Genomic DNA, 90,235 nt, shown 5'->3' with positions numbered 1-90,235 from the left:
TGCTGGGTGGTCCGACAGGTGGTAATGCAGCCGCAGCCCATGGAGGAGTAACGGCTGCACAGCTTAACGGGTTTACCAATACAACAGACGGTATCGGTTCACTGTTTGCAGACCAGTTAGGTGAAGTCCCCAACAGTTCCTCCAAACCAAGAGCATTCATCAACTACATCTTTTTTGATGAGCAGTTTAAAAGTGTGGGATATGGTTTTGACCCAGTAGGAGACAATGGTGCTGTTAAACCTCACCAGGTACAGAATAAAACAGCGCCCAAGAACGGATATGTGTATATTTACGTGAGCAACCAGAGCCAGGTTGATGTGTTCTTTGACAATCTGCAGGTGATCCATACCAGGGGAGCGATACTGGAAGAGACGCATTATTATCCGTTCGGACTGACAATGGCCGGAATATCATCAAAGGCTTTAAATAATGCACCAACAAACCGGTATAAATACAACGGTAAAGAAGAGCAACGCCAGGAGTTCTCAGATGGTTCAGGATTAGAATGGATGGATTATGGAGCGAGGATGTATGATGCACAGATTGGGAGGTGGCATGCGGTGGATCCATTAAGTGAAAAATGGCGTCTGTTTTCGCCATATATCTATGCGGCAAATGATCCGATTAAAATTGTTGATGTTGATGGACGGGATTTAATAGTAGCATCAAAGAATCCCGAAGCAATAAGACAATTTGAGAATCAGTTAAATAAAGGACTAGGGAGATTGGGAAGTGTTAAAATTGACAATAATGGTAAGGTTAATTTAACCATGAATAAAGGAGTTGATTTAATGAAAGTATCAAAAGCTGAGCTTGGTTTCTTTGGACAGGTTAGACCTATTCTAGAAAAAACTGATAAGCCAATTTTCATTGGTGTTGAAAAAAATGATAGAGGCGTGCAAATTGACTCACATGAACAAAAGACCTTAGATGTAGGCGATGTAGAAGCACTGAGAGGAACTAATCCTGCTTATACGCCTGAAGGTGCGATTGCTCATTTTTTAGTTGAACAAAAATCTATGCAGCTTGACGGAAAACCTTATGGAAAATCTGAAGATGACCCAACAGGTGCACATGCAGACGGAATTAAAGCTGAGAAAGAAGTAACAGGTTACGAAAGAGATACAAAAAAGACGAGAATAGAAGGAGGCGAAACTTTCCCTGGCGGATTTACAGGTACAGCAACTGTGAATTATTTAAATGGCACAACAACAATAAGGATTGTAATTACTTTCACAAATGGAAATATTACGGGAGTCAACCCTACAGAACAAAAAAGTAAACAATGAGGCTGTATTATTTTTTATTTTTTTTAGTAACCTACTTAAGGCTCAAAAATCGAAGCCTAATATTTCGGATAGTGTTATACAAGAGTATAAATATCATCTAGCTAAACTCGATTCAGTATTTGAGGCAAGAAAAGGAGATACTATACTTTATTGTTCTCCTTATTCAATAAGCTTTGTCGAGGCAAATTCTGGGATTATTTCAAGAAGTGATCATACAGCTTTTGGGAAAATCAAGTTTTTTAAAAGTGATTTAATTCTCTGGCGTAAATGGATTGAAGATGTATGTAAGCAAAGGTGATTAGTCGGTCTAGCCCCCATATAGTCCAAGCATATAAGCTGGTGGAATAAAGCATGTTAAAAATACTCAGGTATTAGGTGCAATCATCCCTCTTGTGATGTGACATGAGTTAGCAAAGTAATACTATAAAAACAGCCCGGCAATTGTAGACTGAACCCCAAAGTTTAGACAAATTAAAAGATTAATTTCGATAATGATGAGCCCGGTATTGTATCAGGCTCATTCCATTTAGATTGAGCTTTATTCTATCATTGTTGGGTAATGTTCCAGAGTTAGTGATGGGATATTTTTTCGCAGTTAAATAATTGTAAATCAATAAAATCCTGTAGGGGCAGGTATGAAAGAGATGGATGGTATATCTGTCTCTTTTTAATGTAGGGCTTATAACAGTAAAAATATGCTGGAATACCATAGTATCATGTTCCAGAGTTAGTGATAGAGGCAAAATGTCTTCAATACAAAGCAACGTACATTCAATGCAACACAACTACATCTACACCCCGGCTTTGTGTATGATTATTTTATCAAAGACCACCTGCGTAATGTGCGTGTGGGAATAACCGATGAATACAAGCAGGATATCTACAGCGCTGCAACGCCGGGAGAAGATATCAATACTGGTCAGGCGTTTTCGTTTAGCACGTTTCTCTCATAGCCTCCGGCGATTTCTTCCCTGTTAAAATCCCTTCCTGCCAAACTGGCATTTTATCAGCTTTTGGTTATATTTGCAAACTCTAAAAAGTTTTGAATAGCGTATGCAGGATTTGCTGATATCTAAAGTGCAGGATGAATCAAGGCAGGGTGAAGCCTTTGCCCCCTTTTTAAATGATCCCTCCGTTTACCGTAAGAAATTTTACATAGAAAGCTATGGTTGCCAGATGAATTTTGCAGACAGCGAGATCGTGGCTTCTATCTTAAATAATTCAGGCTTTGGCGCTACCAGGAATGCCGAAGAAGCTGACCTGGTATTTTTAAATACCTGTTCTATACGGGAAAAAGCGGAGCAAACCGTACGTAAAAGACTGACAGAGTTTCGCAAAGCAAAACAGGCACGCCCGGGTTTACTCGTGGGTGTACTGGGCTGTATGGCTGAAAGGTTGAAATCTAAATTTCTTGAAGAAGAAAAACTGGTTGATATAGTAGTTGGACCTGATGCTTACCGCAGCCTGCCCGGGCTGATTGAAGAAGCTGAAGGCGGGCAAAAAGCCGTGAATGTATTATTAAGCCGCGAAGAAACCTATGCTGATATAGCGCCTGTTCGCCTGGACAGCAATGGTGTGAGCGCGTTTGTGAGCATTATGCGTGGTTGTAATAATATGTGTTCCTTTTGCGTGGTGCCTTTTACAAGAGGGCGGGAGAGAAGCCGTGACGCGTTTTCTATTGTGCAGGAATGTGAAGCATTATTCAACGACGGTTTTAAAGAAGTGACTCTGCTGGGACAGAACGTAGACAGCTATTATTTCTCCGGTGATAATGCCGAAACAGTAACCTTCGCTATGCTGCTTGAAATGGTAGCGAAAATTTCTCCTGGATTGAGGGTGCGTTTTTCTACCTCTCATCCTAAAGATATTACGGACGATGTGTTGCATACGATGGAGAAATACGAAAACATCTGCAAGTATATACACCTACCGGTGCAAAGCGGTTCGTCACGCATACTGCAATTAATGAACCGTACTTATACCCGCGAATGGTATATGGCAAAGATTAACCGTATCCGTGAAATACTTCCCGGTTGCGGCATCAGCAGTGATATTATTGCCGGTTTTTGCACAGAAACAGAAGAAGATCACCAGGATACTTTGTCCATCATGCAATACAGTGGCTATGATTTGAGCTATATGTTTTTTTACAGCGAGCGGCCCGGCACATTAGCGCAGCGCAGGTATAAAGATGATATTCCTGAAGCGGTGAAGAAAAGAAGATTACAGGAAATAGTTGACCTGCAAAACGCATTATCAAAACAAAGCAACCAGAAAGATCTTGGAAAAACATTCCAGGTGTTAATAGAAGGTGATAGTAAGAAAAGTGACCAGGATTGGATGGGGAGAACATCACACAATAAAGTGATCGTTTTTCCAAAACATAATTATTCGCTGAAGAAAGGGGATTATGCAATGGTTACCGTTAACGACTGTACCAAGGCAACCCTGCTTGGTGAAGTTCAAAATAACTGACAATGGATATACAATCAATAAAAAACAGGTTTGGTATAATAGGAAATTCCCCGGCGCTCAACTACGGATTACAGGTGGCGGCACAGGTAGCGAATACAGATCTTACCGTATTGATTTACGGAGAAAGTGGTGTGGGTAAAGAGGTCTTTTCACAGGTAATACATGCTTTATCAAACCGTAAACATAACCCCTTTATTGCCGTAAACTGCGGCGCTATTCCGGAAGGCACGATAGATTCAGAATTGTTTGGTCATGAAAAGGGCTCATTTACCGGCGCGGTAGACAGCAGGAAAGGATATTTTGAAACCGTAAATGGCGGAACTATTTTTTTAGATGAGATAGGAGAAATGCCACTTGGTACACAGGCGCGTTTGCTGCGCGTATTAGAGACGGGTGAATACATACGCGTAGGCTCTTCTAAAGTACAGAAAACAGATGTGAGAGTAATAGCCGCTACCAATAAAGATCTGCTTGAATTCACACATAAAGGCAGGTTTCGCCAGGATTTGTACTACAGGTTAAATACCGTGCCTATTCGTGTGCCTGCGCTAAAAGACAGGCAGGAAGATATTATTCTTTTATTCAGAAAATTCGCTGCTGACTTTGCCGAGCGCTATAAAACACCTTCTATACAATTGGATGATGAAGCGAAAGACTTGTTAATTCACTATTCGTGGCCCGGTAATGTGAGGGAATTAAAGAATATTGCAGAACAGATATCCGTGTTGTCGCAGGATAAAACAATAACAGCAAAACAGCTTGAGCAGTTTTTGCCGGTGCACAATACGCAAAACCTGATGCCGGTGCTGGCAGGTGGCGGTGGAAATGTGACCCATGCTGAATTTGCGAATGAAAGAGAAATATTATACAAACTCTTTTTTGATATGAAGCGGGATGTTACGGAGCTAAAAAAGATGTTTGTTGAAATATTACAAAATCCCCAGCGTGCAGCAGCAGTGTCTGCATTTACGAAAGAGTCTTTAATGAATGATTATGAGCCATTGCCTGAAAGGGAAAATGTTGTTGTAAAGCCTGTATTTAATCAACCTTCGCAACCCGTTCTTATCGGTAATAACAATGGCAATGGCAGTGATATACATCACCATGAGGAAGTGGAAGAATCGCTGAATATTATGGATAAAGAAAAGGAACTGATATTAAAAGCATTAAAAAAGCACAAAAGCAAACGTAAAGACGCGGCATCTGATCTCGGTATCAGCGAACGTACCTTATACCGTAAGCTCAAAGAATATGACATCAATGATTAGTGATACCATAAAAAAGCTCGCTATAATTTTCTTTGCCGCCATATCGGTAAAGGCTACCTGTAGTTATAGCATGAAGGATGTAAGCTACCCGCCTGAGGTAAAAACAGCAAGGGTAAATTATATTGAAAATAAGGCAAGGTATGTAAACCCGCAGTTGAGCCCGCAGCTAACGGATAAACTTAAACAAAAGATCATCAGCCAAACAAGGCTGGCAGTAATAAATACGGATGAAGCGCATTATGATATCAGTGGATCAATTACCGATTTTTCGGTTAACACATCTGGTATTTCCGGGCAAACAGCGTCAAGCAATAATCTGAATGTAACAGTTCATATTATTTTTAAAAACCGTCTCGACGAGAAAAAAAATTTTGAAACTGATATTACCAGGAACTTCCCGTTTTCTGCTTCAATAAGCTTTGCAGATGCGCAAACCCGCCTTATGGATGATATTCTGAAAAACATATCTGACGATATCTTCAATAAAATATTCTCAAACTGGTAAAGCACGTATCTTCACGCCAATGAATCTTCATGTCAACGATATACCTGATCACCTGTTTCAGAAACAAGCACTGGAAGATGTTGATGCCGGGGATATAGAACAGCTTGTTATCAAATACCCGTTTTATGCACCGGCGCAATACCTGCTGGCAAAAAAATATCAGCAGCCCGGTGGTGACAGGTATACTGACCAGCTAAAAAAAACGGCATTGTATTTTACTAACCCGCATTGGTTAAATGCATTGCTGCATCCTGAAACATTACCAGAGCGTGAAGGTAAATATATAGAGAAGGAAGCCGGTATAGCCGGCAAAACTGTTGTTGATGCTGCCCCTGATTATGTTGCTGAGGAAGAAGAGCCTGTGCAGCATACATCCGGAAAAACAATTGTTGATATTGTGGAAGAACGGTTAATGGTGGAAGAGAAATCAGCGGAGCCTGAAATTGACGAGGTTTCTGATACCGCTACTGCAGAGCAGGCGGAAAATATTGAAAGTGTACAATATGAAGAGCCCGGTGAAACATTGAATCCCGAATTACCTGTAACGGAAATTAAAACCGGAAATGAAGTGCTGGAGCAGCTCGCAGAAGCAGAAACTGTTGCTGAAAAAGGAGATGAAAATGTTGACGAAAATGTTGATGAGGCAATAGAAAAAACCCATTTGCAGGAAGATATAAAATTGCCAACCGGCGATTTTTCCCTGGCGCAGGCAAAAGCTGCATTTGACCAGCCATTGCCGGTTGATGATCATACCGGTGATATCATACCAATTGAGCCATTGCATACAGTTGATTACTTTGCATCCCAGGGCATAAAGCTCAGCCACGAATATGAGGGGAAAGATAAGCTGAGTAAAAAATTAAAAAGCTTTACCGAATGGCTTAAAACAATGAAAAAAATTCACCCGGAAAGACTTGAGGGTGAACTGGACAATAATACCCAATCATCTATCCAAAATATAGCGGAGCACTCCAACGAGCAAAAAGAGGTGGTTACCGAGGCAATGGCAGAAGTGTATGCCCGCCAGGGACTGCATAAAAAGGCTATAGAAACCTACCAAAAATTAAGTTTGCTCAATCCGGGCAAAAGGGTTTATTTTGCAGCCAAAATTTCCAAACTAAACGAAAATTAACATGGCGCTTCTGTTTTTGATATTGATAATCTTATGTTGTGTTATACTGGGTCTTGTGGTATTGATACAGAACCCAAAGGGTGGTGGCTTAGCAGGCAATATTGCTGGTTTCAGCAACCAGTTCATGGGCGTTAAGCAAACCACGGATGTACTTGAAAAAGGTACCTGGATATTTGCTGCGCTTATTGGCTTATTGTGCCTCACTTCTTCTTTATTTATGCGTTCCGGCAGCGATGATGGTGAATTTATCAGGAATATCAATACCAACCAGCAAACTACCGTGCCTTCTGCTACTCCACAGCAGCAAGCTCCTGCTCCGCAGCAGCAGGAAATACCACAGGCACAGCCTGTTCAGAAATAAGCATATATTTAAAATAAATTATTGAAAACCCTGTTATTATCAACAGGGTTTTTTGCTTTATTTTCAAGTCGTATAAAAATGAGCTGCGCGTTTCGCAACTTTATAATACAAATAAGCGTCCTCAAAAAATAGATTATGATCAAAAAAGTTATTCTCATCATATTGCTCATTATACTTATTGCCGGTGGCTATATAGCATGGATGATTTTAGGTTCAAATACTTCATTTAGTGAAAAGCGAAAATTTTTATATATCAAAACAGGCAGTGGCTTTGTTGACCTGATGAAGGATATACGCGGCGGCGATTTTATCAAAAACCCGGGAATCTTTTCTTTTGTTGCCCGTAAAGCAGGCTTGCCCGAAAAAATAAAAGCCGGTAAATATGAAGTTAAAAATGGTGAAAGTATACTTTCTATCGTGCGTATGCTGCGTAATGGACGACAATCTCCTGTAAACCTTGTTATCACCAAATTAAGAACCAAAGAAGATTTTGCACGTTTTGCAGGCAGGCAACTGGAGTGTGATTCTTTGGATATTATCAGTTATCTGAATAATAATGATTCATTAAAGCAAAAAGGACTTGATTCAAATACGGTGATGACAGCTATTATACCCAATACTTACACTTTTTACTGGAATACCACGGCTCCCAAGATGTTTAATAAAATAAAAGACGAAGGAGAAAAATTCTGGACAGAAGAGCGATTACAAAAAGCAAGAGATATGGGTTTAACACCTGTTGAAGTATACACACTGGCATCTATTATAGAAGAAGAAACCAATAAATATGATGAAATGCCACTGATGGCAAGTGTATATTTAAATAGAGTGAATAAAGGAATGAAGCTTGGCGCTGACCCTACTGTAAAATTTGCAGGACGCAATTTTGCAGCTAAAAGGGTTACTTTAAAAATGATAGCAGAAACAGCAGGATCACCATTTAATACCTATAAAAATGCAGGGTTGCCGCCGGGACCTATCTGCACACCTTCTGTAAAAACGATTGATGCAGTACTGAATGTGGTAAAAACAGATTACCTGTATTTTTGCGCAAAGCCTGATTTTTCAGGCTATCATGCATTTGCGGCAACAGATGCTGAACATTTAAAAAATGCAAGAGCATATCAAAAAGCGCTCGACAGCTTAAAAATAAAATAATTACATTACCGGCATGACGAAACTGGAACGCATCATCATAACCTGGAAACCAATCAATTTTTTGATAGAGAAATCAAAAAAAATTGTGTTGCCGGGTTTCCAGGGATTGCCGTTGTATGATGTGATCGTTTTTCTGCTTACGCAAATAAAAAAAGAAGGATTGAATATGCGGGCTGCCGCTATTTCTTTCAACCTGCTTATGGCCATTCCTCCATTCCTGATTTTTCTTTTTACGCTTGTGCCGTATATGCCGGGGCAAAAAGATTTTACTAAGGAATTGATGGGAATTGTGAAAGATCTTACGCCCAATCATGATACCTATAATTGGGTGAGGGCGTTTATTGAAGATTTTACAAAACCCCGTAGCGGTTTGTTATCATTAGGATTTTTAACGGCAGGTTTTTTTGCTTCAAATGCAATGATCGGTATCATGAATTCATTTAACCGCTCTTTGCATAGCCGCTACAGGCAGAAACAAAATTTCTTTCAAAAGAGAGGCGCTGCATTAAAGCTCACTTTTTTTATTGCGCTTATTTTTATAGCGTCTATTCTGTTGCTCATTATGCAGGGTAGTTTACTGAAGCATATATTAAACTGGCTCGGTATTGAAAACATTTCCATACGTTCATGGGTCGCTTCTTTACGATGGGTAGTAATAGTGGCGTTGATCTATTATGCCATTGGCACCATATATCGTTTTGCTCCTGCTGTTCACCGCAAATGGAAGATCAGCTCCCCGGGTACAACGTTCGCAACAATGCTTATCATTATTGTTACAATTGTATTCAGCTTTTGGGTAAACAATTTCGGTACGTATAACAAAGTGTACGGCTCTATCGGAACCGTTATTATCATCATGTCTTCATTTTTCATCAATTCGCTTATACTGCTTATAGGCTTTGAATTAAACGTAAGCATTAACCATTTAAAAATGGAATCGGAGCACAGAACTGCAAATGAGAATGCCTGAATATTTTTTGTACTTAGCTGCAGTGCTGCTATCAGGCTTCAGTGGCGTCGCACACTTTTACAGCAGTAATACTATTCGGCAGATATAAATAGCATAAGTTATAAGGAAGTGCCTGGGTATCTCTTGCCTTTATTACTGTTACCTGTTTGCCCATGTGCTGTTTTCAAATAAATACAGCTATATAAATAAACAAATTTTCTTTTTTATACCCGTCCTTTCAAAACCGTTTAGTAATTTTCTGCAATGAAACAGCCCGGAAAATCCTTTAACGAATTTTACGATGTAATTATAATAGGCGCTGGTGTAGGAGGGCTCACAGCCGGCGCATTATTAAGCAAATGCGGATTCTCTGTTTGTATACTCGAAAAAGAACCTCATGCAGGCGGTTATCTCGCCGGGTTCAGACGCAAAGATTTTATATTCGATACTGCTATACATTGGTTAAACCAGTACAATGAGCAGGGCGCTGTAACAAAAATATTCAGGGTATTGGGAGATGACTTTCCCAGGGCTATAACGCTGGAGCGTACACGAAGATATAAAGGCAATGGTTTTGATTACCTTTTAACCAACAACCCTGATGAATTACGCGATCAGCTTATCAAAGATTTCCCCCATGAAAAAGAAGGGCTTACACGTTTTTTCCGGTGCGCAAAAAGAATCGGCGCTTCCCTTAATAAGCTAAGCAGCATATTCAGGTCTGAAGAAACGATGAATTTCCCGGATAAAATATGGAGTAAGATAAACCTGCTCAAAGTGGTGATGCCATTTATACCCTTTGTGTCTTATAGCGGGGAGATGGGATTGAAAAGAGGTTTAAGCAAATTTTTTAAAGATGAAAAACTGCATAAGATGTTTGCTTCGGAAACGGAGCTGATTGGTTGTATGGTGCCAATAGGCTGGTCTTATGCCAACGACTTTCAGTGTCCCCCCAAAGGTGGTGGGCAGGTAATACCCATGTGGCTGCAACACATAATTGAATATTATGGAAATCATGTAATGACTCAATGTTGCGTTGAAAAGATTCTGGTGAATGATAATATTTGCACAGGGGTTGAAATAAGCCGCAGAGGGGAGATCAGGCAACTCTGCAGCAAGTATGTAATAGCGGCATGTGATATAGAAACATTATACGAAAGAATGCTGCCGGCGCATATTGTTCCCGAAAAGCTAAAGCATAAGCTCAGGCAGGCTGAATTATACAGTTCTTCTTTAACCATTTCCATAGCGCTTGATTGTACGGTAGAATCTTTGGGCTTGGGTGAGGAACTGGTTCACCTGGTTGACGAGACCAGCCCATTTGATGCACATAATAACGGTGACCCGCATACTGCGGAAATTACTATTCTGCCGCCATCCTGCCGTGACAAATCTTTAGCGCCGGAAGGTTGCGGCACCCTGGCTTTATTTATGCCCGCTGTAATGGATTATAAAAACAACTGGCTTACTACACGCAATGATAAAGGTGAATATATACGCAACGAAGCCTATCGTAATCTTAAAAAAGAAATAGCTGAAATAATTATCAGCAGGGTAGAAAAAGCTATAGCGCCAACCTTACGTGCTCATATTCTTTTTTATGATGTGGCAACACCGGTTACCCATTACCGTTATACCGGTAATAAAAACGGCACTATGATGGGCGCAAAGCCCGGCAGAAAGAATATGCAGGATAAAATTGCCCACTATCAAACACCTGTAAAAAACCTTTTACTCGGAGGGCATTGGGCTGAGCTGGGCGGTGGTGTACCTATAGCCGCCAAAGCCGGAACTAATGCATGTTTGCTAATTCTGAAAAAAGAGCATAAAAAAGCATTTACAGCCCTGGCTGATTATATAGATGGAAAAATCTCATTGCAGCAATTGTTTGATAAAGCATCTTTCAAACCATATGATAATTCATGGAAGCAAACACCCACGCCTGCTGAAATAAAAGCAGCTAAAATGAAGATCGGAGAGATGAATAAAGAATAATTCCTGCTCTTGTAGAGCTCCCAGCAGTTATAAACTATTGTGCAAGCATCGGAAATAATTGTTTAATAGTTGTTTCATCAGGCTGAGTGCCGTATTCTCATATTTCAAACAGCTCTGTGTGTTTAGCCGCGGCGAGACAGTGTTTGCCACACAAAGAGCCACAAAGAATACACAAAGTTACACAGAGCATTTTAGTATTCTCTTCTTTGCGGAACTTTGTATACGCTTCGTGTGTCTCTGTGAAATAACGGGATTGTTACACCGGAATTATTCGTGACAATTATGTACGCAATACATTATATCAAAAATCTCTTACAATCATTTTAAAACAGCTTCTAACAATTTTTCCAATTTACAAAATTGAATGGCTTCAGTACGGATAGTATTCAGGGAGTCTTGTATCATTTGCTTAGGACGCCTGACAACTTCTCGATATTTTATCTACATGCTTCTTGCGCATATCATCCCTCTGTTAAATTATGATGTCAATACCTCAACAGGAACCAAAGGTGGTAAATCCGGGAATAATATTTGGTTGATCTGCATAACTACCTGTTCAATATTGATATCGCTTCTGTTGGCAAATATCACTACGAGATAATTCAATGCGGGAATAGAAAAGCTATAGGTCCTGAACCCGCCATTACCGCCACTATGATAAATATAAGCAGGTTGCTGCCGGGCATTGACAAACCAGCCAAAGCCATATCCTACCCCGGTTTGATCAGGAACAGGATTTTGTATAGAGCGGGCCAGGGCAATATCTTTTTGGCTCAATATAGAAGCATGCTGTAAACTTTGAAACCATTTTGCATAGTCTTTAACGGAAGTGTAAATCGCGCCATCACCTTCTGTTGAAAAGAAAACATGTTCTTCGGCTTGTGATTTTATAAATTGTCCTGTGGTGCTGTCCTTATCATAACCAGTGGCTGCATTATAAATCTTTTCCTGCTCGTTCCAGACTGTGCTATGATTCATAGCAAGAGGTATAAAAAAAGTTTGCCTGATGAAATCTTTATACGTTTTCCCGCTGATTTTTTCCAGTATAAGTCCCGCCAGGCAATAAGCCGTATTGCTGTACCGGAATGAACTGCCCGGAGTAAAATAAAGGCTGTCTTTGTTTTTAATGGCTTCATATACCTGCCGGGCATAGCCGTGTTTTCCCTTTTCAACCTGCACAAAATCATAATGATCTATAATGCCGGATCTGTGTGTGAGCAATTGAAGAAGTGTAGCCTTTTCAGACACATTCCTGTTCATATCAGGAAAATAATGATCAATGCTTTGATTTATATCCAGCACTCCCTTTTTCTGCAGGTAAAGCATACCTGCAGCAGTGAACTGTTTGGTTAGTGAAGCGATATTGAAATTAGTAGTTGCTGTTATTTTGCTTTTAGTAATAATATTGGATATGCCATACCCCCTGGAAAAAATAGTTTTATCATCCTTTACTATTGCTACGGCAATACCAGGCTGATCTTCAGGAAATATAGCATCCAGCAGGTGGTCTACCTGTTTTAAATTATTTTGCCCTTTTGAAAAAGCAGATGATACTAATAGAACACTCAATATGAATAATCTCATTGTTTAAGTTATGGAATGGCAATAGTAAGATCCTGAAACAAAGGCAATTTAAATTTTTTGTAAAACTTATGTGATATTTTCAGATAGTAAGAGTTGCAGATATGACTGGTAGCGGGATACTTGCTTTAACTTTTAATTCAGTTGTACTGCCGGTAGCCTGTATAACTGCCCGTCTACCACTACCAATTCCTCTATAACAAAAGTCCAGTATTTGTGTATAGGCGAACCACTGAGATGTTTTTTTACTTCTCTTTTATTTTTAGCAGACATCGTTATCCAGACATGCTGCGATTCCATGGTTACTACATAATGATCAATAATACCCGACTCTATTAAAGTATTGATATATTCCCTGTGTTTTGGAATAAGCGACATGAAATCATCATCCATTGTAAACTGTATCGTCACCTGAAATTTTTTCATCTCCAGACTTCCCGGCATTCAGCCATTTTTTACATGATGCACGCAATGTAATCACAAAAAAGTTTACAGCAAGCTAATTTTAAATGGTCCAGTCGGTAATACAATCGGTAAGTTCCCGGCGATAAGGAATTGCAATCCTGATATAGTTATCAGTATATCCTTCCATCATACCGTTTTTATTAAACGCTTCAAAAAGCACCGGGCGTTTTTCGCCTGCATGCAAAGAAGTAAAATGCTGCATCTTCATGTACGAGAGATTGCGGAGGGTTTTATTGCGCGTATGCCGTACATTAACCGGAACTGAGGGTTTTATATCAAGTGCGGCAGTGTTATCTCTTTCTGAATAGGTAAATACATGCAGGTATGAAATATCAAGACTATGCAGAAAATCAAAAGTTGTTTTAAAATCTTCATCCGTTTCGCCGGGAAAACCAACAATCACATCAACGCCAATACAACAGTGGGGCATAAGCGCTTTTATCGTTTCCACACGTTCAGCATACAGTGAACGTTTATATCTTCTCCGCATTAATCCTAATATCCTGTCTGAGCCGCTTTGCAACGGAATATGAAAATGCGGCATAAAGCGTTTACTGCCCGAAACAAATTTTATGATATCATTGGTCAAAAGGTTCGGTTCTATCGAAGATATCCTGAACCGCTCAATGCCTTCAACCTCGTCGAGTTGCTGAATGAGTTGAAAAAAGTTTTCTTTCTTTTTTGATCCTGCTTCGGCTATGCCAAAGTCGCCAAGGTTTACACCTGTCAATACAATTTCCTTTACACCTGCGGCTGCGAGTTCCTTTGCATTGGCGACAGCGTTTTCAATACTGTCGCTGCGGCTTTTCCCCCTTGCCATGGGAATAGTGCAGAAAGAACAGCTATAATCGCAGCCATCCTGCACTTTTAAAAAAGTACGTGTTCTGTCGTGCAACGAATATGAGCTGTGGAAGCTGTTAACATCTTCAATATCACAACTTGAAATTCTGGTAGAATCGCCTTTTGATAATTCCTTTAAATGAGCGGCAATATTAAACTTTTCCGCTGCGCCCAGCACCAGGTCAACCCCCTCTATTTCCGCGATTTCTTTGGGTTTTAGCTGCGCATAGCAACCTGTTATTACTACAAAACTTTCCGGGGATTTTCTTTGAATGCGCCGAACGATCTGCCGGCATTCCTTATCCGCATTATCGGTTACAGAGCAGGTATTGATTACATATACATCGGCAATATCATCAAACTCTTTTTTCTGAAAACCTTCTTTTTCCAGTATCCTGGAAAGCGTTGAAGTTTCAGAATAGTTTAGTTTACAACCCAATGTGTGAAAAGCTACTGTTCTTGCCGCCTGCATAAGGGCGCAAAGATAACCAAATCCATAAAAATATTTACCGGGTTGTATATGGGTACAATAAATGGCTGCGCATGCCTACTTTACCGAAAAACTATATACCGTGGTATGGTGAAATTTTTCTCCCGGTTTTAATATTGTATCAGGAAATGATGGTTGATTAGGTGAATCAGGATAGTGCTGGGTTTCGAGGCAAAGCCCTGCATGCTTATGATATATTGCACCACCTGGTGTATGTTTTAAACTCCCGTTTAAAAAGTTGCCTGTATACAATTGTACACCAGGTTGCGTGGTAGCCACCTGCATATAACGTCCGCTTTTAGCATGATAAAGTGATCCGGTATTTTTCAGGATGCCGGTTTCATTATCCAGCACAAAGTTGTGATCATAACCCGGTTGAATATCAGCAATATCCTTACCAACCTTTTTTGGAGTAGTGAAATCAAGCGGTGTGTTTTTTACATTAAGCAAGCGCCCGGTAGGTATAAGCTTATCATCAGCCTCTGTATAGCGAGTTGCCGTAAGCGTTAGTTCGTGGTCAAGGATATCTGCATCTGCGCCGCCCGATAAGTTGAAATAAGCGTGATTGGTAAAATTAACCGGAGTATCGGCATCTGTAGTTGCAGCGTAATCTATTCTTATGGCATTGTCATCTGTTAGCTGGTATACTACATCTACGGTAAGGTTTCCGGGAAAACCTTCTTCACCATCCGGGCTGTAATAAGATAATTTTATGCTGTTACTGCCGGGTAAAGGAGTTGCGTCCCAAACTACTTTATCATACCCTTTTAAGCCACCATGCAGGGTATTGCCATTATTGTTTGGCGCTAGTTTGTAAATTGTATTATTCAACCTGAATGCTGCATTTGCAATACGGTTTGCATATCTTCCTACAAGGCAGCCAAAGCAGGGATTTCCTTTTTGAAGAAAGCCTTCAAGCGAATCGAATGTTAATAATATATTTTCGAATGTATTATTCTTGTCCGGAACATTAATGCTTACTATTGTTCCCCCGTAATTCATAATCTTCACCGTCATCCCGTTCTTATTGGTAAGCGTATATAACATCACGTCTTTACCATCAACACTTCCCCAGTTAATTGCATCTATCTTTTTGCTCATAGTAGTAATTGTTTTAAGCGTGGCGTGAAGTTATGGTAAATTAAATATTCCTTTTAACGTTACTCTGAAAATAACATCCACTGAAGACCTTTTATGAAAGAAGGTATTTGTGTGTCCATATGACCAAGGTTTGAGTATACTTCAGTTTTGAGCTGCACTGCATTTTTCTTTTGGAGTGATGTTTGCAGCGCTGCAAATACCTTTGCTGTAGGCCACATGGATGTATCGGACAGGTCATTTTCAAGCCCGCCGGAACTTATATAGGCTTTGATATGCTTACTATTGCTTTCTGTTTTTTCTAAACTGGTAAGGATATAGTTGTTATTATAGTGTGTAGAAGGGCTTGCAGCAATATATCCTGAAAACAGGTTTTGATCAGATGACAGTTGATGATACAGGCTGTACAGCGTAAAATATCCGCCAAGAGAATGCCCCATTAAAATGCGGTTATTTTTATCTGTATGGTAAATGCTATCAACCATTCCTGTTAATTGCTCCCTGAAAAAGCTTATAAATTTATCTGCACCTCCGCTGGTAGTCATTTCATATTCCGGGATAGCCACAGGGTAAGTATAATCTCTGTTTCTTAAAGAATCCATTGTGTAAAAATCTTTATATCCCACACCAATAAGAATGACCCTGGGTAATAGCCCAACTTCTGAATATTTATCTTCTAAAACACGATATATGTCGAAATATAGGTTTGCATCAAGAACAAAAACCACGGGGTAAGTGGTGTCTTGCTGATAATAGTCATCAGGTAAATGAATATTTACAAAAAACGAATCCTCTATTGATGAAGAGTATATTTGATGTTTAAAGTTGAATTGATCAATACCGGTACTCCGTACATCTTTTTTAAAACTTTGCGTACAACCAAAAGCAAATAAAAATACAATAGCTGAGCAGTAAAATTTAAGCATAGCGGGAGTTTAGCCAATGTTATGGTTATATATTCTAACCCGTTTTAATGATGCGTTAATTATTAGCCAAATCCGGAAGGTTTTTAAAAATATATAAATGTTGCTGATGGGCGCATTGTATCATAATCATACTTTCACTGTATCAAAAGCGTACAGTTTTAAAAATTGCGAGATTTTAAAAAACTGACTTTCAACTAATTGAATGTATGGCATTGATTTTTATATAATGCAGGCGATATTGGATTTATAAACCGCATTTTTCTATCATCTATACAAAAAAAGAAAATGATTGAGCTCAGGAATATTTCAAAAACAGTGAACGTTGGCGGTGCCAAAACGTATATTTTAAGAGATATCAATTGTAAAATAAATGAGGGCGAATTTGTTTCAATTATGGGACCCTCCGGTTCAGGCAAATCAACATTGCTCAATATTATTGGTATGCTTGATGATCCTACAGAAGGATATCATTATTTTATGGGAGAAGCTGTGCACCTGCTCAAAGAAAAGCAGCGTTCTCAGTTATACAAAAAATATATCGGCTTTGTATTCCAGGCATATCATCTTATTGATGAATTAACCGTGTATGAAAATATAGAAACCCCGCTTATTTACCAGGATATGAAATCCTCTGAACGCAAAGCTGTTGTGGCAGATATACTTGACCGTTTCCAGATCGTGGGAAAAAAGGATTTGTTTCCTACCCAACTTTCAGGTGGGCAGCAACAGTTGGTTGGCATAGCGCGGGCCCTGGTAGCAAAACCCAAACTGATCCTGGCAGATGAGCCAACAGGCAATCTTAATTCGAAACAGGGAGACGATATTATGAAACTCTTCAAAAAACTGAATAATGAAGATGGCGTAACCATTATCCAGGTTACCCACTCTGAAAAGAACGCGGAATACGGCTCAAGAATCATTAACCTGCTCGATGGAAAAATTGAAGAACAGGCATAAAGACTTTGAGATATAAATTATGGAAGCAATGCAAGCATTAGTAAAAAAAACAGCTATTGGATTGGTAATAGTTCTTTTCGCTGTTAAAGGAATTTCTCAAACTGACACAACAGGCGCTGCAACACTCACCCTGAAACAATGTGTTGACAGGGCATTATCCAACAATATACCTGTGAAGCAAACCGGGCTGCTGGCAGATGCCGCAAAAGCAGACTGGCAGCAGGCTAAAGCAAATTTATTGCCCGATGTAAATGGTAGTTGGGGGTATGGCTGGAACCAGGGACGCGCCATTGATCCTTTTACGAATACATATATCAACCAACAGTTTGCTTCTTCCAATGTGGGTGTAAATGCTGGTATAACATTATTCAGCGGATTGCAGCTGCAAAATCTTATTAAGCAAACAGGATATGCTTACAGAGCCAGTGAGATGGAATGGCAGCAATCGAAGGATAAGCTTACACTTGATGTGATACTGGCTTATTTAACCATTTTAAATAATGAAGATACCTGGCGCATCATGTCTGAACAAATGGAAGTGACCCGCAGGCAGGTGGAACGAATGGAGATATTGGTGGAGAAAGGCGTAAATGGAAGTTATTTGCTTTCTGATCTAAAAGGTCAGATGGCAAGTGATGAGATAAATACCATTACTGCATACAATGCATTGCAAACAGCTATATTGCAATTGTCGCAGCTGATGAATATCCCGTATAATAAAAATATACAGTTAGAAAGAATATCAGAAGGAACCTTACTCGAAGTATACCCGGCAACAGCAGAACAGGTGTATGCATCTTCCCTGGAAAATCTCGCACAGGTTAAAGCTGTTGATTTAAGAGCAAAGAGTGCAGCAAAGAGTTTGTCAGTTGCAAAAAGTGGCTATTATCCCTCACTCCGCTTAAATGGAAGTTTGAACAGTAATTATTCCAGCGTATCAAGCTCACTTTCACCAACAACAGTTACTGAAGTGGAAACGGGTGATTATATAACGATCAACAATATTAAAAACCCTGTGCTGACACAACAACAAAACTACGCACCCCAAAAAATATCATACAACACACAAATGAAAAATAATGTGGGTACTTATGTGGGGCTGAGTCTGAATATCCCCATCTTTAATAATCTTCGCGTAACAACCAACGTTAAAAAAGCGAAATTGAATTCCCGCTATGCTGCTTACGAAGCCGAGCAAACAAAGGTTGTTTTAAAGCAGAATATTGAAAAATCGCACCAGGACATGATATCTGCTTACGAAAAATACAAGGCATTACTGGAACAGGTGAACCAGTATAAAGAGTCATTCCGGTCAGCCGAAATACGATTTAACCTGGGTACGATTGTTTCTACAGAGTACCTGATCACTAAAAACAATTATGACCGGGCAAGGTTAAACCTTACCCAAACCTGGTACGAATATATTTTCCGTACACGAATACTGGATTTTTACCAGGGAAAGTTGAGTTTATAAACGCTTATCTCTGTAATCATATTAAGAAATATATATGGATAAACGGTAATAGCACTCCCGCTTATTTCTATACTTTTGCTCAAAACAAAAACCTATGCTCAAAAGTGTTTTGAAGAAAAAGCTATCCCTGTTATTAGTGCTTGTCGGATGTGTTGCTATTGCACATGCACAATTGAACCTCTCTCAAAAGTTATCGCAGGACACCAGTGTAACCATCGGAAAATTACCCAATGGATTAACCTATTACATAAAGCCGAATGCCAAACCTGAAAAAAAAGTGGAGCTGAGGCTGGTGGTTAATGCAGGTTCTATCAATGAAACAGATGATCAGAGTGGGCTTGCCCACATGGCAGAACACATGGCTTTTAACGGTACAAAAAATTTTAAGAAAAATGATATTGTTTCATTTCTGCAGGATATAGGTGTTGGCTTTGGCAGTGATCTTAATGCTAATACCGGTTTTGACCGTACGATATATATTCTTCCGATACCCACAGATAAAAAGGAAAATTTAGAAAAAGGGTTCAGGGTACTTGAAGACTGGGCGCATAATGTTACCTATCTCAGCGATGACATAGATAATGAGCGTGCTATTATTTTAGAAGAGAGCAGGCTTGGAAAAGGCGCTGAAGACAGGATATTTAAGCAGGTTTATCCAAGGCAGATGAAAGGCTCATTATATGGCGACAGGTTACCGATCGGGAAAGACAGCATTATCAAAACCTTTAAACACGAAGCAATAAGGAAATATTACAGGGATTGGTACAGGCCTGATTTGATGGCGGTAATTGTTGTGGGAGATATTACGAAGCAACAGGCAGAGGGAATGATAAAAAAACATTTCAGCAGTTTAACCAATCCCTCTGATGCACCCGAAAGGAGATATGCTGATGTGCCTGCTTATACATCAAGCGATGCAATGGTTGTAACTGATAAAGAAGCTACCACGTATGATGCTGTAATAGAATATCCTGCTTATAAAATTGCTGCACCTGTTACTGTTGGAGATTATGCGCAGCATCTTGCAAAATCATTATTTACGGGCATGCTCAACAGGAGGTTGCAGGAGTTAACACAACAGGAAAACCCACCTTTTGTTTACGCGGGCACACAATTTGGCGGTTATGCAAGGGGATACGAAAACTTTGAAGTATATACCGGATCAGGTGATAAAGAACCCAGTGGTGCTGTTAAAGCAACCATGGAAGAAATTGAGAAAGTAAAAAGGTTTGGGTTTACAGATCCGGAACTGGAAAGAGCTAAGAAAAATATTTTAGCTGCTTATGAGCGTGCTTATAACGACAGGAATAAAACAGAATCCGCTTCATTTGTTGAAGAATATATCAATCATTTTTTAGAGCAATCACCTATACCCGGCATTGCAACAGAATATGAACTGGTAAAACAGGTTATTCCGGCTATTACTCTGGCAGATGTAAATAAAGTGGCAGACAGGATAAAAGGTCAGCAAAATATTTTCGCTTATATAGCCGGACCAGAAGAAGCTAATGTAACATTGCCGGCTCCTGCTGACCTCCTTAACACAATTGCCATGGCGGAAAAAGCAGATGTAAAGCCTTATGAAGAAAAAGCAATTGCTGCTGACCTGCTTACACAAAAACCAGCCGCGGGTAAAGTAACCGCTACCAAAACCAATACGGTTTTAGGCACTACAGAGCTTATACTGTCAAACGGCATTACCGTTACGCTTAAGCAAACTGATTTTAAGGATAATGAAATTTTAATGGGTGCTTCACGATACGGTGGCACCAGCAATTATGGACTTGCCGACAGGTATAACGCAACTTATGTAAACAATGTAATAGGCTCAATGGGCTATGGCGATTTTTCACCGGTTGATCTGCAGAAAGTTTTAGCTGGGAAATCAGTATCTGCATCTCCATTTATCAGTTCAACAACTGAAGGTATTAACGGTAGCTCTACAGTAAAAGACCTGGAAACAATGTTCCAGCTTGCATACCTGAAATTAACAAGCCCAAGAAAGGATACTTCTTTATTTAAATCATTTGTGCAGAAAAACAAAGCGCAGCTGGCAATGCTTGGTGCAAACCCTGAGGCTGTGTTTTTTGATACTACCATAAGAGCGTTTTATAATAACAGCCCGCTTGCTCCGATCAATGTTCCTAAACCATCGTATTTTGATAGTATAAATGTTGACAGGACAATTGAGGTTTACAAAGAAAGATTGGGCGATATAAGTGGAATGCATTTTGTTTTTACCGGCAGCTTTAAACAGGAAGATATAATACCGCTGATTGAAACTTATATAGCAAGCTTACCTGTCAGTGGCAAAAAATTTAATTACGCAGATAAAAAATTAAGGCCCATAACCGGAAAGAAAAACCTTACAGTATATAAAGGGCAGGAACAAAAAAGCATGGTAATTATATTTTATACCGGTGAAGTGCCATATAGTGAAGACCTGGCTTTTAAAGCAAACGCTATAAGCGAAGTATTAAATATCAGGATCATTGAGGAATTAAGAGAGAAGATACAGGGCATTTACGGCGGAGGTATTTTTGGGGAGGTAAATAAAGTGCCCTATAATAACTATCGTTTTATCGCGCAATTGCCTTGCGGCCCGGAAAAGGTTGATACTTTAATAAAAGCTTTACAAAACGAAATTAATGATCTTGTTAAGAACGGACCATCATTGCAGAATCTTAATAAAGTGAAGCAGCAATGGAGAGAATCGCATAAAGAGCAGATGAAACAAAACGGGCCATGGCTTCAAAATTTACTTTCTGCAAAAACAGAAGGAGATGATATAAACCGGTTTACAAAATTTGATACGTATGTAGATAAGCTTACTGTGAAAGATGTACAGGATGCGGCTAAGCTTTTCTTTAATGGTAAAAATCAATTTACCGCTGTGCTGATGCCGGCGGATAAGGAAACGAAATAGGGTAGAAGACAGATATTGAATGGTGAACGGGTAATAGTAAGTGTGACAGGTGTATAGCAATTCACCATTCAATCATCTTTTTATAATTAGTTTATCCTTCAAACATTGTTATCCGCACAAGGCTTCAATTTCCTGGCTTGTTTTAGCAAGCGGCTTTCCTAAAACCCGGCTGCCTGTTGCAGTAATGAGGGCATCATCTTCTATACGTATTCCCCCAAAATTCCTGAAAGCATCCAGTGCGCCATAATTGATGAATTGTGAATGTTTATTTTCTGCGCTCCACATATCCATCAGTTCCGGGATAAAATATAATCCCGGCTCTATAGTTACTACAAAACCTTCTTCCAGTGCCCTGGCAAGCCTGAGCGATTTCAACCCGAATGCTGTGCTTTTTTTTAAATCATCTGTATAGCCAACATATTGTTCTCCGAGGTTTTCCATATCATGTACATCAAGCCCCATCATATGCCCAAGCCCGCATTGAAAAAATAAAGTATGGGCGCCGGCGGCTACCGCTTCTTTTATATCGCCCTTCATTAAACCTAGTTGCTGAAGCCCGGCTGTGAGCTTTTCGCAGGCTAGCAAATGGATATCAATAAATTTTTTGCCGGGAGCAAGAGCGGCTAATGCGGCTTCCTGTGCGTTAAGCACAATGTTATATACCTGTTTCTGTAAGCTTGTAAACCTCCCGCCAACAGGAGAAGTCCTGGTTAAATCGCCGGCATAATGAGATTGTAATTCCGCACCGCAATCACACAGCAATAATTGCCCGTTTTTTAAAATATTACTGCCTGCATGATTATGCAGGTATTGACCATTGGTAGTGAGGATGATGGGAAAAGATAAATTTCCTCCTGCACTTTTCGCTATACCTTCTAAATGCCCTGCAACCTGGTATTCAGGTACGCCTTCCCGTGAGAGCTGCATTGCTTTAAGCTGCATATCGGCAGTAACATTGATGGCTTTCTCCATTTCAGCTATTTCTTCAGCGGATTTTACGGAACGCTGTTTTACAATAGCTTTAATAAGCGGTATGGATGCTTTATCATTTAATGTATTATAAGGAATATTCAGCCATTCACTTATTTTAACGGCCGTATCAGCCCGGTAAGGAGGCAGGTAATGCACCTTTCGTTTTTCATTGGTATATTGTTGCAAAGCTGAAACCAGTGTTGATACAGGCAGCACAGTTGTTATGCCGGATTGCTCTGCCTGAGTATGTATGGTTTGTGTAGCGCCTGTCCAAACAATATCATCAATAGTGGCTTCATCTCCGAAAATAGTTTCCTTATTGTTGTCAATATCCATCAAAAAAAATAAAGCTGGTTTGTCTAAGCCCGTATAATAGAGAAAGCTGCTATCCTGCCGGAAATGATAGAGATTGTCTTTATAATTCATGCTGCTTTCTTCATTGCCGGGAAGTAAGATAATACCATTGCCGACAAGCGCTTTTAATCCGTTTCTTCTGTCGATATATGTTTGCTTGCTGAACATTATTTATTGTGTTTTATTAACAGGTACAAATGTAATTCACAAAAAATAAAGGGCTGTTAACTGCTTAACAACCCTTTATTGCTTATAACAGTACGGATCTACGGTTTTCTTACCGCGTCTGTTAATTGCAATTGCACAATAAAAGTGCCTTCCAGTTTAATTTGAAATGCAAAGCGTGGATTAGCTGAGTATTTGCCGTCAGGGAATCCATCAATAGTAACATGATTGCTGGGAATTCTGTAATATATTAAATGCGCCCAATTAGTTGTTGCATCTATGTAAGGGGCTAAAGGAAATGGGGCAACCTCAAAATCACATATCATTGCAGTATCCGAAAAAATAACTGGATTAAAACGGGCATAATTTTCAAATGTAGGTCTGTCGCCTCTTGCCATTATTTCACCTGCCGCCGGATTAAATGCGTTGCCATTTTTATCAATGATTTTGAGAATAATTCTGGCCCCTTCGTCTGAAACCTTCCTGAATGTTAATTTGGGATTTTTAACCGCCTGCGAGCTGCCGTCAGCATCACTGAATACATTGTTAACATTATCTTCCTGGGTAAACATATCCTCCTCAGTGGGGTCAACCACATGAATACTTCCAAATGAAGGGTAAAATTTTGTTCCGTTTCTATTGGTTGCCTGGATATCAAAATTGTATATACCCAGGGGAATGTTTGTAGAAGCCCTGTTAAATGTAAGCTGACCGCTTACTGTGTTAAACTCCATCGGTACTGTCTGGATAGTTTCTCTTTTTTGATTCAGCAATTCAACAGTTGTATCCGTATCCACATTAAATGTCACGCCTGTTTTAAAAACAGTGATCTCATATTTTGTATTAAATGCTTCCGGCAATTTACCTCCTGAACTGTCCCTGAGATTCTGCATCTCAAAAGTTACCGGGGGAGTTGATCCGTCTAGATATATCTTGTCTGATTGAACAAGTGCCAAACCCCTTTGGCAATACAGGGCAGGGCTGGTATATCTAAGCGTATCGCTTAAAAAGCCTTCAGTTATCTTTTTACATGCAAAAAATGATACGCACGCTGTAAATAGATATAATAATGTTTTTTTCATAAAAATTTAAACTATAAGTTTTAAATATTTAGTTTGCGTTATCTGTGTTGAAAAAGAGCCGGTGATAACCATCCAGCGCATGAACAACGCCATTGGTTGTAATTATACCAGACGATTGTACATATACCGTTTTATCTCTTTCCTCAACGGGAATATCATTAATGTCTAATTCTTTGCTATCGTCTGTTCCTATAATTTTTGTATATGCCACATAATCTACATAATCAACATAAGCGCCATAATTGTAAGTTCTGTCGAGCCAAAGCTTAAACTGAACATTCGGAATATCCCCGTATTTGGAAGTGTAGTATTTGCCCGATGTAGTTAAAGCATCCCGTCCGAGCTGACCATCAAAAATATATGTTTTCAAAGAGTCAACCCTGAACAAGGGAATGCTGTCAAGCGTATAGGTGATATTTTCATCATCCAGTTCTACCGCCCTGATATTTTTCATAGCCTTCAGATATTCATCAATACCGTAATTGGTTGTTGCAAAAAAAGTGCAGTTACTATTAACCATATCTTTTAGCCCTGCCCTGTCTATGAGTGTTACCAGAGAGGAGAATATTGGTTTGGACTTCAGGTAATCATAGGTTGTCATATTTACATGCGCATCAGAAACACCGCCGTCTGCAGCAAATTCCTTTTTACAGGAAGCAAACATGAATAATAAGCCTGTAAGCAGTATGGATTGTATTATTATTTTTTTCATTGTATTATTTTTTGTTTGTCGTCAAACATGATAATGCTAAAGCTGTTTATACTTTTCCTCTCCAGTAGGCAGTTTGGGTAAGAAACCGGTTGTCGTTAAACAACGTTGGATTAATAGGCCAGAAAAAGCCTCCTGCCGCAAATCTTGATTCCGATAACCATGGAATAAATTCGACAAACATTCTCGTTCTCATTAAATCAAAATACAAATGACCTTCCAGGTACATTTCCCTTCCGCGTTCTATCATATATTGATAAGTGATATTGTACTTTGTGTCTGTGGCGCTAACCCTGTCGGAGCTTGAATTGTTCCTGTCTCTGAAAGCATTGATAATATCTGCCGCGGTTTGCAGGTTGTTTTTATAGATTGCAACTTCAGCCTGCAGCAATTTCATATCACTTAACCTGAAGATGATCATATTATTGCTGAGATAACCTTCAGTTTGTTTCGCGGGATTTCTGTAAACGATGTTTTTATATTTTGTGCAAACCGTGCCTGCAAAATTATTCCTGTATCTAACGTCTTTTGCATCTCCGCCAAAACCTGCAACCTGCAAATAGTCAAAATCATCAATATCTGCATTATATACATATGCCCATCCCGGGTTGTCATAGGCATAATAAATATAATCGATCGGAATTTCTTCATTGGTATCTTTTAAATAATATTTAATCCCAACTACTTTAAATTCAGTCCAAGCCCATCCGGAGCCATCCCACCAGTAATCCCAGCCTTCTCCTTCAAGTGGAACGCTGTAATGCGTGTTTGTATAGGAAGAGGGAACCCATAAACGGGGTGTATAGCCATAGTTATTTACATAAGCACCGGTAAGAAAATACAATCCTATATGTGATGAAGATCCTTCCTGTGTGTTTTCATTCATGTTTATTTCGAAAATACTTTCTGCAGAACGCCCTATAAACTGGTCTCCGTATTTAGTGGTATCCTGTTGTATATAACCACCGGTATTTATTAAAGTCTGCAGTGTAGTATCCGCGCTGTTCACATCTTCAGCAACAGGTTCAGCAGAAGATAAATTAGTTGTTGTAGCTCTCCATAAATATAAATGCGCCAATAAAGCATATACTGAACCCCTGTTGGCTGTTACAGCTCTTTCAGATATATTTTCATAGCCCCAGTTAAGCATTGACATTGCCTGGTGGCAATCGTCTTCAATCTGCTTCATCACTACCAGGCGGTCTGTTCTGGGTAATTGGGGTGCATTTAAAGGATCATCGTATGCTTCTGTAACAAGAGGCACATCACCAAAAACCCTGGTAAGCTGAAAATAAGTAAGCGCCCGGATGAATAGCGCCTGCCCCATTACTTTGTTTTTATATGCAGCAACATCGTCCACATCTTTTGCCAGTAATGCATCATCTATCTGTGGCACTTTCGTTAAAATAATATTGCTCATGGCTATTACTTTGTAAAACCTTGTCCAGTCGCCCAGGCTCTCAATATTATATTTAAAGGTAAAATCACCGCCCTGTATACCTTCTAACCCATCGCCGGTATAGTTCATTGTGAAATAGGTAGACGACGATGTTTCTGCATCACCATACATATAATAGCTCATGCAGGTTCCATAAGCAAAAGCGGCCCGCAAAAGGCTGTAGTTCCCTGCTACTGCCGCTTCACAGTCACGTACCGATTGCCAGTATACATCTGCATACGTTGAGTTTCTTGGTTCCTGCTCAAGCACTTTTTTACAAGAGCTGGTTATGCTTATCATTATCGCTAAAACAGCGGGTATATATAAACGTATTGAATATTTTTTCATAAAAGTTCTGTTGATTTACAGGATTAAAATTGCAACTGAAACCCGAGTGTATATTTTCTGGGAATGGGGTAGCCGTTACCGTCATACTCACCATAAGAATTTACATTTTCTGCATCTGGCAGATCTTTGGATGCCTGCCATTTCAACAGGTTATCAGCTATCACAAAGAATTTCAATCCGTCAATTCCCATTTTTTGGCAGGTTTTAGCTCCCAGGTTATACTGCAGATTAAGACTTTTAAGCCTGAAGTAATCCCCTTTGGTAAGAAAGAATGTTTGTGCTGAGGTATAATAATATAAATAAGTGCCTAAATCGTATTTAGCGTATTCTGCCTGGTCGCCGGGTTGTCTCCATATATTGATCTTATCCAGGTTGGGTGTAGAATACTGCACAAATTTGGAGTAGGGATCACTGTCTGTTGAATTTGAAAACTGATCAGCTTTGAAAAAATTCAGCACATCTCTTTTAAAGGTGAAGGAGAAAAATAATCCCAAAGAAAAATTCTTCCAGGAAATGTTGTTTGTCCAGCCACCTGTGATTTTTGGGTTTGGATCACCCATAGGCGTTTTATCCGGGTTAATTCCCCCGTTGAAAATATCTATTAAGTAATCTCCGTCAAGATCTGCAAGATGGAAAGCTCCAGCAGTATAAGCTCCGTTAGCGCTTGCAAATCTTTCACCGGTGTATTTATTGATGGGCACATCATCGTCTGTTGCATATACCCCGAGCGTTTGATAGAGGTAAAAGGCATTTACGGGACTGCCAACCGAAAGGATATGTGCCTGGTCAAACCTGTTGCCAAATGCATAGTCTCTTCCGCCATTGGGCAGGCTCATGAGGGTGTTTTTATTATAGGATATGTTAACCCTGGTGAACCATTTTACCGGGCTTGATGGTGATAAAGGATTTGCAGCAACGGTTAACTCAACGCCTGCATTCCTGACGCCATAAGAGTTGGTAAATGCATAGTCATACCCGGTTGTTAAAGGTAACCTTACCGAAAACAATTGTAAAGAGCCTTCCCGGTTATATACGTCAATTGCTGCTGAGTAGCGGCCTTGTTGTATCTCAAAGTCTGCACCTATATTCCATTGTGTTGATTTTTCCCAGCTCAGGTTTTTTTGAGCTACCCCATCATAAAAATTAGGAGTAACCGCCGTAACACCATTGTAAGAAGTAGCATTGTTATTGCCGTTATAACCTCCGGCATTTACGTTGTAAAGATTGTATTGCAGGTAGTTGGTTGTAGGCTCGCTTCCTGAAGTACCGAGGCTTGCCCGGAGCTTTAATAAGCTGAACAGCGAATTGTTTTTCATAAATCCTTCTTCACTTAATATCCATGCAACAGAGGCAGAAGGGAAGAAGCCCCATTTATTATCTGCGCCAAACCTTGAAGAACCATCATAACGCCCGGAGAATGCAAACAGGTACCTGCTTTTAAAATCATACGATAACCGGGCATAATACGACAGTAATCCATGCGCCTGGTAATCAGAAGATGCCCTTATAGTAGCCTGGGTGAAGCCATTTACCGTTTGTATTTGATCTGAAGCGCCATAATAGCCGGAAGCTATTGTATTTTCATATACGTCAAACTGAATATCCTGTCCCGCAATAACACTGATATTATGCTCTCCAAAACCATTTGCATAACTAAGATAGTTTGATGTGAGCATTTTAGCCGCGTTATCGACAAAGCTGTAGGAGTAGTTTCCTAATCCATTTTCAAGTTCGTTGGTTCTGTTAAAACTCCTTCTTGAAGTAGTATATTGATAAGTGCTTAATGAATTAAACTTAAAGCTTTTGCTGAAATTATAGCCGAGGTTAAGATTGAAGTTAAAAACGTTGGAAAGGTTATTATCTAAACTCTTGTCATAATTTCCAAGTATAGCTTCTTTTTTAGCCTCGCTGAGGTTAAATAAGGAAGAAGGCATATTCCCTGCACCCAGGCTGAAAGGATTATAGTCTTCATACCTTGGATCTACTCCCATCCCCCTGTTTCTTTCAGAACGTGTAAAATACATCACAGGATTGATTTCTAACTTTCCTTTTAATGCTCTTGAGCCAAGATTTATTCTTACAGAATAACGCTTAACACCTGTTGCCTTTAAAATACCCTCTTCATCATAATAACCGGTACTGAAACGATAATTGGTTCCATTTTCTGTTCCTCCACTTAAACTCAAATCAGCGCTTTTAATAATCCCGGTTTGATAAAACAAATCCTGCCAGTTGGTATTTCCGTTAAAAGCAGGGTTCAGGCTATCGGTTAATAAATAAGGTAATTGCTGTTGCTGTGGGGCTGTAAGCTGGGCGGTGAGAATAGCCATTTTCTGTCTTCTCTCCAGCGCACCGAGTGTTACTTCTCTTAATTCAGGTCTTTCGGTAACACCTGTAAAACCAGAAAAGATAACTTTGGGGGCTCCAACTCTTCCTTTTTTGGTAGTAATCAGGATAACGCCGTTGGCTGCTCGTGAACCATAGATGGCAGCGGCAGAAGCGTCTTTAAGCACATCTATAGATTCAATATCGTTAGGGTTTACACCGCCGAGATAGTTGAACCCTGCACCTGCTCCGGGGGTTACATATTCCTCATTGCTCTGAGGCACTCCATCCACAACATATAAAGGTCCATTGATTACAGAATTTTCGTCCCAATCTCTGCTGATCCTTGTATTTCCGCGAACGGTAACGGCTGCAGCGGCGCTGGGGTCTCCACTGAAGTTTTGCACGTTAACTCCTGATAATCGTCCCTGCATTAACTGATCAAAACTTGCAGCAGGAAGATTTTCAATTTCCTTACCGGAAATGCTTGAAATAGCCGCGGTAGTTTTTTTGCGGGTGATTTTTTGATAGCCGATTACCACAACATCTTCCATTGAAGATGTGGATACTGACAGCACAATTTCAATATTGGCTTGTCCTTTAACCTTAATCTCTTGTTTGTTAAAGCCTACAGAAGAAATTTCAAGTGTAGCATTGGCGGGAGCCATAATAGTGAACTGACCTTTGTCATCGGTATAAGTACCTTTGTTGGTTCCTCTGATTTTAATTGATGCACCTGAAACAGGCTCATTGTTTTCATCTTTTACAATACCGGAGACTTTTGTATCCTGGGCATAGGCAGAAAGTGCTAAAAAAATAGCACACAAGAGGAAAAGTTTTCTCATGTCATGTTTTGTTTTAGTTATTGTATGAACGAAATCCGTTCAGGTGTTATTCACAGGATGTAACAACACACAATCAAGCGTTTTACCTGTGTTTATCAGTAATTATGATTTTTATGAGAGGGCAATCAATAATGAGCAATTGAAGGTAAGATAGTTAATCAAAAAAATTAATCAAATTTTAACTTGTTTTTAAAGAATTTTAAGAAGTGGTAAAATATTATATATGTGTTCGAATCAGTAACCATTATTTATTGAAATTTTTAAAACCGGTTGACTTAAGTGTATCTTATTCAAATTCTTCCACTTCAAACGGCTTTATATCCATGCTTTTTTCACCATTTATAATTTAGGAAACCAGTTTCCTGTTCCGGCACCGGTTCTTAAAGCGCCTGTTGATGATGCTAACTCCTTCGACGGCAGCCAGCCTTGTTTTTTGATATCATTTGTATTGTTCGCGTCAGCCATCCATATAAGCAGATCATCTCTGCTGAGTCATTTACTTGCATTGGTGCAAAGCAATGGTATAGTACAATATTCAGCATCAGGATAAATGTTCATCACTTGTACTATGGCTCAGCATAAATTTCACAGCCTAAGCGAGCGAAAATTTAGAACGGACCAACAGTGATTGTGTGATTTAAACGGGTTAAAGTATATTTATGCTGATCATTCACCTGTAAAACGCAATTACTTTTATGAAACTTGCAGTTTTATACTCTGGTATTACCATGATGGTGTTAACCATGATAACCTCCATTCTACGGATTAAGCATTCTCCCGCCTTTGATTTTTTCTTTTTTGTAACATTGGGATGTATATTGATGTTTATGGTGGTCAGTATATACTCATTAATCAAGTTTATTAAAACTAAAAACTGAGCTATAAAAAACTCACACTTCTTATTATAGTATCGCTATCGTTATTTAGCTGTAAAAAGTAAAAGAAGATAAGCGCAGAGATTGATGTAAATAATATAATACCAGCATTGCTGGAATAAAATAAACTTCCGGAAACTACAATTCAGGGTGATAGCTATATTATGTTTAAGGACATAATAACTTTAAAGGATTTTCAAAGCAAATTATGGATAGCCCAATCCTAATCAAATCTTTCCACTTCAAACGGCTTTATATCCATGCTTGGTTTTTCACCATTCACAATTTCGGAAACCAATTTTCCTGTTCCTGCGCCGGTGCTTAAGCCTATCATTGCATGGCCGGTAGCAACAACTACATTATTATACTTTTTTATTTTACCAATATAGGGCAATCCATCCGCGGAGCAGGGGCGGTACCCATACCATATATCTTTTTCAGCAGGCATGGGAATATCAAATGCTGTATAATAACGTTTTACTGCATTCACTATTCCTTCTACTCTTTTGTAACGGGGTGGGGTGCTGGTAGGTACAACTTCCATAGTGCCGCCAAAGCGTATTTTGTTCCCGTCCATAGGAGTGAGCGCTACTCTTCCTTCCATTAATACAGCAGGATGATTTATTTTATATGGTGAATTTTCAAGCGTAATAGAATAACCGCGACCCGGCATCAAAGGGATTTTTGTATCTGCCAGTGCAGCTATCTCCCTTGACCATGCACCGGTTGCAATAACAATATAGTCGGCATCATACGCGTTTTTTGCCGTGATCACTTTATTGATGCTGTTCCCTTTTTTTTCAAATTTTATAACAGCCTCGTCCGGTATTAACCGTACGCCACTTTGTTTCAGTAAATTAAGAAGACCGTGCATTAATTTTTGCGGGTATAGGTGCGCATCGCATTTAAATAATATAGCGCCCAGGGCATTTATTTTTGTTTGAGGCTCTAATTGCTGCAGTTCTTCCGCGTTAAGTAAAACGGTATCCAGTCCTATTGCTTTTGCTTTTTCTACAGTATGATAGGCATGTTCTCCAACAGGCTCGGTTTGAAATATCTCGAGCAAACCTTTGTGTTCATAGGCAAAGTCAAAACCGGGTATTTCCTGCCATTTTTCATATTCTTTCTGGCTCAACAAAGCGATATCACGCAAAGGTATAGCCGAAGCAGCTACATGGCTGTCATTGGCGCTTTTCACAAATTTTAACCCCCAGTCGATTAACGCGCTTTTTACAGAAGGCTGCACATAAAACGGGCTTTGCGAATTGAACATCCATTTAAAACCCTGCCATACTATACCTGGTGTAGCCAGCGGAACAAAGTGACTGGGACAAACATATCCTGCATTACCGTATGAGCAGTTGTTTAAGAAATCATTTTTATCTATAACAGTAACATTGTGCCCTGATTTCTGAAGGTAAAACGCGGAGCTTAAACCCATAATGCCTCCGCCAACGATCACTATATTTTTCATTGTTTTGTAGGGATTGTAGTTTTGCAGGTTGCAAAATTAAAAGTTGCCCGGCAAAACCGGCGTTTATATTTTATTCATTCCTGAATATATTTTAACCGGTTAAAATCCAAACATAAATAGATAAATATTTCATCTTCTTTTTACCGAGGGCTTTTTAAGTTTGGATGATCAGGGATTTTGCTTTAAAAAAGACGATTGCGGCATGGTCATTTTGATCCCGCCTTATGAAGACTGCATTCAAGGTATATTGCGGCGGGAGAGAAATCTGCCGGGTTGTAGTACAAAAGTTGAGCATTAATGCCAAAGCCCGGGCAGACCTGCCTGCCGCAGGCAGGTTTCTCCCTCGCGTAAAAGTGATTATACTACAATCTCCGTATTGCTTAGTTATAATGACGGAGGAGCGTGTTTGTGTTTTACTACAAGCACTAAGGAAAACTGTATAATTATTCAACTTAAAAGCGACATCCCTGTTTGAATGATTGGTAGCCGCCTGATTTTGAAAAATATTTTTTATGAAGAGAAAAGTAATCTTTACGGCATTATGTGGTTTTTGTTTTGTGCAGTCTATAGCGCAATCTTATGTTCCTGAAAAAAACAATGCTGTAATTAAAGTTGCGCCTGTTGCTGATATACAGGCATATGCATTCAACCTTGCTGATATAAGGTTAACGGGTAATAGTCCCTTTAAAAATGCTATGCAAAAGGATTCGGCTTATTTGTTGCTGATTGAACCCGACCGGTTGCTGCACAATTTCTATAAAAATGCCGGCTTGCCTGTAAAAGCGCCTGTATACGGTGGATGGGAAAGTGACGGTATTGCCGGGCATACATTAGGGCACTACCTTTCTGCCTGCGCCATGTTTTATGCTTCTACAGGTAATCCTGAATTTAAGCGAAGGGTTGATTATATCAGTAATGAATTATTGCGATGCCAGCAGGCAAGGAAAACCGGGTATGTAGGCGCCATACCAAATGAAGATTCTATTTTCGGGAAGCTGAAACGAGGAGAAATAAAATCAGGAGGTTTTGATTTGAACGGAGGATGGTCGCCCTGGTACACGGTACATAAAGTGATCAGTGGTGTAGTAGATGCATATTTATACTGCAACAATACCACAGCGCTTAAGGTGGCTACCGGTATGGCAGACTGGACAGGTGATGTGCTTAAAAATTTAAACGAAACGCAGATCCAGCAAATGCTTCGTTGTGAATATGGCGGCATGAATGATGTGCTGGCTAATATTTACAGCATTACGGGCAACAAAAAATACCTTGATCTTTCATATAAATTTTTTGATGACTTTGTGATGAAGCCTTTATCGGAAAAAACTGATCCGATGCCGGGCAAACATTCCAATACACAGGTGCCAAAAGCTATTGGCAGTGCAAGACAATATGAGCTGACCGGAAATGAACGGGATAAAACCATCGCGTCTTTTTTCTGGCAAACTATGGTGCATCATCACACCTATGTGAACGGCGGCAACAGTAATTATGAGTATTGCGGTGAAGAAGATAAGCTTAATGACAGGCTGAGTGATAATACAAGCGAAACATGCAATACCTATAATATGCTGAAGCTGACAAGGCATTTGTTTGCATGGCAGCCCAGTGCTGCCCTGGGTGATTATTATGAGCGTGCTTTATATAATCATATTCTTGCTTCGCAAAATCATGAAGATGGCATGATGTGTTATTTTGTACCGCTCCGCATGGGTACCCGCAAAACATTCAGTGATCAGTTCAATACTTTTACCTGCTGCGTTGGCACAGGCATGGAAAATCATTCCAAGTATGCGGAGAATATTTATGCTGAAGGAAAAGATGGAAGCTTATATGTGAATCTTTTTATTCCTTCCTCGCTGAACTGGAAAGCGAACAATACAATTGTAGAGCAAAACACTGGTTTCCCATCTGATAACAAAACAGAGATCATCATTCACCCTAAAAAAAGGACATCATTTGCCGTGCATATCCGCCAGCCCTGGTGGGCAAAACAAGCAGCTATAGTAAAGGTGAATGGTAAGGTAGCGCCGGTACAGAAAGACACTGAAGGATTTTTAACTGTTACAAGGTACTGGAAGAACAATGATAAAATAACTGTTGAATTTCCGATGCAGTTATATACGGAAAGTATGCCTGACAATAAAGACAGGATAGCGTTGTTGTACGGACCTGTGTTGCTTGCAGGCATATTAGGGAACGAAATGCCTGACCCTGTATATGGGGTGCCCGTATTAATGACAGATAATCGTGATCCGGAAGTATGGATTGAAAAAACAAATACTTCAACGCTCGCTTTTAATTTGAATAAAGCCGGGAAACCCAAAGATGTTGCATTAAAACCTTTTTATGCGGTATCGCAGGAGTACTATAATGTATACTGGGATTTCTTTACGGAAGCGCAATGGCAGACACGCCAGGTAACATATGAAGCAGAAAAGAAGCAACAGAAAGAAATTGAAGATATGACGATTGATTATTTCCGTATTGGTGAAATGCAGCCGGAACGCGATCATAATTTAACCGCAGGTGAAAGATCGTATGTGAGTGATGCATTGGGCATAAACGGAAGAGAAGCAAGGAAGGGAAGTTATTTTACCTTTGAAATGAAGGTTGATCCATCTGTGACCAACCGTTTAATGTTTGTATATATAGGCGATGATAAAGACCGGAAATTTGACATTGTGGTTGATGGTGAAAAAATTAAAACAGTAGAATGGAAAGGTGGAGAAACAGGAAAATTTTATAATGAATTTTATGAGCTGCCTGCACAACTGATTTCTGGTAAAACCCGGGTAACCGTAAAGGTAGAAGCTAACTATGATAAAACAGCAGGGAGAGTATTTAGGGCCAGGACGGTGAGCGGGAATGAATAGGCAATAGTAAATAGACGATAGTGCAATCTGCAGATACCGTTTATAATTAATGTTTTGGAATTCATCATTGATAAATGTTTAATGATTATATGCTGAAAAAAATCTTATTTCTTACCTGTTTTATAGCATTAAGAGCTACACTCTTTGCACAGCAAACAAATCCTGCCTATAAACCAACAAGAGAAGAAATGCTGGAACGGTACAGGCAGGCTGCGGTATCTGACAGTACGATCAACCGCGGTAAAATTTTTAACCTTACCGTACAGCCAACATGGCTTGATGACGGGAAAGCATTTTGGTACAGGAGAGCTTTTAAAGACAGTGTGCGTGAATATGTATTGGTAAATGTGGCTACCGGAAAAAGGCAGCCATTATTTGATCATGTAAAGCTCTCGGCTTCTCTTTCAAAACAAACAGGACAAAATTTCAATCCTCAAAAATTATTGCTCACCAATATTAAGGTGAACAGGAAAAAGCATTCCATGGCTTTTGAAATGAATAATAAAGTGTGGCATTGTGACCTGGGTACTTATGCAGTAACTGATAGCGGAACGGTAATCGCTAATGAAGCGCAAACTATTCCGTGGTGGCGGAGGAATAACAGGCGCAGCCGCTGGTGGGGATATAAAACAGACAGCATTTCGCCTGATAAACAATTAATGGCTTTTATTAAAGAAGGTAATGTTTTTATTCAACCTGTTAACGGAGACGATGCGATTCAATATACAACAGACGGCACAGCAGAAAAGCCCTATGGTTCTTTAGCCTGGTCGCCGGATAGTAAATATGTTGTTGGGTATAAGATTACACCATACAAAGATTCGCTTGTGTATTATGTGCTCACTTCACAAGCTAACACTACCAGGGGACAATTAAAATCGCAGGAATATAAGCAGCCTGGCGATCCTTTTACTACCTACGAAATGTTTGCTTTTTCGGTTATGGAAAAGAAAACAACAAAAATAAACACGGAGATCATTGATTTTTTTCCTGAGCCTTATCTTAACTGGAGAAAAGATGATGCAACACATCTTCTGTATGAGAAAGTAGATCGCGGGCATCAACGCTTTCGCATTATTGATGTAGATGTTAAGAGCGGTGAAACAAAAATAATAGTGGATGAACAAACCAATACCTTTATTTACGAGCAAAAAATATATACGGAATACCTGCCTGAAACAAATGAAATAATATGGGCAACCGAAAAAGATGGCTGGCGGCATATATATCTCGTTAATTCACTCACAGGCGAAATGCAACCGGTGACAAAAGGAGATTGGGTAGTACGGGATATTGACAGCATTAGTGCGAAGAGCAGGCAGATATGGTTTCGCGCAAGCGGACTGCATGCTGATGAAGATCCTTATTTTGTACATTATTACCGTATAAATTTTGATGGTTCAAACCTGCTGGAGCTTACGCCGGAAAAAGGAAATCATACGATAGCATATTCTCCTGGTAAGAAATATTATCTGGATACTTATTCACAAATAAATATTCCACCGGTAATTGAACTGCGCAGGTCGTCTGACGGAAAGAAAATTTCGGAAATAGAAAGAACAGATGTAACGGAATACCTGAAAGCCGGTTTTCGTTTTGCAGAACCATTTTATGCAAAAGGACGCGATGGAAAAACAGATATATGGGGGGTGGTATTTCGCCCTGCAAACTTTGATTCAACAAAAAGTTACCCTGTAATTGAAAATATATACGCCGGTCCGCAGGATGCTTTTGTACCGAAAAGTTTTACCACCGGTGGAGAAATGCAAAGCCTTGCTGAGCTCGGTTTTATAGTAGTGCAGATAGATGGCATGGGTACCTGCAACAGGTCGAAAGCGTTTCATGATGTATGCTGGCACAATCTTGCTGATGCAGGTTTTCCAGACAGGATATTATGGATAAAAGCCTTGGCAGAAAAATATCCTTATGTAGATGCAAACAGGGTAGGGTTGTATGGAACTTCTGCAGGCGGGCAAAATTCACTCGGTGGCTTATTGTTCCACCCTGAGTTTTATAGCGCCGCGGTTTCAGCATGTGGCTGTCATGATAACCGTGTTGACAAACAATGGTGGAATGAGCAATGGATGGGATACCCTGTGGGTAAGCATTATGAGGAACAATCAAATGTTACCAATGCCTATAAATTAAAAGGCAACCTGTTATTGATAGTAGGAGAGGCAGATACCAATGTGCCACCGGAGTCTACCTATCGCGTAGCAGATGCGCTTATCAAAGCAAAAAAGCATTTTGATTTCCTGGCAATTCCTGGTCTTGGCCACAGTGATGGCGGCCCATACGGAAGGGTTAAGAAAAGAGATTTTTTTGTAAAACATTTGCTGGGAGTTGATCCGCCGGACAGGAATAAGTAAGCCTCATTCTCTTAACCTTCTCCGCACGGAGAAGGACGGTGCTGTTGAATGATTCCAAACTATATAACTACCGCATCAGCTATTGAATATAACAGGGCAAGTGTTTAAAATATTCGTCAAACTTTTAGATTTACAAACGCCCCCCCACGCAAATCATCAACCTGATTTGAATTTGGGTACCCCTGTCCACTCGTGGAGAGGGGCCGGGGGGAGGGTATTTTACTTCACCATCCATTCATGCACTCCCGTAGAATGTTCAACCGGCTGTTGAATTTCGAGTTTTAATGCTGTAGTGGTAACCGGTTCAAAATTTACCGTGTTGTATTTATCCTTCGATATTTCGTATGGCGAGGTATTTCTTACCGGTAGCCATTCTCCCTCTTTCTTATAGAGCAATTTCCAGGATACGGGAATACGACATCCGCCAAAAGGCGCGTCATCAAACCAATATACGCTGGATGATGAAATGGTATATACGCTATCAAAATCGTACTGCAAAAATTCTGAACTGTTTTTCTTTGGCCACCAATGTAGGTAAGAAGCGCTTGCATCCTGCGAATCCTGTGGATCGTACTGATCATTCAGTGCCCGCAACATGCGCTTGTTGGTAACAGAACCTGTAATAGCGCTCTTGCTTGCAATGGTTGGGGCTGGCTTAGGCCTTGCCGCTGATTCGTTATAAGGTATCCATACTTCCATTTCAGACGCTCCGCGGTTAGCCCATGCATAATAAGGAATAGCGGTTACCATTTGTTCACTGTGCAATAATGCATCACTGTTTAACTGGCGTTTGGTTGAGCTGCCTTTCATTTCCAATACCGTTACCCCGTTCAGTAATTCCGGTTTGTAAACAGCTGTTATGACTTCATCTTTTTTAACTACAATATTCATTACGGCAGAATCCTTATTGTCAGGACCCTCAAGACAATATACCAGTGGGCCGCGTTGCAATGCAAACCTGTTCTTATCTGCGTCAACTTTATCATTTGCAAGTATTCGTTTAGCCGTTATCGGTAGTATCAGTGTAACCTTGTCGCCCTTTTTCCATTTCCTGTTTAATACAGCAAATCCTTTTTGCATATTCACTGGTACCGTTTTGTCATTTAGCAGCAACTGTACATTGTCCGGTGTTTGTTCCGTGCTATACAGATCTCCGGGTACTGGTTTGTTCAATGCCCAGCCGGGTATGCGTATATGCAATGCAAATGCAGTGTTCGCTGATGCCGGATTAATAGTTATCTCATTTTTGCCATCCCAGGGATAGTTGGTATTTTGAATAATGGTGATACTACCTGCCGGTAATTTAATTTGAGATTTACTACCTACAAACAGATTTACAAACAGCTCATTTTTGTTTTGCGCATATACATAACCCGGCATGGAAGGCAGAAACCTGGTCATATTAGAAATACAACACGCGCAACTAAACCATGCGCTGCGTTGGTGCTGTCCCAATGAAGCCAATGGATTAGGATAAAAGAACCTGTCGCCGCTTAATGAAACACCAGAAAGTAAACCATTGTATAAGGTTCTTTCCATTACATCAATATACTTCGCGTCGCCATGCAGTAAAAACATCCGGCTGTTCCAGTATACATTGGCGATAGAGGCACAGGTTTCGGCATAAGCGCTCATATTCGGCAGGTCGTAGGCTTTTCCAAAAGCTTCTCCTGCACCGGTAGCGCCAATGCCGCCTGTCAAATAAATTTTCTTCTCTGTTACATCATTCCATATATCATCAATAGCATGTAAGTATGCCGTATTGCCTGTTAATGCAGCCACATCAGCCATGCCTGTATACATGTACGCGGCCCTCACCGCATGACCAACCGCTTCATGCTGGTCAACTACTTTTTTATCTGCCTGGCTATATTCGTGATTCAAATGCCCGGGTGTGCCGCGAAGATCAAGGAAGAATTTGGCGAGGTCAAGATATTCCTGCTTGCCTGTAACCCTGTACATTTTGGTTAAGCCTGTTTCAACTATCTGGTGACCGGGAAATTTTTCTTCTTTACCATAACCAAAAATTTTAACAAGCAGGTCTGCATTTTTAACAGCGATATTCAGTAGGTTCTTTTTGCCTGTTGCCTGGTAATGTGCAACAGCGGCTTCAAACAAATGCCCGGAGTTATATAATTCATGGCTCAGGTCTTCTTCTTTTTCCCAGCGTTTGCTTCCTATCCATTCATGCGGGTTAGTAACTTTAGCTGTGCGAAAAGTATAGAGATACCCATCCGGTTCCTGGGCATCGGCAATAATAGCAATTAATGTGTCAAGGTATTTTCCTAATTGATCGTTTTTGCTTACCTGTAAACTATACGATGCGCCTTCAATTACTTTGTAAATATCCGTATCATCAAAAGTAAATTCGGAAAGTTTATCCGCTTTTTTCTTTCCTGCAGCAACAAGAAAATTATCTATTCGCCCATGCTTTTTACATTGATCCAATGTGTAGGGGATCGTTACCTCAGCATTTACTTTTATTTTAGGCGCCCAAAAATTATCTGTTATTTGCACTTGTGTAAATGCTACAGGTTGTATAGGATAATCTGTTTTTAACTTTACCTGGGCTGTTGCGGGCAGCGATACAATTGCGGCTTGTACAAAAGCAAATCCAATAATTCCACTCCTCATATTATATTGATTTGAACAATATAAAAGTAGGGTTATTTGCAGGGAGAGGATTAACTGATATTCACAAATACTGGTAAAATATTAATGATAGCTTATGCTATACGCGGCTGTAAAATTATTTCCGGTATTTAAACAGGTGTAGTTTGTTCATACATGCTTTAAATAATTGGGGCTGCCTGGCAGGCAGCCCCGTTGTATGTTAATAGCCCCAAAATCCAAAGCTCTTTATTGTTTATTGTGAAGGAGGCGAACCACCATTAAAACGCCTGTTGAAAAATTGCTGCATTTCAGACATTGGCTTAATATCATATCCCTTTGGAATTTCAAAAACCTTGTCCTCAATAGCCGGGTTTACTTCAATGCTGGTCACTTCTGTCTCCATTTTAAAACCATTGGGTCTGCTCATATTATAACCCATAATAAAGCCATTAATTTTTTCAAGATTTGATAATCCTCCAAATGCACCACCACCCGGGCCGCCGCCGGAAAATCCTCTTGCAAAACCGCCCCCGCCAGTGTTGGCACCTGAAACAGGATAGCCTTCCGGCCTTTGAACATCGGGCGTATACCAAACATGCAGTTCAGATACTTCTCCCTGCCTGCTTTTGGTTTTGATGATTGCTTTTTTACAATTGTAACCGGCTATTTTTTTTGTTTCGTTTGTGTATACGATTTCAGGTTCCGCAGGTGTAAAATTTCTTTGCTGGTCGTCATTCCCCCCTCTGGCCTGGCGGAGAGAATCCATTCTTTTTTGTGCATCCTCCCGCATCTTCTCCTGGTCTTCTTCTGTTGTATAAAATCCTGTTTTTCTACCCATCGCTTCTATAAGCGTAGTAGTTTTTTTGTTTTTTTTATCTACGATGACAATATTGTTACCAAAATCAGACTGGTTCAGTGTTTTTATAAAGTCACCCTTGTAGTAGGTGGTATTTTTACTTTCCATTCCCGATGGCCCGTTAAAACCATCGCCATCGCCACGGTTAGGGTTTTCAGGAAAAGTGATCTCTGTTTTGGATTTTACAATCAGGCTTGTAGCGGTTTGTTGTGCTGCTAACTGAGCAGCAGAAACAACAACACCGGTGATTGTAAGTATAACCCACTTCATAGCTTGTTTATTATTCATAACAAATGTACGATTGTGTATATATGGTTAATAATGGAACAGGTTAAATAACGTTAATAAGTTTCAAAATAGCATACCGATCCGCCAACCCATTCTTTTTCCGCATTATATCGTACGCCAATCATTTTGCCCTTACTTAAGCGGGCAAGGTTAATAGCAGGGTGGGGGCGGGCTTCATTGTCCGGCCACACATACATTATTCTTATTTCTGCCTTGGCTGGAATATCAGGCGTTTCAATAACATCTGCATACTTAACCTTGCGTTGCAGTATCCAGTTTTCTGGATCTTTTATACTATTGATATCACCCTGTGTTACATCAATCACCACACCCTGGCCTGCAAATGAAAAGAGCGGTTTTAATACATAGTTCTCCAAATCTGCCGGCATCTGTTTTATATCGCTTAAAAAGAAGGTTTCAGGTACAAAGGGGTTTTTTATAAAAGGTAAAGTAAACTTGCTGATACGGTAAAACCAGTTTGGATGAGGTATCCATTCAACGTTCCATTGCTTGGTGATGTCAATGATATTGCCAAGATCATTCCTGCTTTTCAGTTCATCAAAAATCACCCTGTTGTAAATTCTTTTTACCGCAGTTTTCTTTCCTTCATTCATATAAAACAGGTTGTTGCCTTCGGCAAATAATTCAGTGAGACAAACCGGTTTTACACCTGTGTAATCCTGGGTGCAGTAAAAATCTATACGCGTTTTTTGTTCGTGTGGTTTTATTTCAAGCAGTATTACATTTTCAACATTATGCTCACCAAGCAATAGCTTCCTCAGCATGGCTACATAGCTGTTTTTATTATACCCGCTTAAATAATGCGAGTAGTTTCCCGGTATATCAAAATGCTTTTCCAATACTTCAGGGTAATATACCTGGAAACCAAAGAGGGTAGGAAAGCCCTGCATTTCTATGAGCTGTGGTTCCAGTTCCCCATTGTCGTTAATGCATACGCCAAAATCAAAAGCGATCATGTGGCTGTGCGGCGTTTCAGCCGCAACGTTTTCACCGGGCGGAATTGCCCTCGCCGTAAGCTTTTTAAAGTCTGTACCTGTAATAATATCAACAATGCTTTCGCAGGCATCTGTCATTTTTTTTGTGAAATGCCTGTCAGCAAAAATGGGCGTTTCTGCTACGCGGAATTCAATGGCGCCGGGATGTTTGCTTGTAAGATCAGCGAGAAATGCTTCGTAACGTTCCCTGGTAAAGTTTTGGTTGAACGCTTTGCGCAATGATGCTACCATCCAAAAATGTTTACAGAAAGGTAGCGATATTTATAATACAACCGCCTGTAAATGTTCTATGGAATGATTGAGAAAGTTAGGCAGTACATGGGCGTATGTCCATAGTATTTTATCAGGGTCGTTAAGCTGTTCTATCATTGATGCCCATTTGGCTTCGCCATATGCTTCAATCACGCTTTTCTTTTTGTCGTCCTGCTGAAGATACATGCTCATCCCTATCGCATCAGCTTCGGGGTGAAACTGCGTGCCTACCATATAATCATTAAACCGCACAGCCATAATAGCTCTTTCAAGTGGTATATGAGGTCTTTCTTTTTCAATGCATAGTATGCTGGAACGCAATGCAGCAAGCTGCGCGTAATTTGGTGAGGTTACCTGGTAATCACGACTGTCTACAGCGTAAAAAGGATCATCCAAACCTTCAAAAATATTTTCATTAATACCTGCATCCAGTACGTGCATCGGAAATACGCCAAAGGAGGTAGATTTTCGTTTGCTGACTACAGCCAGCTTATAATAGCGGCAGATAAGCTGAAATGAATGGCAGATAAAAAAGGCAAATTTCTTTTGTTGATTAAGGGTGTCGGCATTCCGGTTTTGTAAAGCATTCAGCCAGTCAAAATATTTTTTTTCCCATTCGCTGCCTTCACTGTCAAGTGGGCTTCCCGGTCCACCGCTGGATATAAAAATATCGTATTCAGAAACTTCAGGAATTTCCAGCTTCTGTCTTACTTCAAACTCATCCCATTGAAGATCAAGGTGATTAGCTTCTCCGTACTGGTTCAGGATTTCGCGAATACATCTCATTCCCTGGTTTGGAACGCCTTCATATAAATCCAATATCGCGACTTTTATGGGCTTCTTTTCCTCCGGATTCATCCCGCAAAAATAAGGATTTTAGGTTTTAGGGCGGTTATTGAAATACACCAGCCTGCCGAAAAGCAAGGGAAGTTATAGATGAGCGGGCTGCTTTAATATATTTATTGCCTGATTGTATATAATTCCTATTTTTAGCCCCCAATCCTCGAAGAACTTTCATACCGGTTATACTTCAAACCTTTTAATCAGTTTTTTAAAGAAAGTAAAATGCTGAATAGCATTATGCCTGTTTTCAATTCTATGTTTTTGTTTTTAAGGAGAGTTATTGGTAGTGTATTAATGGTTTTTATATGCTGCAATTGTTATGCGCAGGATATCGCCTGGATGTCTGGCGTATGGAAGGGCACAGGTATTGTTCCGGGCAGTTTATATTCTACTGATTATGTTAGAACACTGTATATAGATAAAGTTGCGGGCAACAGGTTTATGGGCAAGCTGGTTAGTGAGGTAAAAGATGGAAAAGGAACGCGGCAGGATATCGCGTTTACAGGTTTGTATGAAAACAGCGGACTGAAATTTAATTATGGACAGGTACTGTATACCAAAGAACCGCCATATGGCCAATGGTGGGATTGCAGGGCATGTAACTCAACATCGGTGATCCGTATTTCTGCAGATACTATATTGTTGACGCTTACCAATATTAATTGCGGGCAAACTTGCGATGGTGAAACAAAATACTACAAACTATTATCTGGTTTTGATGCTGCTGTACAGAAGAAAATTACAGGCGCATTTGGTGATAAGGAGGTATCAAAAGATATTAATGCTATACTGAAAAATGATACTGCAAAAACTGTTGTGCCACCCGTTATTGATACAATAAACCAGCTAGCCCGTACCAATACTGTTATAGCAACATATAAAGTGTTTTCACCCGAAATAAAAATAATGTTGTTTGATAATGGAGAGATAGATACGGACATTGTATCTGTATATCACAATGGCAATAAAATAATTGATAAGAAGATACTGGGAACTACACCTATTGTTTATACCATTACCGCAAGTGCTGATAAAAGGACACATGAGTTTATACTGGTAGCAGAGAACCTGGGCAATATACCCCCTAATACCGCTTTTATGCGTATAATTTCCGGTGATGATCACTATGAGTTGTTTGCCAAAACAAACCTGCAGGAGAATGCCACCATTAAAATAGAGTACGCGGGTAAATAGCAGGCAATAATACATGGACATGTGTCATATAACTGTACATTATCATTTTCAATGAAAATTTTGACCAGCAAATTGCTGTCAGGGTTACAGGTGAAGATAGCCTTGAATACGGAAGCGTAATTCGAAGTACAAAAGGAACGATAGATGAAGCCCGGCATGTAGATTGTGTATTTGATAAACGCACCAATATTGCTAATAAAGGCAACTTATTGTTTGGGTAAACAATCGATTGCAAATCATTAACAAAGTTTGGCATCGGAACTTTTTTTTCTTCCCGACCAAATTATTTTGCATGTGCCTTAGTATATCTTACTTTGTGTAATCTCAATTGTAATAATCAATTTTACTCCCTGCATATTATGGCATTGAAAACTACTCAACCTTCCGGGCGTTTATATTCTCTTGATGCTTTACGCGGTTTTGATATGTTCTGGATTATGGGCGGCGAAGGCATAATTGAATCACTTTCCAGGGCAAGCGGCTCTTCTTTCTGGAAAGGGTTTGCAGAGGAGCTTACGCATCCCGACTGGAATGGCTTTCATTTTTACGATCTTATATTTCCATTGTTTCTTTTTATTGCGGGAGTGGCCACTCCTTATTCAGTTGGAAAAGAGCTGGAGAGAGGTAAAACACGGCAGCAACTTCTGTGGCGTGTTATAAAAAGAGGGTTGCTTCTTGTATTGTTTGGTGTTATTTATAATAATGGTCTGCAACTTCACGCATTATCAGAAATACGATTCGGGAGTGTGCTTGGGCGCATAGGGCTTGCATACATGTTTGCAAACATTATAGCATTGTATTTTAAGGAGCGGGCACAGATAATCTGGTTCTTCGGAATTATAATCGGGTATTGGTTGTTGCTGAAGTTTACATCTGCACCCGGGTTCCCCGCAGGCGATCTTACAATGGAAGGTAATTTTGCTTCTTATATAGACCGACTTGTAATGCCCGGTAAGCTATACCTGGGTATTCACGATCCCGAAGGATTAGCTAGCACAATACCTGCTATAGCTACAGGCTTGCTGGGTATTATTACAGGCAATTTTTTAAAAAAGAATCAACTCGGACAAAGCAAAAAAGTTTTGTACATGCTGGTTGCAGGTGTTGTATTTGTGATTGTAGCCCATATATGGGATATTGATTTTCCCATCAATAAAAATTTATGGACCAGTTCTTTTGTGCTGAATGTTGGAGGATACAGCCTGATATTATTGGCCGTTTTTTACTATGTCATTGATGTTAAGGGGTATAAAAAATGGGCATTCTTTTTTAAAGTAATCGGTATGAATTCCATTTTAATTTATATGTCGGAACATTTTATTGACTGGGATTATACTACTAATGCTTTTTTTAAATGGGCTGAACAACTTGCGGGAACGCCATATAATATAGTGGTAGCGGCAATAGGGTATGTTCTGATAAAATGGGCGGTTTTATATTTCCTTTATAAGAAGAAGGTGTTTTTGAGAGTGTAAAAGAAACTGGTTGCGCACGCAGCTTATTCTTTCAGCTTCCTGCAAAATATTTTTCTTCCACCCTGGAATAGTAAAAAACCTTCTACTTCATTTTTGAAGTTCTTTACAAATTCGACCTGTACATTGTCATTCGGGTCAAAAAATGAATCTTCTTTTTCAGCCGATAATACTTTTACAGATTGATTGGTAGGCGCAGCGTTCAATGCGCCGTTCTTTATGCTCATCACTACTTTTAAATCCGGGCGGATTTCATAAGTGCCTTCATACTGTTTTAAAATAGAATCGGTAAGTATGAGAGCGGTTTTTAGTTTAGGTAAATCGTAGGGCTTATTATATAATTGTTTCAATACCTTATCTGTAATTTCTTCCAGCGATTTGTCAGATGCATTACTGAGTAATACAATGCATATATCATCTTCCGGCACGCGAACAAAATTGGTGATATAACCATGTATGCCGCCGCTGTGCCCAACTTTTCTTTTACCGTCAATACTATCTATTCCCCAGCCATAACCATAATGATTACGTACAGGCGTATACGCTTTTTCCTGGTCGGCTTCGGAGAGGATGGTATAGTTTTCAAGCGCCTGGTGCCATTTATATAAATCTCCTACAGTTGAGTAAATAGCACCGGCGGAAAAAGATACCGATGAATCTACAATGGGGGCTGTGTCGGCACTTTTATTATCTATTTTAAAATAACCCGTTGTTTTTTCAGGCGACTGCAGGTGTGTAAAATCAAAGCCACTATGTGTCATTTGCAGCGGTGAAAAAATATATTGCCGCACCACTAGTTCGTAAGGCATTTTTGTAACTTTTTCAATAATATATCCCAGCATAGAATAACCACTGTTGGAATAATTCCAACCTTTGCCAGGTGAAAAATCGAGTGGTTTGTCTTTAAATAAAGCCATCATCTTTTCCCGGTTAGCGGGTTTGCTTACTTCTGTTTCCATAAATTTACTGTCACTGGTATAGCTGTATATACCGGAAGTGTGCAGCATGAGTTGTTCTATAGTGATGCTATCTCCTTTGGGAAATTTTGGAAAGTATTTGCTTAGCTTATCCGTTACATTTAATTTCTTTTCCTGCTGTAATTTTAAAATAACCGCGGTAGTAAATTGTTTGGTAATTGAACCTAATTGAAAAATGCTGTTTTCATCGTTGGTTATTTTACTGGGAACATTTCTGTAGCCATAGCCTTTATTGAGCAGAATATTTCCACCTTTTGCAATTAATACTGAACCATTAAACCTGTTCAGCTTGGCATACCTGCTAACCAGCGAATCCAGTTGTGCCGTTTCTGTTTGACAAAAAGATGATAAAACAAAAAATACCAATACCGCTGTTACGAAATAGCGCGCCATATTACAAATTTAAAATGAAGGAAAATATAAGCGGTTGAAGTGTGCTAAAGCTACGGCTTCATCTTTGTTCTGTATAATTATTATGAACACTTTGTATTTATGCTGTATGTCCGGCAATTTTTCTATACAACCGGCTGATGCCTGGCCTTGCAGGTCTTTAAGAAGCTGTTTAAAAATAATTTTTGAACAACAACTGACCTGTTTTATGTATTACCCTGTTCTTTATAGAATAGCACACGGAATACGCGGATTGTACTGAATAACGCGGATACATTTCGTGAATATCCGTCATATCCGTTTTATCCGTGTTCCATTTTCTTTTCACTAAACAACAATTTGTTGCCAAAAGGATCGTGCAGTGTTAATGTTATGGCATTCCATGGCGCTTCTTCCAGACCGGGGTGGCCGTATTTGTAATTTTTTTCTATCAGTAATTTTTGATAGCGGGCAAGCCCTTCGCTTGTTTCAATAAATACTTTTGCGCCGGGGCAACCGTCGTCGTGGTGTTCGGATAAATGCAGTACAATATCTTCTTTAGATACCTGCATATATAAGGGCGTATTACTGTCAAAGCGATGTTCCCAATCAACCGAAAAATCCAGCCAGTCAATATAAAATTCACGGGCTTTTGCTTCATCAAATATGCGCAGTATGGGAATGACTTTGTGGCTCATGTAGTGTTCTTTTTACAATCGTTAATAATTGTTCGTGCAGGGCAAGCACCTGTGGAAGTATGGCTTTCTGTTCATCATTATAGATAACAAAATCGCAGAGCCTCATTTTTATCTCTTCATTTATCTGGTTTTTCATGCGTTTTAAAACTTCATCTCGGCTTACATTATCGCGCTGCATGGTTCGAAGTATGCGCAGGTTTTTGGGTGCATATACGCCAATTACATAATCAAGATGTTCCTGTGAGCCGCTTTCAAAAATAAGGGCGGCTTCTTTAATGGTATAAGGAGCGCTTTGTTGCAGCATCCACTTTTCAGCATCCCGTATTGTTGCCGGGTGAACAAGACTGTTTAATAAGGCTAGCTGATCTTCATTACCAAATACTTTTGACGCGATATACTTTCTATTGAGCAATCCATTGGTATAAGATTCGGTGCCAAAATGCCTGATGATCCCGGCTTTCAGTATTTCATCATTGTTCATAATTGCTTTAGCCGCTGTGTCAGCATAATACACTGCGATACCCAGCACTTCAAATATGCGGGCAACAAGGCTTTTGCCTGAGCCGATTCCGCCTGTTAAACCTATTTTAAGCAAGGACTGAAATTTTGTATAAACTTATAGAAAATAAAAATCCGAAACCCATAGTCTGGATCCCGGATTTTTTATTAACTCGTTAAATTTTATTTTTTATCAGCAGCAGCGCCATTTAATTGTTTGCTCCATTCCATGCTGATAGCACTTTTTTCAATTTTGAGATAGCTGCCGGGGCTAACTTCAAGCTGCAGGGTATTGTCTTCATTTACCTTATCTATTTTGCCATGTATACCGGCAATGGTAACTACTTTATCGCCTTTCTGAAGGTTGGTCTGAAAGTTTTTAGCTTCTTTCGCTTTCTTGGTTTGAGGGCGGATCATGAAAAAGTAAAATACCGCGATGATACCTACCAGCATAATCATCTGCATCATTTGGGCATTTCCCTGTGCACTCTGTAATAATGTTAAATAACTTGTCATGTTGTTGTTTTAAATATTTGAATACAAATTTGATTAATTCTTTTTATTGACTACCACATTAAAAACAAGCGCATAGGTATCGGGTTGTGTATTGGTAACCACATGAATAGTCTTGTGATTGGGTCCCAATTTATTTGCGCTGTTAAATACACCTTTAATAATACCTTCTCCGCCTGGTGCAATAGGTTCTTCAGGTTTTTCAGCTACGGTGCATCCGCAGGAAGGGCGAACATCTTTTATTACCAGGGGTTTATTACCGGTATTTTTAAAACGGTATGCTACTTCAATTTTTTCTCCTTCGGTTATGGTGCCTTTGTCAAGCGTAGAATCCAGCCATTGTATGGTTGTTAGGCTTGCCGGATCAACAGGAGCGTTTGCTGCTTTTGCAGCATCGGTGGCCACAGGTGTTTTGCTTTCTCCCTGCTGGCAGGCTGCAAAAAAAGTTGTAATAATAATGGCGGCCAAAATAAGTCTGCTCATCTTTTATTGAATTTGGACTGCAAATGTACATTTTTATTACAAGGAAAGCGCGAAGGGAATTGGCAGTGCCTGCGTTATTTTATATTTTGAGCCATTAAGAAATTAAGGGAATTAAACCGCTTAACTTTTCTTAATTGCTTAATAGTTTTTATAAACGCGTTAAGATTTTTTATGAGATACTTTGTGCAGTTTATCCTGTGCCAGCAGATCCTTATGAATATTATCCAAAATACCATTTACAAAATGCCCGCTCTGCTGTGTGCTGTATTCCTTTGCCAGGTCAATATATTCATTAATGGTAACTTTTGTAGGTATGGTATCAAAATACAGGAACTCGCAAACGCCCATTTCCATAAGGATCATATCCAGCACAGCTATTCTTTCCGCATCCCAGTTTTTTAATTTGGGCTTGATGAGCTCAAGGCAGTATTCTTTTTTCTCTAAAACAGTTTGCAGCAGGTCGTTCGCAAATTTCCTTTTTTCCGCGCCCAGCATATCCTGGAAATCAGCATTTGCCGGTTTTTGCAGAAAGTTCAGTACAAGCTGGTTCATCATTTCTGCATCGTCGTCCCAGTGGAGAAAGGTATCATCCATATGAGACATAAAGTCATCGTTTGCCAGCATCAGGTCTGTAAAAATATATTCCAGTATATTTTTCTCCGATTTCTTATTTCTTTCCTGCAGCGCAATATATTCCTTATATACAGGCGCTTCTACAAGCTGTAAATAAGTCTTTCTTATCAACTCATCATTATCCCAGTGCTGGGGCTTTATTTCGGCAACAGCACGCTGGTACGAGGAGTCTTCCAGTATTTTCCATACTATTTCATTGCCGGCTATTTTAATATTTACATTCAGATCTTCTTTGCTGGGCAAATGTTTTGAAGATCGTAAACGGGAGTCCGTTTCTGCATAGCGGGCTATGCTTATGATATGATGAATGAGATAAACGAAAATCTGGCGGGATTGCTCTAAATGCTTGTCTAATAACTTATTAAATTTATTTCCCTGGGCTTGCTCTTCACTGGTATCAATAGTGTAGAGGGTTTGCATAACTTTTACACGTATGTTTCTTCTGCTGATCATCTTTAAAGAACTATTAAGCGGCGGCGAAGGTAGGGAAATTTTGGTATAAGAGAAAAGATGGAAGGTATGAGATATAAGGCGAAGATCGTTTCAATCATATACCTTAAACCCTTTACCTTCTACCTTTTCCGGTAAAATTGGCATATATCCCCAGGTCCGTTTCTGCCATCTTTTTCCACAAATTGCGGTATTACAATAAAAACTGAAATTTTTTCCGGCATTGACGCATTGGCATATTATTCGTATACCTTTGTCCGCCTTAAAGATTTTTAAAATCAAGTCTTTAATCAACAAAAAATCATTTTTATGTCTAAAAAATTTAGTGTAACTCCCCTTCATGACAGGGTGATCGTGAAACCAGCTCCTGCGGAAGAAAAGACTGCAGGGGGCATCATTATTCCTGATACTGCAAAAGAAAAGCCACAGCGTGGAACTGTTGTTGCCGCTGGTCCTGGTAAAAAAGACGAGCCTGTAAGCGTAAAATCAGGTGATGTAGTATTATATGGCAAATATGCCGGTACTGAAATAACGATTGATGGCGGAGACTATCTTATTATGAGAGAGTCTGATATTCTTGCTATCGTTTAAAAATATTTATAGCAATTTTAAAAGAGACGGTTGGCAGGAATGCCCGGCTATCTCAAATTTTAAATCACAAATTTCAAATTTAAAATATCATGGCAAAACAATTGTTTTTTGAAGTTGACGCCCGCAACAAAATGAAAAGAGGCGTTGATGTTCTGGCAAATGCCGTAAAAGTAACATTGGGACCTAAAGGTCGTAATGTGGTAATAGAAAAAAAATTCGGTGCTCCTGCTGTAACCAAAGATGGTGTTACTGTAGCTAAAGAAATAGAACTGGAAGATCCGATTGAAAATATGGGTGCTCAAATGGTGAAAGAAGTTGCCAGCAAAACTGCTGATATTGCAGGTGATGGTACTACTACTGCTACCGTGTTGGCACAATCTATCATTGCGGAAGGTTTGAAAAACGTAGCTGCCGGTGCAAATCCAATGGATTTGAAACGTGGTATTGCTAAAGCGGTTGAAAGAGTTGTTGAGCATTTAAAATCTCAGTCTCAGACTGTAGGTTCCGACAGCAAAAAAATTCAGCAGGTTGCTTCTATCTCTGCCAACAACGACGAAGCTATCGGTAAATTAATTGCAGAAGCTTTTGCTAAAGTTGGTAAAGATGGCGTTATCACTGTTGAAGAAGCACGTGGTACTGAAACCGGCATTGAAGTAGTTGAAGGGATGCAGTTCGATCGTGGTTATATCTCTCCTTATTTCGTTACCAACAGCGAAAAAATGGAAGCTGAATTAGAAAAACCTTACATCCTTATCTATGATAAGAAAGTAAGCACCATGAAAGATATTCTTCACATCCTGGAAAAAGTTGCTCAACAGGGAGCTCCCCTGGTGATCATTTCTGAAGACCTGGAAGGTGAAGCATTGGCAACGCTGGTTGTAAATAAATTGCGTGGCACTTTGAAAGTGGCTGCAGTTAAAGCTCCCGGCTTTGGCGACAGAAGAAAAGAAATGCTGACTGATATTTCTATTCTTACCGGCGGTACTGTTATCAGCGAAGAATTAGGTCATAAACTGGAAGGTGCTGATCTTACTTCTTTAGGCAGAGCAGAAAGAGTGGTAATTGACAAGGACAATACAACTATCGTTGGTGGTAAAGGAAAGAAAAACGATATCACTGCACGTGTAAATCAAATTAAAGCGCAGATAGAAGTTACTACTTCTGATTATGATAAAGAAAAATTACAGGAACGCCTTGCTAAATTAAGCGGTGGTGTGGCTGTATTACAGGTTGGTGCTGCTACTGAAGTTGAAATGAAAGAAAAGAAAGACCGTGTGGATGATGCTTTGCATGCAACCCGCGCTGCGGTTGAAGAAGGAATCGTTCCTGGAGGTGGTGTAGCTTATATCCGTGCTGTTGAATCTCTTGATAAATTCAAAGGCGTTAATGAAGATGAGCTTACAGGTGTTTCAATTGTAAAAAGAGCAATTGAAGAACCGCTTCGCCAGATCGTTTTCAACAGTGGTATTGAAGGAAGCATTGTTGTGCAGAAAGTAAAAGAAGGTAAAGGCGATTACGGTTTCAATGCACGTACTGAAGTGTATGAAAACCTTTTCAAAGCAGGTGTAATTGATCCTACAAAAGTTACACGTATTGCACTTGAAAACGCTGCTTCAATTGCGAGCATGTTGCTTACAACTGAATGTGTTATTTCCGACAAACCTAAGAAGGAAGAAGCTGGTGGCGGTGGTCATCACCACGGCGCTCCTGATATGGGTGGAATGGGTTATTAATCCAGTTGATCGAAAGGTCATATATCATATATCCCGCTTCAAAAGAAGCGGGATTTTTTTTGCTATATTTGAAAACGGCAATATTATTCAAATAATTTTTCTGTAAACAATCAAACCATTATGAAAACAATGCGGCATATGACATTAAATGTTTTGAAAGCTGGTTTGGCTATGCTGTTTATGTTGATTTGTATTGATGTATCAGCTCAGCAAAAGAAGAAAAAAAACAAGAAGGAAAAAATTGTTTTACCTGTTGTGAGTAAGGAGTTATTAGATAGTATTCAGAACAATATGGTGTGGGTAACAGGCGGCAATTTTGTAATGGGCAATGATGCAGGTGAAGCAGATGAACGCCCTGCTTATGAAGTAACCGTAGACGGGTATGCTATAAGTAAATATCCTGTTACACAAAGACAATGGGTTGCTATTATGGGAACAAACCCAAGTGAATTTTCCGGTTGTGATCAATGCCCTGTTGATAAAGTAACCTGGAACGATGCACAAAAGTTTATAGAAATATTAAATGCGCTCACGGATAAAAAATACAGTTTACCTACAGAAGCAGAATGGGAGTATGCAGCAAAGGGAGGAAAGGACTGGAAGCAGTTTCGCTATAGTGGTAGTGATGATATAGATGAAGCAGGGTGGTATTCGGGAAACAGCGGCAGGCATCCGCATCCTGTTGGAGAAAAGAAACCCAATTCAATTGGTTTGTATGATATGACGGGCAATGTTTGGGAATGGTGCCAGGATTGGTATAGCAAATTTTACTACGAGCAAAACGAGCATAATAATCCTGTTGGGCCGGAGTCAGGTTCTGGCAGGGTCAGGCGTGGAGGCTCGTGGTTTACCCAGGCAGCCAGTTGCAGAGTAACCACCCGCAATAGTGTTAAGCAGGATTATATGGATGATATTGGAGGCTTCAGGCTGGTACTGTATCCGAATTAGGTGGGGTGTGGGTTGTGGGCTTTGGGCAGTTAGCTATCAGCAGTCAGCCATTAGTCATCAGCATTGGCTTGAGATATTATCTTATTGAGGGAGGAGGATGAAAATATATTTTGTTTGATTTTATTTCAAAAAAATTTTGCAGAAATGATTCAACACTTATCTTTGCACTCCCAATTAAAACGGGGTAGTTCTACAAAAAGGGAGCATAGCTCAGTTGGTTCAGAGCATCTGCCTTACAAGCAGAGGGTCCGCGGTTCGAGCCCGTGTGCTCCCACTCAATACAGTAAAGGGTTTCATGAAAATGAGACCCTTTTTTTATTTGGGATTTTGCATACAATTTCAGATGCAATACAACTCTTTTAGGTCCCTCTTCTGATCTCATGTTTAATAACGCTGAAGTTCAACCAGGTCTTATCCAACAATCTTTTTAAGTTCATTTATTTGTACAGCATGCTCAATGCGTAAGTTTTGTTAGTGTGTTGTCTTTTTGAAGAAATTATGCTTTTTCTGCGGAGGACTAATTGTTGTAAAAGTTTTTGGTCAATACCAAATGATATGCACAAATTGTAGGAATCTTTTTTTGCAATACATTGAACTACCCGCTATATAAAAAAAATTGAGGCCCATGGAAATGAGCCCCCTTTAGTTTCAACCCTAAACCCTTGAGAAAGATGTTTATATTATAACTAAGATTATGCCAAATTTTAAAAACCGGTCTTAAACCGGTCTTTTTTCGCCAGATTATTTATTTTTTAAATAGAAACACTTAAATCCTTTCCAGTCCTGAAAAGAAAAAATTGCCTTCTATGGCGGCATTATCATCACTATCGCTGCCATGAATAGCGTTTCTGCCAAGGTTTTCAGCAAAAACCCTGCGTATGGTACCTTCATCTGCCTTAGCGGGGTCGGTTGCACCAATCAGCTTCCTGAAATCTTCTACTGCATTGTTTTTTTCTAAAATAGCTGCGATAATGGGTCCGCTGCTCATAAATTCTACCAGTTCTCCGTAAAAAGGACGTTGCTTATGCACCGCGTAAAATTCACCGGCTTTTTCAGCAGATAGCGATGTGAGTTTTAAAGCCACAATTTTAAAGCCTGCCTTTATAATTCTGTCTATAATAGCTCCTGAATGACCATTGGCAAATGCGTCAGGCTTAATCATGGTAAATGTTCTATTGCTCATATTTTTTCTTTTGGGCAGCAAAGGTACTGTTTCGGTTAATAATTAGCATATTGATTTGTGTAATTAGCATCCTTATAAGCCTGTATCTGTTTATGCAGGAAAAAATATTTGACTGAATGGCTATTATAAATGATTTTTGCGCCTTTTATGAAGCCCATCCAGGAGATTTATCCATTATTATCAACCCCACGGAGAATTGTAATTACCATGCATCAAAAGCCTGATCCGGATGCTATGGGCTCATCTCTGGCATTAGCGGGTTTTTTATCCCAGCTTGGGCATAATATTGCCGTAATATCTCCTACCAATTGGCCCGATTTCTTAAAATGGATGCCGGGCTGCAGAAACGTAGTTGATTTTGAAGCCGCAAAAGAAAAGGCTTTATCCATACTGGATAGTGCTGAATGGTTGTTCTGCCTTGATTTTAATGCCATGCACAGAACAAAGCACATGGCTCAAAAGCTTAAAGAGCTGCAATGTGTTAAAGTTTTAATTGATCATCATGAGCAGCCTGAAACAGCATCTTTTGATTATGGTATAAGCCTTACTTCCAAAAGCTCTACCAGCGAAATGGTATACGACTTTATAGTTGGATCAGGCAAGGCTGAGCTCATTAACCAGGATATAGCTTCCTGTTTGTATGCAGGCATTATAGGCGATACAGGTTCATTCCGGTTTCCGGCAACCTCATCAGATGTTCACCGCATGGTGGCTGAACTGAAAAACAAGGGGCTTCAACATTCAATTGTGCACGAAAACCTTTATGATAATTTTCTTGAAGACAGGCTCCGTTTTCTCGGGCACGTTTTATTATACAGGATGGAAGTGTTTTATGAATATAATGCGGCATTGATAGCTATACCAAAATCTGATTTGTTGAAATTTAATGTACGAACAGGCGATACTGAAGGACTGGTTAATTATCCGTTGTCCATCCAGGGAATAAAGCTGGCTGGTTTGGTAATTGACAGGGATGAAGAAAGAAAGTGGTCGTTCAGAAGCAAAGGAGATTTTGATGTAAATACCTTTGCACGTACATATTTTAATGGTGGAGGGCATTTTAATGCTTCTGGTGGAAGAAGCGCTGATTCACTGCAAAAAACCGTACAGGCATTTAAAAACGCTATAAAAGAAAACGCAACACAATTACAATAATCAATTTTAATTATGAAAAAAGCAATATGGGTTTTAGGAGCGATTGTACTGGGGAACTTTATGATGTCCTGCAATAAAGGAAACAGTTCTTTCAAAAAGCTAAAGAACGGAATGGAGTATAAAATCATCAGCTCAGGAAACGGTAAAACCATTGCCTACGGTGAGGTGATGAAATTTAATTTCGCTCAGAAATATAAAGATTCTTTATTGAAAGATACTTATGGACAGTTACCCCAGTACCAGCCTATAGACAGCATGCAGCTACCTAAAGAATACTTTGAAATATTTAAACAGGTTAAAGTTGGCGACAGTATTATTACCCGTATACCCACAGACAGCATTTTTAAAGACGGTATGGGCATGATGCCTGCAGGATTTAAAAAGGGAGAATATCTTTCTACCACTTTCAAGGTGCTGGGAATACTTAAAACAGAAAATGCCCAGGAAGATTTCATGAAAGAAAGAACAGCATTCATGAAAGAAGATTCTATCCGTGCTATTGGCCAAAAAGTGAAAGATGAAAAAACACTTGAAGAATATTTTGCCAAGAATAACCTGAAGCCTGCTAAAACAACAGTTGGAACTTATGTTGATATTAAACAAGCTGGTGGTGAACTGCCTAAAGACGGGCAAACGCTGGTGGTAAAATACACAGGTAAGTTGCTTGATGGTACACCGTTTGACAGCAATATTGATTCAACTTTCCGTCATACCGAACCATATAATGTTACTATAGGACAGGGTGGTTCAATAAAAGGTTTTGAAGATGGCTTAAAGCAAATGGGTAAAGGAGCAAAGGGTACAATATACATACCTTCTGTTTTAGGATATGGTTCGCAGGGTTCAGGTAAAATTAAACCCAACAGCAACCTGATATTTGATGTAGAGATATTAGATGTATTAGATGCGCCCAAGCTTCCTCAGCCTGCTCCCCAGGTTCAGGTAGATACTACTAAAAAAAGAGTGATCAGGCCATTAACTCCGCCGGTAAAAAAGAAAAACCAGTAGGAGCTTCCGGTACCTGTATAATAAATAAACAGCCCCGCCTAATTTGAAGCGGGGCTGTTTTCTGATGGTATCGTTTGAAGAAAGTGACATTCTCAGGTGTGCCTGTAAGCGTAATAATTACTCAAAGACTTGTTACCTTTGCCCGTTGGTAAATTTTTATACCGCTATATAACTCTTGTTGTCTCTTCACGAATTATACATGAACCGGTGTTTGCAACTGGCGCAACTTGCTGCCGGCAATACAGCGCCCAACCCAATGGTAGGCGCAGTGCTGGTGCATGAAGGAAGAATAATAGGAGAGGGATATCATAAAGCATATGGGCAACCACATGCGGAAGTGAATTGCATTGCATCTGTCAATAAAGCAGATGAAAATCTTATCAGTAAAAGTGTAATGTATGTTTCCTTAGAGCCCTGCGCTCATTTTGGGAAAACTCCTCCCTGCGCAGATCTTATCACAAAGCACGATATACCCACAGTAGTTATTGGCTGCCGGGATCCGTTTACTGAGGTAGATGGTAAGGGCATTGATAAGCTGAAAACTGCAGGTATAGCTGTAATAGCCAATGTGCTTGAAAAGGAATGTAAAACGCTGAACAGGCGGTTCTTTACATTTCATACAAAACATCGCCCGTATATTGTACTTAAATGGGCGCAAAGTAATAACGGGGTTATTGGTGATTTGGGCAATAATCGCCTTCATATCAGTAATGCATATACGAACCGGCTGGTGCATAAATGGCGCAGCGAAGAAGCTGCTATTTTGGTTGGCACCAATACCGCAAGGCTGGATGATCCATCGCTTACTACAAGATTATGGCCGGGGAAAAACCCGGTGAGACTGGTGCTTGATATGGAGTTGAGTTTGCCGCATCATCTGCATTTATTTGATAATGCCGTAACAACGATTGTTTTTAACAGGATACAAAATACTATTGAGTCGTTTGACGATATAAAAAATAAGGAAAATAGAACATGGTATTACCAGGTGACCAATGATGTAAGCATTGTTCATCAAATCATACATGCATTATATAATCTCCGCGTTCAGAGTGTATTAATTGAGGGGGGGGCAAAGTTGCTGCAATCTTTTATAGATGAAGGAATGTGGGACGAAGCGAGGATTATTACAAATGAAAATCTAGAAGCAGGTGAAGGCATCAAAGCTCCTGTGCTTGGGTCTTCTCACCCGGTAAAGAATGAGCGCTTGTTTTCAGACCAGGTAGCTTATTATTCAAACAATCAATCCCTTTCACTTTGATATACCTGGTTGGCAGCATTGTATGCTCAACATACCTTACACTGTTTTTCAAGTTAGCGCAGCGGTTTGGCTGGAGCACCATGCAGGTAATTGTTTCAAACTATATAACCTGCGTAATAACCGGCAGCATCATTCGTCAGCAACTTCCCCTTAAATCGTCTTTATATGCAGATTGGTTTGGCTGGGCACTGGCTATGGGTACAAGTTTTATCCTTCTGTTTAATGTTATTGGGTTTTCAGCGCAGCGTATAGGCATTGCTGTTACGGTAACGGCATATAAACTCTCGCTTGTTATTCCCTTCCTGTTCTCTGTTTATTTATATAATGAGGGAGTGGATATTGCAAGGATAGCAGGTGTATTGCTGGCGCTTGCTGCAGTAGTGTTCACCAGCTATCGAAACAGCGGTATTGAAAATAAAACTGCTTTGCCAAAACTATTATTGATCATAGTGCCTGCTGTTATTTTTATCTGGAGTGGGTTGCTTGATACGGCTATTAAATTTGTAGAATCACGGTTTTTAAACACAAGTAATAATGACGAATATCTGGTGACTGCATTTGCTACTGCAGCCTGCATTGGTATTGCTATACTCTCTTTTATTATTATCAGTGGTCGCGAAAAGCTCTCCATGCGATCACTTGCCGCAGGTGTAGCATTGGGGATTCCTAATTATTTTTCTATCGGGTTTCTTATAAAGGTGTTGAAAATAAATCCGGGTAAAAGTGCTGTTATACTAACTGTAAATAATATCGCGGTAGTTTTATTGAGTGCATTTGCCGCAGGAGTTATTTTCAAAGAGAGGCTTTCGTTATTAAATTGGTTGGGTATAGCGCTTGCCGCAATATCCATTTTATTAATTTCAGGAATTTTGATGAGATAAGAATTATATATTTGACCGAAATGAAGCATGCTGATTTTTATTATACCGTTGAACAAAGGAGTGTAGCTGAATATAAGGACAAAGGCAGCCGCTTTATTGCTGTTGTGCTTCCTTTTACTTCCGTAGATGAGTTTAAACCAAATCTTGAGTCAATAAAAAAGGAATATCCTAAAGCATCTCACTATTGCTTTGCTTATCGCATAGGGCTTGATGGAAATATGTACAGGGTAAGTGATGACGGAGAGCCATCAGGAACAGCCGGTAAGCCTATTTTCGGAGTTATTGAGAACCGTCTGTTAACGGATGTGCTGATTGTAGTGGTGCGGTATTTTGGCGGCACCCTGCTTGGTGTTCCGGGGCTTATCAATGCATATCGTTCTGCAGCTGCGCTGGTGCTGCAAACAGTGCCTGTTATACAAAAGCAGGTCGAAAAAAAATACCATCTTCATTTTGATTATACCATTATGAATGATGTAATGAAAATATGCAAATACTATAACTGCAGTGTCTTAAAACAGGATGTTCAGTTGTTTTGTGATATGCAGATCGGTATTCCCAAAAACCGGCTTGATGAAGTGCTGTTTAAACTGCAGGATATACGTGGAATAGAAATAACTGCCGCAAAATAAAAACCCGGGCGGATCTGCCCGGGCTACATCTGAAAGTGAATAAGCTTATTTAACTAACGGTGATATTGCAGCATCCACTCATACATATTCATATTGTTTTCTTTATATGCCGGGTCTGTTGCTTTTGTCCACGAATCATGTTTTCCGGTGGGCCAAATAGTCATTTTAGCTTTAGGTGATGGATTGTAAGCGTTTATTTTTGCAACATATTCTTTGGTATAATTAACCGAAGCTCTGTCATCATCCTCATTATGGAAGGCCCATACGGGCAGATTAGCCGATGCAATTGGCTTGGTATTGGATTCGGTTGCAGTAATAGAACCGCATATCGGAGCTATAGCCGCAAGCATTTTAGGATATGCAGCTCCCGTAGCCCAGGTTAAACCTCCGCCCAAACTTAACCCTGAAACATAAATTCTTGTAGTATCAATCCTGTATTTCTTTATAGCGTATCGTATCATTGCATATACATCGGCTACCGTAGTCCAGCTTTTTGTTTGTGGCGAAAAAACAATAAACGAATAATTCTTTCCTCCCACATTAAAGTTGGGCGGAAATTTCTTGTTGTTGATCAACTTCGGCACAGCATTTCTGAGTACGAGCGGAAGATCCGTCGTCCCATTTCCCATCTCTCCTGATCCATGCAGAAAAATAAGCAATGGATATTTTTTTGAGGTTGAATCATATCTTGCCGGTAATGCCCTGTAAAATCCAAGACAGTTATCTGTTATTTTTTCGCTTATTGCTACCTGTACAGGAGGTGCTGTTTCTACTATATCAACATCTGGCTTTGTTCCGGAGTTTGTTTCCTGGGGGATGACCTCTTTTGACAAATCAGTATTTTCTTTTTTACAGGAGAATACAAGGGTTGACAATAAAATTGCATAAAACAATTTTACAATTGTTCGCTTCATAAAGTATCAGATTTTAGTTTAAAGGTTCTGTGCCACTTTAAATCAAATCTGATGCCGCTAAGCAATATCAAATGTGAAAATTATTCTTCCATTTCTTTTCTTATATCGTCTGAAATGGTTACCAGCACTTTATCAATGCGGTGCCCGTCCATGTCGGCAATTTCGAAAGTAAAACCGCGCCATTCTAATGTATCACCGGTGCGGGGTATGCGTTCTAATTGATGTAAGATAAAACCTGCGAGGGTGTCAAATTCCTGTTCACCTTCATTCATCCATTCCGTTTTTCTGAAAGTGCTTAAAAAATCATAAAACGGGAGTTGTCCGTCAACAAAATAGCTGCCATCTTCTCTTTTTCTTATTTCGTAATCTTCAGTATCATCCACCTGTGGAATTTCGCCAACTATCGCCTCAAGAATATCATTCAGCGTGATCATGCCTAAAAGGCTTCCATATTCATCCACCACAAAACAGCAATGTATTTTTGTTTCCTTAAATCTTTCCAGTACCTGGTACGCTGTGTTGTTTTCCGGAACAAATAATGTAGGCTGCATTATTTCTTTAAGTATAGCTGTGTTTTCATGGATGTACAGGTCTTTAATTGATACGACTCCTTTTATGTTATCAATATTTCCATCGCAAACCGGGTAAACGGAATGTGGTTCAACAATAATTTTCTCTTTAATTTTTTCCTCATTTTTTTCAAGATCAAACCACACAATATCATTACGGTGTGTCATAAGCGAGGTGATATTTCTGTCGCCGAGATGAAAAACACGTTCTATAATTTCCTGTTCCGCTTCTTCAATGGTTCCCTGCTCAGTTCCCTCACTTATAATGGCTTTTATTTCTTCCTCCGTAACCTGGTTATCCTTTGGCTTGATGTTAAATAGCTTTACAGTAAGATATGTGGATTTGCTGAGCAACCACACAAAGGGATATGTAATCTTGCTGAGAAAGCTCATCGGCTTTGCCACAAGCTTGGCAATGGCTTCAGGACGTGATAACCCTATTCGCTTTGGCACCAGTTCGCCCAAAACCAAAGTGAAATACGTAATTACAACAACAATGATAGTGGTTGCCGCAACACTTGAATACGGACGTATAAAATCATACCGGTTCAGAAAGTCAATTAATTCGGTTTTTAGCGCTTCACCTGAATAAATACCCGTTAATATGCCTATAAGCGTAATGCCTATCTGCACTGTTGAAAGAAATGTATCTGGCCGCTCAGCCAGTTCAAGTGCATCTTTAGCGCTTTTATCTCCTTTAGACGCCTGCGATTCCAGCCTCGCTTTGCGTGCAGAAACCAAAGCGATCTCAGCCATGGAAAAAATGCCATTCAGTAATATTAATCCCAGTATTATCAGAATTTCAACCATAGTGTTATGAAGTTAAGCTAAAGAACCAAAACCCACTCTTTTATTAAAAATTGCGCCGGTTAAATAACCAACAGTACAGCCAAGCAACGTACCACAGATAATATCAATAGGGTAATGAACACCAACATAAACCTGTGCATAGCAAATAACAACAGCCCACAAAAACAAAAGCCATCTCCATTTTAAAGGAATAAACAATAGAGTTTTAAAAGAAAACATTGCCAGTCCAAAATGGTTGGATGCATGGGAAGAAGGAAAGCTCCACCTGCCGCCGCAACCAACGAGTGAGCGAACAGCATCTGCAAGGAAGGGGTCAGCGCAGGGGCGTATTCTGCCTGCAAGCGGTTTTATAACAGCACTGCTGCACATATCGGTTATAGCAAAGGTGATCAGGAAGAAGCAAATCCAGCCGAATCCTTTCCACTTATAATTTTGCAACATAAATATCACTGCAAAAAGATACAATGGCGCCCATGTGTACTGGTTGCGCATCAATGGAAAAAACCAATCAAAAAACTGGTTATGCCATTCTCCGTTTATCTTAGAAAAAAGCGCTATGTCGTAATGAATAAGCTTATCCATGCAGATTGTAATTATATATCAAAGTGCATGCAGTTGTGAAAAATCCATGCAAAGCCGGGCAGGTACAACTAATAATTGCGTGGTTATTGGATCGGTGATAATCCGGCATGAAAGAAAAAAATTGTTTGGCAAATGTAATACTTTCTGGCTTCTTGGCTTAAATCTTGTGCCACAATGTGATCACTGGGCCTTCTTTTAAAATTTTAAGCTAATTTCGCACCTCAAAATTTATTTGAAACGTGGCATTGATCAAGAGTATTTCCGGCATACGCGGTACTATAGGCGGTAAACCTGGGTTAACCTTATCTCCTTTGGATGTTGTAAAATTTACTGCAGCGTATGGTACATGGCTTATTAACAAAACCGGTAACCGTAAGGTAGTAATTGGAAGAGACGGCAGAATAAGCGGGCCTATAATCCGCGATATAGTTGTAAGCACACTCAGTGCATTAGGTATAGAAGTTGTTGATTTGGGATTAAGCACTACTCCTACCGTTGAGATGGCTGTTACAATGGAAAATGCCGGAGGAGGTATCATTCTGACGGCAAGCCATAATCCAAAAGAGTGGAATGCACTCAAATTATTGAATGCAAAAGGCGAATTTATTTCGGGTGATGATGGACGTGAGGTGTTGGAGATCGCTGCTGCTGAAAATTTCGATTTCGTTGCTGTTGATAAGCTGGGTACTGTAAAAGAAGATGATTCTTTTATGGCAAAGCATATTGATGCGATACTTGCATTGCCTTTGGTAGATACTGAAGTTATTGAAAAACGGAAGTTCAAAATAGTAGTAGATGCTATTAATAGCACCGGGGCTGTATTTGTGCCTGCACTTTTAGAGGCTTTGGGCGTAAACGCCAAAGATATTACCGTGATTAATAGTGAAGTGCATGGCAGGTTTGCGCATAACCCGGAGCCGCTTCCTGAAAATCTTGTTGAATTAAGCGCTACTGTTAAGAAATTAGGTGCTGATCTTGGAATAGCAGTAGACCCTGATGTTGACAGGCTTTGTTTTGTTTGTGAAGATGGCAGCATGTTTGGAGAGGAATACACACTGGTAGCGGTTGCTGATTATGTATTGAGCAAGAAACCGGGTAACACGGTAAGCAATATGTCTTCTACCCGTGCACTCAAAGATGTTACTTTAAAACATGGAGGAGAATATTATCCCAGTGCAGTTGGCGAAGTAAACGTGGTAACACGTATGAAAGAAGTAAATGCCGTTATAGGCGGTGAAGGTAATGGCGGAATAATATTGCCTGAGCTTCATTATGGCCGCGATGCATTGGTGGGTATAGCATTGTTCCTTACACATCTTGCCAATGCACAAAAAAGCATAAAGCAGTTAAGGGGTACGTATCCTGATTATTTTATCAGTAAAAACAAAATTGAACTGGAGCAGGACGTTGACGTAAAAGATGTTTTTGAGAAGATAAAAACAAAATATAAAAGCCACCCGGTAAATACAGAAGACGGATTAAAAATTGAATTTGATAATGACTGGGTTCACCTGCGCACCAGTAATACTGAACCTATTATACGCATCTACGCCGAAAGTAATTTTGAGTCAACTGCTAATAATATAGCGTTGAGGCTTATGCGTGATATTAAAGAGCTGAAATAGCCTTTCGTAGTTTTTTGGTATATAATATTTTGCTGTGGAAAAGAGAATCTACTTTGATAATGCGGCTACTACCGCTTTAAGTAATGATGTGCTTGAAGCAATGTTGCCTTATATGAGGGAAAAATTTGGTAACCCATCCTCGATATATTCCTATGGCAGGGAGAGCAGGCTTGCTATTGAAAATGCAAGGAAATCTGTGGCTAAAATTTTAAATGCTCATCCTGCAGAAATATTTTTTACCAGTGGGGGAACCGAAAGTTCTAATACAGCTATCACTGCTTCTGTAAGAGATTTAGGTTGCACAAGGATCATTACTTCTGCCGTGGAGCATCATGCGGTATTACACACCGTAGAATATTTGCGCAACAGGGGAGAAGCTGAACTTGTTTTTGTAAAGCTATTACCTGATGGTCATATTGATATAGATAATCTTGAGCAGTTGCTTGCCGGCAGCGAAGCCAAAACATTGGTGACTTTGATGCACGGCAATAATGAGATTGGGAATGTGCTTGATTTACATGCGGTGGGAAATTTATGCAAATTATACGGTGCAATATTTCATTCTGATACAGTGCAGACTGTAGGACATTACCCGTTTGATCTGCGCAATACTCCTGTACATTTTATAACAGGCGGAGCGCATAAGTTTCATGGACCCAAAGGAGTAGGGCTCCTGTATATAAACGAAAACGTAAGGATACATCCCTATATACATGGTGGATCGCAGGAAAGGAACATGAGAGCAGGTACCGAGAATTTATATGGTATTGTGGGTTTTGCCAAAGCACTTGAACTGGCTACAGCTAATTATCAGAACGATAGTGCGGCAATAAAGTCATTAAAGTTGTACATGGCTGATAAACTAAAGCAAAATATAAAAGATGTTTCTTTTAATGGAGATGTGTTTGGCAAAAGTTTATATACTGTACTGAATGTTTCTTTTCCAAAAACGGAAAAGTCGGAAATGCTGTTATTTAACCTTGACATCAATAACATCTGCGCATCAGGCGGAAGTGCCTGCACCAGCGGAGCCGACCAGGGCTCTCATGTAATAAGAGCGATCAATAACAATCCCAACAAAATAGCGGTTCGGTTTTCTTTTTCAAAATATAATACCAAAGAGGAAGTGGATGTGGTGGTGGAAAAGCTGAAGGAATTGATTTAGAAAAAGGGTAGGGGAGATAAGATAAGGTTTAAGGAATAGGATATACAGCCTATAACCTGTACCTTATATAGTATAGCACTATTGTGCCCTGTTTACTATTTTTTCGCACTTTAATAAGTTATTGCTACACCTGCGCCTATCCCCATATCACTATCATAATGCGCGGAAGCTGAAAGGTATTTGGTGATAATATATCTTGTACCGACAGCATATTCTTTATCTGTATTCCACATACCCCATAACCGCAGCCTCCTGGTGATGGCAATATCTTCCCTTTTAAATTGCACGCGGAAATAGCCTGTATGGTCTAAAGACACATCTGTAACAACCCAAAATGGCAATGTGTATTGCAAGCCGATATGAGCTACATGCCTGGTGTTTTTTGTATTTGACGCGCCAAAGATATTCTTACCATGTTCTTCACTGCGGTATCGCCAGTCCCAACCTATATATCCAAACAAGAACTGGTTGCGGTCAATATATCTTCCGAAATGACTTTCGGTTTCATAACCTTTCCTGTTGTTTAAGCCTAAACGCCATTCTGTACTTAGTTTCCAGCGTGTATTCATCAGCGTTACCTCTCCGTCACTGCCATTGCTTTCCAGTCCAATCTCAGCACCCATGAAAAACCTTCTGTCATCAGCATAAACTTTTTTCAAAGCCGCCCTGGCATCGGGTATCTGCGGGTTAGGAGGAGCGTTTTCATAACTAAATATCCTGCCCATACCTGCCATCATGTGATACAAAATATGGCAATGGAAATACCAGTCGCCATACTTCTCCGAGGCATTGAATTCCAGTGTGTCGGTTTCCATTGGCATAATGTCCAGCACATTTTTCAATGGAGCATATGCTCCATGCTCATTCATTACCCGGAAAAAATGTCCGTGCAAATGCATGGGGTGGCGCATCATTGAATTATTGGTGAGAATGATACGTATGTTTTCGCCTGCTTTTATAAGTACCTTATCACTTTCAGAAACAGTTTTATTATTCATTGTCCACACATAGCGGTTCATATTACCCGTTAGTTCAAAACGCAGTTCACGGAATGGCTTATCAGGCAAAGTTGTTTTTACGGTAGATTTCAGCATTCCGTAATTAAGTGTGGTGAGTGTATCATACTTCTCCCTGTACATTACCAAGTTCATATCCATCTGTTGCAGGCTCATGTTCATACCCATATCATTCATATTTCCACCCGGGGTCATCATGTCATTCATCATCTTCATCCCTTCAAAATAGTTTAGCGGGGGCATTTTGTGCTGATATATTTTTTCTCCTCCTCCTATCCAAAAGGAAGCTTGCCCGATACGGTCTTCTGATGTAGCGGTAAACTCGTACGACTTATCAGCTTCCGGTATAGTAATCTCCACATCATAGGTTTCAGAAACAGCCACAATAAGCCGGTCCACTTCTACCGGTTGCACATCTATCCCATCTGAAGCTACTACGGTTATTTTTCCGCCTGCATAATTAAGCCAGAAATAAGTGCTTGAGCTTCCATTGATAATCCTCAGCCTGATTTTGTCTCCGGCTTTGTATATTAAACGGGCTTCTGCTTTTTTCCCGTTGACTGTAAAAGCTTCATAATATACATCACTTACATCCATTGCATGCATACGCTTAAACTCATTGCCCAGTTTTGTTTGCAGGTGTTTTTCTTTAATGGCTTCAACATAGCTCTGTACAGCGTTTTTCCTGATCATATACCAATCTGTAGCATAATGGAGCGAACGCTCAATCTGGTGTGGGTTTTCGTCAGACCAATCACTCAGCAATAATACTTCTTCATGCTTTGGCTTTTCAGTGCGCTTGTAAATTACAATAGCGCCGTACATACCCACCTGTTCCTGTAACATGGTATGAGAATGATACCAATATGTGCCTGATTGCCGGAGCACAAATTTATATTTATGCGTGCTGTGTGGTTTTATAGCTGCAGTTGTAAGATAAGGAACCCCATCCTGCTCATTAGGCACAAGCAGGCCATGCCAGTGGAGTGAAGTTTCATGGTGCATAAGATTATGTACAAATATTTCGGCAGTATCACCTTCCGTAAAATATAAAACAGGCATCGGCAGTTGCCCGTTTACTGCAATTGCTTTGCGCACTTTTCCTGTATAGTTTACGACTGTATCTTTTATAGTTAAATCGTAATGAATAAGCTTTTGCGAAAAACCGTGCATAATGGCAAACGAGAGTAATAATGCCATAGGAAGACGCCGCATACTATGAATATTTTAAATCATTTTGTATATGCTTCAATACCTTACCAATAATTTGCCTGCTTTTTATTTTGAGGCTTGAACATAGTGGATCGATCAGGTTCCCATAACCTTACTCCTTTCCATTTAATTTTTTATCTTTCACACTGCCACATGTAAGCATTTTTGATCCGTAGTATGGGTTTTTGATAGCAGATTCATTACTCAGCCAATAAGCTTTTTTCATAGGGCAATATTGATAATATACATCCTGATTTAACGGAACTGATTGTTTTACTATCTCCCACATAGTAATTGAAACCTTTTCGAATGCTACTCTTTGCTTTTCGATATCAGTTGATCTGCCCATTGCATCCGCAGTTTTCAGTAAATCATTTTTTTGTGTAAAATCTTTACCGGCTTTTATTGCTTCAATAAAATCCTCTATGGCTTTGGAAGAAGCTTTACTATCAGCCGTTATCAATGCATTTTTTATGGAAAAGTAACTGGTCAGGAGATCGTCTGCATCCTGTGCAAATACGGTTTGTCCAAAAAGCAGCACACATGCTGCTAAAAGAAGCCTTTTCATAAAAGTAATTTTATTGATTAATAGATTCAATTTTGAAGCCTGCTTTTTGTACTGTGTCTATTACCTGCTGCACTGTTATGCCTTCTGATTTAACAGTAAGGGTTTTATTCTTATCTGTAGTGTTTACATCCCATTGGGTGATGCCTTCAGCTTTGTCCAAAAATGGCTTTACCGAAGCTATGCAACCGCTGCAATTAATATTTGTTTTGAACTGAAGGTTTGTAGTATCGTTATTCATTGTTATTATTTTTAATAATGCAAAATTGGCAAAGAATGGGGAAGGAAGCATTATACAATTTTGGTTATTATTTGTGAGATTTACGGGTAGCAGGTATATATTCTTCATTTCTATTGTAATATACACATCTGCCCCGCCCAAAACAACGGTAGTCAAAAAGCAATATTCAATATTTCGCTTTTGACTTTTTTACCCTACTTTGCAAACTCAATTTTTCAGCATGTACTCAAAAAATCTATTGCAAACCTGGCGCTGGTTCGGACCAAACGACCCCGTATCGCTCAGGGACATTAAACAGGCAGGCGCACAGGGTATTGTAACGGCATTGCACCATATTCCTCATGGTGAATTATGGACGAAAGAAGAAATCAATAAACGGATTGATGAATTAAAAAAAGGCGGTTTTGAATGGAGTGTGGTTGAAAGCCTGACGGTACATGAAGATATTAAGCAAAGAACCGGCAACTATAAACTATATATTGAAAAATATAAACAATCGCTTGCTAATCTTGCAGCCTGTGGCGTAAAGATCATCACATATAATTTTATGCCTGTTAACGACTGGACGCGTACGGATATCTATTACCCGATGGCAGATGAATCGCAGGCATTGTATTTTAACTGGAGTGATCTTGCCTTGTTTGATATTTATCTGCTGGGCAGAAAAGATGCAGAAAATGATTATCCTGCAGCGGTAGTGGCTAAAGCAACTCAAAAGAATAATGATCTTACCCCTGCTCAGAAAGACGCGCTGATAGATACTGTTTTATTCGGAATTCCCGGCGAAGAAAAAAGAACAACCGCGGGCATGAAAAAAGAGCTGGAGAAGTATAAAGATATTGACAGGAAGGCACTTAAATCAAATCTTGCATATTTTCTGCAGGAAGTAGCCCCTGTTGCCGCGGAGCTTGGTTTAAAGCTGGCAATACACCCAGATGATCCTCCTTTTGATATACTGGGATTGCCAAGAATCGTTTGCAACAGGCAGGACCTGATGGATATCATTTCATTTTCGAACGCTCCGTCAAATGGCATTTGTTTTTGTACAGGTTCATTAGGCGCAAACCCGGCTAATGATTTACCTGATATGATCAACGAGGTAAATACGAGAATACATTTTGCCCATTTGCGTAATACCAAAAGGGATAAAGAAGGCAATTTTTATGAAGCAGACCACCTGGATGGCGATACGGATATGTATGCGGTAATGAAAGCACTGCTGAATGTACAACAGTTATCTTCATTGCATATTCCGTTCCGGCCAGATCATGGTCACCAGATGCTGGATGATATGGGTAAGGTAAATAACCCGGGTTATTCAGCCATCGGCCGCTTACGCGGATTGGCAGAATTAAGAGGTTTGGAACTGGGGATATTGAGAAGTGGGGTATAAGGTTTGTAATTTGTGGTTTATGGTTTGAGGTTGGGTTACGCCACAATTCAAATTGTAAACAAGGCACAAACCATAAACCACAAACCATAAACCATAAACTATAAACTATAAACTATAAACCACAAACCACAAACTATTTAAATCTCGACCATATTTCATAAATGGGTTGTCCTGTTGAACTCAATCCTGAATGGATCCAATTCCCGTCTTCAATTTTTCCATCAAAGCTTAATGATGCTCCCACCCTTGAATTATCACGGGAGAAAAATTCAATATGTTCAGCGTATTTGCCGTTGGTAAAAGTATAGGTTCCTCCACCTGTGCCTGAAAATTCTCCTGTTTCTATATTTATGGCGGCCCATTGAAAACGGGTGCCTGTAAGTAGTTTTAATGTTCTTCTGGATCTTAAGGGCATATCAGCCATTTTGTCGTTTTGTTTGCGCTGTGTAATACGCCAGTTGCCGGCAAGTGGGCTTTTCCCATCATCCACTCTGTTCCATTCAGCCCGTTCGCCGTTTCCATCAGTTATTAAGGTATTATTCCGGACAGAATAAGTATACGCCAGGCTTTTTCCTACCTGTGTTTTATCATCGCTGTTAAATTCAACATTAAGCTTTACCTGGTTGCCGGCAACGGTAAAACTCCCTCCCCAGGTATTGATGAATTTTTTGCCATCTTTATCATAGGTGGTTATCATGCAATAACCATCACTTATCAACAGGGAGGTAGTGTTATTATTATCCGTTATGCTCCACGCACCATTCAATGGAGAAATACTTTTCAGCGGAGCATCAAAACCGAAAAATGTTATGAGCGCAGCAACAACAATAAAATGTCTTAATAATGGCAAGTGTTTCATGATTTAAGAATTTGATGATGTGTCTGGTTTGGATTGGTAAAGATAGAAAATGTAATGTTGATAAAGCAGTGAAATAGTTGATTTATAATATTGATAGTTAATACTTTTTGAAGCGTGCGATACAAGGAACAATGACGGATTTTTACCCGGCAACGCGTTTGGTATTACTTTTCCAGACAAAATATTATCTTTAAACCTTAGGTACAGACCAATGGTAATCCCATTTTGTTGTGGCAACAGAAAGATAAAAATTTTAAACCTTTTAGTAACCCTGAACAGTATCAGTTTAATCAATACGTTATGTCCCTAAACCCCAAGAACCAGAGACTTATATGGAGCAGATTTCAAAAAGCTGTGTTTCGAATTGTTTTTGTTTATTTCATACTTCAGATAATACCAGTAGACTGGAAATTTTACAGATATATCTTCTCGGTTAACTGGCTGCACCTGTATTATGGAGATATTTTTAATCTTGCTCATTACATGCCTCAGTTTGTGGCTGGCGGTGAAAGTTTTGCCGATTGGGGAATTGTATTATTGATAGCAACTGTTATTGCAACAATATGGTGGCTGACAGATAAAAATAAAGATCGCGATTTTAAAATTTTATATTACTGGTTACGTGTATTATTACGATTCAGGTTAGCTGTTGCTTTACTGGCATATGGATTTATTAAGTTGTTTCCAATGCTGGCTCCTTATCCTTCTATAAGTAATCTAAATACAAGTTATGGCGACTTTAATCTGTGGAAATTATTTTCATTAACGCTCGGTATTGTGCCAGCATATCAATCATTTCTCGGATTTACAGAAATAATGTTGGCGCTTGGATTACTGTATCGTAAAACAGCTTCTATTGCTGCGTTTCTTATTATCATTTTTGCGGGAAATGTTTTCATGTCTAATCTTGCTTACGAAGGTGGAGAATATGTGTATTGTCTTTTCTTGCTTAGTATGTCTTTTTTTATTCTCTTATTTGATCTGGAACGAATAGTACAGCTCCTGATATTTCAAAAACCTACAGCCCCCAATTATTTCAAACCAGTATTTAATGTGCGTTGGCAGAAATATGGGAGGTGGACATTGAAAGCTGGTTTTATTTTGTTTTTTGTTATTATATATGGCTTTAAAACGCGCAATGGATACTATTATGATAATTACCAGATTCCTGTTACCAAAGGCTTGCCGGGGTCCAGCGGTTTCTATAATGTGGAGGAATTTATTTTAAACAAAGATACCATTGCCTATTCTGAAACACATCCAAAACGATGGAGGGATGTTGTTTTTGAGAACTGGAATACAATCAGTATCGCTTCCAACAGGGAGGTAATAATTGATTCAACCAATATTAATAGAATTTATAAAGAAAATAATAACAGGATATATGAACTACAGGGTTCAGCGGGGAGACATTATTACAGTTATGAAGCTGATTCAGTTAACCATATTTTAACGCTTCAAAACCGCAATCCCAATTATAAAGACGAAACACTTGTTTTCAGGTATGAAAACCCCGATGATTCAACATTTATTTTGGCAGGAATTGATCAGAATAAAGATTCTGTTTTTGCCACATTAAGAAGGGTAGATAAAAAATATTTATTGAAAGTTATTCAAAAGCAGAAACGTGGCAGGAAGCTGAAACTGTAACCCAATAATTCAATTCAAAACAAATAGCATGTCATCTGGAAATAAGATAGACAAAATGAAAATATCTAACAGGATTGATGCTGATGAATACGAAAGAGCATTAGAGACAGGAAGTGAGCAAATAAAAACAACAGCTTTACGTCCATGGAAGCAGTATGAAAAAATTTTGTTTCGCATCGGGCTCATTTTTCTTGTTGCTATCTGTATTCCCAATAACCCTGAATGGTTTAAACTGGTGCTCAATATAGATTGGAGCAGCCTTAATTATCGGGACTTATATGATATAGCGAGGTTTGGGTCAGGTATTAATTTTTTTGGAGATTCTTTTTTGGGTAAATCATTGGGTGGTTATGCAAACTGGCTCATTACAGCTATTGCTGCAATCAATGCAGGATTCTTATGGACTGTTGTTGTACGCCTGCTAAGGAAAGACCGTGAGGAATACAATACTCTTTATTATTGGCTGAGGACATTGGTACGTTACCGGGCTGGTATAGGAATAATAGGGTTTGGATTTACAAAAGTATTTCCGGTGCAGATGCCTTTTCCATCGCTCGGCATGCTAAATGCTGATTTTGGTGATATAACGGCTCAGAAAATTTACTGGTTATCAGTCGGCATTGCACCATGGTATCAAATATTTGCAGGCGTTGTAGAAGTGGGTGCAGGTACATTATTGTTATTCCGGCGAACTACAACACTGGGCTCTGTTTTGTTGTTTGCCGCACTCGGAGATATCGTAATTGTAAATGTAGCTTATAGTGGCGGTGTGCACGTATATAGTTCATACTTTGTATTGCTTGCAGCTTTTCTGCTGATAGCAGATGTTCCTAAAATTTATAAACTGTTCATAAAAGAAGAGTTTACGGTGCCGGTTAATTATTATCCGGCATTTTCCAAAGTATGGCAGCGATGGGCGCGTATTGGTATAAAAACTGTTACTATTCTTATTTTTCTCCCTTTGTTTTTTTATCTCCAGTATATTAATTGGAGATATGACCCTTATAAATTGCCATCTGCAGCCGGAGTAAAAGAGCTCAGGGGTAATTATACAGTAACGGAGTTCAGGCTTAATGATAAAATAATTCCTTATTCGCCGCTGGATAGTGTGCGGTGGCAGGATGTTACATTTGAGAAATGGCCAACACTTACGTTCAAAGTTAATAAACCATTGCCTCTCGACCTTTCTAATGGCGGAGGCGATTCACAAAGAGATATTGATCGTACTTTTGAAATTACAGCAATAGCCGGGGGGCAAAGAGCATTTCATTATCTTGCAGATGAAATTAATAAAACCCTGTATTTACAGGATAAATATACTCCTTTGCCAATAGCAAGAAACCGTGCTGCCGGAGTTGGAGGTGCAGTTGGACCCACGTGGAATGTAAAAAAGCAAAATAAAATAATTTATGGCGGAGAGGATGATACAGAAAGTGAAGCGTATGACCAGTATAACTGGATACCCAAAGAAGCACTGGCTAATATTGGTAATGAAGTATATAAAATAAATCCAAAAGCAGTGACTACAAGAAGAATAAAGGAATATGCAGAGCCTGCGAATGATGAAGTCAGAAAAAGAATGGTACTAAAATATGACACTCTTGATGGTCAGCGTATTATTTTATCTGGTACAGATGAAAATAATGATTCCCTTTATATTTTACTTGATCGCATAGATCGTAAATATACTTTAAAGGAAAGCAGTTTACAGCCGGGTGAATATTAAGAACTTCGGTAGAGATAAAAGAGTGAGGCATTTTGATATTGTACAAATAACATGTTCAACACTTTTCTCAAATTTCCATATCTGATTCCTTTATTTCGCTTCAATTAAAATTATTATGAAAACACTGTTTACTTTAACTGCCCTGTTTTTAACTGTCTGTTTGTTCGCACAAAAAGATAACAACGTAAGCCTTTATGTTTTTGATGAAAACTGGAAAGCCTGTAAAATTGAGCAGGCAAAATACCTGGGCTGTTTGCGTAAGTTAAGCGATACCGCGTATCAATGGAAATACTATCATTTTGACGGGCCATTGATGACTATTGAAACATATAAAGATAAAGATGGAACAATACCTCATGGATCGTTCATCTTTTTTGGAGGGGATGGAAAAATAGATTCATCCGGAACTACATACGAAGGAAAGAAAAATAACTGGTGGTATTATATGACGGATTCTTCTACCTTATTTCGTAAAGAAAAATACGATAAAGGGAAGTTGCTTGAACGCATGGATACTACGGCAATCAGGCTGGCAAACGAGGAGAAAGAACGGGAATGGAATAACCGCGTGGTTAAAGATGAAATAGAAGCTTCATTTGACGGGGGAGAAAAAGCCTGGGTAAAATTTATTCAGAAAAATATTACATTCCCCGAGCGGGCAAATAAACTCAGTAAATCCGGAACAGTGGTAGTTGAATTTATAGTTGATTCAAAAGGAAACGTAACAAATGTAGAAGTGGTGCAATCCGTTGAGTATTCTCTTGATGAAGAGGCAATTAGAATTATCAAAAAGTCTCCTAAATGGAATCCTGCATATATGGATGGACATAATGTAAAGGCTTATCGTAAGCAACCGCTTACTTTCCAGGTTCCCCGGTAATGCGGAACGGGCAACTTTAATGCTATTGTTTTTTGATGATTTTTTATGCTACCGGTGTTAAGTTAATTGTGAAACGTCAGACGATAACGTGAGTATCTCACGCCTGCAGCTGCCGGCAGACAAGTCTTACATTTCACTTTTAACGACCATATGCGACATGATAAACTTAACGTGCACTAGTATTGCTCCAGTAAAACATGCCTGTATTGCATATCGCTGATGGTAGATGCCACGCATACATCCGCATCAGGGGGAATAGTATCTATATTGGTTTGCGCTTCGTCAATACTTCTGTTGCTGTAAACCGGAATGTGACATGCTTTTTTGTACTGGTGATAAATTACCGTTATTTTATTTGATACAGGAGAGGCGCTTACGTCTGCAGTAGCGGTAACAGACCAGAGATTGCTATACATTGTATTTGCTTCTTCACTTATTCCCGAGTAGATAACTTTTGTAAGATTCTCCGGGTAGTTAGCAAGCCCGTTCGGATAGGATATGGGAACGGGAACCGGCGCCGCAATGCCAATTTTTTTTGTCAGGTTGAAAAAAGTTACGCCTGTTATCAGTATAAGTATTATTAAAAGTGCTTCGTTCATTGTTCATATTTTTAACTTATGAATAAATAAGTACACTTTTAATAACCGCCTGTTTAATATTTGCTACCCTTTATTGTTATTATTCTTTTTCAATCAGCTTATATTCAACCCTTCTGTTCCTTTCCCGAGCAGCAGGATTATCCACACCATCCATGGTTTCAGGTTCGAGCGGGCAGCATTCTCCATAGGCTTTGCCGATAAGCCTGCTTCTGGCTATACCTTTGGACACAAGGTATTTGATACATGCATCAATACGTTTTTGGGCAAGCCGGAGATTGTATTCTTCTGAACCTTTGCTGTCAGTGTATCCTCCAACTTCTATGGTTATGTAAGGGTTATTGGTCATAAGTGATACGAGTGAATCGAGCTCGTAATGAGCACCTTTTACCAACGATGATTTATTGTAGGGGAATTTAGCTATGGTGGAGCTTTCATTCAATACATCAATAGCGTTTTGTACGGCAATATCTTTTATGCTTTTAACCATTGACAGGCAAAGTACCGCATTGCGGATCGTATCTGTTCCGGAATCAAAGTATATCGTATAGCTTTGTTCAACCGGTTCATAGCCTTCTTTGTTGGCAGTAATTTCAAATCTTGAGGCATTATTCAGGCTGAAGCTATAATTGCCATTGTAGTCGGTGTTCTGCGTAATAAAGTTTCTTGAAATTCTTTTAGCATTTCGTATAGATAAAGAAACGCCTGGTAATGGTAATCCGCTTTTACAATCAATGACCAATCCTTTAATAATTTGCTTATTATCCTGTCTTACGGCAAACATATCCAGGCAGCATTCGCTATTCCTGTCGGAACTTAATATTCCCGTATTCCAAAGATTATCTTCATCGGTGCTTATATAGTACAGATCGTCTTTTGATGAATTGATGGGATACCCCGCATTTTTGGGCTTATCCCAGTTAGAAAGTTGAAAATCTCCTTTTGCAGAATATATATCAAAACCACCCATGCCGGTGAGCCCGTTGCTTGAATACAAAAGTGTTCTGCTGGTTTGATGATAAGAGGGCGCAAGCTCATCTTCTGCAGTGTTTACAATATTACCCATATTGGTTACCAGCAGGGGATTTAAATTACTGTCGAGCGGCGCAAACCACAGATCAAATTTCCCAATACCACCGGCCCGATCAGAAGAGAAAAGTAAATACTTATCATCTGCGGTAATAAATGGTTGAGCTGTATTTGATCCTTCAACATTTACCGGTTGCCCTAAGCTCACTGGCTTTGTCCAGCCCGTATCTGTTTTTTTAGACTTGTAAATGGATGAAATAGTTTTACCGTTTTCAACTTTCCATCTCGTAAAGAACATTGTTTTTCCCTTTGTATCAAAAGTTGCCATACCATTATGATAACCTTTTTCTTCAGGGAAATTTATTTTTTCAGTTTTTTCAATCTTTGAGCCATCAAAAGAAGTTTCATATAAGCTTACTGCATACGTTAATGTTTTATCATTTGAACTACTATCGCTTTTTATGGATGTAAATGCTGTCTTGTCTTCAGCAGCGTAGTTCATAGCATATGCCGATATATTTTCAGGCATCTGTACGGGAGTAACAGTAAAGGTTTGTTTTTCTTTTGCCAGCTGTTGTTTGATGAACTTTAAATTTTCAAGCTCCCTGTCTGCACCGGTTAAAAGCTTGTCCATATTTGTATAAGACTCCCTGAATGCGGTAAATGCGGTAAGGGCATCATCGTATTTTTGATTTGCCCTGAGTGTAACAGCATACCAGTAAAGGCATTCAGGGTATGCACTTTTATCAAAACCGGTAGCCTCTTTATACCATTTTTCTGCTTTTGTATAATTGTTGCAAAGCCGGTAGCTTTCTGCAAGATGATAAACCGACTCGTTGCGTGTGCTCAGATTGGATTTGCCTTTGATCTTTTTTTGTACGGCAAATGGATTAGATCTTGCGGTTATTGACACTTCTTCGCCGAGGTATTTTTCATAATACTGAATAGCCTCGTAGTATTTTTTTTGTTTAAATAATTGTTCGGCTTTAACATAGTACCCGCGAACATTGTTTTGCGCTGAAGCATATTGCGGCATAGCACTTATTGCCGGCATCATTACCAGTACCGCAAACAATCTTAGCAGAAATATTTTATATGGTATTGTAAACATGATATAGGTTTAAAAGCGCGGACAAAAAAATGGTTTGGTCTGCATGGAATTTTTTCGCCACCAGGTATAGGAAAGAGACACTTCCACGCTATTCCGGTTTATGGTCATAGCATCTTTTGTTGAAATACCGGTGTCGTAGCTCATGCCTACGGTTAGCCCTTTATAATAAAAACCTGCAAAGGGCGAAAGTGCATCATTAAAACGCATATTGGCGCCAACCATAAGGTCAACATTTTCGCTTGCGTTAATTTGTACATATGCCCCTGCCATTTTTTCTTCACTATTTCCCTGGCGCATATACAGAATGTTGGGAACAATGTTGAAGAAATCATTCAGTATAATTCTAGCTCCTGCATGTGCGCTATATCTGATGGGCAACAGGTGCTTTTCTCCTGAACCTGAAATGAACGGATCTTTCGGCTGGCTTAAATGATATGCTGAAAATCCTGCAAAGAGATTTATTTTTTTATCGGGCGTAGCATCATAATACAAAGCGCCTGCCCCAGCGTCAAATGTAAAAACAGATGGGCGATTGAATGCGTCTGCTGATGTGGTATTGTGATCGTATCCAATGCCTGCAGTCCATTGGTCGCCAAACTGCAATTTGCTTACATCAAACCTGCGGTTTATAAAGCCCGCCTGCATAGCCATCACCATGTAATGATTTCCAAATCTTGCCCCGGTATATGCCGCGCTCAGGTAAGCATTGGAAAAATTATATGCTTTGTCAGAAGAAGATTGATTGAGTATATTAATACCAAGATTTATGTTTTTGTTTGTCACCATTTCTGCCGATACACCAGCCGTGGTGAAAGTATTTTCATACTGGCTTCGCCAAATGGCCGATACACGATAATCTCCTTCAATAGCACCTGTTAGTGCAGGGTTAAGCAGCATCGGCTGAATAAAATACTGTGAAAAATGAGGATCTACCTGGCTTATGGCCCGGCTGCTCATCAACAGCATCCACATTAACAATATATTCCTCAATATGCTTCTCATCTCAAAAAGTTTATCGTATTAGGTTTATGGTTCCTTTTTTCAAAAATGTATCCTGGTCGCTGGTCCTTATTTTTACAACATATATATATGTTCCAACAGGTTGTGCTACGCCTTTGCTTGTGCCATCCCAACCTTTGGTGTTGTCATTTGTTTCGTATACAAGTGCTCCCCATTGCGTATAAATTTTTATTTCCGCACCTATGATTGTTGAGCCATAAACTTTAAATGCATCATTATTACCATCGCGGTTAGGGGTAAACGCGTTAGGTATAAACAAGTCTTTAGCACCTCCGGCAAGCGCCACTTTCACCGTAGCTGTATCTCTGCAACCATCTTCTGAAACAGCGATCACAGTAAAAGTTGTTGAGGAATCTTTAAGCGTTGCTGTTTGGGTTTTTGCTGTTTGGTCAGCAAATAAAGCAGTTGGCGACCATGAGATTATTTCATAGTCTGTATCGGCACCTGTTGTAAGTGTAAAATTGTTTCCCTGTATAACAGCGCCGGCACTGCTTGTTAAGGTTGCAGCAATATTGTTTATAGTCACCTGCACAGGTTGTATATCACTGCATCCACTGCTGTTGGTACCTTTAATATAGTATGTTCCTGTTTCAGCTACTGTTTCAGGATGGGTTAATGCAATGGTGGCAGCATCGTTCAAAAAATAGGTATACGTTAGTCCCGCAGTGCTTCCGGTTGTAATGTTACTTCCTGTAATGTCTATGGTAGCCGGGTTGCAAACCTGCGCCGGCTCAGTAATAACTACAGAGGGTATATCATTGATGATGATAGTTGCATCTGTGCTGTTATTGCAATTGCCGTTACTGAAACTGTATGTAACATTATATGTACCTGCTGTAGAGGAGGCCAAATTTATTTCACCGGTGGATGAATTGATGCTTAATCCTGTGGTGGAACTGTAAGAACCGCCGGTTTGACCGGTAAGCATTACTGCAACTGTGCCGGTTCTGCAATATGGAACACCTCCGTATGATATGGAAGCGGTGGGCAACGGGTTTACGGTTACGGTATGCGTATTTCCGGAGGGACCATTGGTGCCGGCCGCACTGGCAGAGATGGTAGCCGTTCCGCTGAAGGTACCACTCCATATTACTTCGCCTGTCATCGCATTAATTGATCCTGCGGAAAGTGGTGAGATACTATAGGTTATTCCGGTTGAATTGGCTGCTGTTGCACTATATGTAATTCTGCCGGTATCCTGGCAGCGTGAAGAGCTGCTGCCTGCTGCAAATACCGGTTGACTAACCGAGGGAGTTACTGTTACAGATGCATTGTCATTGCTGTTATTAGTGTCCGCTTCAGTTCCGGAAATGGAAACCGTATTTTGATATGAGCCGGCTACATTTACAGTAGCCGTTATTGTTAGCGTTGCATCATCGCCGGCAGCCAGTGCTCCAACACTCCATATGCCTGTTGTATTATCATATGTTCCCTGGGAGGCTGATGATGAAAGATAAGTGAAACCGGAAGGTAGTATATCAGTTACGGTAACCCCGGTTGCGGGGCTGGTGCCGTTGTTTATTGCGGTTAATGTAAAAACTACATTATTGCCCGCAGGGGCAGAAGGATTATTTACACTGATGGAAATTCCCCTGTCAACAGCAGCATACATATGTTGAGGTATTGCACTGAAAGAAAGCAATACCAAAAAAAACTGTAATGATTTTTGAAAATACCGTGAAGCAAAATACTGTTTATAAATATTTAACCGGGAAAAAGAGGTCTTGTCTCTTCCGCATACATACACAAATAGCGCCTTTAAGGCCAGGATATAGTTGGTCTTCATCATCAGGGATATTGATTTTCCTGGTTTTTTTCAAAACACTAAAGCCTGTCTTGAGCAACCACTATATAAACTTGTGTCAGAAGAAGTTATTGTTTGGTAAAAACATTTTTTTAGAAACATTTTGAAATGTTATAAAAAAAAATATCGTATCTTTTGAGAGCTAATCAATCATATTATAAACTAAAACTGTAAAAATGAGAACGGTTGCCAATATCTTTCAACGCAAGGGGCGTCATAACATCACAATCACTCCTGATGTTACTGTTTTACAAGCGCTTAGAATCATGTCAGAAAAAAATATTGGTTCGGTGATCGTGGTTGATTTTGATGGCAATTATTGTGGTTTAGCCACAGAAAGGGATTATGCCCGTAAAGTTATCCTGCTTGGAAAATCTTCCAGTGATACCCCTGTTAGTGAAATTATGCTGGAGCATCTTCCAAAAGTAACGCCGGATCACACACTCGAAGACTGTATGGAAATAATGACAGCGCATAATATCCGCTACCTGCCTGTATTTGTTGATAATGAATTTTATGGCGTTGTTTCTGTGCTTGATATAGTAAAAGAAACCATACTTGCGCAACAGGAAACCATTGATCAGCTGCATAACTATATACATTCCACAGTCTAATTCAACTTACGGAAGCGCATAATGTTTGTATTACACTGCTCCTTTAAAAAAATGGGCAGGTATGCCTTTGCTATTGGGTTTTGCGGAGAAAACCGAGCCACTTAACGGATATTTTCTTAATTCATCTTCAGTAAGATTTTCACGGGCAGTTGTTATATAAAGTGTATCCATATCATTTCCTCCAAAGGCACATGAAGTAACATGGGGAGCAGGAACGGTGATCTTCAGCTTCATTTCTCCTGTCAGCGGGTCAAACTTTCCAACGCAGCTACCGCCCCAAACAGCAATCCATAAGTATCCTTCATTGTCAATAGTCATTCCGTCAGGAGAGCCTAAGCCTTCTGGTATTGTAAAGGCAATTCTCCTGTTACGTACATTTCCTGTTGCATTCTCATAATCAAATACATCCACCCGTTTTAAAGGAGAGTCAATATAATACATCAATTTTTTATCAAGGCTCCACACAATCCCGTTTGACACAGTTATGCCATCAAGTATTTTGTGTATACCCAGGTCATGATCCATGCGGTATAATGAGCCGGCACCCTCTACCTGGTTTATATGCATTGATCCAACCCAAAACCTGCCTTCCGGGTCGCATTTACCATCATTAAACCTGATATCTTTATGAGGAAGAGGATTGACAATCAAACTCAGTTCACCGGTTTGAATATCTATTGTATGAATGCCATTTTGCAGCGCAGCAATGGTGTTTCCGTGTTTGTCAAAAACAACAGTGCCAATGCGCTCTCCCATATTAAAGGTTTTAAGCTCTTTTGTGGCAGGATCATATATGTGCAAGGTCTTCCCCTCAATATTTACCCAATACAATACATGCTCCAGGGGATGCCAGATAGCACCCTCGCCTAAAAATGCTTTTGCGTCTATTTCAAGCGCAGCCATGTTTTGAACTGTATGTTGCATTCACCAGTTTTAATAAATAAAGAAAAGGAAAAATATTAAGCCTGTAAAAACTTTAGATTTTTGTGACTGCAGGATTTTAGCAAACTGCAAAAACAAGTTACATATATAAGCAATTGGCTTTTATTCTTTATTTTCGCTGCTCAAAAAATTAAGACACGATAAAACAACTTGTGTAAGTTGGCGTATTTATTCATTTAATTGTATTAATACATGAAACCTACTTTAGTGATAATGGCCGCGGGAATGGCCTCAAGATATGGCAGCTTAAAACAGATACAGCGTTTTGGACCATCTGGAGAAACCATCATGGATTATTCTATTTATGATGCGGTACGCGCCGGGTTTGGAAAAGTTGTATTTATCATCAGGAAAGAATTTGCAGAAGATTTTAAAGCCATTTTTGAGCCTAAACTGAAAGATAAAGTTGCTATTGACTATGTTTTCCAGGATTTACATTCATTTGTTGAAGGGCACGCCATTCCACAAGATAGAACCAAACCCTGGGGAACAGCACATGCTGTGCTTTGTGCTTCCGCTGCGGTAAAAGAACCTTTTATTGTTATTAATGCAGATGATTTTTATGGCAGGGATGCTTTTGAAAAAGCGTATAAATTTTTGACAGAAAGCGCAAATGATCACACTTTTGGTTTAGTTGGATACGAGTTAATAAAAACATTATCTGATAATGGTTCAGTAAGCCGTGGTGTTTGTAAAGTTGATGCATCAGGTAATCTGGTAGCCATAGCAGAGCGTACCAAAATATATGCTGAAGGAGATAAGATCGTGTATGAAGACGGAGATAAAAAAGTTGAGGTGCCGTCTGATTCAAAAGTATCAATGAATTTCTGGTGCTTTACCCCATACGTTTTCAGTATTTGTAAAGAAATGTTTGAAGAATTTCTTCAAAAGAATCTCCATCAGCCTAAAGCTGAAATATATGTAGTTGATGTGGCGGCGAAATTTATAACCCTGCCGGACAGTGTAATGAAGGTTATCCCAACCCAATCTGAATGGTTTGGCGTAACATATAAGGAGGATGCTCCTGTAGTAGAAAACAGCATTAACACATTGGTAGCCAGGGGAGAATATCCCCAAAGCCTTTGGTAAAGCAGGTTTTCGGGAGATTTTTTCAGGGGATAGCAAAATTAACAAATTAACATGCCGTTTTTGAGTTTACTTTGGCATTATATTTTGTTATTCTGTTATTAAATTTTTTGCCAACCTGTACGTTATTGTAAACGTATCATCAAAACAAAAACCAGTGAAAAAAATCATTTTTGCAACATGCTGCCTTTTTGCGTACGGGCAAATATATTCGCAGGGGTTCGTGAGAAAGGTAATAGAAAGATTCAGTTTTGAAGCTTTTGGGGGACTGGCCAACTACCAGGGGGAATTGCAGGAAAACGGGTATACGTTTTCCCAGGCTAAACCTGCTATTGCTTTAGGAGGAAATATTGCCATAACGGATAAGGTTTATTTAAGAGGGCTTGCTACCGTTGGTACGATTCAGGCCTCAGATAAATATAGTTCAAGTCTTGCTAAAAGGCAACGTAATCTTGATTTTGGTTCCAGGGTTTATGATGCAAGTGCAACCATTGTTTATGATATTTTTGATGTATTAGAAAAGAGATATACACCTTATGTTTTCGCGGGTATTTCTTTTTTTCATTTTTCTCCATATACTACAGATTCTTCGGGCTCAAGAAGGTGGTTACAGCCTTATGGAACCGAAGGACAGGGATATCCACAATATCCTGAGCGCCAAAGATATAAGTTGGATCAGTTTTCATTACCTTTTGGTGCAGGAGTTAAATTTGCAGTAAATGAGAGAGTAACGCTGGGATGGGAATTTCGTTTTAATAAAACGTTTACTGATTATCTTGATGATGTGAGCACCACTTATGCTGATTACAATGTGCTGATATCAGGTCCTCATGGCACAAAACCCGCTGAGCTTGCATACAGGGGCGGTGAAGTAAAAAACGGGAATCCTGTATATCCTACTGCAGGTGCTGTCAGGGGAAATCCAAAAACAAAAGACTGGTATTACTTTTCGGGTATTACTGTTACTTATCGCTTATTTAAGTCAGATCGTACCCTGGGACGCCTTGGTGGGGGCAGCGCTCCGGGATTGGCATGCCCCCGTAATGTATATTAATTGTTGTTTTTTTTAATTAAACACTTTATTTTGCAGCAAGGTTTATTGCTTTAATAGTTCTATACAACCTCTTTAATATTGAATTCCACTATCTTCTGTTTAAGAATCTTGCTTTACCCCATTTATAGCCCTGAATGTAATTGCCTGATGAAAAATTTATGCGTTTATGATTAAGATGTATCTTGATTCATAAATAAGCATTTTACTAATTGGATTTTTCATTTGGATCATAGATACAACATTGAATAAATACATGATTGTTAAACGACTACTCTATTTGGTATATTACGTAGTGAAGACCCCGTGGACTTTGTTTTCAGAATATGTGCGATATGTAAAAGAAAAGAAAGGCGTTTCGGCGTTTTACCTTTACAGGCAGGTGATTTATACAGTGTTTAAATATAATGCTTCACCACTTGATTATTTTTCATTTCGTTTTTATGATTTAGATGAATCTGAACGTGAAGATTGGAGCTGTACCGGGTTTATGTATGAATATCAGTTGGCGATGAATCCCCAGAAATACAGAAATGTGCTAAAAAATAAAATATTATTTCTTGAACAATTTGAAGGGTTAACCGGCAGGGAATGGGCTACACTGTCTAAGCTGAGTTCAGACACGTCTTTTGCTGAAAACTTTTTTAGCAAAGTAAAATGCAAAGTTGTTATTAAAAATTCTACCGGTCAGGCCGGTAAGGCAGTTGAGATAATAGATATTGAAAATAGAAATAAAGAAGAAGTGCTCGCTCTTATGCAAAGTAAAGGTTTTGATCTGCTTGAGTCTTACGTTGTACAGCACGATGCACTGATGAGAATGTCTTCTGCAGGACTTAATACGATCAGGATAGTCACTCAATATTTGGAAAGCGAAGTGATCATAATTTTAGCCTTTTTAAGAGTAAGCGTAAACTCCGATATTGACAATTTATCAGCAGATAATTACAGCAGAAATTTTGGTTGCTCCATTGACCTGCAAACCGGTAAAATCAACAAACCGGGGATATATTTAAACAGGATGAAGCCTGATGTATATAACCATCCTGTAACCAATGAGCCGATTGAAGGATTTCAGATACCATATTGGCAGGAATGTTTGCAGCTTGTAGTAAATGCTGCAAGGCTTGTGCCAGAAAACAAGTCAATAGGCTGGGATGTTGCTGTTACTAACAATGGGCCTTTATTAATAGAGGGCAATCATAACTGGAATAATCTAAGTTTTGTGCCCGGAGAAAAAGGTTTCCGGAAAGATTTTCTTAAATATTTATCCATGCTTAAATCCTGATCGGCCTGGTTTGTGTTTTATCTTTGCGATATAAGATAAATAGTATGGCATACAGGAATCAGCAGGATTTTATTAACGCTCTCGAAAAAGCCGGAGAACTTGTCCGGATAAAAGCTTTTGTAGATCCCAAACTGGAAATAGCAGAAATTACTGACCGCATAAGCAAAAGCAATAATGGTGGGAAAGCTTTATTGTTTGAGAATACCGGGTTTGATTTTCCTGTATTGATGAATGCTTATGGCAGCGAAAAGCGTATGTGCATGGCGCTGGGTGTGCAGCATCTTGATGATATAGCTAAAGAAATTGAAGCCTTATTTAAATTGTTGACAAAACCTAAAGAAGGGATTTTAGATAAGCTGAATATGCTTCCCAAACTTGGGCAGTTTGCATCGTGGATGCCTAAAGTAAAAAGTGGGAGAGGAGAATGCCAGGAAGTGGTTATAACTGATAATCCTGATCTCGGAAAACTACCTGTTATTACCTGTTGGCCTAAAGATAGCGGACCTTTTATAACCCTGCCCATTATTCATACAAAAGATGTGCATACAGGCATACGTAATGTAGGTATGTATCGTATGCAGGTTTTTGGACCAACACTTACCGGTATGCATTGGCATAAGCACAAAGTATCTGCGAAGCATTTTAATGGCTATAAAACGGAAGGTAAACGAATGCCCGTGGCGGTAGCGCTTGGTGGTGATCCTGCGTATGCATATGCTGCTACTGCTCCTTTACCGGAAAATGTTGATGAATATATGCTTGCCGGATTTTTGCGTAAGAAAAAGGTAGAGCTTGTAAAATGTATTACGCAGCCTGAACTGGAAGTACCTGCAGATGCTGATTTTATAATTGAAGGATATGTTGATCCCGAAGAAGAAATGATTTGGGAAGGACCATTCGGAGATCATACAGGTTATTATTCGCTACCCGATTGGTATCCGCGCTTTCATGTTACCTGCATTACACATAAAAAATCACCTGTTTATCCGGCTACCATTGTAGGTATTCCGCCGCAGGAAGATGCATGGTTGGGAAAAGCGACAGAAAGAATATTTCTTGCACCGATCAAGATGACGATGGTACCGGAAATCATTGATATGGAAATGCCTGTCGAGGGCGTATTTCATAATCTTGTTATTGCAAAAATCAAAAAGGAGTTTGCCGGGCAGGGGCAGAAAGTAATGTATGCTATGTGGGGCGCAGGACAAATGATGTTTAATAAAATACTGGTTATTGCAGATGAGCTTACCAATATACAGGATTACAAAAAGCTTGCACAACAGGTGTTTGCCAACTTAAATGTGGCAACAGATATTTCTTTTTCAAATGGACCTATGGATGTTTTGGATCATAGCTGCAGCAAGCTCGGCTTTGGCGGAAAAATGTGTATTGATGGCACAAGAAAATTTTCAGAGGAACTGGATGACAGGTATGAGCATGATGTTGCGGTTGAAAAAGTAAAAGAAAAATTTTTGCTGGATAATTATCCTGATATCAGGATGGCGAATGTTGACTTACAAAATATTAATATTCCCTGCTTGATTGTAGCGGTTAAAAAGGATAGGAAAGGACATATCAGCCAACTTCATGAAAACATTTGTAAAAATGTGCCGGGTATGCAGGCGATAAAGATGATATTATATGTTGAGTATAATGTAAACCCCCATGATTTGCCTGTGGCATTATGGCGTTTTTGCAATAACCTCGATCCTAAAAGAGATCATCATTTAGTTGAGTATATTGATGAACTAAAAGGTAAGCGGATTGCATGTGTAGGACTTGATGGTACCCGAAAAACCAAAGCGCTGGATGATTTTGAAAGAGATTGGCCGAATATTATTGTAGCAAATGCTGAAACCATTGCGTCGGTAGATAGTAAATGGGATAATTTAGGACTGGGTACATTTATTCCCTCTCCATCTTTAAGATACAAAAGCCAGATGTATGGAGAAGAGGCCGTAGTGGAAGATTGATGGATTAACTTTAGCCTTATCTTACTATACGGGATATTCCCAGGGTTTCCTGTATACTCTCTGCAGAAGTTTTTCTGCTTCAGGATCGTTCAGGATTATTTGTTTTTCAGGATCCCAGTCAATGCTCTTGCCATGTTTGTGGGATAACATTCCCAGTAAACACATATTGGTAGATCGTTGCCCGGTTTCGATATCGCAGACAGGTCTTTTCTTATTCCTCACCGAGTCAATAAAGTTGGCCCATAATTCAGGAATATTATGCTTATCTGCAGTATGTAATATGGCATCCTGGTGCTGAACCGGCTTTTTGGGATCAGCAGGATAAAATGTCCACCCATCAATCCACCCCATGTGAAAAGTGCCTTCTGTGCCATAGAAATAGCAGCCGATATTTGTTTTTTCTGCTTCATTAGCAGCGTATAACCTGTGTTCCCATGTTGCAGTAAACGATTCAAATTCAAAATCCACAATTTGTGTATCCGGGGCATCCGTATTGTCTGTGCGGATATGGCGTGCAGCCGATGAGAAAATTTTCCTGGGGCCTTTTTCTTCAGTCCACCAAAGTATCTGGTCCATCCAGTGCATTCCCCAATCTCCTAATTGTCCGTTGGCATAATTTAAAAATTGCCTGAACCCTTTTGGATGTATAGCTGGGTTATATGGCTGCATTGGAGCAGGGCCGCACCACATATTCCAATCCAGTTCTTTGGGCACTTCTGCGTCAGGAATAATTTTACCGGCACCGCCACCATAATGCACAAACGCTCTTACCATACCTATTTTACCGGCCTTTCCCGACTTTAAAAATTCCATGCCGGATATATTATGCGGCGAAACGCGGCGATGCGTGCCTACCTGTACAATACGGTCATATGCTCTTGCAACCTTTACCATTGCTTTACCTTCATTAATGGTATGGCAAATGGGTTTTTCTACATATACATGTGCGCCACTTTTTATAGCGTCAATAGTTGCGAGGGCATGCCAGTGATCAGGCGTTGCTACAATTACTATTTCCGGCTTTTCCTTTTGTAATAATTCCCTGTAATCCTTATACTGTTTAGGCCTGTCGCCTGATAGTTTTTCTACTTCAACGGCGGCCGGTTTTAAGTTGCGCTCATCCACATCGCATAATGCTACTATAGTAGATTGCCTTGCTGCTATAGCTTCTCTTGTAATATTCATTCCCCACCAGCCACTGCCAATTACTGCTGTTTTAAATTTTGATGGTTGCTGCAATGAAGGCAGTATCGGGAAAGCTGCGTAAGCAATACCCGCTGCAGAAGTCTGCCTGATGAAATCCCGGCGATGCATAGTCGTTACGATTAAAATGATTGATCAGTATGCTATGAAGATATTTTATTTTTATGAGAAAGTAAACAACACAAACATTATCAGCAGATGCGTTTAATTCCTAATCCTGCACCTCCTGATAATGACATCATGCCATCTTTTACCAGAAAACCACCCTCAACTATATCTTCTGCCAGGTCAAAACTGCCATCAAGATCTATATAACGGGTATGCTTACATGAAAATGCGGCATGGAGCGCAGCGGCAATACTCACAATACTTTCATCATTGCAACCCCAGAAAAGCTCAGCGCTTGCAGGTTCTGCTACAGCCGCGATTTTGAAGGCGCCCCTGATGCCGCCGCATTTCATCAATTTTATATTATAAATACCATACCGGCCCGATTGGCATAGTTTAAATGCCGAGGTATTGTCTTTCAGGGATTCATCAGCCGCAAGCATCTGCCGGGCGGAAGGAGAGAGTGTTTCAAGTGCTTCATCAGACCCGGGTGGTAAGGGCTGCTCAATTAATTCTACGGGCTTACTAGAGGTGAGATGCATGAAGCGTTCCAGTTGCTTAAGCGTATATCCGGTATTGGCATCTACCCTGATGATAAAATAATCACCGAATGTTTCGCGGAGTTTAATGACTTTCTCTGCGTCTTCATCAGGATTGAGGCCTGTTTTTAGTTTCAGGATGCGAAAACCAAGTGTTTTAAATGCGGCCGCTTCTTCAAGTGTCTGTTGTATATCCAGTATGCCAATGGTAACAGAAGTAGGTAAAGCGGAATAATGTTTTCCATAGAAACCTGTTACCGGCATATCAATAAATTTTCCGAAAGCATCGTGCAAGGCTATATCTGTGCAGGCTAATGTGCCGGGTTTATGCGGCAACATGGTATCAACAGTATCAATCAATGTATTAAAACTCCGTATATCCTTTCCTGTTAGCCACGG

Annotated in this window: 73 protein-coding genes and 1 tRNA gene (1 of these 74 running past the window's edge); 38 read left to right on the top strand and 36 right to left on the bottom strand. The window is 39.6% G+C overall.

All coding sequences use genetic code 11. From position 1 onward, the window contains the following. The 11 genes from DC498_RS15900 to DC498_RS26805 form a co-directional block, all read left to right on the top strand. Positions 1-1,289: RHS repeat-associated core domain-containing protein (locus DC498_RS15900; protein WP_133176870.1), on the top strand; the 1,289-nt coding region annotated here is incomplete at its 5' end. Between the two features lie 806 nt (positions 1,290-2,095). Beyond that, a complete protein-coding gene (locus tag DC498_RS26200) occupies positions 2,096-2,242 on the top strand; it encodes a hypothetical protein (protein ID WP_165813862.1) in 147 nt (48 codons plus the stop codon). 100 nt (positions 2,243-2,342) lie between these two features. Beyond that, complete coding sequence (miaB, locus tag DC498_RS15890) at positions 2,343-3,764, top strand: tRNA (N6-isopentenyl adenosine(37)-C2)-methylthiotransferase MiaB (protein WP_116875161.1); 1,422 nt, start codon at positions 2,343-2,345, stop codon at positions 3,762-3,764. A gap of 2 nt (positions 3,765-3,766) precedes the next feature. After that, positions 3,767-5,032: a sigma-54 interaction domain-containing protein gene (locus DC498_RS15885; RefSeq protein WP_116875160.1), complete on the top strand. Its 1,266-nt coding sequence runs from the start codon at positions 3,767-3,769 to the stop codon at positions 5,030-5,032. Continuing rightward, the gene (gene lptE / locus DC498_RS15880) at positions 5,016-5,537 is read left to right on the top strand and encodes an LPS assembly lipoprotein LptE (RefSeq protein WP_240628031.1); all 522 of its coding nucleotides are present in this window, start codon (positions 5,016-5,018) and stop codon (positions 5,535-5,537) included. Before DC498_RS15885 ends, lptE begins: the two co-directional genes overlap by 17 nt. 19 nt (positions 5,538-5,556) lie before the next feature. Continuing rightward, positions 5,557-6,669 carry a hypothetical protein gene (locus DC498_RS15875; RefSeq protein WP_116875158.1) on the top strand — a complete coding sequence of 371 codons (1,113 nt, stop codon included), beginning with the start codon at positions 5,557-5,559 and terminating at the stop codon, positions 6,667-6,669. Position 6,670: 1 nt separating this feature from the next. After that, positions 6,671-7,030, top strand: a complete 360-nt coding sequence (gene secG / locus DC498_RS15870) for a preprotein translocase subunit SecG (protein ID WP_116875157.1) — start codon at positions 6,671-6,673, stop codon at positions 7,028-7,030. A 135-nt stretch (positions 7,031-7,165) separates the two neighbouring features. Next, entirely contained in the window at positions 7,166-8,188 is a 1,023-nt protein-coding gene (gene mltG / locus DC498_RS15865) for an endolytic transglycosylase MltG (RefSeq protein ID WP_116875156.1), read from the top strand. Between the two features lie 13 nt (positions 8,189-8,201). Then, on the top strand, positions 8,202-9,158 hold the full coding sequence (locus tag DC498_RS15860; RefSeq protein WP_116875155.1) for a YihY/virulence factor BrkB family protein: 957 nt from the start codon (positions 8,202-8,204) through the stop codon (positions 9,156-9,158). A gap of 243 nt (positions 9,159-9,401) precedes the next feature. Beyond that, positions 9,402-11,132, top strand: coding sequence for a phytoene desaturase family protein (locus DC498_RS15855; RefSeq protein ID WP_116875154.1), 1,731 nt, complete (start codon positions 9,402-9,404; stop codon positions 11,130-11,132). Beyond that, positions 11,122-11,190 (top strand): SWIM zinc finger family protein, encoded by a 69-nt coding sequence (locus DC498_RS26805; protein ID WP_370443917.1) that lies wholly within the window; start codon positions 11,122-11,124, stop codon positions 11,188-11,190. Before DC498_RS15855 ends, DC498_RS26805 begins: the two co-directional genes overlap by 11 nt. A 419-nt stretch (positions 11,191-11,609) precedes the next feature. Here DC498_RS26805 and DC498_RS15850 read toward each other — a convergent pair whose 3' ends face one another. The 5 genes from DC498_RS15850 to DC498_RS15830 all read right to left on the bottom strand — a co-directional run bounded on the left by DC498_RS15850 (position 11,610) and on the right by DC498_RS15830 (position 16,532). Then, positions 11,610-12,716: a serine hydrolase domain-containing protein gene (locus DC498_RS15850; protein WP_116875153.1), complete on the bottom strand. Its 1,107-nt coding sequence runs from the start codon at positions 12,714-12,716 to the stop codon at positions 11,610-11,612. A 132-nt stretch (positions 12,717-12,848) separates the two neighbouring features. Further along, positions 12,849-13,157, bottom strand: coding sequence for a hypothetical protein (locus DC498_RS15845; protein ID WP_116875152.1), 309 nt, complete (start codon positions 13,155-13,157; stop codon positions 12,849-12,851). 61 nt (positions 13,158-13,218) lie between these two features. Beyond that, complete coding sequence (mtaB, locus tag DC498_RS15840; protein WP_116875151.1) at positions 13,219-14,490, bottom strand: tRNA (N(6)-L-threonylcarbamoyladenosine(37)-C(2))-methylthiotransferase MtaB; 1,272 nt, start codon at positions 14,488-14,490, stop codon at positions 13,219-13,221. Between the two features lie 75 nt (positions 14,491-14,565). Beyond that, entirely contained in the window at positions 14,566-15,609 is a 1,044-nt protein-coding gene (locus DC498_RS15835) for an aldose epimerase family protein (RefSeq protein WP_116875150.1), read from the bottom strand. A gap of 59 nt (positions 15,610-15,668) precedes the next feature. Further along, entirely contained in the window at positions 15,669-16,532 is an 864-nt protein-coding gene (locus DC498_RS15830) for an alpha/beta hydrolase (RefSeq protein WP_116875149.1), read from the bottom strand. 285 nt (positions 16,533-16,817) lie between these two features. Between DC498_RS15830 and DC498_RS15825 the strand changes: the two genes are divergently transcribed. The 3 genes from DC498_RS15825 to DC498_RS15815 all read left to right on the top strand — a co-directional run bounded on the left by DC498_RS15825 (position 16,818) and on the right by DC498_RS15815 (position 21,889). Further along, positions 16,818-17,489 carry an ABC transporter ATP-binding protein gene (locus DC498_RS15825; protein WP_116875148.1) on the top strand — a complete coding sequence of 224 codons (672 nt, stop codon included), beginning with the start codon at positions 16,818-16,820 and terminating at the stop codon, positions 17,487-17,489. Between the two features lie 28 nt (positions 17,490-17,517). Next, positions 17,518-18,963 (top strand): TolC family protein, encoded by a 1,446-nt coding sequence (locus DC498_RS15820; protein WP_165813861.1) that lies wholly within the window; start codon positions 17,518-17,520, stop codon positions 18,961-18,963. Between the two features lie 94 nt (positions 18,964-19,057). Beyond that, positions 19,058-21,889, top strand: coding sequence for a M16 family metallopeptidase (locus DC498_RS15815; RefSeq protein WP_116875146.1), 2,832 nt, complete (start codon positions 19,058-19,060; stop codon positions 21,887-21,889). A gap of 108 nt (positions 21,890-21,997) precedes the next feature. On the opposite strand, the gene DC498_RS15810 is transcribed toward DC498_RS15815, so the two are convergent. From DC498_RS15810 to DC498_RS15785, 6 genes are all read right to left on the bottom strand, one after another. Continuing rightward, the gene (locus tag DC498_RS15810; RefSeq protein ID WP_116875145.1) at positions 21,998-23,383 is read right to left on the bottom strand and encodes an aminopeptidase P family protein; all 1,386 of its coding nucleotides are present in this window, start codon (positions 23,381-23,383) and stop codon (positions 21,998-22,000) included. A 98-nt stretch (positions 23,384-23,481) separates the two neighbouring features. After that, positions 23,482-24,462, bottom strand: coding sequence for a DUF5007 domain-containing protein (locus DC498_RS15805; RefSeq protein ID WP_116875144.1), 981 nt, complete (start codon positions 24,460-24,462; stop codon positions 23,482-23,484). 28 nt (positions 24,463-24,490) lie between these two features. Continuing rightward, positions 24,491-25,174 carry a hypothetical protein gene (locus DC498_RS15800; RefSeq protein ID WP_116875143.1) on the bottom strand — a complete coding sequence of 228 codons (684 nt, stop codon included), beginning with the start codon at positions 25,172-25,174 and terminating at the stop codon, positions 24,491-24,493. 46 nt (positions 25,175-25,220) lie between these two features. Further along, positions 25,221-26,957: a RagB/SusD family nutrient uptake outer membrane protein gene (locus tag DC498_RS15795; protein ID WP_116875142.1), complete on the bottom strand. Its 1,737-nt coding sequence runs from the start codon at positions 26,955-26,957 to the stop codon at positions 25,221-25,223. Between the two features lie 23 nt (positions 26,958-26,980). After that, a complete protein-coding gene (locus DC498_RS15790) occupies positions 26,981-30,127 on the bottom strand; it encodes a SusC/RagA family TonB-linked outer membrane protein (RefSeq protein WP_116875141.1) in 3,147 nt (1,048 codons plus the stop codon). Positions 30,128-31,225: 1,098 nt separating this feature from the next. Beyond that, positions 31,226-32,476 (bottom strand): NAD(P)/FAD-dependent oxidoreductase, encoded by a 1,251-nt coding sequence (locus DC498_RS15785; protein ID WP_116875140.1) that lies wholly within the window; start codon positions 32,474-32,476, stop codon positions 31,226-31,228. Between the two features lie 512 nt (positions 32,477-32,988). On the opposite strand from DC498_RS15785, the gene DC498_RS15775 reads away from it, so the two are divergent. Both DC498_RS15775 and DC498_RS15770 read left to right on the top strand, forming a co-directional pair. Beyond that, on the top strand, positions 32,989-35,355 hold the full coding sequence (locus DC498_RS15775) for a glycoside hydrolase family 127 protein (RefSeq protein WP_116875138.1): 2,367 nt from the start codon (positions 32,989-32,991) through the stop codon (positions 35,353-35,355). Between the two features lie 89 nt (positions 35,356-35,444). After that, positions 35,445-37,724, top strand: coding sequence for a S9 family peptidase (locus tag DC498_RS15770; protein WP_206197640.1), 2,280 nt, complete (start codon positions 35,445-35,447; stop codon positions 37,722-37,724). A 219-nt stretch (positions 37,725-37,943) separates the two neighbouring features. Here DC498_RS15770 and DC498_RS15765 read toward each other — a convergent pair whose 3' ends face one another. The 4 genes from DC498_RS15765 to DC498_RS15750 all read right to left on the bottom strand — a co-directional run bounded on the left by DC498_RS15765 (position 37,944) and on the right by DC498_RS15750 (position 43,607). Then, positions 37,944-40,358: a glycoside hydrolase family 127 protein gene (locus DC498_RS15765; protein WP_116875136.1), complete on the bottom strand. Its 2,415-nt coding sequence runs from the start codon at positions 40,356-40,358 to the stop codon at positions 37,944-37,946. A 232-nt stretch (positions 40,359-40,590) separates the two neighbouring features. Further along, positions 40,591-41,463: a hypothetical protein gene (locus tag DC498_RS15760; protein ID WP_133176869.1), complete on the bottom strand. Its 873-nt coding sequence runs from the start codon at positions 41,461-41,463 to the stop codon at positions 40,591-40,593. Positions 41,464-41,534: 71 nt separating this feature from the next. Continuing rightward, positions 41,535-42,728, bottom strand: coding sequence for a hypothetical protein (locus DC498_RS15755; protein WP_116875134.1), 1,194 nt, complete (start codon positions 42,726-42,728; stop codon positions 41,535-41,537). Between the two features lie 30 nt (positions 42,729-42,758). Continuing rightward, on the bottom strand, positions 42,759-43,607 hold the full coding sequence (locus DC498_RS15750) for a type 1 glutamine amidotransferase (RefSeq protein ID WP_116875133.1): 849 nt from the start codon (positions 43,605-43,607) through the stop codon (positions 42,759-42,761). 207 nt (positions 43,608-43,814) lie between these two features. Here DC498_RS15750 and DC498_RS15745 point away from each other — a divergent pair, with 207 nt between their 5' ends. Together DC498_RS15745 and DC498_RS15740 are read left to right on the top strand one after the other, a co-directional pair. Further along, positions 43,815-44,786, top strand: a complete 972-nt coding sequence (locus DC498_RS15745; RefSeq protein ID WP_116875132.1) for a hypothetical protein — start codon at positions 43,815-43,817, stop codon at positions 44,784-44,786. Between the two features lie 359 nt (positions 44,787-45,145). After that, positions 45,146-46,261: an acyltransferase family protein gene (locus DC498_RS15740; RefSeq protein WP_116875131.1), complete on the top strand. Its 1,116-nt coding sequence runs from the start codon at positions 45,146-45,148 to the stop codon at positions 46,259-46,261. A 23-nt stretch (positions 46,262-46,284) separates the two neighbouring features. Here the strand turns inward: DC498_RS15740 and DC498_RS15735 are convergent, their stop codons facing one another. The 6 genes from DC498_RS15735 to nusB form a co-directional block, all read right to left on the bottom strand. After that, complete coding sequence (locus DC498_RS15735; protein ID WP_116875130.1) at positions 46,285-47,628, bottom strand: serine hydrolase domain-containing protein; 1,344 nt, start codon at positions 47,626-47,628, stop codon at positions 46,285-46,287. A gap of 299 nt (positions 47,629-47,927) precedes the next feature. Then, on the bottom strand, positions 47,928-48,302 hold the full coding sequence (locus DC498_RS15730) for a glyoxalase superfamily protein (RefSeq protein ID WP_116875129.1): 375 nt from the start codon (positions 48,300-48,302) through the stop codon (positions 47,928-47,930). Beyond that, positions 48,265-48,897 (bottom strand): dephospho-CoA kinase, encoded by a 633-nt coding sequence (gene coaE / locus DC498_RS15725; RefSeq protein ID WP_116875128.1) that lies wholly within the window; start codon positions 48,895-48,897, stop codon positions 48,265-48,267. The genes DC498_RS15730 and coaE overlap by 38 nt, the downstream gene beginning before the upstream one ends. 86 nt (positions 48,898-48,983) lie before the next feature. After that, entirely contained in the window at positions 48,984-49,316 is a 333-nt protein-coding gene (gene yajC, locus DC498_RS15720; RefSeq protein WP_116875127.1) for a preprotein translocase subunit YajC, read from the bottom strand. A gap of 33 nt (positions 49,317-49,349) precedes the next feature. Then, entirely contained in the window at positions 49,350-49,796 is a 447-nt protein-coding gene (locus tag DC498_RS15715) for a DUF1573 domain-containing protein (RefSeq protein ID WP_116875126.1), read from the bottom strand. A 159-nt stretch (positions 49,797-49,955) separates the two neighbouring features. Continuing rightward, positions 49,956-50,882, bottom strand: a complete 927-nt coding sequence (gene nusB, locus DC498_RS15710) for a transcription antitermination factor NusB (RefSeq protein ID WP_116875125.1) — start codon at positions 50,880-50,882, stop codon at positions 49,956-49,958. A gap of 306 nt (positions 50,883-51,188) precedes the next feature. Between nusB and DC498_RS15705 the strand changes: the two genes are divergently transcribed. The 4 genes from DC498_RS15705 to DC498_RS15690 all read left to right on the top strand — a co-directional run bounded on the left by DC498_RS15705 (position 51,189) and on the right by DC498_RS15690 (position 54,425). Beyond that, positions 51,189-51,470, top strand: a complete 282-nt coding sequence (locus DC498_RS15705; RefSeq protein WP_116875124.1) for a co-chaperone GroES — start codon at positions 51,189-51,191, stop codon at positions 51,468-51,470. A gap of 89 nt (positions 51,471-51,559) precedes the next feature. Then, positions 51,560-53,203, top strand: coding sequence for a chaperonin GroEL (groL, locus tag DC498_RS15700; protein WP_116875123.1), 1,644 nt, complete (start codon positions 51,560-51,562; stop codon positions 53,201-53,203). 138 nt (positions 53,204-53,341) lie between these two features. After that, entirely contained in the window at positions 53,342-54,151 is an 810-nt protein-coding gene (locus DC498_RS15695) for a formylglycine-generating enzyme family protein (RefSeq protein WP_165813860.1), read from the top strand. Between the two features lie 199 nt (positions 54,152-54,350). Beyond that, a tRNA-Val gene (locus DC498_RS15690) sits at positions 54,351-54,425 on the top strand. Between the two features lie 492 nt (positions 54,426-54,917). Here DC498_RS15690 and DC498_RS15685 read toward each other — a convergent pair. Then, a complete protein-coding gene (locus tag DC498_RS15685; RefSeq protein ID WP_116875121.1) occupies positions 54,918-55,334 on the bottom strand; it encodes a nucleoside-diphosphate kinase in 417 nt (138 codons plus the stop codon). 147 nt (positions 55,335-55,481) lie between these two features. Here DC498_RS15685 and DC498_RS15680 point away from each other — a divergent pair, with 147 nt between their 5' ends. The 5 genes from DC498_RS15680 (at position 55,482) to DC498_RS15660 (ending at position 60,268) form a co-directional block, all read left to right on the top strand. After that, the gene (locus tag DC498_RS15680; RefSeq protein ID WP_116875173.1) at positions 55,482-56,489 is read left to right on the top strand and encodes a DHH family phosphoesterase; all 1,008 of its coding nucleotides are present in this window, start codon (positions 55,482-55,484) and stop codon (positions 56,487-56,489) included. Between the two features lie 12 nt (positions 56,490-56,501). Then, entirely contained in the window at positions 56,502-57,497 is a 996-nt protein-coding gene (locus tag DC498_RS15675; RefSeq protein ID WP_116875120.1) for an FKBP-type peptidyl-prolyl cis-trans isomerase, read from the top strand. A 175-nt stretch (positions 57,498-57,672) separates the two neighbouring features. Continuing rightward, positions 57,673-58,758 (top strand): bifunctional diaminohydroxyphosphoribosylaminopyrimidine deaminase/5-amino-6-(5-phosphoribosylamino)uracil reductase RibD, encoded by a 1,086-nt coding sequence (gene ribD / locus DC498_RS15670; RefSeq protein ID WP_255415848.1) that lies wholly within the window; start codon positions 57,673-57,675, stop codon positions 58,756-58,758. Next, positions 58,755-59,639 (top strand): hypothetical protein, encoded by an 885-nt coding sequence (locus DC498_RS15665; RefSeq protein ID WP_116875118.1) that lies wholly within the window; start codon positions 58,755-58,757, stop codon positions 59,637-59,639. The genes ribD and DC498_RS15665 overlap by 4 nt, the downstream gene beginning before the upstream one ends. 20 nt (positions 59,640-59,659) lie before the next feature. Beyond that, entirely contained in the window at positions 59,660-60,268 is a 609-nt protein-coding gene (locus DC498_RS15660; protein WP_116875172.1) for an IMPACT family protein, read from the top strand. 53 nt (positions 60,269-60,321) lie between these two features. Here the strand turns inward: DC498_RS15660 and DC498_RS15655 are convergent, their stop codons facing one another. The 3 genes from DC498_RS15655 to DC498_RS15645 all read right to left on the bottom strand — a co-directional run bounded on the left by DC498_RS15655 (position 60,322) and on the right by DC498_RS15645 (position 63,143). Beyond that, positions 60,322-61,182, bottom strand: a complete 861-nt coding sequence (locus DC498_RS15655; protein WP_116875117.1) for a PHB depolymerase family esterase — start codon at positions 61,180-61,182, stop codon at positions 60,322-60,324. Between the two features lie 80 nt (positions 61,183-61,262). Next, on the bottom strand, positions 61,263-62,561 hold the full coding sequence (locus DC498_RS15650; protein ID WP_116875116.1) for a hemolysin family protein: 1,299 nt from the start codon (positions 62,559-62,561) through the stop codon (positions 61,263-61,265). Positions 62,562-62,573: 12 nt separating this feature from the next. Then, positions 62,574-63,143 carry a phosphatase PAP2 family protein gene (locus DC498_RS15645; protein WP_116875115.1) on the bottom strand — a complete coding sequence of 190 codons (570 nt, stop codon included), beginning with the start codon at positions 63,141-63,143 and terminating at the stop codon, positions 62,574-62,576. A gap of 239 nt (positions 63,144-63,382) precedes the next feature. Between DC498_RS15645 and glmM the strand changes: the two genes are divergently transcribed. Together glmM and DC498_RS15630 are read left to right on the top strand one after the other, a co-directional pair. Beyond that, entirely contained in the window at positions 63,383-64,768 is a 1,386-nt protein-coding gene (gene glmM / locus DC498_RS15635) for a phosphoglucosamine mutase (RefSeq protein ID WP_116875113.1), read from the top strand. Positions 64,769-64,802: 34 nt separating this feature from the next. Beyond that, a complete protein-coding gene (locus DC498_RS15630; protein WP_116875112.1) occupies positions 64,803-65,933 on the top strand; it encodes a cysteine desulfurase family protein in 1,131 nt (376 codons plus the stop codon). 110 nt (positions 65,934-66,043) lie between these two features. On the opposite strand, the gene DC498_RS15625 is transcribed toward DC498_RS15630, so the two are convergent. The 3 genes from DC498_RS15625 to DC498_RS15615 all read right to left on the bottom strand — a co-directional run bounded on the left by DC498_RS15625 (position 66,044) and on the right by DC498_RS15615 (position 68,967). Next, positions 66,044-68,164 (bottom strand): multicopper oxidase domain-containing protein, encoded by a 2,121-nt coding sequence (locus DC498_RS15625; RefSeq protein WP_116875111.1) that lies wholly within the window; start codon positions 68,162-68,164, stop codon positions 66,044-66,046. A 109-nt stretch (positions 68,165-68,273) separates the two neighbouring features. Next, a complete protein-coding gene (locus DC498_RS15620) occupies positions 68,274-68,729 on the bottom strand; it encodes a DUF3347 domain-containing protein (RefSeq protein ID WP_133176868.1) in 456 nt (151 codons plus the stop codon). Positions 68,730-68,739: 10 nt separating this feature from the next. Then, positions 68,740-68,967: a heavy-metal-associated domain-containing protein gene (locus tag DC498_RS15615; RefSeq protein ID WP_116875171.1), complete on the bottom strand. Its 228-nt coding sequence runs from the start codon at positions 68,965-68,967 to the stop codon at positions 68,740-68,742. Positions 68,968-69,187: 220 nt separating this feature from the next. Here DC498_RS15615 and uxuA point away from each other — a divergent pair, with 220 nt between their 5' ends. Then, positions 69,188-70,360, top strand: coding sequence for a mannonate dehydratase (uxuA, locus tag DC498_RS15610; RefSeq protein ID WP_116875109.1), 1,173 nt, complete (start codon positions 69,188-69,190; stop codon positions 70,358-70,360). Between the two features lie 133 nt (positions 70,361-70,493). Here the strand turns inward: uxuA and DC498_RS15605 are convergent, their stop codons facing one another. Continuing rightward, positions 70,494-71,219 (bottom strand): membrane or secreted protein, encoded by a 726-nt coding sequence (locus DC498_RS15605; RefSeq protein WP_116875108.1) that lies wholly within the window; start codon positions 71,217-71,219, stop codon positions 70,494-70,496. A gap of 300 nt (positions 71,220-71,519) precedes the next feature. Here DC498_RS15605 and DC498_RS15600 point away from each other — a divergent pair, with 300 nt between their 5' ends. The 3 genes from DC498_RS15600 to DC498_RS15590 all read left to right on the top strand — a co-directional run bounded on the left by DC498_RS15600 (position 71,520) and on the right by DC498_RS15590 (position 75,475). Next, positions 71,520-72,869: a DoxX family protein gene (locus DC498_RS15600; protein ID WP_116875170.1), complete on the top strand. Its 1,350-nt coding sequence runs from the start codon at positions 71,520-71,522 to the stop codon at positions 72,867-72,869. Between the two features lie 28 nt (positions 72,870-72,897). After that, positions 72,898-74,595: a hypothetical protein gene (locus tag DC498_RS15595; RefSeq protein ID WP_206197639.1), complete on the top strand. Its 1,698-nt coding sequence runs from the start codon at positions 72,898-72,900 to the stop codon at positions 74,593-74,595. A 115-nt stretch (positions 74,596-74,710) separates the two neighbouring features. Further along, complete coding sequence (locus DC498_RS15590) at positions 74,711-75,475, top strand: energy transducer TonB (protein ID WP_116875107.1); 765 nt, start codon at positions 74,711-74,713, stop codon at positions 75,473-75,475. A gap of 176 nt (positions 75,476-75,651) precedes the next feature. On the opposite strand, the gene DC498_RS15585 is transcribed toward DC498_RS15590, so the two are convergent. The 4 genes from DC498_RS15585 to DC498_RS15570 form a co-directional block, all read right to left on the bottom strand. After that, entirely contained in the window at positions 75,652-76,074 is a 423-nt protein-coding gene (locus DC498_RS15585; RefSeq protein ID WP_116875106.1) for a hypothetical protein, read from the bottom strand. 79 nt (positions 76,075-76,153) lie between these two features. Continuing rightward, positions 76,154-78,211, bottom strand: a complete 2,058-nt coding sequence (locus DC498_RS15580; RefSeq protein ID WP_116875105.1) for an OmpA family protein — start codon at positions 78,209-78,211, stop codon at positions 76,154-76,156. Between the two features lie 9 nt (positions 78,212-78,220). Further along, complete coding sequence (locus DC498_RS15575) at positions 78,221-79,213, bottom strand: PorP/SprF family type IX secretion system membrane protein (protein WP_116875104.1); 993 nt, start codon at positions 79,211-79,213, stop codon at positions 78,221-78,223. A 10-nt stretch (positions 79,214-79,223) separates the two neighbouring features. Beyond that, positions 79,224-81,020: a gliding motility-associated C-terminal domain-containing protein gene (locus DC498_RS15570; protein ID WP_116875103.1), complete on the bottom strand. Its 1,797-nt coding sequence runs from the start codon at positions 81,018-81,020 to the stop codon at positions 79,224-79,226. Positions 81,021-81,211: 191 nt separating this feature from the next. Between DC498_RS15570 and DC498_RS15565 the strand changes: the two genes are divergently transcribed. Next, positions 81,212-81,649 (top strand): CBS domain-containing protein, encoded by a 438-nt coding sequence (locus tag DC498_RS15565; protein WP_116875102.1) that lies wholly within the window; start codon positions 81,212-81,214, stop codon positions 81,647-81,649. Positions 81,650-81,679: 30 nt separating this feature from the next. Here DC498_RS15565 and DC498_RS15560 read toward each other — a convergent pair whose 3' ends face one another. Next, on the bottom strand, positions 81,680-82,573 hold the full coding sequence (locus DC498_RS15560) for an SMP-30/gluconolactonase/LRE family protein (protein ID WP_116875101.1): 894 nt from the start codon (positions 82,571-82,573) through the stop codon (positions 81,680-81,682). Positions 82,574-82,783: 210 nt separating this feature from the next. On the opposite strand from DC498_RS15560, the gene DC498_RS15555 reads away from it, so the two are divergent. From DC498_RS15555 to DC498_RS15540, 4 genes are all read left to right on the top strand, one after another. Then, positions 82,784-83,680, top strand: a complete 897-nt coding sequence (locus DC498_RS15555) for a nucleotidyltransferase family protein (RefSeq protein WP_116875100.1) — start codon at positions 82,784-82,786, stop codon at positions 83,678-83,680. 154 nt (positions 83,681-83,834) lie between these two features. After that, entirely contained in the window at positions 83,835-84,731 is an 897-nt protein-coding gene (locus DC498_RS15550; protein WP_165813859.1) for a DUF6089 family protein, read from the top strand. 277 nt (positions 84,732-85,008) lie between these two features. Continuing rightward, entirely contained in the window at positions 85,009-86,013 is a 1,005-nt protein-coding gene (locus DC498_RS15545) for a sugar-transfer associated ATP-grasp domain-containing protein (protein ID WP_165813858.1), read from the top strand. Between the two features lie 44 nt (positions 86,014-86,057). Continuing rightward, positions 86,058-87,986, top strand: a complete 1,929-nt coding sequence (locus DC498_RS15540) for a menaquinone biosynthesis decarboxylase (RefSeq protein WP_116875097.1) — start codon at positions 86,058-86,060, stop codon at positions 87,984-87,986. A 24-nt stretch (positions 87,987-88,010) separates the two neighbouring features. Here the strand turns inward: DC498_RS15540 and DC498_RS15535 are convergent, their stop codons facing one another. Together DC498_RS15535 and DC498_RS15530 are read right to left on the bottom strand one after the other, a co-directional pair. Further along, positions 88,011-89,300, bottom strand: a complete 1,290-nt coding sequence (locus DC498_RS15535; RefSeq protein WP_116875096.1) for a Gfo/Idh/MocA family protein — start codon at positions 89,298-89,300, stop codon at positions 88,011-88,013. A gap of 80 nt (positions 89,301-89,380) precedes the next feature. After that, positions 89,381-90,235, bottom strand: the 3' portion of a protein-coding gene (locus tag DC498_RS15530) for a mandelate racemase/muconate lactonizing enzyme family protein (protein ID WP_116875095.1). It continues 213 nt past the right edge of the window; only the last 855 of its 1,068 coding nucleotides appear in the window; the start codon falls outside the window, past its right edge — the gene reads right to left on this strand; its stop codon occupies positions 89,381-89,383.

Origin of the sequence: Terrimonas sp. (assembly GCF_003075435.1) — a bacterium.
GTDB lineage: Bacteria > Bacteroidota > Bacteroidia > Chitinophagales > Chitinophagaceae > Agriterribacter.
This window is presented reverse-complemented; position numbering and strand designations above follow the sequence as displayed.

What these genes read in the sequence shown, in the direction of transcription:
- DC498_RS15715 (WP_116875126.1), bottom strand. Translation starts at nt 49,796, where the DNA reads ATGAGCAGACTTATTTTGGCCGCCATTATTATTACAACTTTTTTTGCA.
- DC498_RS15805 (WP_116875144.1), bottom strand. Translation starts at nt 24,462, where the DNA reads ATGAAAAAAACATTATTATATCTATTTACAGCGTGCGTATCATTTTTT.
- yajC (WP_116875127.1), bottom strand. Translation starts at nt 49,316, where the DNA reads ATGACAAGTTATTTAACATTATTACAGAGTGCACAGGGAAATGCCCAA.
- DC498_RS15810 (WP_116875145.1), bottom strand. Translation starts at nt 23,383, where the DNA reads ATGTTCAGCAAGCAAACATATATCGACAGAAGAAACGGATTAAAAGCG.
- DC498_RS15875 (WP_116875158.1), top strand. Translation starts at nt 5,557, where the DNA reads ATGAATCTTCATGTCAACGATATACCTGATCACCTGTTTCAGAAACAA.
- DC498_RS15750 (WP_116875133.1), bottom strand. Translation starts at nt 43,607, where the DNA reads ATGAATCCGGAGGAAAAGAAGCCCATAAAAGTCGCGATATTGGATTTA.
- DC498_RS15735 (WP_116875130.1), bottom strand. Translation starts at nt 47,628, where the DNA reads ATGGCGCGCTATTTCGTAACAGCGGTATTGGTATTTTTTGTTTTATCA.
- groL (WP_116875123.1), top strand. Translation starts at nt 51,560, where the DNA reads ATGGCAAAACAATTGTTTTTTGAAGTTGACGCCCGCAACAAAATGAAA.
- DC498_RS15730 (WP_116875129.1), bottom strand. Translation starts at nt 48,302, where the DNA reads ATGAGCCACAAAGTCATTCCCATACTGCGCATATTTGATGAAGCAAAA.
- lptE (WP_240628031.1), top strand. Translation starts at nt 5,016, where the DNA reads ATGACATCAATGATTAGTGATACCATAAAAAAGCTCGCTATAATTTTC.
- mltG (WP_116875156.1), top strand. Translation starts at nt 7,166, where the DNA reads ATGATCAAAAAAGTTATTCTCATCATATTGCTCATTATACTTATTGCC.
- DC498_RS15625 (WP_116875111.1), bottom strand. Translation starts at nt 68,164, where the DNA reads ATGCGGCGTCTTCCTATGGCATTATTACTCTCGTTTGCCATTATGCAC.
- DC498_RS15650 (WP_116875116.1), bottom strand. Translation starts at nt 62,561, where the DNA reads ATGGTTGAAATTCTGATAATACTGGGATTAATATTACTGAATGGCATT.
- DC498_RS15770 (WP_206197640.1), top strand. Translation starts at nt 35,445, where the DNA reads ATGCTGAAAAAAATCTTATTTCTTACCTGTTTTATAGCATTAAGAGCT.
- DC498_RS15740 (WP_116875131.1), top strand. Translation starts at nt 45,146, where the DNA reads ATGGCATTGAAAACTACTCAACCTTCCGGGCGTTTATATTCTCTTGAT.
- DC498_RS15685 (WP_116875121.1), bottom strand. Translation starts at nt 55,334, where the DNA reads ATGAGCAATAGAACATTTACCATGATTAAGCCTGACGCATTTGCCAAT.
- DC498_RS15535 (WP_116875096.1), bottom strand. Translation starts at nt 89,300, where the DNA reads ATGCATCGCCGGGATTTCATCAGGCAGACTTCTGCAGCGGGTATTGCT.
- DC498_RS15815 (WP_116875146.1), top strand. Translation starts at nt 19,058, where the DNA reads ATGCTCAAAAGTGTTTTGAAGAAAAAGCTATCCCTGTTATTAGTGCTT.
- DC498_RS15695 (WP_165813860.1), top strand. Translation starts at nt 53,342, where the DNA reads ATGACATTAAATGTTTTGAAAGCTGGTTTGGCTATGCTGTTTATGTTG.
- DC498_RS15790 (WP_116875141.1), bottom strand. Translation starts at nt 30,127, where the DNA reads ATGAGAAAACTTTTCCTCTTGTGTGCTATTTTTTTAGCACTTTCTGCC.
- DC498_RS15835 (WP_116875150.1), bottom strand. Translation starts at nt 15,609, where the DNA reads ATGAGCAAAAAGATAGATGCAATTAACTGGGGAAGTGTTGATGGTAAA.
- DC498_RS15595 (WP_206197639.1), top strand. Translation starts at nt 72,898, where the DNA reads ATGTCATCTGGAAATAAGATAGACAAAATGAAAATATCTAACAGGATT.
- DC498_RS15800 (WP_116875143.1), bottom strand. Translation starts at nt 25,174, where the DNA reads ATGAAAAAAATAATAATACAATCCATACTGCTTACAGGCTTATTATTC.
- DC498_RS15675 (WP_116875120.1), top strand. Translation starts at nt 56,502, where the DNA reads ATGAAAAAAGCAATATGGGTTTTAGGAGCGATTGTACTGGGGAACTTT.
- DC498_RS15605 (WP_116875108.1), bottom strand. Translation starts at nt 71,219, where the DNA reads ATGAAACACTTGCCATTATTAAGACATTTTATTGTTGTTGCTGCGCTC.
- DC498_RS15845 (WP_116875152.1), bottom strand. Translation starts at nt 13,157, where the DNA reads ATGCCGGGAAGTCTGGAGATGAAAAAATTTCAGGTGACGATACAGTTT.
- DC498_RS15885 (WP_116875160.1), top strand. Translation starts at nt 3,767, where the DNA reads ATGGATATACAATCAATAAAAAACAGGTTTGGTATAATAGGAAATTCC.
- DC498_RS15795 (WP_116875142.1), bottom strand. Translation starts at nt 26,957, where the DNA reads ATGAAAAAATATTCAATACGTTTATATATACCCGCTGTTTTAGCGATA.
- DC498_RS15555 (WP_116875100.1), top strand. Translation starts at nt 82,784, where the DNA reads ATGAAACCTACTTTAGTGATAATGGCCGCGGGAATGGCCTCAAGATAT.
- DC498_RS15760 (WP_133176869.1), bottom strand. Translation starts at nt 41,463, where the DNA reads ATGAAGTGGGTTATACTTACAATCACCGGTGTTGTTGTTTCTGCTGCT.
- DC498_RS15755 (WP_116875134.1), bottom strand. Translation starts at nt 42,728, where the DNA reads ATGGTAGCATCATTGCGCAAAGCGTTCAACCAAAACTTTACCAGGGAA.
- DC498_RS15825 (WP_116875148.1), top strand. Translation starts at nt 16,818, where the DNA reads ATGATTGAGCTCAGGAATATTTCAAAAACAGTGAACGTTGGCGGTGCC.
- DC498_RS15600 (WP_116875170.1), top strand. Translation starts at nt 71,520, where the DNA reads ATGTCCCTAAACCCCAAGAACCAGAGACTTATATGGAGCAGATTTCAA.
- miaB (WP_116875161.1), top strand. Translation starts at nt 2,343, where the DNA reads ATGCAGGATTTGCTGATATCTAAAGTGCAGGATGAATCAAGGCAGGGT.
- secG (WP_116875157.1), top strand. Translation starts at nt 6,671, where the DNA reads ATGGCGCTTCTGTTTTTGATATTGATAATCTTATGTTGTGTTATACTG.
- DC498_RS15855 (WP_116875154.1), top strand. Translation starts at nt 9,402, where the DNA reads ATGAAACAGCCCGGAAAATCCTTTAACGAATTTTACGATGTAATTATA.
- DC498_RS15560 (WP_116875101.1), bottom strand. Translation starts at nt 82,573, where the DNA reads ATGCAACATACAGTTCAAAACATGGCTGCGCTTGAAATAGACGCAAAA.
- DC498_RS15705 (WP_116875124.1), top strand. Translation starts at nt 51,189, where the DNA reads ATGTCTAAAAAATTTAGTGTAACTCCCCTTCATGACAGGGTGATCGTG.
- DC498_RS15580 (WP_116875105.1), bottom strand. Translation starts at nt 78,211, where the DNA reads ATGTTTACAATACCATATAAAATATTTCTGCTAAGATTGTTTGCGGTA.
- DC498_RS15820 (WP_165813861.1), top strand. Translation starts at nt 17,518, where the DNA reads ATGCAAGCATTAGTAAAAAAAACAGCTATTGGATTGGTAATAGTTCTT.
- DC498_RS15540 (WP_116875097.1), top strand. Translation starts at nt 86,058, where the DNA reads ATGGCATACAGGAATCAGCAGGATTTTATTAACGCTCTCGAAAAAGCC.
- uxuA (WP_116875109.1), top strand. Translation starts at nt 69,188, where the DNA reads ATGTACTCAAAAAATCTATTGCAAACCTGGCGCTGGTTCGGACCAAAC.
- DC498_RS15645 (WP_116875115.1), bottom strand. Translation starts at nt 63,143, where the DNA reads ATGGATAAGCTTATTCATTACGACATAGCGCTTTTTTCTAAGATAAAC.
- DC498_RS15565 (WP_116875102.1), top strand. Translation starts at nt 81,212, where the DNA reads ATGAGAACGGTTGCCAATATCTTTCAACGCAAGGGGCGTCATAACATC.
- DC498_RS15775 (WP_116875138.1), top strand. Translation starts at nt 32,989, where the DNA reads ATGAAGAGAAAAGTAATCTTTACGGCATTATGTGGTTTTTGTTTTGTG.
- nusB (WP_116875125.1), bottom strand. Translation starts at nt 50,882, where the DNA reads ATGATCAGCAGAAGAAACATACGTGTAAAAGTTATGCAAACCCTCTAC.
- DC498_RS15575 (WP_116875104.1), bottom strand. Translation starts at nt 79,213, where the DNA reads ATGAGAAGCATATTGAGGAATATATTGTTAATGTGGATGCTGTTGATG.
- DC498_RS15655 (WP_116875117.1), bottom strand. Translation starts at nt 61,182, where the DNA reads ATGAAGCGAACAATTGTAAAATTGTTTTATGCAATTTTATTGTCAACC.
- DC498_RS15585 (WP_116875106.1), bottom strand. Translation starts at nt 76,074, where the DNA reads ATGAACGAAGCACTTTTAATAATACTTATACTGATAACAGGCGTAACT.
- DC498_RS15680 (WP_116875173.1), top strand. Translation starts at nt 55,482, where the DNA reads ATGAAGCCCATCCAGGAGATTTATCCATTATTATCAACCCCACGGAGA.
- DC498_RS15615 (WP_116875171.1), bottom strand. Translation starts at nt 68,967, where the DNA reads ATGAATAACGATACTACAAACCTTCAGTTCAAAACAAATATTAATTGC.
- DC498_RS15590 (WP_116875107.1), top strand. Translation starts at nt 74,711, where the DNA reads ATGAAAACACTGTTTACTTTAACTGCCCTGTTTTTAACTGTCTGTTTG.
- DC498_RS15765 (WP_116875136.1), bottom strand. Translation starts at nt 40,358, where the DNA reads ATGAGGAGTGGAATTATTGGATTTGCTTTTGTACAAGCCGCAATTGTA.
- DC498_RS15860 (WP_116875155.1), top strand. Translation starts at nt 8,202, where the DNA reads ATGACGAAACTGGAACGCATCATCATAACCTGGAAACCAATCAATTTT.
- DC498_RS15660 (WP_116875172.1), top strand. Translation starts at nt 59,660, where the DNA reads ATGAAGCATGCTGATTTTTATTATACCGTTGAACAAAGGAGTGTAGCT.
- DC498_RS15850 (WP_116875153.1), bottom strand. Translation starts at nt 12,716, where the DNA reads ATGAGATTATTCATATTGAGTGTTCTATTAGTATCATCTGCTTTTTCA.
- DC498_RS15570 (WP_116875103.1), bottom strand. Translation starts at nt 81,020, where the DNA reads ATGATGAAGACCAACTATATCCTGGCCTTAAAGGCGCTATTTGTGTAT.
- DC498_RS15745 (WP_116875132.1), top strand. Translation starts at nt 43,815, where the DNA reads ATGCTGAATAGCATTATGCCTGTTTTCAATTCTATGTTTTTGTTTTTA.
- mtaB (WP_116875151.1), bottom strand. Translation starts at nt 14,490, where the DNA reads ATGCAGGCGGCAAGAACAGTAGCTTTTCACACATTGGGTTGTAAACTA.
- DC498_RS15620 (WP_133176868.1), bottom strand. Translation starts at nt 68,729, where the DNA reads ATGAAAAGGCTTCTTTTAGCAGCATGTGTGCTGCTTTTTGGACAAACC.
- DC498_RS15830 (WP_116875149.1), bottom strand. Translation starts at nt 16,532, where the DNA reads ATGCTTAAATTTTACTGCTCAGCTATTGTATTTTTATTTGCTTTTGGT.
- DC498_RS15785 (WP_116875140.1), bottom strand. Translation starts at nt 32,476, where the DNA reads ATGAAAAATATAGTGATCGTTGGCGGAGGCATTATGGGTTTAAGCTCC.